The organism is Kistimonas ophiarachnellae (genome assembly GCF_057552235.1).
The window spans coordinates 1-115,343 of sequence record NZ_BAAJPA010000005.1 but is presented as its reverse complement, the minus strand read 5'-3'; the positions used below and the strand labels follow the sequence as shown (position 1 = coordinate 115,343).

The following is a 115,343-nucleotide window of genomic DNA, read 5'->3' as shown; positions in this document are numbered from 1 at the left end:
ACAAGCCTTTGACGGCAGATTTTTTTGAGCCCCACCTGACACTGAACCTGACCATTCCACGGGAGCTGGTCGCCGAACTCTCAGATTCACTCCCCAAAGACAGCCCTATTCTTCTGGATACCAATCAGGGCATGGGACTTCTTCTGAAAAATCATTGCCAAACCTTGCTGGAAACGCTGGAGACGATTGATTGTGATAACGCTTTGGACAACCTCCCGGCGCACCTCTCCCATCTTATCGGATTAACGCTCGGGGTATCCGCCCAAAAGACAGAAAAGGTTCGCCCAACTGCTGAACAGTTAAGATTGAAATCCATCTATGAAGAAATTGACAACCAACTGCATGACCCGGAGATAACACCGGATCGAATCGCAAACGCTGTCGGCATTTCAAAAGCCTACCTGTTCAAATTATTGTCCCGGGCAAACACCAGCTTCCGACAAGAAGTGCTGACCAGGCGGTTGAAAAAAGCCCGGAAACTCTTGCTGCAAAGCAATCTCAGCCATTTATCCGTTTCCGAAATTGCTTACCGACTCGGCTTCAACAGTCACAGTCACTTCAGCCGCAGCTTTCAAAAAGCATTTGATCAATCCCCCACAGATTTTCGTAAAACCCGCCTGCAGACCAAGATCGATAATGAACGACAGTTTGACCTTCCCAATCTGAACGCCTGAGTTTTTGGCAGGCTGTCGTATACAGCCTGCCAAAATCCCCCCCACAAACATCTCAAACCTGCTTGCAGATAATCACTATCACGCCTACGTACTCATGAAGGCATATCGCACGAAATTTTCTTGCCCAACGTTGTATACCAAGCGCTTGCTTGGTATGGTTCACTGATCCACCTGAGAGGTTTGAACTGTGACACGTGCAAATAACAACAAAACAGTTCGTATCGGTTGCGCCAGTGCCTTCTGGGGCGATACCGAAACAGCGGCTGCACAGCTGGTGCAAAACACGCGCCTGGATTACCTGGTTTTCGACTACCTCGCGGAAGTCACCCTGTCGATCATGGCCGGGGCACGCATGAAAAAGCCGGATGCCGGCTATGCGTTGGATTTTGTCAGCCATGTCATGAAACCACTACTGCCCGATATTGCCGACAAAGGTATTCGTGTCATCAGTAATGCCGGCGGTGTCAATCCGGCAGCCTGTCGCGATGCCCTGCAAACGTTGATTGATGAGGCTGGACTGGATCTGAAGATTGCCCTGGTTGAGGGTGATAACCTGATGCCACAACTGGGAGAACTCAAGCAAAGCGGTATCACCGAGATGGATACTGGCGCCGAGATGCCGGAACGGCTCGTTACCATGAACGCTTATCTGGGTGCCCCCGGCATCATCGCTGCGCTTGAGGCGGGCGCAGACATTATTATTACCGGACGTATTGCTGACAGTGCGCTGGTTTCCGCACCACTGGCCTATGAATTCCAATGGTCGCTGAACGACTATGACCATCTGGCCCAGGCAAGTCTTGCAGGCCATATCATTGAATGTGGCGCGCAATGCACCGGAGGCAACTTCACTGACTGGGAAAGCGTTGAGGCTGGTTACGCCAACATGGGCTTTCCTGTCGTTGAATGCCATGCGGATGGTTCATTCATTGTCACAAAACCCGACAATACCGGCGGTACGGTGACGTGTCAGACTGTGGCAGAACAACTGGTCTATGAGATAGGCAATCCAACGGCTTATCTGTTACCCGATGTCGTTTGTGACTTCAGCCAGGTTCAGCTGGAACAGCTGGAAAAAGACAAAGTACGCGTGACCGGCTCGACAGGTTTGCCACCTACCGAGCAATACAAGGTATCCGCCACCTATATGGCGGGTTACAAATGTACCGTCGCCTTTTTGCTGGCGGGTATCGACGCTGTACAAAAGGGACAACGGGTTGCAGAAGCCATTCTGACGAAAACCTCGCACCTCTTCGAGGCCCGCGGTCTTGGCAGCTATCAGGATACGTGTATCGAACTACTGGGGGCAGAGAGCACCTACGGAAAACAGGCCAGCCAACAACAAACCCGGGAAGTCGTGGTCAAGATTTCCGTCAGCCACACAAACCAGAATGCCCTGAAACTTTTCTCCCGGGAAATAGCCCAGGCGGCCACCGCAATGGCGCCCGGCATTACCGGTGTGCTGGGAGGAAGACCCAGTGTATGGCCGGTTATACGTCTCTATTCCTTCTTGCTGGATAAAGACAACGTTGCCGTTTCGGCCACCACAGGAGGGACGACACAGCCCGTCAGTATCGATACGGAACACAGAGAGAACGCAAACCAGACTTCCGTTACAAAAACGACACGGGAACTCCCTGCCTGCAACACGACGGTGCCCCTTATCACACTTGCCCTGGCCCGCTCCGGTGACAAGGGCAATCATGCCAATATTGGTGTCATTGCTCGTCAGCCTGAATACCTGCCCTTTATTCAGCAAGCCTTAACAGAAACCGCAGTCTCTGACTGGATGCAACATGTTTTAGATCCCGAAAAAGGGAAAGTCACACGCTGGGAACTGCCAGGCATTCATGCGCTGAACTTCCTGCTGGAAAACAGCCTCGGCGGTGGCGGTGTTGCCAGTCTGCGGATTGACCCACAGGGCAAGGCGTTCGCTCAACAACTGCTTGATTTCCCGGTTCCGGTGCCTGAAGAGCTGGCTCGGGGCATCCACCATCAAGCAACCGCGTAAACAGGGAGTACCGCATGTCTTACCAGTCTGTTTTCAGGGATAACCTCTTTGCTGACCGCACCATCATTGTCACCGGTGGCGGCAGTGGCATTGGCCGCTGTACAGCACACGAGCTCGCTGCCCTTGGCGCCAGGGTGATCCTGATCGGCAGAAAGCCGGAAAAACTCGAACACGTCTGCCAGGAAATCACAGAAGACGGCGGACAGGCTTTCACGTATTCGCTGGATATCCGGAATGAAACAAACGTCAAAGACACGGTAAAGGCGATTCTATCCCGCTGCGGCACAATACACGGGCTGGTCAACAATGCCGGAGGCCAGTACCCCTCCCCCCTGGAAGCGATCAGCCAGAAAGGCTTTGACGCCGTTGTCAGTACCAACCTGACCGGCGGCTTTCTCATGGCCCGGGAAGTGTATAACCAAAGTATGAAAAAGACCGGGGGCGCCATCGTCAATATTACCGCCGACAACTGGAACGGCATGCCGGGCATGGGACACTCAGGCGCAGCCCGCGCCGGCATGGTTAACCTGACGAAAACTGCCGCCTTTGAATGGGGTCCCAATGGCGTACGTGTCAATGCGGTTGCCCCGGGCTGGGTTGCCTCAAGCGGACTCGACACCTATGAAGGCCCGGTCAAAGCCATTATTCCAAAACTAAAAGACAGCGTGCCACTCAAACGACTGGCCACAGAATCAGAAATCAGTGCAGCGATCTGCTTCCTTCTCAGTGATGCCAGCGCCTTTATCAATGGCGAAACGATTCGCGTGGATGGCGGCGCCCCACTGGGCACCAGTCTCTGGCCAATGCAGGCCAAGGCGAAAAACAACACGCCATTCAATGGTTTTCACCGAGCCGAAACACCGGATGTACTGACCACCTGCGAGGACGACTAATGCCGGCGATTGAATCCACCCTACAGCCATCCTCCCAGGCTTTTCACAGCAACCGGGAAGTGATGGAATCCCATGTCACTGCATTCCGCGCCCTGGAAGCTCTGCCCAATCAAAAAGCACTGGAGAAAAAGGAAAAATATGAGCAACGGGGTCAGCTGCTCCCGAGGGAAAGACTGAACCTGTTGCTGGATCCCGGCAGCCCTTTCCTGGAACTGTCGACACTGGCTGGCTACAAGATGTATGGCGACCGCGACGGCAGCAGTGCGGGTGGCGGCTGTATTGCTGGCATTGGGTATGTATCCGGTGTCCGGTGTATGGTGGTAGTGGATAACTTTGCGGTCAAAGGCGGCACTATCACCCCCATAGGTCTGGAGAAGCGTCTGCGCCTGCAACAGATTGCCCTGCAGCAGAAACTCCCGACCGTTACCCTGGCCCAAAGCGGCGGTGCAGACCTGAATCATGCGACAGAAACCTTTGCCCCTGGAGGCAAAGGTTTCTATAACCAGGCAAGGATGTCCGCTGCCGGTATACCTCAGGTCACAGTCGTTCATGGCAGCGCGACTGCCGGTGGTGCTTATCAGCCGGCACTATCCGACTACGTGGTCATGGTACGTAAGCAGGCCACCATGTACCTGGCCGGCCCACCACTGCTCAAAGCGGCGACCGGTGAAATCGCAACGGATGAAGAGCTGGGGGGGGCAGAAATGCATACCCAGTCAGCGGGAACCGGTGAGTATCTGGCAGAAAATGATCAGGATGCCATCCGCATTGCCCGTGAAATTATGGCTCTGCTGCCCTGGAATTCTCCTGCACAGCCTGAAGTCCGACATCCCGCCAGACAACCGAAATACCCTGTTGAAGAACTGATGGGCATCATCCCGGCCGACCCCAAAACCCCCTATGATGTGGCAGAGGTTCTTGCACGGATTAGTGACGATTCCGAGTTCCTCGCCTTCAAAAACGAATATGATCAGCAAACCGTTTGTGGCCATCTCACGATTGAAGGGCACACCTGTGGGCTGATAGGCAACAATGGTCCCATCACGCCGGCGGGTGCGACCAAAGCCGCCCAGTTCATCCAGTTATGCGACCAGGCCAACATACCGATTCTGTTTCTTCACAATACAACAGGGTTCATGGTCGGCACCGAAGTGGAACATAACGGCATCATCAAGCATGGCGCCAAGATGATCCAGGCTGTCGCCAATGCCCGTGTACCCAAAATCAGCCTGGTCATTGGCGGCTCCTATGGTGCCGGCAACTATGCCATGTGTGGCCGCGGATTTGAGCCAGACTTCATTTTCGCCTGGCCCAACAGCGCCACTGCCGTTATGGGCGCACAACAGGCTGGCAAAGTCCTTCGCATCGTGATGGAGGCGAAAATGGCACGCAGCGGACAACCAGCGGATCCCGCCATGCTGGACATGATGGAAAACAAAACAGCGGAACAGCTGGCCCAGGGCTCCACGGCACTGGCCTGCACGGCTCGCCTGTGGGACGACGGACTGATTGATCCCCGGGATACCCGCAAGGTGCTGGCCTATGTGCTGGACATCTGTCGTGAAAGCCGGCAGCGGACACTCAACAGCAACAGCTTTGGCATCAGCCGTTTTTAAGCCCGGCAGTCAGGTCAACAAGAACAACATCAAGGCAGGACAGGACGATGAAATTTACCGCGGAACATGAAGAACTTCGACGCACAGTCAAGGCGTTTGTTGATAACGAGATCAATCCCAACGCTGAAACCTGGGAAAAAGAAGGTATATTTCCGGCCCATGAGCTGTTTGGCAAACTCGGTAAACTCGGCCTGCTAGGCATTGCCAAACCGGAAGCCTGGGGCGGCATGGGTCTGGACTACAGCTACCAGATGGTCTTTGCCGAAGAGCTTGGCCTGAGCCGTGCCGGTGGTGTCGCACTTGCCATTGGCGTCCAGACAGACATGGCAACACCGGCGCTGGCCCGCTTTGCAACGGATGACCTGAAAGAAGAGTTCCTGGCACCGGCCATCCGCGGTGAACAGGTCGCCTGCATTGGTGTGAGCGAACCCGGTGCCGGGTCGGATGTGGCTGGCCTCAAAACCTGGGCACGCAAGGACGGTGACGACTATGTCATCAATGGCACCAAGATGTGGATTACCAATGCAACACAGGCTGATTACATCTGCCTGCTGGCCAACACGTCAGACGACAAAGTTCATAAAAACAAGTCCCTGATCATCGTCCCGACCAATACCCCCGGCATTACCCTCTCCGACAAGCTCAACAAGCTGGGCATGCGCAGCTCCGATACCGCCCAGATTTTTTTTGATGATGTCCGCGTTCCCCAGCGTTACCGGATTGGCGCCGAAGGCATGGGCTTTATGATGCAGATGCTGCAGTTCCAGGAAGAACGGCTGTTCGGCGCCTCCATGGCCATCAAGGGGCTGGAGATGTGCATTAACGACACCATTGAGTATTGCCGCGAGCGTCGTACGTTCGGCCAGCCTTTGATCGACAACCAATATATCCATTTCCGCCTTGCCGAGATGCAAACCGAAGTCGAATCCCTGCGCGCACTGGTCTACCAGGCGACAGAAACCTATATCAACGGCAAAGACGTCACCCAGCTGGCCAGCATGGCCAAACTCAAGGCCGGACGCCTGTGCCGGGAAATACCCGACGGCTGCCTCCAGTTCTGGGGCGGCATGGGTTACATGTTTGAAAGCCAGATCAACCGCGCCTACCGGGACATGCGTCTGACCTCTATCGGCGGCGGAGCGGATGAGATCATGCTCGGCATTATCAGCAAACTCATGGGCACCCTTCCGGGCAAAAAGAAAGGTTGATAGGAGAATGGCCATGACATTACCGGTCTGTGAACACCTGCTGCTGGAGCAGCGTGACCATGCGCTGTTCGTAACTTTCAACCGCCCTGAGGTCCGTAATGCCCTGAGTCTCGCCATGGTGCAGGAATTGATGTCCGTACTGGAGGCTACCAGTACGGATACTACCCTGCGAGCCATCGTACTCCGAGGTAGCGGCGGCCATTTCTGCGCTGGCGGTGATATCAGAGATATGGCCAATGCACGCGCGCGCCTTGGCAAAGACGACAGTGATCCTTTCTACGCACTGAACCGGTGTTTTGGTCAACTACTGGAAATGGCAGAGCAAGCCCCCCAGGTGATCGTCTGCGTATTGGAAGGTACGGTCATGGGCGGTGGCTTTGGACTGGCCTGCATCTCCGATGTCGCCCTGACGCATAGCGAGGCCCGTTTTGCCCTGCCAGAGACATCCCTGGGGATTCCACCCGCACAGATTGCCCCGTTCGTCGTCAAACGCATTGGACTGACCCAGGCACGTCGCCTGGCCCTGCTGGGCGAATCATTAAGTGGTGACGAAGCGGCAAGACTGGGTATTGCCCATAGCGTATACAGCTCAACGGAGTCGCTTGAGGAGGCACTTGCAAATACCCTGTCACGCATCAAACGATGCGCTCCCAAAGCCAATGCTGTCACCAAGCAGTTGATGCTCGCGGTTGGTAAAACCGACCTTGGCGTATTACTGGATGATGCCGCCAGAGCCTTTTCTGATGCAATCCAGGGTGACGAAGGGATCGAGGGGACGACAGCGTTTATGCAAAAACGCAAACCTGCGTGGGCGACAGAACGGGAGAGTGAAGCATGACCGTATTCACCAAAATACTGATCGCCAACCGGGGGGAAATCGCAGTACGTGTCATGCGTAGCGCCAAAGCCCTGGGTTATCGAACGGTAGCCGTTTACAGCGAGGCTGACAGCCATTCACCGCATGTCACCATGGCAGACCAGGCGGTCTGTATTGGCCCGGCGGCTGTCGGGGAATCCTATCTCCGCGTGGATAACATCCTCGAGGCCGCCAGACGCACCGGTGCAGATGCCATACACCCAGGCTACGGATTCCTGTCAGAAAATGCAGATTTTGCCCGCGCCTGTGTAGAAGCAGGTTTGGTCTTTATCGGCCCACGTCCGGACGCCATCGAATTGATGGGCTGTAAACGACAATCCAAAATTGCCATGCAGACGGCAGGGGTTCCCTGCATTCCCGGCTATGAAGGCAATGAGCAGGATAATGACACGCTTCAGAAAGCGGCCATGGCGATTGGCTTTCCCCTGATGATCAAGGCATCCGCCGGCGGTGGTGGCCGTGGTATGCGCCTGGTTCATGATGAAAGCACATTGATCGAGTCCCTGGAACGCGCCCGCAGCGAAGCCGAAAACGCCTTTGGCAATGGCCAGCTGATTCTTGAAAAGGCCATTCTCCAGCCTCGCCATGTGGAAATTCAGGTCTTTGCTGATCAGCAGGGCAATACGGTTTACCTCGGGGAACGGGATTGCTCCATTCAGCGCCGACACCAGAAAGTGGTCGAGGAAGCCCCGTCACCAGCCGTTGATTCCAGTCTGAGACAACGTATGGGCGAAGCGGCTGTTTTGGCGGCCAGAACCTGCAACTATGTCGGCGCGGGTACCGTGGAATTCCTGCTGGATCAGAATGGCGATTTTTACTTCCTCGAAATGAACACACGGCTGCAGGTCGAGCACCCTGTCACCGAGTTGATTACCGGTACCGATCTGGTCGCCTGGCAGCTGGATATTGCCGCTGGCAAGCCACTACCGCTGCAGCAAGATGACGTTGCACTGAATGGCCATGCCATTGAAGTCCGGCTTTATGCAGAAGATCCTGCCAATAATTTTATGCCCCAGGCAGGCACTATTAACCGTTGGCAACCGGCTGATTCTCAAGGCATTCGAACCGATGCAGGCATTGAGACAGGAGGGGCCGTCACACCTCACTATGATCCGATGCTCGCCAAGATCATCGCCTGGGGACAGGACCGGGAAGAAGCACGTCGTCGTCTGGTATGCGCTGTTGAAGATACCGTATTGGCTGGGCTCAAGAATAATCGCAACTGGTTAGCCGCCATTTTATCCCACCCGGCCTTTATCAGTGGCGAGGCCACCACGGCATTTCTTGAACAGTATGGCGATGCGGTTGCAGAGAATGTGCAATCACCTTCCACACAACTGTTAGCGATCGCCTCGGTTCTCATGCAGTCTCATCATAGCGATGAACACTCATTGAGCGGCTGGCGCAGCACTGAAGCATCCAGCAGAAGCTGTACACTGGTCTGTGATGAGACTGAAACCTCCGTTGCCATCACCCGGAAAGATGCGCAGTACCTGGTGGATATTCAGGACAATCACTTCACAATTGCACTTCTGGGAACTCAAGGCCACAACATCTCACTCAGCATTGATGGCGTCAGGGAAACCGTCACCTTCAGCAAACAGGCTGGCACACTCTATCTATCAACGGCGGCGGGTGACTATACCTTCCATGACCGCACCCTGGTGCCGGCAGGCAGCTCAGACCAGTCCGGCGACGGACGCATCAAAGCCAGCATGGACGGGCTGATTGTCGATGTGCTGGTCGAGGCAGGACAGAGCGTTAACCGAGGCCAAACGGTCATGGTGCTGGAAGCCATGAAAATGGAACATCCCCTCAAAGCGGATTGCGACGGCATCCTCTGTTCACTGGAAGTGGCGTCCGGCGAGCAGGTCCGCAGCCGCCAACTGCTGGCCACGATCGAACCGGATACCGCCGCCTGACCATGGACTACCGATAATGGAACAACGAACGACCACTTTGACCGATCCGGACAGCGCCCGGGGCAAGCTGCTGCAGGCTGCTGCCGAGCTGTTCCGAACCAAGGGCTATGACCGCACCACGGTTCGCGATATTGCCAATGCGGTGGGTATTCTCTCCGGCAGCATCTTTCATCATTTCAAGACCAAGGACGATATTCTTGGCGCGGTAATGGAAGAAAGCGTCAACAGCCTGCTGGTCCGTATGGAATCAGCACTGGCTGAGATCGACACGCCGCTAGCACGACTGCGCGCCATGATCCGCTGTGAACTGGAATCCATCCAGGGCGAAAACGGCCATGCGCTGGCAGTGCTGGTCTACGAATGGCGATCACTGTCACCGGAAAACCAGGAGAAACTGCTACACATCCGGGAAGCTTATGAACAGCTCTGGCTGACGGAGTTTACCGGCGCCGCTGAATACCTGAAGCCCGGGATAGAACCCTTTGTCCTGCGTCGTTTCCTGGGCGGCAGCCTGTACTGGACCACGTACTGGTACAAGGAAAGCGGTGCACTGACGCTCAGCGATCTGACCGAAATGGCACTGAAACTGATTCAGAAATAATACCCGTCTGAACAACAGACCTGTCCACATGACACTGACGGAGCAACCAGGATGTCCATGAAGAACAAGACCATCATCATCACGGGAGCAAGCCGCGGCATTGGCCGGGAACTGGCGCTGCGCTGCGCCCGGGATGGCGCCAATATCGTGATTGCCGCCAAATCAGCGGATCCGCACCCAACCCTGCCCGGCACCATTCATACGGTGGCAGAGGAAGTGGAAGCGGCCGGAGGGCAGGCGTTGCCTATCCAGGTGGATGTGCGCGATGAGGCGCAGGTGAAAGGTATGGTTCAGGAGGCTGCCAACCGCTTTGGCGGCATTGATGCGCTCGTCAATAACGCGGGAGCCATCAGCCTGACCTCTCTGGAGCATACACCACTCAAGAAGTTTGACCTGATCCACCAGATCAATACCCGGGCAGTATTTCTCTGCTCACAGGCCGCATTACCCTGGCTTAAAAAGTCTGACAATGGCCATATCCTCAACCTGTCACCGGCAATCAATCTGAAGGAAAAATGGCTGACGCCGTATATTCCCTATACCGTCACCAAATACGGCATGAGTCTGCTGACCCTGGGAATGGCAGGCGAGTTCCGCCGTTACGGCATCGCCGTCAACGCCCTGTGGCCCCGAACGTCTATCGCAACTGCGGCGGTGGAAAAAACCGGTGGCGATGCCATCATGCGCCGCAGCCGTAAACCGGCCATCATGGCGGATGCTGGCTATGAGATTCTTTCAACCCGGGCGCTCGCCATAACCGGTCAAACGCTATTGGATGAAGATCTGCTCAGGGAGCGTGGCGTCACCGATTTCAGCCAATATGCCTGCGACCCGTCCCAGGCAGACAATCTGTTTCAAGACCTCTATGTCGATTGAAACCACAGACCTGTAACCTGGCAGCGTCCCGGAATATGACACTGCTCTATTGATACCCGCCGTAGCACATCGGCGGGCGTCAATTCACCAACATTTCCCTTGTTTTCAGGGCTCAAGCCCTAATCCGGGTGTTTCAGTCCCCTATACTCTTCGTTAATACAACCCGCTTTTCAGCCTCGGCTCCCATGTATCCAACAGCAGGGCCACTCAGATCGGGTTCGTTACTGGATAACGTAGTAAGTAACTGATCCAAGGAAGGAGATGTTTGCAATGATCCAAAGTAAATTAAGAATGATTGGGTTATTCGCCCTGGCTCTTGTCATGTCAGGCTGTGCAACCCACCGTACCCAGAGTGGCAGCCAGGACGGCAGCCATCACATGGCCGGGGCAATGGTGGCAGGCCAAACCAAAATCATGTTCAACTTCGACTCTTATCGCCTGGGCAGCAATGACAAGAAATCCCTAGACAAGGTCGCAGACATGGCAGGTCCTAACACCGAAATCCGCATTGCCGGCCACACCTGTAACATCGGTGCTTCCACTTACAACCAGAGCCTGTCCGTCAAGCGTGCCAATGCCGTACGTGACTACCTGGTCAGCAAAGGTGTGATGTCGTCATCCATCAAGGTTGAAGGTAAGGGCGAAAGCGCACCAATGGCCAGCAACAGCAGCCGTGAAGGTCGTGCCCAGAACCGTCGTGCAGAGGTCGAAGTGCATCGCACCAAGCCTGCCATGCACCACACTGAAAAACGGGAGCAATACCGGGGCGCGGCACTGGATCCTTACCTGATGCACCGTCACTGAGTGCTCAAGCCTGAAAAACCATCCGTCACGAGTTGATGTCATGATCTTTTTCAGCCTTACACATACCAAACCATCCATGACAGTCATGCTGCCATGGATGGTTTTGCTTGCCGTATTCCTGAGTCCTTATGTCCATAGCGAAGTCTATCGCTGGAAAGACAGTAACGGCGTCATTCACTTTACCGACAAACCGGTCAACCGGTCAGAAGCCGTAAAAACGGCTTCACGACCCATGACAGCCAAGGAATGGCTGGAAGCTATCCAGGGTTCATGGAAGCGAACCGGCAGCACACCGACACAACAGGAAATGGCCCTGAAAGTACTCCGGTTCTTTGATGATATTCCGGCAGAATATAATTTTCCGGAAAAAGTCGAAGAAACCCTGGTCATATCAGGGACCAGCGTCACCCTCAAGGGCACAGCCTATAGCACCAACCGGGGTGTGGGCAGAGAAAGCACTTACAGTGCCGAAGGGCGCCTGTCCCTGGATGAAGGGCCCGCGGGCAAGGATGGCCAGTTTATCTTCCAACGGGGGCGCAATCCCTATATGGAGGATTACACCCTGCTGTTACTGCTCAACCTCCTGAATCGTCAGGATTTAAAGGGGACCGATGCCATCCAGCTGCGTCTCGATGGTGACAGACTGAGCGTCACTGTAATGCCGCCGCCCCCCATCGGCGTTAGCCGATTCACGATTCGCTATCAGCGTCTAAAACCCTGAACAGCGCAAGCGCTACAACTCATAAGCCCGAATGTGATTATTGAACGTCAGCTGTTTTTCTACCGGCTCACCATTGAACAATGATCGAAATAACTGCAGCAGCGCCGGATTCAGGCTTGCCGTGGCCCGGTCAAACGGCGAGTGCGACATGCCTACAGGGTCCGTATCTGTCAGGTTGATATAGCAGGCGTTTCTGGCGACAAGATTGGCAGAGAAATGGCCAAGTCGAGCCATCTGGCGCTCCCCACATTTCATCCTGGATGCGCCCAACGCGTAATCGTTCTCATTAATCGTGATATAGAGCCGCCGCCGGAACGTTATCTTGTCAACCCACAGTTCATGATCCTGATTATTCACATCCGCCTGACAAAGAATGACATTGTCAAACACACCGGTTTCGCCCTGGAAAACGCCTGACTTGAACAGGCATTTGAACAAGTAATTACCCATGCTGTGGAAGAGAATACTCAAACGCCTGTCACAAATATCATCACTGCTGTTATAACGATCGAGATACCAGCGTAACTTTTCCAGGACCCGGTCCAGGGCAACAACCGACTGGCTGGCTTCACGCTTGTCGCTCAGGTAAGAGGCAACCCCACCCACCCTGCCGCCAAACGCCTGCCGACCATTGGCCGGCCAGCTGAAAGCCACCACCTCCACATCGTACAGTGATTCCAGTTCGTGGGCGGTCATCAGCACATCGGCAAAATCATTGTTGAAACCATGCACATAGAACAGGCAGTTACGTTGCTGCTGCTTCATGCGCTGCTGTAGATGACGAAAGGCGTATTCGCTGGCAGGCACCTGCACACCGTTCAGGAGGCAGATATCGTCCAGAATATCCAGAGACCATCCCTGTTCATCCTGATAATCAGCGATGGCCACACGCAGTTCATCGGAACCGGAGGCATTGAACTCCGGGCCAAAACGACGACAGGGATCGTCTTCGTCATAAAGACAATTGCGGTTTGTAATAATGATCATGCATAGCCCGTCTTTTGTACGGTCTGACAGACCGGATTATTGTTTTACGGGCCATGGTACAGCATTCAGTACTGCCAGCGTAAAGCGCATCATCTGCTTTTTACTATCAAACAGAAGCCCTGGTAGCACAAAACAGTCTTATGAGAATGGATGCGTATTAACCGATACTGCGCTACGATAACCACCTACGTTGTAGAAGGCGGCGGTTGTATTTATGAAACAACTTTCCATCCCCAATGCCTCCGAAGATGATTTCCTGCTGGACAGGCTGGAAGAACAGATTCACCGGTTTGAACAGCTGCTGGGAACTCACTTCCATGGCAGTGAGCAAGCGTCTCCAGACCTGGAAAACGGGAATTTCTCCAAAGCATCAATGCCTGCAGCATCAGGGGAACCGTTCACTGCAGGCGACTCACCTCAACGGAGACATTAAGCGTAACAGTCACGCAGCAGCTACCCGTTGCGGATAGTCTCATTGCGCAGCTGTCAGTAGATTGCTGACGATCTTGTCGTTATACATCGACACAATGGTGGGCACACTGTTTGTGTTGAAATTAATCATGGATGGTTCAATATAGCGCCAGAATTTGCCTGCCTTGTTCAACGCCTCAACCCCAATAACATGTGAGTCCTGCGCCTGATCAATCAGGTTTCGCAAATGCTGCCCAAACGCTGCTGCCATGGCATCAGTCGACTCGACGTCAGAGTCACCGGTATAGATGCCTTCGGCACCACCGACCATGGTAGACAACAGCAAATACGCCATCGTCAGCTGTTCCATTTCCACACTGAGTTGCAATAAGTGGATACGAAGTGGTTCGTCGCCGCCAGTAGCCAACACCTTTGTTTCCAGGGAATCCAGTATTGCAATCATCTCGTCACGACTTTTGTTCACATCAACGATTGCATAGGCGTTGGTATAACCATTGTCCTGAATATCATTGGCAAGAGCATGCTCCTTGAAGCGAGGCCACATGTCTCTCAGCGCCTGGATATCCTCAGCCAATGCCGGATCATCGGTCTGTATCAGTGCATCCAGGGTGGACTCGGCAGCCGCGAGCTTTTCATCCAGACGGTCAATGGCAGGCTGGTCCCCTGCTTCCAGGGTAATAATATGGAAGGCACTAACAACATGGTACACATGACGTTTCATTGCAAAGACATCATCCTGCTTTGCCCCCCAGGTCAGTGGTACCTGCAGTAAAAGCACTAATGGCAACAACATCTTGAACAGCATGGTATAACTCCTTTTAAACACAGCCTTGTTATTATTTTTGATAATATCCGCACTCGTGCCTCCATGCAGCATAATATGCATGTACGCATAATGACTTGACCTGCTTCCTGTTATTTACAGGCTATTCCGGCAAAGCCGGTTCCACAACGTCTACCGATTCCAGGGCGGCTATGCCGGTCAAACGTCGTATTCTTTCCTCTGCAGCCAGTACTACAGCCTCGCCCTCAGCAATCGCCTCAATCGCACGACTGAAATCAAACATGCCATACTCTGCCAACTGAGGCGTCAACAGAATATCCGGAGGATCGCCCGCCATACGACTCCGGGTGATACGATCCTGCATGATGTGAATGGATGTCGCCATAACATCCATGATACCCGGCGCTTCCTGCCTCGGTTTCTGCGGGCCTATAAGACCACTGAGCTTTTCCCGCCATGGGGATGGCTCAAACGCTTCCTGCCTGGGGCGTGGCCGCACCAGGTGCGTATTCAGGTCAACAGCAATCACCACATCCGCGCCCATAGCCCGGCACAGAGAGACGGGAACGGGGTTTACCAGGCCGCCGTCCAGCATCCAGACCCCATCACGGACGACCGGCGTGAACAGTCCGGGAAAAGTACACGACGCTCGAACGGCTTCCAGGATTGATCCTTCACGCAACCAGATTTCCTGGCCGGTTTCCATGTTGGTCGCCACAGCGGCATAAGGCCGTTCAATCGCCTCAATCAGGGCGTCACGCTCATTTTCACGGAAAAACTGCAGCATTTTATCGCCACGCACCAAACCACCGGACAACGTGACATCCACCAGCCCCATGACATCACGCCAATGCAGTGAGCAGACCCAGTCTTCAAATTCATCCAGATAGCCACACGCATAGGCCGCCCCCACCAGTGAGCCGGCCGAACAACCCGCTACGATTTCAGGTTCAATACCCAGGGTACGCAATCCCTTGAGTACACCGATATGCGCCCACCCCCGGGCAGAACCTGACCCCAGAGCGATACCTATTTTCCTGTTAGCCACAACCTACTCCATCTCCGAAAAGATTTGCCTGACTACATCACGAAACACGCTATCCAGACATTCCGATAAGTCCTTATGATACTCGCAGGAAAGACTGTCCAGCACCTCTTTACTCACCGGGGCAATAATCCATTTCTCCAGTGCCGGCAAGCAGCGCTGACAAAAAACTCAAAACAGAACCCCGGACTGAACCTTTATCCTGGTTAAATGCCATTAGTCTTAAGTGCTGAAGAGGTCATGCTCTTATTTTCAGAGCCATGCAACCTTGACATTCACTGTTGCAATCAAAAGTTCTTCATAACACCGATCGCATGACCTGCCTGTCGTGTCAGATTCAGTGTCTGAACCAGCACAGTTGAGAAAACAGGTTAAATGAAACTGAATCAATTTCGATCAAACATACGCCAATAGGAGTAAACCAATCGGCTTAAGGGGTTGGCTACTGGAACAATTGCTGTAAAAAAGGACGCTGTGTAATGGATAAAACATCAGGAATATCTTCACTGTATTTACCTTATTCCAGGCCACGCATGGGCAGTACAACAACTAAATTTCTAACGCGCGCCGTCAAGATCCATGGATTTTCTGTGACCAGATTTCTTCAAAAGCGAACGCGTTTCCCCACTATAGCTGGCGCCAAAAGCATTGATGCGCTGTGCAAAACTCGTCTAAATACCTGCTACAGGGCAAATCGTGAGATTGAGCCAACCAAGCAACTGGCAGCACCAGGGATTATTCATTCATGGTGTGTCTTAGATGAATACGTGTGCATCAGCAGTGCAGGTGATCAAGGCGCTCGCCCAAGGATACATATCTGGAAATCGGATGAAAGTCGCTGGAATAACATTACAGCAGTAAGCCATGACGATAAAAAAGCTAACGTCAAAACATTGGATACCAGCCGATTTATATCTTCATCTTTAGAACACATTGAAATGTACGTTTGGAGGGAGCAGAAAAATGGATTATGGGTTCCATGTAAATTAATAGCCCATTCAGAAACGCCTACTATCATTCTTGTTTTAAACGATAGTCGTATTGCATCCTCATCACTTTTTGAAAATCAATTTTATGTCTGGTCTGAAAAAACCCAAGATAACTGGAGACCTTCAGTTGTCAAAGGGCTTCAAGCAGAAAACAACGGTTTTAAGGAAGTTATCACCATGAAGAGCGGTCAGCTGCTTTCCATAGAAAATAAAAATTCTGATCATCCTGAACGAGCAAAAATACAACTCCATACTGAACATCAATATGAAAAATGGTCAAGCTTATGGTTAAACCACGACTGCAATGATTACATTACACACCTTCTGGAAATCAATAATGATACACTAGCGAGCAATAATTTAGTCATGCAGAGTCGTGACAGCAGGCGCCGTGTACGAATCAATCATCATCTACGAATATGGTCAAAGAATGATGACGGTACATGGTCTTCACAACCTAAATCCGGACATCACTTAATTAATGAAGGTATATCCAGAATCAACAACAGAAGCTTTATAGAGCATGGATCTGATCGATTCTTGTGGATGTGGATAAACGAAACTCAAGAAGAATGGGATCTAATGCCGTTGATAGGCCATATAAAAAACGTCGAAGGTCACACTGTTCTTTCTGAGAGTTGTTTGTTGAGCTGGGACAAAGATGACAGCATAATATGGAACCTCAAACAGGAGGGTGAATGTAGGCCTATATACCTTGTCCGCAACTTTGATTCTTTCACTCCTCTTTTCACAGGAGAAAACTTTGCTTTAATCTACGCTTCCATGCCTGCTTTGGGTCTTAATTCTGGAGATCAATTGGTTTTCTGGAAAGAAAGAGAAGATGGTCGATGGGCCGCTTTTGCCAAACTGAACGGCCACGAAGGTTATGTGCTGGATGCTAAAATATATAGAAATGGACGACTCCTCGCACAGGATCATGGTATCAATTCCACATATCTTTTGTTATGGGATCTTTGGCAATTAATCATTCCCGAAGAGACAGATGAATAGTCAGTATTCCTCGTAAAACGTGTGAAATTTATGGTTATAACTTCCACATTTCACAAAACTAACCATCATCATTGATGAAATAATGCAGTACCGTGTTAAAGCATAACTATCGTTGCACCCCATAGGGCGCTGGACCAGCATGCTGTGCCCTGTCGCCATCTATTTCTAGATGGCCGAAAGACACTGAAACTCTCTTAAAACAAAGTCATCCGTCATGCCACTGAGATAATCCAGAACCAGACGGATACGATAATACCACTCGAGTTCCCGCTGCTCCTGCACCGTGGACTGACTGGCCAGCACATCGACCATCACCCGGAGATACGCTTCCACATGCCGCTTTGGCAGCCGGTGGAACAATCGCTGTGAAATAAAGTAGGGGCTGTGCTCCTTACGCACCATCGCGGCAATATCATCGGCACTGATTTCCAGCAGAGGGCGGTAGATTTCCAGCAGTCCCTTAAGCGCGGAATACCCCCTCAATTCAGGGGTTTCCACTTCTTTACTGCTGAAAACATGCTTGCGGGCCACCTGCTTAAGGGTTACCAGTGCCAGGTGCTGTTCTGAGCCTCCATCAATAAGGGGTTCATTCAGGCTACCCGCATAAATCTGCTCATGACACTCGATATAGCGCTGCGCCGCATACGCGGCCAGGTCATTCACCAGTCGGGTACGGAAACGGGTAATGAAACCATGCGCGGTGATATCCGCTGTCATGGCATCCTCAATGATATCCGGCAGATACTGACTTTGCCCATGACACCGTTCTGTCCACTCTTCCTCAAGGAAACTACGGAGTGTACTCAGTGTCAGGATGCCTTTATCCACGGCATCTTCCAGATCAGCAATGCAGTAAGAGATATCATCCGCTGCCTCCATGATATACGTCAGTGGATAACGATGCCCTTCTGCAATACCGAGGTGCTGCCAGATATGCTGGATCAGGGGTTCTTCTGCATAGTAATAACCCGGCTTACGGTTGAGATAATCAAAGCCAAAGCCTTTTTTATCCTTAGGTTGATAAGCAGGCCGGGTATATTTGATCAGGGCTGCAATCTGGGAACAGGTCAGGTTCAGTTCCTGAAGGGTTGCTATGATACGAACCCCCTGGGCATTCCCTTCAAACAGGCAAACATCCGGCAACAGCACCTCATCAAAGCGTGGACTGGTTGCTGCACCATTGCTTGCCTTCTCGTAGCAATGGGCAGCATGCTTTTTCATCCAGTCGTTAATGGCGGCTTCACCAAAATGACCAAAAGGCGGATTACCTACGTCGTGCATCAGGCAGGACATTTCAACCAGGTTTACAAACGCGGTTTCAATACCTTCAAGCCCCAGTGCACCAAGCTGTCCCTGTTCCCGGAATGCGGCCAATATCCGACGTGCAATAAAACGCCCGGTCTGCTGCACTTCCAGCGAATGGGTCAGGCGGCTGCGCACCGCGGCATTGGTTTCCAGTGGGTAAACCTGGGTTTTCTGCTGCAGGCGTCGAATCGCCGAGGACTGGATGATACGCCCGCGGTTGCTCTCCGTTTCCTCGACAACATCCCGGGCATCCGGGACCGAGCTGTGCCGAAGCCGTTCCGTTGTGATTTTGTTGCGATAGTCCATAGCAGGCGCCATACCGTGTCTGTCCGCAGACTGAAATTGATCGTTTATCCAAGCATAACCGGTTCCCGTGCAGGTGTCGTCAACGCGTCGGGTTCAACCTTGGGTTCCATGATAAACTGTTGGGCTTTCACGTATCCGCCACGTACATGGGCAATGATCTTCCATGCGAGAACTCACTGAGCTGCGCGCCGAATTCCCCATTCTTCGGCAACGCGCCAACGGTTATCCCCTGATCTACCTGGATAATGCCGCCACCACCCAGAAGCCTGAGGTTGTCATCAACGCGGTCAACGATTATTACCGCGAAGCCAACGCAAATGTTCACAGGGCTTCTCATTTCCTGAGCGCCAGGGCAACCCATGCCTTTGAGGATGCCCGGGATACGGTTCGCCGTTTCCTCAATGCCGGCCATACCGATGAAATCATCTGGACCCGTGGCGCGACAGAGGCCATCAACCTGGTGGCACACAGCTGGGGACTCAGCACGTTAAAAGCCGGTGATGAAATCCTTATCTCGGCCATGGAACATCACGCGAATATTGTGCCCTGGCAGCAGGTCTGCCGGTTCACCGGCGCCAGCCTGAAAGTCATTCCCATCCATGCCAGTGGCGAACTGGACATGGCGGCCTTCCGGCAATTGCTCGGATCTCAAACACGTCTGGTCAGTATCTGCCAGGTCTCCAATGCTATTGGCACCGTGAACCCCATTCCCGACATTATCAGGGAAACGCATACCGTCGGTGCCCGTGTACTGATTGATGGTTCGCAGACCGTGGCCCATTTCCCGGTCGATGTTCAGGCGCTGGACTGTGATTTTTATGTATTCTCCGGCCATAAAGTCTATGGCCCCACCGGTATCGGCGTTCTGTATGGCAAACGTGATCTGCTTCAAACCATGCCTCCCTGGCAGACCGGCGGGGAAATGATAGAGCGCGTCAGTTTTGAGGGTACCACGTTCAATTCACCGCCCTTCCGGTTCGAGGCCGGTACGCCCAATGTTGTTGGCGCCCTTGGGCTGGCTGCGGCCATCGATTTTCTTGGTCAATGTGACCACAACAAGATTCAGGCCCATGAAAAATCCCTGCTGAAGCAGGCGACAGAAGGCCTGAATGCAATACCCGGCCTCCAGATCATCGGTACTGCGCCACAGAAAACGTCCGTCATTTCGTTTGTGATGGAAGGGCTGCATAACCAGGATATCGGAACCTTGTTGGATCAACAGGGCATTGCGGTTCGCACAGGCCACCACTGCACCATGCCACTGATGTCTGTTCTGAACCTTTCGGGTACCGTGAGGGCATCCATTGCCCTCTATAACACCAAGGCCGAAATCCAAACTTTCATTGAAGCCGTAGCCGCCCTGCAAAAAGACAGCCTGTCATTCACAACAGAAACCGAACATGCCACCACCGCGGCAACGACCATTCCGGATGCCTTTACTTACGAATCCCCTCAAGTCAGCGATACGGGCAGCGTAATTGAAGAACTTCAGGCATTACGGGGCTGGCAGGAACGTTATCGCCACATCATGCTGCTGGGGAAAAAGCTGCCCGCGTTACCCGCCCCTATGAAGCAGGAAGAAAACCGGCTCCATGGCTGTGAAAGCACCGTCTGGCTGCATCATTACTACGATGAAACGACCATGCGCCTCTATTTCGCCATCGACAGTGATGCCCGTATTGTCCGCGGACTGATCACCCTGATCCTGTCAGCGTTGAATGGGCGAACACCCGAGGCGATAGAAAACTTCGATATGGAGGCGTGCTTTGAGCAGCTGGGACTGATGCACCACCTGAGTCCATCCAGAGGCAACGGTATTCGGGCTATCGTGAAAGAAATCCAGCTGACAGCCCATCGCTACCGGTAGCGTTTTATTTCACGACCGTTGTTAACTTCTCGATAATCCGGGCAACAGCGACAAAACCAAACGTCGCTGTTACGACAGTCGCGGCGCCAAAGCCACTGGCACAGTCCATTTTCATGGAACCTGCGGCATCCGGTTTGGTCTGGCAGACAGAACCGTCCGGCTGTGGGTAACGAGCCGCTTCAGTGGAAAAGACACATTCAATGGCAAAGCGTCGCTTGGGGTTTTTAGAAAAATTATGAAAACGGCGCAGCTGATCCTTCACCTTGCGTGACAGCGGGTCCTGGATCGTTTTGGTCAGGTCAGCCACCTGAATTTTCAGAGGATCAACCTGGCCACCCGCACCACCGGTGGTAATGATCTTGATCTTGTTCCGCTTACAGTGGGCAATCAACGCGGCCTTGGCCCGGAAGTTATCGATAGCATCCAGCACGTAGTCAAAACGCTTGTCGATCAATTCACCGACATTCTCCGGTGTCACAAAATCATCCACGGTATGAACAATACATTCCGGATTGATCTGCCGGAGTCGTTCAGCCATCACCTCGGTCTTGTCCTGACCAATGGTATTGGCCAGCGCATGAATCTGACGGTTGGTGTTGGTAACACAGATATCATCCAGATCAATCAGGGTAATCTCCCCAACCGCCGACCGGGCGAGGGCTTCCGCCGCCCAGGAACCGACACCGCCAATGCCGATTACACACACATGGGCACGACGCAGCCGCTCGGTCGCTTCAGCGCCATACAGACGACGGGTTCCGCCGAAGCGCTGATCAAAGCTGTCTGAAGACATGAACACAGAACTCACAAGGTATCAAAAGACCGGCATTATATAATGGCACGGGACATCACTTGTATAAGTGCTCCGCAACATCAGCGCTCACCCGGTAACAACAGGGTAAAACGAACAGCACAACCGGCAGCGTAAACAACAGGCCGTACCCCAGGGTCAGCGCCATTGGCCCCATATAAACATCCGAACCACCCAACCCATAGGCCAACGGCAACAGCCCGGCAACCGTTGTAATGGTGGTTAACAGGATCGGCCTCAGACGACTTCCGGCAGCTTGAACCAGGGCCTGTTCTACGCGGTTCCCCCCCGTGCGCAAACGATTGATACGATCGACCATGACCAGTGCATTATTCACTACGACGCCGCATAACCCCAGAATACCAATGCCACCAAGAAACGACATCGGTGCATCATGAAGTATCAGTGCCAGCAATGCAGAGCCAATGGCAAAGGGGATGATAGCCATCACCAGTAGCGGCTGAACCAGGGAACCAAACAGCAAGGCGACCACCACCCAGATCGCCAGCATCGCCATGGCAAACGCGCTGATCAGTCCAACCATAGCCTCTGTCGTTTGCTCCGCTTCACCACCGGTCTCCACCCGAATACCGGGATAACGTTCTGCCAACGTCTCGTAATAGGCCAAGGTGTTGTTGGAAAGCGTATTCGCATTCTGCTGATCATCATCAATATCGCCGGTGACCAGGCTGCTTCGATCACCATTCCAGTGGGTAATTTCCCTGGGTGCCTCTACCGACTGGATGGTTGCCACCTGCTTCAGTGGCACTTGTCGTCCATCATTTAATGGAATATCCAGATCCCGCAAATAATGCTGTTGACGAAACGGGGTATCCAGCCAGACCCGCAGCTTGACCTCTTCATCCCCGATCCAGCTGGCCGAGGCTTCCTCGCCCTCAAAGGCCAGCGCCATTGTCCGTGTCAGGGTTTCGACGGATAGCTGAAGACGGGCCAGCCAATCATAATCCGGCACCACTTGCAGCTGCGGACGACGATTATCATCGCCCAGTTCCACCTCCAGCACACCCGGCTGGTCTGAAAGCCAGGCTTTCAGGTCCTGCGCCATGGCAACGCGGTGGGCATCACTGCTGCCAAATACCCGAAAATCAATCGGGTCTCCCGGCGGTGGTCCTCCGCCATCCACTTTAAACTGCACATGCGTCGCCAGTGGCAAGGCACGGGCAGCTTCCTCCAGTGATTCAGCAATGTCATCCGCAGACAAGGTCCGATCTTCGCTGGGACTGAGAATGATCAGCCCGGTGCTTTCTGGCGACTGGTGCTGTATGTGGTTGCGCTCCACTTCGGGCACAGCCGCAATCAACGCTTCCAGTTCTTTACCCACCCGCCACGCGTCATCGATGGTTGTACCATCCTCAACTTCCAGACTGAGTTCGATATAACGGGCCGCCTCAGTGGGGAAAAAATCCACCTTTAGCCATCGGTAACTCATAAAGAGCGTTGTCACCAACAGTACAACTGCCAGACCAACGACGGGGTAACGGTAGCGTAAAACCTTCATCAACAGTTGTTGATACCGATCTCTCAGCACATCAAACCAATGCGAACCATCCGACGAGGACGATTGCCGAACACTCGACAGTGCCGAGGCCAGATGCGAGGGCAGTAACAGCGACACATCCACCAGCGAGAAAAAAAGCGCCATGATGATCGTCAGGGGCATGACGACATAGGCCGATCCCATATCCCCGGGAATAAACAACATTGGCAGGAATACCAGCAGCGTGGTCAACAGACTGGCCATCAAGGGCCGAAAGACCTCCCGATATCCCTGAACAGCGGCCTGAACAGGCGACTGCCCCTGCCGGAACTGCTGGTCAATGCTCTCTGAAACCACGATGGAATCATCCACAATGATTCCTATCACCAGCATAATGGCTGACAACGTGATGCTGTCGAGGGAAAAACCAAAAACCAGCAACGCGAACAGCGTGCCGAAGACACAAAACGGCAGTGACGTGGCAATCCACGGCGCCAGACGACGCTGAACACACAATGCCAGCACCGCCAGAACCAGCACCATCCCGATAAGGCCGTTGGTTCCGACTACGGAAAACCGGTTGCCGACTTCTTCAGAAAGGTCCAGCGTGACAGGAAACGTCAGCTGCCCGTTACTCCGGTGTTCTTCTGCCTTGAGCAGTGTCCGGATTGCCTCTACCGATTCAATGATATCGCCCGCTTCGGTCTTGAAAACGGTAAACCCGATAGCGGGCAAACCGTTCATCGTGACCCGTTCCGTTTCACGCTCAAAGCCGTCATACACCCGGGCCACATCGGCAAGACGCACCAGTGCCCCGCCGGGCAGCACCTTGACGATAGCCTCCGCCAGTTCATCCGGGCTCTGCACCTGGGATAACGTGACCAGGTTTCTGTCCTGCTGCCAGGCCGTGACCTGCCCGCCACTGGTGGAAATATTCCGTCTGGCAATGGCATCGACGACATCAAAGGCCGTGATGGCGTACCGGTCCAGCCGGGTCGGATCTATCGCCACGATGAACTCACGGTTCGGTAAAGCCGCCGTCTCAATCTTGCCGACACCCGGAATATTCCGGATTTGTTTTTCCAGCTGGCGGGCATACTCACGTAATGCAGGGAAAGGCATCTCACCGGCAACACCAAACGTCAGGATTTCAAACATGGCGAGGTTTTCCGCCTCGACCAGCGGCGCCTGGTCAAGATCCGCCGGGAGATCCGTCACCCGGTCAATGGCTTCGCGGATATCCTGATTGACCGTTTGCAGGTTCTCGCCATCACGGATACGGATATCAATCACTGACAGCCCGTCACTGGAGCTGGATTCAAAATACTTGAGCCCCTGTACGGTCTTGAGTTCCTTCTCGAGCCGATTGGTAATTTCCAGCTCAATCTCGTGGGCTGACGCACCGGGATAATGGGTGGTAATACTGGTCTCGCCCTGCGCCGAGGCGGGATACTCCTGAAGCCTGAGATTAAACAGTGCCATCACACCCAATACACAGACCATTGCCAGCATCATGGAGGCAAAGAATTTCTTTTCAGCAAAAAAACGCAGGAATGGTTCCATCCGTATCACTCCTGCATGATCCGGGCATCAATGGTAAAACCCGCCACCAGACGTCTGTCAGGGTTCTCTACCAGAATCTCTACGGGATAGCTGTGCGTGGAGGCATCGGGTTTGATGCCGGCACGCAGCACCGTCCCGGCAAACAATTCGCCGGGCAATGACAACGCGGTAATCACCGAATGATCGCCTGGCCGAATCCGGTGGAGCTCCTCTTCCGTCACGTACACAACCGCCCGCAGGGTATCCATTTGCTCAAGATGGTAGAGCGCCTGTCCTTTCTGTACCCAGTCGCCCTGTTCTATCAGCCGTTCCGCCACCCAGTAACCGGCTTTGGCGCTGATACGTGTTCGCTCAAGATTCAGGCGTGCCTGCTCAACCGCAAGCGCCTGCAGCCTGAGCTGGGCTTCACTTTTCAGATAGTCGGCTTCTGCACTGTCCAGTTCGTCCCTGGCAAGGCTGTGGGTTTCAACCAGTCGTCGGTAACGCTCATAGCGGGCTTTTTTAGCGGACAGGTCAGCCCTGGCCTGAGCCAGTGCCGCTTTCGATTCGTCGTGCTGAATACGGTAGTCGTCGTCCTTGATCCGGAGCAGCGGCTGATCAGGTTGCGTCTGTTCTCCCCGATCAAATCCCCAGGATTCAACAACACCCTCGACTTCCGCGACAACCGTCAACGCCCTGTTGGTCTTGAGGCTGCCGACCAGCAACAACTCAGCGGGCTCCGATGCCGATACACCCGGCCACGTGAGAAAGAGAAGGAAAAAGCAACAAATTCTAGACTGCATGAGACGGTCCGGTGACTGATCCGAACCGCTACTCTAAAACCACTATTGTGAGGAAAATGTCATGACAGGTGCTCAGGACTAAAAACGACGCTCGCCTGACAGCCCTGGCCATCAGTCCGGTTTTCCAGGACAAAAGGCCAACGGTATTTACGACAGATATCCCTGACCATCACCAGCCCGAGACCATGCCCTTCATGCTGTTCCGGCTTCACATCAAGCCCGATGCCCGTATCCGTCACGGTCAACTGCCAACGAGACAAAGACACTGTGACCTGCCCTGAATCGGTGTAACTGAATGCATTTCGAAGCAGGTTACCGACCAGCATCCGCATCACGGTTTCAGGTGCCAGCACCGTCGGGGTATTTATTACATCAATGGTCACTTCAACGGGCTTGTTATCCAGTAACTGCCGACTGTCTTCAATCAATCGTTCCAGAAATTCATGATCCAGCACACACTCGCCCTGAACGGTGGCACTCTCGACGCGTACCAGTGCCAGCAGGGTTTCCGTAATATCCGTCATGTCCTGACAGGCTTTCTCAAGACGCGCCTGTTGTTTATCCAGGAAGGCCCTGTCCGCAGAGACGCCCAGCAATGTCGCCACGCCGCGGGCCACCGTAATCGGTGTCCGCAATTCATGACTGACATAACGGCTGAAAGCCCGTTCCCTCTCAATCCCTTTGCGAATCCGTCGTCGATAGCCGTTTAATGCTTCGGTTAATCGATAGATCTCTGAGGTTGTCGCCGGTATATCATTAAGTTGCGCGAGGTCCCCGGCATCCGACTGGTCAAGCTTCCGGGCAAGGTAGTGCACAGGCGCGCTTAAACGATCAGCCATTCGGACAACAACAAGACAAACAACGGCCAGCATTAGCACAGAAACCACCAGGAAAGCGATTTCCAGAAGTAGCTCCATCTCGTCGGATAACGTGATATTGGTTGTATCTTCAATCAGGTACAACGGTTTTTCATGCCCCCGGATAGTGACAGTTTCCGCAAGAATGGCGATCTCACGGTTACCATTCCAGATAAAATCCTCCGTGCCTCGCCATTCCGGGGTAATCAACCCCATGATCGTTTCCGGCAGCATGAAATAGTTGTCATAAGCAACAGCAAACTGGTTCAGCTTCAACATGCCAGTCTCACCATTGCCATAACGTTCCACGGCATAGTCACTCAGCAAAGCCAGACGACGACTGGCAACAGCATCCTCTGTCCAGTGCAGCGTGGCCTGGAAGATGACGTAATAGGTCGCAATAACAGCAGCAGCCAATATCGAAAAACGGGTTGCAATCTGCCGTTTGAACGACATCATCAGACCATCTCCTCTTCCGGCTCTTCACAGGCAGGTTGTAACCGGTAACCGGTTTTCGGCACCGTCACCAGCATGGAGGAAGTAAACGGGCGATCAATGAGATTGCGCAGTTGATAGATATGGTTTCGTAGAGAATCGCCATCCGGCGGCTCATCCTTCCAGACGGAATAGACCAGTTCCTCCCGCGTGACCAGCTCCGGCGCCTTTTGCATCAGGGCTTTGAGCAGTTTGAAACAGGTTGGATTCAGGGAAATCCTGTGCCCCTGCCGCTCAACCGCATGACTGCCAAGATCCAGCGTCAGCGCATCAAACGACAATTGCTTTGCGAATGCGCCCCCGGATCGCCGACGAACTATCGCTTCAATACGGGCCTGCAGCACTTTCAGGTCAAACGGCTTAACCAGGTAATCATCTGCCCCTTCACCAAAGCCCTGCAGCGTATCATCGGTGGTATCCCGCGCCGTCAACATAAGGATGGGCGTATCCACCTGCCGTTCCCGCAATGCCCGGCAGACACTGTAGCCATCCCGCCCGGGCAGCATGATATCGAGAATCACCAGGTCATAGGCGTTGTCTGTGGCCAGGGCCAGCCCCTGATTGCCGTCCGCCGTATAATCCATGGCGTGCCCAAGCGCTTCAAAATAGTCAAATATGACACCGGCAATATCGCGGTTGTCTTCGATCAACAGCAGGCGCATTCCTGAATACCTGTTCCGTTCTGAACCCTTTCCGGTCTCTGACACCAGTGGTCAACACTGGTCAGCCACATTTTTTGGACACTCCGCCCGTTAGCCTGAAACCGCCATTCTCAACAGTTCATTCACGGAGGGTTATACCTATGTCTGAAAAAATTGGCCAGTCCCGTCGGCGTCTGCGGCTTGCCCGGGCCGGTTTCGGGTTGGTGGTAGTGCTGGTTCTGTTCAGCCGTCCGGCGTTGTTTGATGACCCGGTCCTGATGCGCACACTGTTCTGGAGCGGTTTTGGCCTGATCATCATCGGCGCCATGGGCCGATTCTACACCATGACGTTTATTGCCGGCCTCAAGAACAAAACCGTCGTCGATTACGGGCCGTTTTCCCTGTGCCGTAATCCGCTGTATTTCTTTTCGCTGTGCGGTGTCTGCGGCATTGGCCTGATGACCGGCAGTCTGCTGCTGACAGCCTTTATGCTGCTGATGTTCTGTATCAGCCACATTCCACAGATCCGGCATGAAGAGCGTTCCCTGTACCAGAAGTTTGGCCAACGCTACGCGGATTACCGTAGCCGTACCCCGAGTTTTATCCCCAACCTGTCCCTCTACCAGGCGCCCCAGGAAATCAGTATCAAACCGAAAGTTCTGAACAAAGCGCTCAGGGATGCCAGCGCCTGGTTTGTTTACATCCCGGTGATTTCTGCCGTGCACCTGTCACAGGCCGCCGGTCTGATTGAACCCATGATCGAATTAATCTGACCAGAAACACTGGCATCTGAAACACCGCTTCCTGAGTCATAAAAAACACCAGACACACATGCTAGAGAAGACGTATATAAAGCCCTCAGGAATTGCCGCGGCCATCACGCTGGCGGTTCTGGGCATTCACCTGCTGATTGCCCCCGGACTGTCGCTGGGCGTCGATGAAGCGCATTATGCCCTGTACGGACTGCTTCCGGACTGGAGCTATTTTGATCATCCGCCTCTGACAGGCTGGCTACAGTGGCTGGCACTGCAACTGGGCGACACCGAACTGATACTGCGGCTATGGCCAATGCTTCTGCAGGCTATGGCCGGGTTGCTGGTCTATCGCCTCGGCAGACAGCTGTTTCCAACCGTTCACTGGCTGCCGCTGGTTGCCCTGATCCTGTTTCACAGCATGCCGATCGTTCAACTATTGAGCTTTGGCCTGGTACCGGAATGGCCGCTGCTCATACTGACCCTTTTGTATGCTGACAGACTGTGGGCGATTCATCAGACAAACCGAACACGGGATTGGCTACTGCTCGGCGTCTTCCTCGGCCTGGCAGGGCTGACCAAGTACACCGCCATCCTCCTGCCGGTTGGCCTGCTCATTTTCATGGCCTTGAACAAGCACTGGTACTGGCTCCGGCAATCCGGACCCTGGCTTGCGGCACTCACTGCCCTGCTACTGATCACACCGGTGATCTACTGGAATTTCCAGCATGAATGGATTTCCTTCGACTACCAGTTCAACCATGCGACCGGCGACAGTTGGCGTCTGAGCGCCTTCCTGCGAGGCGTGCTCATTCAGATCGCCTGCTATGGTCCGCTCATGCTGATTGGAGGCATAGTCAGTTGTCGTCTTGTTATAGACAAGGCGGTCAAAACACTGCTACTGACCACCGCGCTCCCCGTTCTGGTGACCGTGATCATCGCAACCGGCAACAGCCAGTCACTGCCCCACTGGTCACTGATCGGCTGGGCGCTGTTGACGCCTCTCGTGGCATACTGGCTGTGCACCAGCTGGCCCAATAAGCGCATCTATCTGATGACGGAACTGTGTGGTTTGTATTCGCTGGTCGTCACGGGCTTTATCATTGTCCTGATGGTGGCCACCATGAACCAGATGGCGATCAGCACGGTCGCCGTCAAAGACCTGATCGGCTGGAAAGAGGCGGCCAGCCGTGCCGAAGCCCTGCTTGAGCAGTTGCCTGCCAACGACCATGAGCCGGTATTGCTGGTCACGAACTGGTCCCATGGCAGCCGTATCGCCTGGTATGCCCGTCCTACCCCTGTGCAGGTCATCAGCCGTCGAACCTCACAGTTTGACCTCTGGTTCGGCAAACCTCACAACGAACAGCCAGGCATTCTTATCCGGGTCAACGAAAAGCAACCGGCACAACAGATTGAAAAAATACCCGGGCTGGTTTGCACATGGACATCCAGTTACCTGGCCAGGATGAACACAACCCTGATCAACCACTTCCGGTTCTACCGGTGCCTGCCTTCCCGTCCCTGAACCCATAACAACCCTGACGTCAGCCGCCGCCCTGCCTCACCCTGCAGCCGGGCGGCGGATGTCACGCCCCGTTCACATTTTTCTCACACCCCTCTCAATAGCATGGCGTCAGACCATCCAATAACACGCCAGGGACGCCTTGATCAGAGACCACCTGAGAATGACGACATCGACACTTGTTCATCCCCCGTCCGCTATCCGACTCACCGGTCCACTGACCGGTTCGCTTGCACTGGTACTGATCCTTCTTTGCATGGCCTCGGTCTGGTTGCAGGTTAATCCCGCAGAAAACACGACACTGTTTCTTCTGATAAACCACCAGGCAGCCTTGCTACCAACGGCATTCTGGGCAGCGATCACCAACCTGGGTGACGGTTTTTTCGCCTTTGCCATAGCAGCACTGCTGCTCCGCCACCAGCCTGACAAAATGCGAGCCGTGCTGCTGGCCAGCGTAATGATCGCCATCCTGGTGCGACTGTTGAAAAGCTACTTCGGTGTGGAGCGCCCCCCTGCCGTACTGGAAGCCGGAAGTTTTCACCTGATTGGTGAGGCGTTTCGTAATGGCAGCTTTCCTTCCGGTCATACAACCACGGTCTTTTTGCTGGCCACCATTCTTTGCCGGCATTTTCGCGACAACCTGTTCCTGGCAGGCGGTGTAATTGCACTGGCCGTACTGGCAGGTTTCTCACGCATTGCCGCCGGTGTTCACTGGCCCGCTGACATGCTCGCCGGCATGGTGCTGGGCACGGTTTGCGGCACTCTTGCGCTTGCTCTTTGCCAGAACAGACCTTCTCAGCCAGCCCCTGTCATTGCCCTGCTGACACGGTTACTGATGGTGGTTTGCGCCATCAGCCTGCTGACACTGCGCAATGGCACGGAGCACTACACAGGCATCCTCCAGATCCAATACGGCCTTGCGGCGTTACTGCTGGCTGCCCTTGTCTCAGATGGTCTCAGCACCTGGCGTCAACACCAGCCCGCTATCCAGAGTCGTCTGAAAACCCTGCGCCAGCGCTATGAAACGCCACTGGCCCTGGTTTACCGCCTGTTCCGGTTTGGCCTGGTGGGTTGCACCGGGTTCGTGGTGGACATGACCGTTTACAGCCTGCTGCTCTTTGTAGCCGGAATACCGCCACTGGTCGCGCGGGGCTGTGCCTACTGGGTGTCTGCCAGCTGGAACTGGCTGATGAACCGCACCTTTACCTTCAACGACCGTCGTCGTTCAGACCGGGCGCCCCAGTGGCTGAAATACCTGGCCATGTGCCTGATCAGTTTTGTCCCGAACTGGGGCACCTTCTGGCTGCTGACGACTAACGTCCCCTTCTTCGCCCAGTACACCCGGCTGGCGCTGGTCGCCGGCGTGCTGGCCGGCATGCTGTTCAACTTCACCATCGCCTGCCGCTTCATTTTCAACGACAAGCCTGAAACGAGTCCTGTATGAAAGTTGATACCATGCGGTTTATTGACCGCTACGCCGGCATTCCGCTCTGCTTCCTGAGCCGGATGTTCTTTGCCATCGTGTCAGTGTTTCACCGAAAGAAAGAGCAGGCACTGAAGAATGTGCTGTTTATTGAACTCTCGGAAATGGGCAGTGCAATACTCGCGGATCCGGCATTACGCCGTATGCGTGATAACGGTAGAACCAACCTGCACTTTGCTATCTTCGACAGCAATAAAATGAGCCTGGATCTGCTCCGCACCATTCCTGAAGACAACATTGTCACACTGCGCAGCGACAACCTTGTCCACCTCGCCGTGGATGTGGTGAAGTTCATGCTCTGGTGCCGACGCAGGCAAATAGACACTGTCGTCGATTTGGAGCTTTTTTCCCGTTTTACCGCCCTGCTGTCCCGCTTCAGCGGCGCCAGCCGCCGCTGCGGATTCGACGCCTGCCATGATGAAGGGCTCTACCGGGGCAAAATGCTGACCCATCCCGTGCGTTACAACCCGCACCATCATATTTCCCGTAATTTTATGGCACTGGTCGACACCCTGCTGGCGGATCGCGCCGGCCAGCCTTACTGCCCTAGTCACTATCAGGACAGGGATATTGCACTCGCCCAGGCAAAATGCCCCCAATCGCAGAAGGACAAGGTTCACGACAAACTGAAAACACTGTATGAAGGTTATCAACCGGACTATCACCGCCTGGTGCTGATCAACCCCAACGCCAGTGAACTGCTCCCCCAGCGTCGCTGGTCTGCCACATCTTATGCAGACGTCATACGCCAGTTACTGGCGCGGCATGACGATATTCTTGTCATTATTACTGGTGCACCGGCAGAACGTGCCGGCGCTGAATTACTGAAACAAAGCGTGGGTGATGATCGTTGTCTCAACTCCGCCGGCGTATTCGCTTTTAATGAACTGGTGCCGTTGTATTACCTGTCATCCGTGATGTTGACCAATGACTCCGGCCCTGCCCACTTTGCCTCCGTGACGCCTCTGAAGACATTTGTCATCTTCGGACCGGAAACGCCTGAGCTTTACCGGGCTCTTGGAGACTCCACGCCTATTTATGCGGGACTGGCCTGTTCTCCCTGCGTCAGCGCTGCCAACCACCGGAAAACCGGCTGTCGCGACAATGCCTGCCTGCGCGCCATCAAGCCGGAGCAGGTCACGAAGCAACTGAACCAATACCTGGAAAAAGACAGAATTCCACTATTAGCCTCAGCCTGATTGACTGGATACGGAACAGGGACGTTCCTCTTCACCACGGCTTCCCCGATTACATCAAGAATCCCGATATAAGCTTCCAATAACGGCTATGTAACCGCACTGACGCGCTCCCTAGAATCCCCATCAACAGACTACAGACCCAAGAACAGTCTGCTTAATCACGAGGGAATTCATATGTCAGAGAATGCTTACGATAGCGGTCGCCTGAACCTGCCTTTTGTCGGACACTGCACCTTCGCCAAGGCACCCATCTGCCTGGACTGGGATAACATCGATGCTGACGTCGCCATCCTCGGCGTTCCCAATGATATGGGTACCCAGTGGCGGAGTGGCGCTCGCTTCGGGCCTCGTTCTATCCGTGAAGCCTCCACCCTGTTCTCCTTTGGCCATGGCGGCGCTTACGACCATGAAGACGACACCCTATACCTGACCCAGAAAGAAGTGCGCATGGTTGACGTTGGTGATGCCGACATCGTGCATACCGACATGAACAAGAGCCACGCCAACACCAAGGCAGCGGTGAAAAAGATCCTGGAACAGGGTGCTATGCCGATCGTCCTCGGTGGTGACCATTCCATAAACTACCCCTGCCTGGCGGCGTTCGAAGGTCGCGGCCCGATCCACGTCATTCACTTTGACGCGCACCTGGATTTCGTTAACGAACGCCACGGCGTCCGATACGGCCACGGCAACCCGCTGCGTCGCGCCTCTGAATCCAGCCATATCTCCGGCATGACCCAGATGGGTATCCGCAACGTCTCGTCCTCCAGCCGCTCTGACTATGACGATGCCCGCGCCGCCGGCTCTGACATCATGTCTGTTCGCCAGGTACGTGAAATGGGTACCGCGGAAGTACTGTCCCGCATTCCGGATCGCGACCAGTACTACATCACCCTGGATATTGACTGCTTTGATCCCTCCATCGCACCGGGCACCGGCACCCCGAGCCATGGTGGTTTCCAGTACTACGAAGTCCTCGAAATCATCAAGGGCCTGACCCGCAAGGGCAACATTGTGGGTATGGACCTGGTTGAAGTCGCTCCGGCCTATGACCCGGCAGGCGTCACCTCGATCCTGGCCGCCCAGGTGTTGATGAACAGCATTGGTTTCATCTTCCACGAGCGCGCCCTGAAGAAACAACAACAGTAAGACCACGACACAGTCAGCGACGCACCCACTGCGTCGCTGACCTGCCATTGACCGCAATCACAGAATGTCGGCTGGATGGACAGATGCAGGCTGATATCAAAATAAGCGGTTGTCGTTCCAAGCATAATCAGCATCCATAACCAGGGTTATGGGCAGGGGGGAATATGGAATCGATTAATCTGTTTTTTGTCTGCGGCATCCTGGGCGCCATTGCCATTGTCGGCGCCTACTTTCTGATCCAGCTGGAAATCTATGCTGCCGAGCACATTGTGACGCTGTCGTTGAATCTCGGTGGCGCCTTTCTGGTTCTTATCTCGCTGTACGACGGCTTTAACCTGGGATCACTGGTGATTCAATTGGTCTGGATTGTCATTGGTCTGGCGGGACTGTACAAAAAACTGCAACCGAGGAGCGCGTAAGCCATGGAAACCATCAATCTCTTCGCGCTGGCGGGTGTCGTTGCAGCGATATTTCATACCTGCGCTTATTTCCTGATACAACTGGATATCATCAAGCCCACCCATTACTCCACACTGTTTCTTAACCTGGGCGGTTCGGTGCTGTTTCTGATCTCACTGTCGGAATCATTCAATATCGGCTCATTCCTGATTCAATGCTGCTGGTTCTGTATCGGTATCACCGCACTGTATCGGAAATTAAAAGCCACATACTACACCGCCAGAAGCAACGCGATGGCCTGATCGTTATGTCGTTACTTTGGCTTTGAGGTCTGCCGGGAGAGAACCTGACCAGAGACAGTCTCCATAGATAAAGATGATCCCCATTATTAGCCCGACTATGGCGTTAGCCATGAGTCGGGCTTTGGATCGATAAACCGGCCTTCATGCGACGCTGAAAGAAAGCCCGGATCTGATCGTAGCCCCAGTTAAATATAATGGCATAGATCAGGAAAAAGAGTATAAAGCCCAGATCAAGCAGCAATACTTCCCAAAAACCTGCCTGTAAATGCCACATCAAAAACGGGACAGTAAACACCACCAGTCCCATCTCAAAGCTGAAGCCATGGAAAATTCGCAGCCCCAGGCCTCTGTGAATACGTTCCTGCCCAAACACTTTGTCGAAACCGAGGTTAAATAGATAATTCCATACCATGGCGATTACGGCGAGACTGACTACCGTTGTTGCCATAGCGGCTGCTCCCTGCCCCGTTACTGCGCTACCCAGGGGAATAAGTATCACAAGGGCAAGCATTTCAAATAAGACTGAATGGAAAATACGTTCTTTTGTCGTCATAAATTCGCTCAAAGATATCGATTCACTCAAAAGATGAGAGTGTTTTATGGGTGATAATATCTTTCAGTCAGATACATAAAAGTTAGTAACCATCAGAAAAACCGATATGTATAGCCTTGAGCAGTTAAAGATGTTTGTACTAAGTGCTGAGCTGGGATCTTTCTCAGCAACGGCACGACAACTGGGAAAAGCGCAATCTGCGGTTAGCCAGGGCATTGCCAATCTGGAGATTGACCTTGGCAACGAGCTCTTTTCCAGAACGGGCCGCTCACCGGTTATCACAGCAGAAGGCCGTCGCCTATTACCGCTGGCACAAGCCATGCTGAGGCTTGACCATGATATGGACAAAACCGCCAAATCACTGGCAGAAGGGCACGAAGACGAATTAATGCTGGCAGTGGATGAGGCGTTAATGATTCCGGCTATGTCCCGGGTACTAACAGAGTTTGCCGATCATTTTCCAGCAACCGCCTTAAATATTCATACTGTCGCCAGTCCTGATGTCCATGCCATGGTTGCAGATGGCAAGGCGCAGTTAGGTTTAACGTTTGCTGATACCGGCATCCCTCCGAATGTTTCTACCTGCTATCTGGGTTCACTCCCCTTTGTAGTGGTGGCAAACCCGGAACACCCTTTGGCAAAACAGAAGTTGGTTGATGTTGATTGCCTGCAACATTACCGGCAACTCTTGGTTAAAGGCTTCGATGGCTCAGGACTGGCTTATTTTCCATCACTGTCAACAGACATCTGGTGGACAAATACGTTTTACCTGTTACGAGAGTTGGCACGACAAGGACTTGGCTGGAGTTATGTTCCCCTGCACCTGGTAGAGCATGAGCTTGAACAGGGATTACTGGTTCGCTTACCCATCAGCTTTGACCACAATCCCTGGCAAGCTCCTGTAGAACGGGTCATGGCTAAATACTCTTGTCCCGGGATAGCGCTTGGCTGGTTAGCTGAAAAGGTGACAAACCTTTTTTCTGAACATTAGTAATGGGTGATGGTGAATACTATGACGAACCACTTTCCAGTAACGATTCCGCTAAATAGCTAACCAGAAACAGGCAACCTCCCCCGTAAAAGCCTGTCGCCCAGGCTATGGACGACAGGAAGCGATGATATTGTTCTTATCTGATGTTTTTTATTAGCGAGGCGCCGCTATCAGCGGTTGTTTCCGACGCTTGCTCTCAGGCTGGGCTACATCAGCATCCTGCTGAAGTCGTTTAATCAGGTTTACCCCCATCAACACCACCACAAAGGAAAACGGCAAGGCACCGACAATAGCTGCTGTCTGGGTTGAAGACAGTGCTGTCACTCCACCAATGGACAACAGGGTCAAGGCAATCAGACTGACCAGCAAACAAAGCATCAACCTGTAAATACGCGGCTCACGCTCATCACTGGCCACGAGGGATGACAGGGCATGGATACCAGAATCCAGCGACGTGATGTAATAGGTACCCACCAGCACAGTGGCCACAATCAGCAGCAGAGTGCCAATCAGCCCGATATTCATATTTTCAATGGTTGAGAACAGCCCACTGGAGGTGTTTTCCGCCACAGCCGCCGAGATAGCCCCACCACTCTCCATATCCAGCGCAATCGCCGTACCGCCGAAGATGGCAATCCAGATACACACCAGCAGTGAAGGAATCACCACAACGCTGAACACAAACTCACGCAGTGTCCGCCCCCGGGAGATCCGGGCAATAAAGCCCCCGACAAAGGGAGAGAATGAGAAGACCCAGCACCAGATAAAGGTGGTCCACCAGCCATCCCAGCTGTTGGTCCAGCTGGTCAGACCATTCACGATGGCAAAGGCATCGTTATGGAATCCCATGGTGAACATGTCACCGAGATATTGCCCAAAGCTGTTGGTAAAAAAGGCCATCAGGAAGACTGTCGGTCCCAGCAGCAGGATAGCAACCAGCAGGAGAATACTGAGCCACATGTTAATCTGGCTGACCAACTGCATGCCTTTCTTCACACCGAAATAGAGAGAAATAGCCGCCAGGACACCAAGGCAGACCACGATCACACTCTGGAAAAGGGCGTTATAGGGAGTGCCCATGCTGTACTGAAGGCCGGCGTTCAATTGCTGGGCGGCGAAACCAAACGACGTTGACAGACCAAACACTGTCGCCAGTATGGCCAGCACTTCAATCAGAATGGACAGGCCGGTTCGACCACGCTTCGGCAGGCTCTCTTCAACGGTACTGATGAAGCTCAACCGTGTGCGGCGATTATGGATGGAGTAGGCAAGACAGATGGCGACCACACAGTAAACCGCCCAGGCGTGAATCGCCCAGTGAAAATAGCCCCACACCGTGCCACTGTACGCGCTGTCGATACTACCCGGCGTACCGATAACGGGATCGTTGTAGAGCATGATCGGTTCCGCCACGCTCCAGAAAATCAGGCCTATACCCTGCCCGCAGGAAAACAACATGGCGTACCAGCTGAAGGTGCTGAATTCCGGTTTGGCGTCAGAACCGCCCAGCCGGACATTGCCATAGGGGCCAAGTGCCAGCCAGATACAGAAAAACAGGCTGACAGAAGCCATCAAAACAAAGTACCAGGTGAAGTTGCCGGTCACCCAGGTACGGATGCCATCCATCACCCTGGCGGCATCCGCCCCCATGGTCAGTACAAGGGCCAGCAGCAAAATACCGATACCACCACTGACCCACTTGATCCGACTGTTAATGATTTGCAGATGATCACTTGCCTTCATACGTCATATCCCCATGAAGAGACCGGACAGATGTCCCGGCCACAACATGATCATCGGAATACGTTCCCCTGCCGTTCCTGGCCTGTGCACTGCCCGCCCATGCGGGCAGTTTGCGCAATATTGGATTGTCAGCGCCTTATGCTTATTCCGATAATCATCACTCAGAACAACAACGATCTGATATCGCCGTACCATTCAATCAGATGTCAGGAAATTCCCTGCGCAATGCATCGGCAATACCTTCAACGCAGGCATTCAACAGCAGCTGACCTTTTTCAGCGGTGGCCTTGGCAGCGGAAGACAGGCAGCCGGAAGCCGGTGTCCGCTCGGGGCAAATGGGGAAAACGTCATAGTTAGGAAGATCAGCTGGCGGCAGATCCATCACCCGATCCATGTGGATATGTTCAGGAAACAGGTGCAGCATCAGGGACGATTCCAGCACGCCCCCATGCTCAATATCCCATCCCGGGAAGCCTTCCGGATAGATACGTGCAATGGTGGCTTCATCGACAAAATCCCAGTAGGACAGGAAGACCAGTTTCACATCATCAATACCGTCCCAGCGCAGCTCCCGCAGGGCGAGATCCGTACCTTCCACCAGGAACATGTTGTTTTCAAAATGGCCGTTGCACAGGCAGAAACGGCGAATGCCATGACGGGCAAATTCCTTGATAATATCCTTCACCATATGGGTCAGGGTTTCCCCGTCCAGACTGGTGGTGCCGGTCAGGTGATAGCCGCCGCCGGAACGCTGCTGGGACTTGTAACCATAGGTGATGGCAGGTGCGACAATCGCGCCGTTCAGCTCAGCCACATGCTGACACACGGCGGTCGGCAACAGCACATCGACGTTCATCGACATATGCGGACCATGCTGCTCAATGGCGCCGACAGGCATCATCATGATGGGATTGCCTGAAGCAATACGCTCCCGGTATTCAAAGCTACTCATCTCGGACATGTTGACGGTATTGTTCACAGATCTCTCTACCCTGTTAAATAAAAGACAAAGAACACCCGCGGAATAAACGTTTAGCGTTCCGTTAAATAAAAATCCGATAAAAAGCCGCCGTTGCCTGAATAAAGGCCGGTATTTAAAAACCAGACAAATACCTGTCCATTAACCTGATAAAGGCAAACAGACACCGATTTGAAAAGGCTTATGTCGCGGGCAACGATTTGTCGGAAGTCATCGAAATAAACGATGTTTGCCCTATCAGGCAATCAGTCGTTCAGAACATCGTACTTGTAATAGTGGAATGGTTTTGACAAAAGAAAGGCACCAACAAGACGGAGGACAAAGCAGTCCCAGCGCTCGTTGAGATAATGGCTGGTGTGGCAGATGAAAGCATACATCACAACTAAGTCCTCTCGTATAACAACACAAAGATCTTAATTGCGGGTCTGGGTGCGTGTTCCCTACACTGGAGAGCGATATTTCTGATGGTTAGATACCTGAGCAGGCAAAAACAACACCATCAGAAACGATGAAACAAGATTGACCCGTAATAACGGTGAACCCTGTATCAATCCAAAATCCACAGAACCAAACTATTCCCGGATCCGAATCGCGTATTACTCAATAAAGCCAGCGCTTAACATGGCAATCCCTTCTGCCTGGTTTCACGGCCTTCCATGAAGACTTGTGGCAACTTTATCCAGCATCCCGGCAGATTTACACAACATTTTTGGCAGGATATTCCATCCCTCGAATATGCCCAGCATAAAACAGCCAGCCTCTGGCAGAATTCAGGTTGAAACAACTGTAAATCATTGATCCACTTATACCAACACTATGACGTTTACGGATTCGTTATTGCGTCTGCCCTTCTGCTGATCTATTGATCTCTCACTCTTGGAGACAAACGACTGCCCTAATCACGCCAGAATGGCTGCAGGATAAAACCGGACATGCCCGGCCCCCCACTGAACCCAGCTGTTGATGATTTGCAGATGATCGATTGCCTTTAAAGGGTGACAGAGTTCATCCCCATTCATGCCAGACATCATAAGATCCGTCAACGCGAATGCAGGCTTCGCTTTGGCGACAGTTCTCAGGCTACTCTCGCTGAGAAGCTTGTCACCGCGGCCACAAAGAGCAGGCTTTCGGGTAAGTGGACTTTCTGCCGTTCAGATTAGTATGCAGGAAAAGAATATGGCTGACAGAGGACAAACATCTTCTTTAGAAACGCACGTATTGAAATGAATGTTTAGCGCCTTATAGCTCTGCCAATCAAGTCACCACAATCTTTAGCGTTTACATGACTTGAAACCATTACCACTTCATCGAATTCCTCTGCAGCAGAGTCAGATAATAGGCTTTTGGCAGCCGTTATCGTCAATGTTCGGACACAATTGCCTATGAATGATCCTTTGCGCCCCCCGCCATAATCATACATACGTTGCCGGTTATATTCGCTCTTGATGCAAGCACAAAATCCATTGGAACCGGCAGAATCAGTAGTAGCTGTAGTTGTAGCTGTAGTTTCTGCGGCTTCAAAACGCTCATAACGTTCAGATTCGCCCGGTTCAAGCAACGTTCCTTTGGTCGATTCATCTGCACATGCAGACACCATCTCGTCCTGAGAAAAAATCACAAAGTCAGAGGTATCTTGATCAGCAGTGTTATTTGAGCGCCCAATGATCTTTTGGCCCTGGGCTGTCTTCACTGTATGCCCCGCCATGTTCGCCTGCGAAGCATCCTGTCCTGATGATTTCATGCCATATGACGCTGACTGTTGGGCCACCGTAGTCCTCGTCACATCAGGTGCACATGCCATAACGCTACCCTCTTATTTCTAAACAAAATTTGCATTTATTAGTCCCTTCATTCCAGATGGATACATCAACACCTGTCCGACAAGGACATCCAATTGTTTTAATCTCTAATAGAGAGACAGTCGTTTTCATGTAAAAGTTCCCACGCTGCTTAAAAGCGACTTATTTCAGGTCAGACGCCCCCATACCCATGAAGCCGGACTGGCGGCTCAATTTGCAGGTGTCTCCCGCGGATACAGATCCCGTTGCCTGCCTGGATGCCTATACGGGTGATTGAGTGCTGGCAGAAGGATGGCTCCGGTTTGAACAGGCTGTGGACTTGCTTTTATTGCGATGAAGGCAGCCGGGCAGGCTTTCGTTCGTTTGCATCCGACAATACCCCGGCAGTCGGCTTTACAGCGGGAAAGGGGAAGCTTCTTCTGGCTGGCGGCAACGCGACATTATTATCTGCAGCGTCCTCAGGGTTTTATGCATTAAACCGCTAATAAGCAGAGTCAGTTGAAATAACAAAATCAAAACCTGTAAGAACTAAATGATAATGCCCAAGCCTAAATTGCATGAGCCGAGTTTGTTAGAGCAGAGGTTTAGTCACCACTATTTTCTTCCTCTGAAAGAATATCAAGCAAGTCGCCCTATCAATCCGGAGGTTGTTTATGTTTAGAGATTCAGGATCAAAGCCTCTCCCAGCACCACAATCGCAAGCAGTGCAGCCTCTACAGTTCGGTCAACAAACCTCCCAAAGTCGGTACCCATTCAGTGCGGAACCAGACAGTCCTTCGTTAAGCATATGGGCACCGATGCAGCAGCAGGAAGAGATCGGTAGCAGACGTGTCAGCCAACCTAACCACAAACAGTCCCTAATGGAGAACATCGGGGTTCATTTTGATCCATCTGCACCTTATCGCACAGACTTCAGCAGCGTGGAACAAGATATCAAGCGCCATATCGAAATATTTTCTGATCGAAAAGCATCTATGGATGCTCCCGTTGGCATAAGCAGCGTGGGCGGGACTTATTTCCGGCAAGGAAATCACAGTTTCAGTGACGAATACTACATGAACCTGACCAGGCAGCTTGACGCGATGGACAAAAGGTCTCAAGAGATCGAGAGTATTAACACTAAAACCGTGCAGAAAACATCCGCCCAACAATTTCTTGAAAAGTTTTCAGAAATAAGAAGTCGTGTTACCTATCGTCTTTTTGAGGCAGAAAAGGATTTCATACAAAACATCGACACAGTGAATGCCCATAATATTAATACACGCCTTGCTCAAGTGGTAAGCGGTCTTGATGCACTGAACATGACGGATAGCAGCAAAATAGATTATTGCGCTTCATTCCTTGATCATTGTTATGATGTGCTTTCTGATAATAAACAGACAAACCTGATTCCCAGAATTCATCGTGCACTGGTCAATCTGGCTCGTATACCCACCGCGGCGACAATAGAACCCGTTTCTCCCACCCTGACGGTTTCGCATGCCATCAGGAGACAGCAGCAACAGCAACCGACTCTAGAGTTTTACGGTGTCACGCTTGAAATGGGGAAGACGCCACCACCTTCCACTCTTCAACCTGCTTCACCGGGAATTCCCGTCCATGCCAGGCACAGTGAACCAGCAAATTACGCTGCAATGCCACTACCACAGCAGCCAATCGATACAGCGGATGCAGCAATGTCCTCGGCGCAACGTATTGCGACTACAGAGTTTCCTGGCGGGGGAGCCAGAGGAAAAGAACAGCAACTAACCCTGCCACCACGGTTTCAGCCATCCTCTCCGCCACAGTCGCAGGAAAAATATACACCGACAGTAAAAGTAATAGCCGTAGAGACAGATCCCAAGTTCTATAGCGGTCGTCTGATCTACGATCCATTTCAAATGCTCATATTGAAGCAATCTGAAATAGAAAAAACAAAAGGGACTGAAGCAGTCTCTACGTACGACCAGTATTATTGTTGTCTAAGTAAGGATGACGATCAATTATCTTTAATCCCCGAAAATCGTTTAAGGCAAGAGACAGCATCAATTGCTGATGCTGATAACTTCTGCGATACCCTAATTGCCTGCATATCCAGCTTTAAAACGATGCAACAATGGTTTACCACCGAAACATACAAGCCAAACCCACCAAAAACAAAATTGACATATCTCCACATGCCATCAACAGGCACCAAAAGCGATAAACAGAAATCTCGAGGCATCACCTTTGGCGAATCTAAACAATACATTAAAATAATAACAAGCGATCCAATCCATCCAATTTATCAACAGAGACAACAGTTGTTTTCCAAAATAGCAAAATGCTCACACGAGCGAAGCTGGAGTAATCAGGGGATACCTAAGGAAACAAAGACGCTGTTTGACAGCGTCGCAACAATATCCAAGGAGATAGGAATTACAGCAGCCCACCATGAAAATATCCGTAATTTTTTCCAGCACACCTATCAATGGTGCATTCAGCGTAGCCCCTTAAAGAAAGAGCTCAAGACAGAATTATTCACAACAATGAACAGTTTACTAAAAGAAAAACTCAACCTTGCACACCGCTTTAAATTAGTAAAACTCAAACCTCAAACAGGATCAAAATAATCAATACAACAGATTCCCAGTATAGATTTCCAGTCATATTAGACCTGCTTGGCATCGACTACTTCAATGCCTTAAAAGCGCGGTTAGCGATGCATAATTTTTCGCTGTAAGTATCCGCACAAACATAATCTCAAATGTGTCCCTGCAGTTGCTCAGGCTCGGCTAGCACGTTGGGTAAGCTAAGCTGGTAGCTCAGTGCTGAAGTTCTGACAAAAGCAGTTTTTTTCAAGTTATCATGAATTTTTCAGAACCGGTGAAGTCAAAAGTCCGGGTTATTGTGATTCAAGTAATAAGCAGGGAATACGGATGGAACCCAAAAGCACTCAAACCGCAAGCGCCGGAGCATTACCGGGTGACCGATTGTCGACTTCTGGCCAGACTCGTACAGCCCCCCAAAAACGCTCAGGCACTGAAAATCAGCCAGTAGCGGCCAAACTTACTGATTCAACCACTCCGGACACCGTTCTCACCAAGAGGAAAGTCCAACAAAAAAAATATCAGGAACAATCCAGTAAGGTTGCTTCAGCAAGGCGCAACCTGTTTGATCGTGATGACATCAAGGAATACCTATCAGAGATAGCAAAATTTGACGAGGTGATATCAAAAGAAGCTCGCTCAGAGAGAAAAATACCGCCAGAGCTACGAGCTACAGGCGTCATCACTTTCAGGCGGTATAGAAAAATTCACAAAGATCTCAAAAAAGAAATCAAACCCCTTGAAGAAATCAATATCAAAAACTCAAGATTCCCCGCTGATGCTTTTCATTATTTCAACAAAGAAATACGTCCACATCTGGAAAAATTATTAAAAGGCATTCAACTTTACCTGGAAAACCCTTTCACTGTGCACGAAGACATAAATAGCGAAGGCTATTATTTAAGGCAATTTATCGATACCACCAGCTACCAGCTCCTTTTACAGGAAACAATAATCAGCGATATTGAAATCGTACTGAGATTATACGAATACGCCAAGGCCATCAATTCGCGATACAAGACTGTTCTCTATGGAAAGATATGCAAAGAGAGCATATCCCCTGATGACATCATCAAAATCCTTGGCCTTAAAATCAAATACGATTCTTACGAGGAGAAGGAACAGTTTGTTCATTTTAAGGAAAAAACGTTACGAAGTTTCAAGCACATCCGCAAGGCATCATTAATATCCGCAGATAATGAAATAATCGAACCCTATCTCCTTTTAATCCACAGGAACCTGACCCAGTTTACGGTTGCACACTTGTGGATCCACTGCACCTTAGCGAAAGCAGCCCGCCCCAGACTAAAAACCTTCATCCAGAACCTTGGTGTCCTGTCTGTGTTTGAAATCATGGGGGGATGTGGTTACCTGGCCCGCTCAATGATGGACATCGGCATGCCGGTCAAGGCCTGTGACCTATCCCCCCTCTCACGCTCCTTTACAACAGTCTCAGAAATGGACGCGAAGGCGTTCATTGACAACCTTGCCGATAGTGACAGCGCCTTGTCTCAGTGCGCGCTACTCATTGCTGCCCCGCCAACAACAGCCGAAACCTACGAAATAGATAAAAAGGGCGTTAAACATCCTATACAGAATCCTATCAATGAATATCTGGCAGAAACATTCCTGAAATGGCACAGGTATAATGGCGGTCCAGTCATTATTTTCAGTGATTGTACGGATGAAAGCGAACTGTATGATGCTGAAATACTCCTTCAGGCCGGTATCCGTATTAAACCGCTCGCCCCTGTACCGGATGAGTTGATAACTGATTTGGGCGCTTATGCCGGTACGGCCAAAGCCTTCAATCTGGTTTCCGTCTCCAGCTAACGCACCCCATCATTTTAGACCGGCATGGTTATACAACAGGCTCCTCTACTTATATCTGAAACACTATAACCTGTGCATATAAAAAATAATTAACGGCATTATTGCCTTTAGGGAAAAACAGCACGATAAAATATGACAACACGGTCAATATTGGATAACAAATAGCATCTGTAGAACAACAAACCATCAAAAAAGAATCAAATAAAAAACACACCTTTTCATGGAAACAACCTATGTTGACTACTCAAACAAGCGCGCATCATCGGTTCCCGAAAAGAATGCGTGAAACACAGTGCTTTCAGCATCATTCAAAAAGCTTACCTGACAACCTGATAACACTAACTGAACAAAAACCAGAAAAACGCATAAAAAAGACCCAAAGCGAGATCCTATGCACATTTAAACAAAAAGAAGAAATAACGCATTTTACACCCAGAGCAGGTTACCTCAAAGACAATAGAAACATTAGAACACTCTCTGAAACTATCAACGCTCTCCCTGTAGACAGCAAAGCGTACTATCAACAATTACATGAATTGCATAAAGTGATATCACGACTCATCGGCAGATTAGACATAAGACTGGAAGCTATTAAATTTCCGGAAGAAGTCTTGGCCTGCTTCACAGAAAGCATTCAAAACGAGGTACTATCCGTATGCATACCTGTAGAAGACTTTCTCAACGGGCCTTCACATTTCGACTGGGAAGCCCGGGAAAACCAGAAGTGCCGTGAGATTATTAAAGCCACACAACATATTTGTCAGTGTTTCAATCAAACAACGTACAGTTTTATCGACGCCCTTATTTTGACATACGACTTTTATCAAACCGCATACCGTAATATTCAGCAATTATTATGCGGGCAGGTTTGTGATCTGAATATCAGGCCAACACAGCAAAGCAAAGCGCTGGATCTTTTCATCACCTATGAAAAACAAACCCTCACCTTTGCAGGTATGGACTATCTGCACAGAATGATCCCATCCATTCCCCGGGAAGTCGATGATCTCCACCCCGACCTGGTAACAATGGCTTCCAATATGGAAGCCATCATTTCGGGTAGAATGCATATCTATTTTTCCCTGTCGAGAACAGGCTATGAGCTGTTAGGTGACTATATCCAAAGCAATGGCGCCACAAAGGTGGTAGAACCGATGGCAGGAACAGGTTATACCGCAGCACATCTTAGCCAATGTGGACTCTGCGTTCGCGCCTGCGACAATCACCCCAGAAGATCTGGCGTTTATTTTCCTGTAGAAAAAATGGATGCTATCGATTTTATTAAAGACATCGCACGCCGTGAAACAATAGAAAATGCCGTACTACTGATTTGTGCACCACCACCCTATGTCAGAGTCACAGGTTCCTCTGGCAACATTGGAAACTATCTGGCTCATTTATATAAAACCTGGCATGAAAATCATGGGAAATTCGTGATTTTATTTAGCGAGTGCTGTGATGAACAGACATTTCATTGTCGGCGTCTGCTTAAAAAGGAAGGAATTGCAATCAGGGAGTTACCTTCATTACTACCTGATGAAGTGGTTGAAGACGCCGGTGAGTTCTCTGGTACAGCCAAGGCTTTCCAGGTTATCTCTTACGAACAGGCAATGGCAGAGGCACAGGACAAGGATGGTGCTGGATATGCGCGCAAGGTGCGCTTTTATATCGGCGATGATCCCGGCAATGTTTTATAGATCATCCTTTATTTTGTGATGATTGAATCGTAAGCCAGGGTTACATAGAGAAGAATGACGGATTTCCCTTAACATTAAAAACCCCACAGCTGTGGGGTTTTTAACCATCATCAGTTCAGGTTGCTTTCACTTATGCAACCTGCTGCTTTTTTGCATAAATCGCCAGACCGCCCAGGGAGGTTTCGCGGTACTTGGCCTGGATATCCAGACCGGTGCGGTACATGGTCTCGATAACGCTATCCAGAGACACCTCGTGGCTACCGTCACCACGCAGCGCCATACGGGTTGCAGTGATCGCCTTGATCGCAGCCATACCGTTACGCTCGATGCAGGGAACCTGTACCAGGCCGGCAATCGGGTCGCAGGTCATGCCCAGGTTATGCTCCATACCGATCTCGGCAGCATTTTCTACCTGGTGGATGTTACCGCCCAGTACAGCGGCCAGTGCACCCGCCGCCATGGAACAGGCACTGCCCACTTCCGCCTGGCAACCGGCTTCCGCGCCAGAGATAGACGCATTCATCTTGTACAGCATGCCGATCGCGCCGGCAGTGGCCAGGAAGTCACGAACGCCCTTCTGATCTGCACCCTTGGTAAAGCGGGTGTAGTAAGCGATAACGGCAGGAATAACACCGGCAGCACCATTGGTCGGCGCAGTGACTACGCGACCGCCACAGGCGTTTTCTTCATTGACCGCCATGGCGAACAGGGTCACCCAGTCCATGATGACAAAGTGGTCAGTCAGCATGGCTTCCGGGTTAGCCATCAGGGTCTTGTGCGTGGTAGACGCACGACGCTTGATACCGCTGACCGGCAGGATGCCTTCCATCTTCATGCCGCGGTCGATGCAGTTGCGCATGACATCCCAGATGGCGTCGATACGCTGGTTGACCAGCTCCATGTCGCCACCGGCAAGGGCTTTTTCGTTTTCCAGTGCCAGTTCCGCGATGGTCAGGTTGTGCTTCTGGCACAGGTCCAGCAGCTCTTCGGCATTCTTGAACGGATACGGAACCACCGGCGCGCCACTCACAGGCGCTTCAGTGCCGTTTTGCTTGTTCTTGTCGTTGAACTCGTCGGCGCAGACCACGAAGCCGCCGCCAACGGACAGGTAAGTCTTGTAATAAACAACAATCCCATTGGCGTCAGACGCATAGATGCGCATGGCATTGGGATGCTCCGGCAGGGTTTCGCCGAAGTGGAAAATCATCTGGGTGTCGTAGTTGTAAGCAATCTCACGCTCACCGGCCAGGTTCAGCTTGCCGCTGTCCTTGATAGCTTCATAGACCTTGTCGGCTTCATCAGGATTAATGGTATCCGGACGAAAACCTGCCAGACCCAGCAACGCCGCCTTGTCTGTCCCGTGACCGACACCGGTCAGCGCCAGGGAGCCGTACAGACCGACACGCACGGATGCGATCGTATCCAACAGGCCTTTCTCACGCAGATCGGACAGAAAACGATGACCAGCCCACATCGGACCGACAGTGTGGGAACTGGAAGGACCGATACCGATTTTGAAAATATCAAAGATACTGAGTGTCATAGTTATTAGGGGATGCTTTAGGGTCAATAATGAGGGGGAGTCTGACGGTTTTAACCAGCAGGGAACACTGTGGCTGACCACAATATTCCTGCCGGTTTCGCTACCCCGGAGAGCCGGGGTAGCGGTGAGTGATTACAGCAGCTGGGACGCGATGAAACCAGTGATCGCGATGGTACCCATAACCGCGGTGAAGATGTTCCAGGCAGAGTCATACTTGCGCATGGCCGGGATCTTCTTGGCCGCGTAAACCGGCATGATGAACAGGATAGCAGCAATAATCGGCGCTACCATGGCTTCGATCATACCCATGACGCTGACGTTGAAGTAAGCGATGGCCCACACGGACAGCGTGATGAACGCCATGGTGTAACGGTCCAGCTTCTTGACATCAACAGTGGCATTCGGGTTGTTGCCCTTGATGCGCTTGATCAGCAGACCGTTCAGACCTTCACGGGTACCCATGTAGTGACCGAAGAAGGAAGAAGTGATCGCAACAATCGCAACAATCTGAGCCAGCCAGCCGAACAGGCCTGCGTTACCCTGCTGTGCGAAAACGGACAGGATCGGCAGGTTGGACGCCTTGGCCGCCTGCAGCTCTGCGGGAGACAGGGTCAGTACGCAGCTGTAGACGAACAGCATGGTGAAGCCAACCAGGATCATCGCGGTGCGCTTCAGGGTCTTGCTGGCCTGAGCTTCAGCGGCATCACCCAGTTCCTTGCGGTAAGTCTGTGCAAAGGAAGAGATGGCCGGAGAGTGGTTAAACGCAAAGACCAGTACCGGAATAGTCAGGAAGATGGTCTTGAAGAAGCTGTCAACAGTGACAGGCGCGTCAAACTGGGCAGTGTTCCACTCGGGAATCAGGTACAGGGACACACCGAACAGGATCGCAATCAGCGGATACACGATCGCATTGGTCACTTTCAGGATCAGGTTCTGACCACAGTTCATGACCGCTACCAGACCACCGACCAGCACCAGGCTCAACAACCAGCGTGGCGGAACCGGCATATGCAGCTGGTGTTCAATCAGGCTGCTGACAGTGTTGGTGATACCGATACCGTAGATCATGAGGATCGGGAAGATCGCCATGAAGTAACCGAAGGTGATGATAGAACCGGCTTTGGAACCGAAGTGCTCTTCAACCACGTCAGTGATGTCGCCGTCACGCTTGCTGCCGGACAGTACGAAACGGGTCAGGCCACGGTGAGCCAGGAAAGTCATGGGGCCAATCAGCAGGGTCATGGCGATCAGGGGCCAGATGCCACCGAGACCGGCGTTGATAGGCAGAAACAGTACACCGGCGCCGATAGCGGTGCCGAATAGGGCCAGCGTCCATTCTGTATCACGTTTGGTCCAGCTTTTCGCGCTTTCGGCGCCGGAAGCGGCGTAACCTTGAACGACATCCTGTTGGGCCATGCAATCTCTCTCCGCAGGCAATTAATGCCTGTAACTTTTCGAGGGGAAACCGGAACGCGCATAGAGGGGCTGGCGGCATTTCCGGAGGCAAAATTCAGGCCGCAGACTGTACGGATTTCGTTCACCCAAAGTATTGATTTGGACCTCTTTTTTTTGCCGGAATTTAGGGTTAGCGTCGCGCGCGTTGCATTTTCAGTACAGACATGAACAGTCGTACATACCGAAGCAAAGGTTATAAAGAAACGAAGAAAAGTTCTGAAGAGAGAAAATTTGATCGCAGTGCAGCCCCTTGCACTGCGATCAGGAGAGAGAAACCGTAAAGGTTTGTGAACGCGGGCTAGTTTATCCTGCAAGCTACAAATGTCAACGCAAAAATTAAACTCAAGTTGAACTTGTCAACTCAACCCGCACACACTCAACTTCTGTTGATTAAAAACCACCCAATCCGCTTAAACCATAGCGCAGCACCGCAAAAATGCGTATGGGGTTTTGCCTGGCATCTCCCTACAATCGCCAACGACTCAGGTACGTCAGGCATTTCAGCCACCCCGAGTACTAACTGGACACCACCGAAACAATGCTGCCACAACATATGTGAACAGAAGCTGAACGAAACCAGCCCGGGCATTGTCATTAGAAGCGCCGGTATCCGACATCTGATTCATTCCAACTTTATTGAAACGACAATGGCAGGAGACCGCACGTGCTGTTGCTGACGCTTTATATTATTGGCATTACCGCCGAAGCCATGACGGGTGCGCTGTCTGCCGGGCGTAAGCAGATGGATACCTTTGGCGTCGTCATCATTGCCTGCGTCACGGCACTGGGCGGTGGTTCAGTGCGCGATGTCCTGCTGGGCAGTTATCCGTTGACCTGGGTGGCCCATCCTGAATACATGGTCATCACCAGCGTCGCTGCGGTGGTAACCATTGCCATTGCGCCAGTGTTTCGCTACCTGCGTAAACTGTTCCTGATGCTGGATGCTGTCGGCCTAGTCACTTTTGCCATTATCGCCACCCAGAAAACCCTGGACCTGGGTCACGGTATTATCATTGCCTCCATCATGGCAGTTGTGACCGGCGTATTTGGTGGCGTACTGCGGGACATTCTCTGTAATGATGTGCCGCTGGTATTCCGAAAAGAGATCTACGGCAGCATTGCCCTGATGGTAGCCCTGCTGTACCACGCACTGACATCAGCCCTGCATGTACCGATGGACTATGCCGTGATTATCACCCTGGTGGTGGGTGTCCTGGTTCGCATTGCAGCCATTGGCTTCAAATTGGACATGCCCCAGTTCAAATACAACTCACCGGAACACTGAAACCCTCGCAGATAACGCCATGCCTTTGCATGGCGTAGCAAATCCTTTCTTCACTGCCGTTTTCATTGGCAAGAACTCCTGTCACCATACGCAAAAATGACCTGGCAGGAGTGCACCATGCTGTTTGATCTCGTTTCCTCGACCCTGGCGTCCAGCGTCCGTTTCTGGCAGGGCACCGCTGCCAGCCGAACCACCCACCAACCGGAACAGACCATTGCCCTGTACGACCGGGAAGGTTCCCCCGACTGTCGACTGGTCCGTGAAGCGCTGACGGCTTTAAACCTCGATGTGCTGATTATGCCCTGCCCCAAAGGCGGCAATCGCTTTACGCAGGCGCTGAAGGACAACCAGTTACCACTGTTGATTGACTTAAATACAGAAACAACACTCACGGGGCCCGAGCAGATCATTGAGTATCTTTACGCCGAATACCTGGATGAAAAGCCGCCCCTGCCGGTAAGAGCAACGCCACTGAACCATATCAGTTCCACCCTCGCCTCCACGTTGCGATTACGCGCAGGCACACGCTGCCGCCCTTCCCGGGCACCGGAACAGCCATTAACACTATACAGCTTTGAATCGAGCCCCTATTCCCGCCCTGTGCGAGAACGTCTGTGTGAACTGGAGATTCCCTACCACCTGATCAACCTGGGTAAACAGCAGATCGCAGACCTTGGCCCCGCCAAATGTCACTTCACCCTGGGCGCCTACAAGCCTTTACCTGACACCAAACGCAGCCAGTTTTTTGATGAACACGGCAATGTTCAGGTGCCTTATCTTGTCGACCCAAACACCGATACAGAGCTGTTCGAGTCGCAGAAAATTATCCGCTACCTGGATAAAACCTATAGCCTGTAAAGCAAAAAACCACCGATACCCCTGAAGGTATCGGTGGTTTTTATCCAGCAACCTTAATCAGGCAACCTGAAGTTTCGCCAGCTCTTCGGCCCGTAAATCTTTCCGCAGGATTTTACCCACGGGGGTCATTGGTAGCTCATCGCGGAACTCAATCAGTCGCGGCACTTTATAGGCGGTGAGCTGTTCACGGCAGTACGTGTTCAGCATCTCCGCAGTCAGGGACTTGTCACGAGCCACAACGAACAGCTTGACCGCTTCGCCGGTTTTGCTGTGAGGTACGCCAATCACCGCACAACACTCCACCATCTCATGACGAGCGACCACATCCTCAATCTCGTTGGGATACACATTGAAGCCGGATACCAGCACCATATCCTTCAGGCGATCAACAATCCGTACAAAACCGTCATTCTGGATCACGGCAACGTCACCGGTTCGCAACCAACCGTCATCATCCAGAATTTCTGCGGTTGCCTCAGCCCGACGCCAGTAGCCTTTCATAACCTGCGGACCTTTGACACACAATTCCCCTCGCTCACCGATCGGCATTTCATTGCCTTCTTCATCGATGGCCTTAAGCTGCGTATTGGGCATGGGCAGGCCGACGGTGCCCTGCTGCACCAGGTCGCCGGCCGGATTCATGCACACTGCCGGGGAACACTCGGTCAGCCCGTAGGCTTCCGACACCGCGCTGCCGGTCATCGCTTTCCAGCGGTCAGCGGTATCCGCCGGCAGCGCCGTACCGCCAGACAGCGTCACCTTCAGGCCGCTGAAATCACAGGCCTTGAATTTTTCATGGTTCATCAGGCTGACAAACAGCGTATTCAGCCCGATAAAGGCGGTAAAACGCCAGGGCTGGATCATCTTGATAAACGTGGCGGTATCGCGGGGGTTGGCAATGAGGATACTGTGGTTGCCCATTTCCACCATGGCCATCAGGTGCACAGTGAATGAGTAAATATGGTACAGCGGCAGAGGCGCGACAATGATCTCCTCACCCGGCTTGTGGAACGGCTGACCATCGGACCCCACCTGCTGCAGCATCGCCTTGGACTGCTGCATGTTGGCCACCATGTTCCGGTGGGTCAGCATGGCGCCCTTGGCGACACCTGTCGTTCCACCGGTATATTGCAAAATGGCCACATCCGTGGATTTCGGCGCCGGCGGCGCCACATACCGCGCTTTCCCCCCCTGCTGCAGCACATCACGGAAACGCAGGGCATCCGGCAGGTTATAGGGCGCCACCATCTTTTTCACATACTTCACAACGGCATTGATCAGCAGGCGCTTCGGTGTGGGCAGCATATCCGCCAGACTGGTCACGATCACCGTCTTGATCGGTGTTTCGGCCAGAATCTGCTCCACCAGGTGACCAAACACATCCAGGCAAATCAACGCTTTGGCGCCGGAATCATTAAACTGGTGATGCATTTCCCTGGCAGTGTAAAGCGGGTTGGTATTCACGATGACCAGGCCCGCTTTCAACGCGCCATAAACGGCGATGGGAAACTGCAGCAGATTCGGCATCTGGATCGCGATACGATCCCCCGGCTGCAGATCCGTATTCTGCTGAAGCCAGGCCGCAAAGCAGGTGCTGTAATGGTCAATATCCTTGAACGTCAAGGTATGACCAATACCGGTAAACGCCGGCCGACTGGCATTATTCCGGACGGACTCATTAAACACATCCAGAATTGAGTTGTACTCATCGGGGTTAATGGTGTCAGGTACGCCCGGGGCACGCTTGCCATCCCAGAAACTGGTATCCATTGCTGTATCACTCTTCTTGCTTTCTGATGAGCACACCGTCATACCGGCATCAACAACAGGTATTCCTGCCTGACGCCCTTATTCCAGTCTGCTGAAACCTTCGGTTTTCTTATCCAGAACAGCTTCCCCCTCACGTTGAGAAAGCAGCCCCCCTTCAATGACTCTCTCTCAGGAGAGTCGTTTTTTCAACTCGTCAAACGCCTGCCGCAGACAGGCTGCATACAGTTCCGGATCCGGCATCATGGTCCGGCAACTGGTAAAACTGATGCCCAGCGAACCGCTGTAGCTGAATACAATGTGAAACAGACCCACCGTGTCATAACAGGCGCCAGCACCATAAAACGCCCGCATTTTTGCGCCAGCCAGGTAGAGCGGAAACTGGGGGCCGGGCACATTGGTGATGACCGTATTGAATACTGGCTTCATATGGTCAGCCAGGTTGAAATGCACCGCTGCCCGCATCAGGGAATGGGTCAGGGTTGTCGGCAACAGCTGGCTTGATTCCATTACCATCAGTCCCTGCTGGTGCTCCAGGCGTTCTTTGGCAACATGTGTCGTTCGAACCAGCTCCCGCAGTCGTTTAACGGGATCTTCAATATCACTGTGGAGCTGCGGACACATCACACCGACATGGTTACCATAACTGTCGGCACTGTCCCGACGAGCCCCCAGCACCGGCTCCGGACGCATATTGACCGGCACCATGGCATTCAGGCTGGTCTGCGGCAGTTCATTTTTACGGATGAGGTAACGTCGCAGAGCGCCGGATACCACGGTCAACACTACGTCATTCACGGTGCTGCCGGGCACCAGTGACCGTATGGCCCGAATGTCATCCAGGCTAAACGTCACCGCATCAAACACACGGTGAGACGACACCTTGCCATTAAAACGGGTTCGGGGCGCACGACGCTGACGTCCCTCTTCTGTTAACAGCGCTGCCGTCAATTCCTTGAGTAACGGTAAAGCCTGACGACTCAGCATGCGTGTTTTGCCCAGTAAATTGCCGGGTAAACGCACGGCGGCACGGGCAATCATTTCCAGTCGATTTGGCAGACGATCTACAATGACTGGCGCCAGGCGGTCTTCGACAGACGAGCCTTTGGGCGACAGATCATGCAGTGCGGCCATGATCTGTGTACCGCGCACACCGTCAGCCATCGCATGATGAATCTTGGTAATAACGGCATAACAGCCAGCGGGAAACCCCTCAACCGCATTGACACCTTCCACCACATACACTTCCCAGGGTGGACGACTCAGGTCCAGCGGTGTGGCATGCAGACGGGCCGCCAGTTCCCGCAACTGCTTCCAGTTACCGGGTTTAGGCAGGGCGATATGTTGAAGGTGAAAACTCAGGTCGAAATTGGGATCACTGATCCAGCGGGGGAAATCCAGGCCAAACGGTGCGCTGACATGGCGCTGCCGTAACACGGGCACCTGCGTCATTCGTCGTTCGAAATTATGCGCGAATGCCTTGAAATCAAATCGCCCCTCGGCGGAGGTCGATGGGTCGTATATCGCCAGACACCCCACGTGCATCGGGGTGGTATCGGTTTCCAGGTTCAGAAACAGCGTGTCCAGTGCGGATAAGTGTCCGGTCGCGACCATAGGAGTATCTTGCTTCACGTTCATCCGGTTCGGTTAAAACCGGGTTTCATTAAACCAGCGAGGCGCCAGGGCGCCCCGCCGAACACCTTAACCGGCCTTGGCAGCGGTCTTCGGTGCAGTCTTGGCCGCTTCCTTGGCAGACGCTTCCTTGGCAGACGCTTCCACTTCGGTCAGCGCCTTGACCGCCAGGGTCAGCTCTTCGATCTGCTTGGACAGCTCTTCTTTCTCTTCTTCAGTCTGCTCTGACTCAGGCAGCAGGGAAGAACGAACCTTACCCAGGGTATCGGTCATTCTGCCCATCAGCTTGCCGCGGGTTTCGTCAATCTTGTCAGAGTAACGATCACGCAGGTCATCACCTTCTACAACCAGGTCTTCGAACAGCTTCTTGCCTTCCTGACCCATTTTTTCGTAACGGCCGTAGGCACCCAGACCAGCCAGCCACAGTTTTTCGTACATTTTCATGACAACGTCACCTTGTTGATTCGTCGCAAACGACGACCTTATTTTCCAACTGCCCGGTAACGGGCAGCCGGGGAATTACCAGTTAACGCCCTTGAGCAGGTTGACCATGAGTTTCTGCTCCGGCGACGGCTTCTGTTCAACCCCGTCAGCCTTGCCCTGCGAGGCGGCACTTTCCGGGAACATATGGTAGCCAGTATTCATTAATAGACGACTGACGCCGGGCAACAGATCATTCAGCAATGCAGAGAATGTGCCCAGCCGGGTCGCAATGCGCGCAGGCTTCTGGATAACTGCCTTGATAATCAGTTCAGCCGCCTGCTCAGGTGAAAGCGTCGGTACATGGTCGTACAGCTTGGTCGGCGCGATCATGGGCGTTTTCACCAGCGGCATATTAATCGTGGTGAACTTCACGCCTTTATCCGCATATTCACTGGCCGCGGAACGGGTGAAGGCATCCAGCGCTGATTTAGAAGCGGTATAGGCGGAAAAGCGGGCATTACCGGCCAGCACCGCAATGGATGAAATATTGATGACCTGGCCGCCGCCACGCTCCACCATGCCCGGCAGGAAGGCAAGCATCAGGCGCAATGCACCAAAGTAGTTAATATCCATGGTGCGCTGGAAATCGTGCAGACGATCATAACTGTGCTCAACACCACGACGAATGGAGCGTCCGGCATTGTTTACCAGGATATCCACACCACCATGTTCACGGATAACCAGTTCCGCCAACCGCTCAACATCATCATCAGACGTCAGGTCGGCACTGCAGGCATAGGCGATACCACCCAGTTCATGGATTTCTGCCGCAACCTTTTCGAGTTCCTGCTGATCGCGAGCCACCAGCACCAGGCGGGCCCGGGTTTCAGCCAGACGCAGCGCTGTCGTACGACCAATGCCGGATGAAGCGCCCGTGATCATGATGACCTTGCCTTCTACCTGGTGATTCAGGTTTTCCGGCTCAATCCGCTCTTCATCCAGATGCTGCTCCCAGTAAGCCCATAACACACGGGCATATTCTTCCGGGGATTTCAGGCGAATACCGCTGCCTTCCAGCGCCAGGTCGGTATTGGAGCGGTCAAAGCGGGTGGGGTACTCCAGGAATGCGAGGGTTTCACGGGGAATACCCAGGTCCTTAAGCAGCATGTCCGTGAAGCGCTGCACGCTGGGCATACCGGTGATGCTCTTGGCAAACATGGTCACCAGCGGATTGAAGTTCGCCGCATCAATACGCATGCTCATTTTGGGCGCACGGGCAGTTTCGGCAAACAGGTTCAGCAATTCACCCAGACGACGCGGGTTCGGGTCGGTCAGATGGAAACAGCGGTTGTCGAAATCAGGCTGGTGTGCGATATGGTCCATGGCGTCAGCGATATAATCGACAGGCACCAGATTGAGCTGTCCGCCTTCCAGTCCCACCAACGGCATCCACTCCGGTACAGAATCGCGGAGTTTACGGATGGCATTAAACAGATAGTAAGGACCGTCAACTTTGGGAATCTCGCCGGTCACGGAATGACCTACCACCATACCCGGACGGTAAATACGCCATGGCAGACGGGTTTCACGACGCACCAGCTGCTCGGAATCGTGCTTGGTCTGCAGGTACGCATTATTCAGCGGTCCCGCTTCATCCAGCATCGTTTCATCAAACACGCCTTTGTACAGACCCGCGACCGCAATAGAGCTGGTCAGGTGGAAACAGCGGGCGCCGATCGCAGCGGCACAGTCCAATGCATGACGGGTGCCATCAACGTTGACTGCACGCTGTAATTCCAGTGAGGCTGCAATGTCGTATATTGCCGCCAGGTGGAAGAACTCGATATTCAGGGAGCGCAATGCCGCCTGGGTCTCTTCATCAAGCCCCAGCATGGGACGGGTAAGATCCCCTTCATAGCAATGAATACGCGACTGCTCACTGCGATAACGTTCGAGCAGCTTCAGCGTGGCAGGTTCATTACGGTCACGCACCAGGATATGTACCTGGCCCCGGCGCGCCAGCAGGCGTTCCAGCAGATGGGTGCCAAGAAATCCGCTGGCGCCCGTAACAAAATAATGGGTTTCGAGGGGAGTCACTTTTTCAGAAGTCATTAATGGTCTGCTGATTCTGGTTGTTTAATGGTTGTTATGCGCTACCGTGCCATGACAGCAATAAACAGGAATTCCCGAAAACAAACAGTCATTCATCCTGAGTTATCCAGAGGGGTATACCGGGTGCGCTATTTGCGAATATTGTACAGACCACAGCCTTTTACGTATGACGACGAACCGTAAAGACACGTAAAGAACAGGTAACTTTCTGATAATTCAACATTCCGGCAGGAATTAGAAATCTCAAAAATCAAACAATATAGTGATTTGCAGCAGTGAAATTCGTTTTCATCAATCATTTCCACCACATCAAATAATTACAATCAATAACCAGCACTCAGTGAAGAGCATGCAGCCGATGCAATAAACTCAAACAACAATGCAAAGCGCCCACAGACATTGAATCCGTCACTCAACACTGCCGACATGAGCAGCCATTAGAAATCAGAACAAACAGGCATACCTGACTTTCCTCAATCGGCTTTGTCTGCCAAAAGACCTCCGATATGATCAATGATCGTTTCCACACGGCGAGGCAACGGATGAAACCTGCGTTTGAGCAAATAAAGGGTTTCACTCACCGGCGTTGATAAGTGATGTACTGCAATGCTCGCCTGCCGAGGGAACGCCGCCACCGCATGAGCCGGTAATACGGTAAATCCAAGCCCCCGGCTTACCGGTTCAAGAATCAAACCGATCTGGTTTGAGAATCCACGCTGCGGAAACTGGCTGATCTGTTCAAAACAGGTAAAGTTGGCTCCCAGCAACAGGGATGCATGATGAGCACCATCCGGGTGATTAACAAACCCCAGCATTTCCAGCGTTTCCCAGGTGACAGATTCCACCCCTGCAGGCGTCGCCAGCAACAACGGCTCGCTGCTTATCGGCACACAGCTGAGCTCTGATCGCGTGCTGGTACGCGTCACAAAACCCAGGTCCCGCCGGTTTTCAACCAATGACTGCTCCACGCTGTCATTGGGCGCAAAGACATAATCCATCGATAACCCCGGATGCGCCCGCTGATAGTCCAACAAAGCAGGGTATAACTTCAGACCAAGGCTCCCCGGCGAAGCGATCCGGATGACACCCTCCCAGGGGGAGTCTGTGCGAACACCTCGATCCAGCTCTCCCAGCATCGCCAGCGCCTGCCGCCCCTGCCGATAAACCTGCAACCCTGCATCGGTAAGATCAAACTGTCTGCCGCGTCGGTTCAACAACGGGCGTCCGTAATGCTGTTCCAGCTTGCGAATATGCTGACTGACCCCCGGTTGCGTCATGGCAAGTTTTTCAGCCGTCCGGGTGAAGTGCCCGGTATCCACCAGGGTGCAGAAAGTTTTCAACCAGAGAAGATTAACCATAACAACTTATTATCAAAAATAGTCGGAATGATAATTTAACTATGGAGAAAGCCATTTTTACAATCAGCCTGTCTCGTTAACAATCCACTGAGAAACTGCAGATGAGCACACCCTACCCACGCACGTTTTCCCATATCGGTATTTCAGTCACAGACCTGGACAAGGCCGTAGAATTCTATACCCAGGTGCTGGGTTGGTACCTGATCATGAAGCCGACAGAAATCACTGAGGATGATTCTGCCATTGGCCTGATGTGCACCGACGTCTTTGGTGCGGGCTGGGAGCGCTTTCGTATCGCCCACCTGTCAACCGGTGACCGGATTGGCGTGGAACTGTTTGAATTCAAGAATGCAGAACAGCGCGAAAACAACTTTGAATACTGGAAGAGCGGCGTGTTCCACTTCTGTGTTCAGGATCCTGATGTAGAAGGGCTGGCTGCACGTATTGTTGAGGCTGGCGGCAAGCAGCGGATGCCGGTACGGGAATACTACCCGGGCGAGAAGCCTTACCGCATGGTTTACATGGAAGACCCGTTTGGCAACATTCTGGAAATCTACAGCCACAGCTATGAACTGACTTATAGCGCCGGCGCTTACTAAGCACCGACTGGCTGCCAGCGTTAATTATTACGGGCTGGCAGCCAGCGCTATTCTTTCGCGTTATGCAGTAGGCCTGCCCTCTTGCCCTATTTATTTCATAGTGAAATATGACACCTTCTCTAAAGCTATTCTTTTAATAATGCTCTTTTCGAAACACCCTCCTAAAATACCGTAATGCTTTGTTTGCATCGTGCTATCGGGAAGTGGAATCCTGAAATAATACTGGTCTTCTAGCACGAAGCGAGCGGCTACAGCTTTCCTCGTATGCGAATGGTACCAAACACAATGTACGACAAAGAATCAAAGCGAAGAGGCGTGGCTGATTTTGCAAAATTTCTGCTAACGCGAAAAGACAGAGGCGCCGGAATTTATGATCTTGAGTCGCTGACAGAGAGCCTGCAAGCGGAATTGTTTTCCCAATACAAACGTGAAGGCGAGATGTCCGACGGCTACATCCCATGGGTTCATTTAACGAACAAATACACCGCTGCGAGCATGAACCTCAATAACCTGGTGCCGTCATCCAGCGTGATCAGGGGGTGTCTAATGGATCATCTGGTCGAATATAACGGTAAGGATGCTTATCTTACTGCAAGCCCGAAGCCGGATGTCAAAATAAGCTCATGGGATACCCCCCGGCAGGGATTGACAGGTTATGTGCCATCCATAACGAGAACAAGCGCCATGGACGAGAAGGAATTTATTAATGCGTTTATTGTTCCCGTTGACACTAACGAATCACCCTACATAGACGGTGCGATTGCTTATGGCCAATGCAAGAACAGCAGTTTTGCCGTGGTCAAATGCAGGCTGATTGAATGCCTGATCCGGGGCGCAGCCATCTATCAAGACCTGCAGGCATCAGCACCGGATGCGTGGATAATTGCTGTTCCAACCGGCACACTCATACCCGTCGACATTGTTTATTCATCCAACTGAAAACGCTGCGACATGAAATAGCCACAAAATGACGAATAGCACGAACAGTGACAACCGGCTGACTCACAGCCACATCTCGCTACCTGGCGACCAACCTGAGACCAACCCTTCTTTCAAAACCTGGGGATTCGCTCAGTGTTGCCGGGAAGCCGGGCTCTTTGACGGAATTAGAAGGTACGATTGGTATAACAATCAACCGCCAATCTGCGCTAACTGGCGCGTGGTACCCGTGTACCCATGCTCCAGAAAGTGCCCATCCTGCTTGAAGTTCAACTGTCGGCGAATATCCGCAATCAGCGCTTCCATGTCATCATCAGACTGAAGCAACGGGCGCAAATCATAACCGCCATCCGCAAAAAGACACAGCTGCAACTGTCCCGTGGCACTGACACGCAACCGGTTACATTGACGACAAAAGTCCGGTGAATAGGGCATGATCAGACCGATTCGCCCCTGGTAATCCGGATGACAGAATTCCCGGGCGGGACCAGCATCGGCAAGACGGGTGACTTCCGTCCAGCCCCGCGCCACCAGCTGTTCACGAATCACCGATCCTGACACATGGTGCTGCTGGAAGAATTCACGGTGGTCGCCGGTTTCCATTAACTCGATAAAACGTACACTTACCGGCTGCACCTTGATCCAGTCCAGGTAGCGATCCAGATCACCGTCATTCAGTCCACGCATCAATACCGCATTGACTTTCACACCCGGCAAACCACGATCAAAAGCCTTTTGCATGCCGGCAAGAATTTCCTGCAACCGGTCATGGCCGGTAATGGCCTTGAAGGTTCGGGGATCCAGACTGTCGACACTGAGGTTCAGAGCATCCAGCCCCGCATCCAGCCAACCCTCAATGCGCTGAGGCAATTTGTAGCCATTCGTGGTCACCGCCACTTTCCGGATACCGGGTACCGACTTGATCGTACGAATAATGTCAGTGAAATCACGCCGCAACGACGGTTCCCCACCGGTCAGGCGGATTTTCTCGGTTCCCAGGCGGGCAAACGCCGTCACCAGACGACGGATTTCCGGTAACGTCAATGCGTCACCGTGGTGATGATCCTGGCAGCCATCGGGCAGACAGTAATTACAGCGGAAATTGCACAGGTCGGTGACAGACAGGCGCAAATAGGGAAACGTCCGTCCCTGGCGGTCTTGCAATACGGTCATGGAACACCTTTCCAAGATCGGGAGGCCAGAGAATTTCTTCTGTGGCCCTGGCGGCAGGTCAACAACAGCTGACAGCCACGGCTGCAAAACCCTGTACCTGTTTCAGGCATTTAGGCAGAACAGCTCGGCGCTCATTGTTATGTCTCGGACGGATGATAACGCGACTTGGACAAAAGAAGCTATCGTGAAATGACGTCAGACCAGACCGGCCTGACGCAATTTAGTATGTGCCGCATTGGCACCCTGCTGTAACCAGCCGCTGTCGCTGCCAACGGTGACCAACCGGAATCCCTTCCGAGTCATAGTCACAGCATAATCAGCGGAAAGGCAGTGCATACCAGCGGGTATGCCATAGTGCTGAGCACGAGTCAGAATATGATCGATGGCATCCAACACCGGCTGCTCATAGCAGTCCGGTGCAGGCTGACAGCCCAGCGCGTAAGAAAGATCATAGGGACCGATATAAATGCCCCCCAAACCCGGCACCTGAAGAATACGATCAAGATTTGCCAGTGCTTCGCGGGTCTCAATCATCGCAATCGGAAGAATGGTGTCATTAGCTTGCCCTGGATAATCGGGTCCATAGCAGGTTTCCGCCCGCAGCGGCCCAAAGCTCCGCTCACCGACGGGAGGATAGAAGCAGTAACGCACCAGCGCCTCGACCTCTTCCGGCGTATTGATCATCGGGCAGATAATCCCCCAGGCGCCGGCATCCAGCATTTGCATGATCTTGTCGGGCGCCAGCCAGGGAATACGCACCAGGGGAGTCGCCTCGGTCGTCGCAATCGCCTGCAGCATCGACAGCGCGGTTTCGTAGCCGATAGCACCGTGCTGCATATCAATGGTCAGTGAATCAAAGCCCTGCTGCGCGACCATCTCTGCAGTCAAGGCTGATGGTAACGTCAGCCAGCTGTTCATCACCGACTGTCCATTAGCCCAATGTTCCCGGATTCTGATGGATTTCATAATACCCTGCTCCCTTGTCCCGCCGCAGACACGCAACTTTTAGCCAGCTCATTGATCGTGTTATCGGCAAAACATAGAATTCAGCAGTGATTGCCGACATTCAAATAACGTGAACCCTAGCGACTGGCGGATAATTTTTCCGGTCTTGCCCTTCAGACCTGACCCATTACCGCTATGCTCTGCTGAATTCGCCCACGGAACCGTGCCAATGAATACACCGGTCACCGCTACCCTTATCGCATTATTGCTCAGTATTCCGGCGGCCAGCCTGGCCGAAGAAGACTCCCCCTACCCGCTTGCCGATGCCGAAATGCACTACGTCAATTTCATGCAGGAAAGTGACGGCATGGACAAGCTGTTGCATGCCATGGATCAGGCCGATGTCACCGATACCATGCTGACCGGCATGGCGGTCACCAAGAAATGGAAAGAGACGGCGCCGGAGCGACCACGCTATTACCAGGGGGATGATGGTCCGGTGTACTGGTATGCCGCCACCGATGAACTGGTGGCACGCGCCATTGAAGGATTACCCAAAGAGCAGCAGACGCGATTTCACCCTTTCCTGAGCGGCTTCAATCCGACCGATTTGAATGCGGTGGATCATATTGAACGTATGTTGCAATGGCGCCCCGGCTTCTGGCAGGGAATCGGTGAAGTCCTTACTCGTCACGATGACCTGACAGCCCTGACCGAAGGCGAGAAACCCCGAGCCAACCATCAGGCCATGCACCGTGTATACCGGCTGGCCGCCAGGCATCATCTGCCAGTCTTATTGCACGCCAACATCACGTCGGCCCGGGAGGATCGTCCGCTTTACCTGAAAGAACTCAAGGAAGCACTGACCCAGAACCCCAACACAACCTTTATCTGGGCCCATGCCGGCACCAGTGCAACCACCATGCGTCGAAATGACATGGACTTCCTTGCGCCACTGGTCAAGCAGCTGCTAAAAGATCATGACAATCTCTACATCCTGCTTTCCTGGACGGCTGAAGAAGTGATCTATAAGAAAGAGGGGGTACCAGACCCGACCTGGGTCAAGATAGTAAAACGTTATCCTGACCGTTTCATGCTGGGCTCCGACCTGGTCGGCCGCTTTGACAGCCTGCCCAAGACCATGGACGATTTCCAGCCATTCCTGGATGCCCTGCCGGAACCCGTCGCACGCAACGTCGCCAGGGAGAACTTCCTTGACCTGCTGCCTCGCAACCGATAAACAAAACCCCTGCAGAGCATCGGTTTAATTCTCCCGGTGCAGACCATACAATGCGTGGTTATTTACCCCGCCGGAACAACGATGAAGATTACGGTCAATAACCAGCCCTATCACAGCGAAGACACGCTCAGCCTGAGCCAGCTGCTTACCGATCTCGCGATAGCAGACAATGGTATTGCAGTGGCAGTTAACGAAGACATTGTCAGCCGCAGCCTGTGGGACGGTCAGACCCTGTGCGACGGAGACCGGGTCATCGTCATCAAGGCAACGGCCGGCGGCTGACGACGCTTCGCCAATACACCCAACGCTTCCACCTTTCCTATAACATCAAGTAGACCATCCATGCTGACCATTGCGGATCAAACCTTTACCTCCCGCCTGTTACTGGGCACAGGCAAATTCAACGATCGAACGACCATGGTCGATGCTGTCAAAGCCTCCGGCACCGAGCTGGTCACCATGGCCATGAAACGGGTTGATCTGGACCAGCAGGATGATGACATCCTGGAACCTTTGAAGCAGGCCTGCAATGTCCGGCTGCTGCCTAACACCTCCGGCGCCCGTACCGCAGAAGAAGCGGTCTTTGCGGCAAAACTGGCCCGCGAAGCCCTGCAGACGCCACTGCTCAAACTGGAAATCCATCCAGACCCCCGCTACCTGATGCCGGACCCGGTGGAAACCCTGAAAGCCGCGGAAGCACTGGTTAAACTGGGCTTTATTGTCTTTCCTTACGTCCATGCCGATCCGGTCATCTGCAAGCGGCTGGAAGATGTCGGCTGCGCCACTGTCATGCCATTGGCTGCTCCCATTGGCAGCAACCTGGGCATTCGCACCCGGGATTTCCTCGAGATCATCATTGAACAAAGCAGTGTGCCGGTGATTGTGGATGCCGGTATCGGCAGCCCTTCCGATGCAGCGCTGGCCATGGAAATGGGCGCCGATGCCGTACTGGTCAACAGCGCCATCGCCGTCGCCGGCGACCCGACCAGCATGGCTGATGCCTTCCGCAAGGCCGTTGAAGCCGGACGTCAGGCCTACGAAAGCGGGCTGGGCGGTCGTCGCCTGGAAGCCGCGGCCACCAGCCCCCTGACAGGATTCCTGGACCTATGAGCTTTAGCGACGTTTTCCGGCAGCTGGACTGGGAAGACCTGAAGCTGCAGATATACCAAAAAACATCGATGGATGTTCAGCGGGCGCTGCAGGCCAGAAAACGCAACCTGCAGGACTTCATGGCGCTGATTTCACCGGCCGCGGAACCGTTTCTGGAAGAAATGGCCCAGGAAAGCTACCGGTTGACCCGCCAGCGCTTTGGCAAGACAGTACAGCTGTATATTCCGCTCTACCTGTCCAACAAATGCCACAATATCTGCACCTATTGCGGCTTCAGCCTGGATAATCATATCCGGCGGGTCACGCTGTCGCAGGATCAACTGCACCGTGAAGCCCGGGCGATCCGTAAGATGGGCTTCGAACATGTCCTGCTGCTGACCGGCGAGGCACCGGGCTCAGTTGGCATGCCCTACTTCCGCGAAGCCCTCCCCCTGCTGAAGGATTATTTCGCCCATCTCAGCATGGAGGTGCAGCCGCTGGACCAGCATGAGTATGAAGAGCTGATTGGCCTGGGCATGGATGCCGTCATGATCTATCAGGAGACTTACCATCAAAGCGCTTACGCCCAATACCATCTCCGCGGCAACAAGCAGGACTTCTTCTACCGACTGGAGACAGCAGACCGACTGGGGCGCGCAGGCGTTAAAAAGATTGGCATTGGCTCATTGATCGGGCTGGAAAACTGGCGTACGGATGTCTTTTTTACAGCTGCGCACCTGGACTACCTGCAGCGGCGCTACTGGCAGACCCGGTACTCCATCTCCTTCCCCCGCCTGCGCCCCTGTGAAGGTGAGCAACAACCCCGCTCCCTGATGAATGACCGGCAACTGGTGCAATTGATCTGCGCCTGGCGTCTGTTCGCACCCGAGGTAGAACTCTCACTCTCAACCCGTGAATCGCCGGTATTCAGAAACCATGTAGTGAATCTCGGTATCACGACCATGAGTGCAGCATCTTCCACGCAACCTGGTGGCTATGCGGATCCGGAGCAGGACGCCCTGGAGCAGTTTGCGATTGATGACAATCGCTCGGCTGACGAAGTCGCTGCCATGATCAAGGAAAATAACCTGGAGGTTGTCTGGAAGGATCATGAATTAAGAGCAACTCAACTGTAATTATTAGCGTTTGAAAGGCAGGCATATCATCGAGTATCAGCCTGCCCTTACCAAAACGCAATTATAAAAATTGCCAATTAGGAGCAACCAACACGCTTCTAACAATAAGCAGCATTAAAACTAACAAAACACATGTACACACAACAAAGCTTTTTCAAGAATGAACTCTTAAAGAAGCAACAAGTCTCAGCTTCATACAATCCATGAAAACCTGATACCTTTATGCATATTCCATCAGTTACCACTGGCAATCAAAATCAAGGATCGAATAACAGCCAGAGCGAAAACCATCAGCTTCCCGCAACGATACCTGGCACAGGCCCCCATACTCCAGCCAATAGCAATAGCAATAGCAGTAGCAATGAAAGTAAGGCTGCAAGGGTTGGAAACCGGGTTTTTTCATGCGTACAAATTTGCTATCAAAAAATCATTGCTTTCGTTATAGCAATCGGTTTATTTTGTAAAAAATGCTGTTGTAACTGTTCAAGCCAACCCACCCCAATAGAGAATCGATCAGTTACAAGGCAACGAATCAGATATGCTGATTGTTATGCTTCACCTGGCGACATCCCAACTGATTCAGACGATATCATCTACTCTAATTCACACACAGATTCAGAAGCAGGATCTGACTATGAGATCGCGCCAAGCTCAAAAATATTTAAGCCATTTAAACCTACTAAAGGAGCTATTAGGCCACTGCAAGCCAATGCTGAGCCTAGGCTTGTAAGAGGCCCAACATACCAGGATGATGGGATAAAGCTATATCGAACCGAAATAGAATTCAATTATGAAGCCGCCTACTTATTCGAATCATCAGACCCAATACGTTTTTTTGATATAGTTGCAAAACTACGAACAACCTTTGCTTCAATATTAGAAAAAGATGGATCATTCATTGCCTTAAATTATATCCTTCCTCCTGCAGAAGGAAGCGATACCAAGCGCTCATTTATTACATTCCATAGAAACCCTGATAGCTTTGAAGACTACCGAAACAAATATGCCTCACTAGACATCAGCCAAAACGAGGCAGCTGCTGATGAAGAGCTTGACAAAAAACTCAGTAAAAAACAGCTCGGCCAAATATTATGGGATTTCATCCATCGTTATGATAAAGAAGCCAGAGACAAGACATTCAAAACATTTGCCTATGTCCCATACTTAGAGGGAAATTATTCATGGAGCACACACGTAAAAGCCGCATTTCTTAATCGCTGGCCACTTTATCGCCCCCTGTTTAGCTGGAAAGGTGCCGCAAAGCAAGAATACTATATTGGAGATAACAACAAATATATTGAAATAGATATAGACGTATCCTCCGGTGCCGAAGGCTATACCGGCCCTAACGATCCAAGCACCTATGTGGCACCGTTCCTTGAAGATGCACCTCACTTACGTGTAGATATCAGCCTCATTGCAGAAACACCAACATCAGAAGCCGTAGCCTTTGGCATCACCCTGGATCAACCGACTTTAGGAGTAGGATCCGGAATTGTAAATCTTGATGAAGAGGATGCTATCCCTGAAGATCAAATAGAGACACCTCAAGCTGATGATCCAGGTACAGTAACACAAGAGCCTCCCACCACTGTCACCATTGAAGATTCAGATGGGGGCAGTGAAAGCGACATCCAGCAACAGCAGCCTACTCGTTGCCTGATACAATAAGCGTGTGCAGCCTTGTCAAGCGGGTATCAATCAAGCAGGCATCCAATTCGCTGTTTCATCGATATAACCAGACACGCCCACCAGGATCACAATCGCGAAACCCAATGGGCGACACCATGAAAACAATGACCTTGCTTTTCAGACAGATGCCTGCAGCTGTTCTGCCACCGTCGGCGGAATCATCTGGTAAAGATAAGAGGCTGCCAGTGGCTTGCCATCAGCCTGCTTACGCGCCTGCCGTTCTTCCCATGCCTTCAGCCTTTTCAGGGGAATCCCGTTTTTACCGAGCTCCAGCTCCCTGACGAGATCCTTCTTGTTTTTGGTGACGATAGTGACTGTGTAACCGTCATCGGTGGGTGTGACCTTACCCACTTCAACATTGTCGTTGCCCCGCTGCAGAAGCCGCGCTTCCACCAGGGTACGGATTTCATCAGCGGTATACTCACGGTCCATCATGGCTTTGCCGTGATGTCCGGACATGCCCTTGTGATAGCCGCGACCATTACAATGGCCACCATCATTCCCACCCTGCCACGCCATGGCGGAACCCGAAGCCATGATTGCCGCCAGGGCCAGTGCTATGGTTTGTTTTTTCATACGTATCACCTTCTCATGCTGTTTGCGTTATGGGCTGGTAATGGTTCCGGTTTCTGCGTTACCGTGATTTTCCAACCCTTGACAGCAACCATTAAATCGCCACGGTGTAACCGGTTTATCCCGGGGACTGACTTTATTGTCATAAAGTGTGACAAACCGGCTTTTCTGCGACATTTTGATACAGCTTACGCCTGTCCCAACGGAATATAATGGGCACAGTTACGTAAGACAGAAGACCAATGCCATGGATCATCCGGGACGCACAGACACCTCAGGCCATATCCTGGTGGTTGACGATCACCACGAGATTCGAGACCTGCTGGGCCGTTACCTGCAGCAGCACGGTTATCGCACCAGCCTTGCCGACGGAGGACGGGCTATGCGAAACGTTCTCAAGGAAGGCGGTATTGATCTTATTGTGCTGGACCTGATGATGCCCGAGGAAGATGGCCTCAGCCTGTGTCGGCACGTCAGGGAACAGGATGGTCCTCCGATCATCATGTTGACAGCCATGGGCGAAGAGACCGACAGAATTGTCGGGCTGGAAATGGGCGCCGATGACTATGTCACCAAACCTTTCAGCCCCCGGGAACTGTTAGCCCGCATTAAGGCGGTATTACGGCGAGCACAGCGCATACCCTCTGAACCACAGCCGGAAACTGATAGTAACCGAATCTTGTTTGATCGCTGGGTGCTCGATGTTCATCAGCGCCAACTGGAAAACCGGGAAGGCGTCGTATTGCCACTGAGCACCGCAGAGCATCGCCTGTTGACCACCTTTATTCACCATCCACGCCGTGTACTGAGTCGGGATCAACTGCTGGATCTCACCAAGGGACGCGAGGCCATGCCCTTTGACCGCAGCATCGATAACCAGGTCAGCCGACTGCGCAAAAAAATCGAGGAAGACCCCCGCAACCCGACATTGATTAAAACGGTTTGGGGCGGTGGTTACCTGTTTACGCCCGAGGTCACGGAACAGTAATGGCATTTCTTAAACGACTGTGGCCATCCAGTCTGGCCGGACAAATGGTCATCGTCGTTCTTATTACGCTGGTGTCAGCCCAGGCGATCAGTCTCTGGATACTCTCCAGCGCACATCGCAACGTGATCTACGATGCCAGCGAACTGCAACTGATCCAGCGTACTATCACTCTGACGCGCTTGCTGGACGAAACGCCAGAAACCTTTCACAGCCGTATGGTCAAGGCTGCCAGCACAGCACCGGCCACGTTCTGGCTGGACAGCAACAGCCATATTCCCGAAGACGCCGAGTCCCGGCAGGACCTGCGCTTCATTGCCAAGCTCAGCCGTGAGCTGGGCGCGCCATACCGTGGCCGGGTGCGCGCCTGGTTAAGCCGCTATGGAAAACCCCATTGCATGCACCCCAGCCACCGACGGAACTCGCAAGAGTGGGCAAAAAACAGTCGTCGTACTTGCAGAAATCCTTCACACCGGCGGTTTGACTTTCACTCAGGCAAACCTGCAGCGCCTTTTGTGAATTTCTCCATCCAGCTGAATAATGGACAATGGTTAAACCTCTCTGCCAGAACGCCGTCCATTCCTCCGCTGGTCGCCCGGCAAACCGGTCTGTTTCTGCTACTCAGTGGTTTCATGCTGATGCTGGTGATTATCCTGATGGTCAGGCGCATCACCCGTCCCCTGGGAGAACTGACCCAGTCGGCCAACCGCCTGGGTCTTGGCGAAACCGTCACGACCATTGAAGAGCGGGGGCCAAAGGATATTCGTCAGACGATTCACGCATTTAATCGTATGCATGAACGTCTGCAGCGTTTTGTTGCTGATCGCACCCGTATGCTTGCAGCACTCTCACATGATTTGCGAACCCCGATTACCACGTTGAGATTGCGGATAGAGCTGCTGGAAGACTCCCCTGAAAAAGAGCGACTACTTGCGACACTGGAAGAAATGCAGGCCATGACAGAAGCGACGCTCTCTTTTGCCAGGGAAGCCGCCAAGCAGGAAGACACACGTCGTGTGGATATCAATGCCCTGACGGCCAGCATCTGTGATGACCTCGAAGAGCTTGGGATGCCAGTCACGTTCCACGAAGGTCCGGATGCAGTGCTGTCCTGCCGTCCGGTCAGCCTGACACGAGCCATTCGCAACCTGGTCGAAAATGCCGTCAAATATGGGGAATCTGCCGAGGTATCCCTCAGCCATGAAAACCGGGGCATCCGTCTGACCATCATCGACAAAGGCCCTGGCATTCCAGAAGCAATGATGGAGAAAGTGTTCGAACCCTTTTATCGCCTGGAAAATTCTCGCAATCGCGACACCGGCGGTATAGGCCTTGGGCTCGCAATTACCCGTACCATTATCCACAACCATGGGGGCAATATTGCGCTGAAGAACCTGAATCCGGGTCTTCAGGTCACTGTCACACTGCCCGGAGAATAGAAAAAACAAACATCTTCAGACACACAGAAAAACAGGGACATTATGGGGTGGATATAGCCGGCAATAGGTATTTCACCCTGCCTGGCGTGCGATATCGCCTACACCATAATCCACAGCTTTTGTGGATAAACCTGTTGTTTACTTTGGAAATTCAACGTTATCCCCCGAAACCACAAGCCTGCTGACAAACTGCTCACCATTTAAACAGATTCGTTTTATCTTCCTGCCATAGCGTTATAAACGACACTGACCCCCTGTTCATTTCTGTTCAAACACACCTATAACACGGTACAGTTTGTTACACTGACTTCGGTAAAAAACAATCATGCATAATAGCCAACTTTTACCCATAGGATTGTTATATACTTGAACATACTGCACCTAAATTCGTACCATCATCCAAAATAAGATGGGGATGCGGGTAGGCGATCAACGTTTCAGGGAAAGGCAGTCAGGACCTGCAGGTTAAGGACAGCAATCGCAGGCAACAGAAACACAATCGGGCAGTAGAATGAGCAAACAAGAAGCCATCAAAGCGCCAAGCAAGCTGGACACCGCTCTGGATGCCATACGAGCAGTCAAGGATGTCGCCAGCCTTGTTAAAGAGCGCTCTCTGCTAAACCGGGCCCCCAGGGGCGATGGCCATTCGGTCATGGTACTGCCTGGCTTTATGACCAGCGATCCCGCCACCGCATTTCTGCGCAAGCAACTCCGGAAATTCGGCTATAACGCCCAACCCTGGAAACTGGGGGTTAACCTCGGTCCTACCGGCAGTCGGGATATTGAGACACTGTTGTCTGAGCGCGTCAAAGAACTTTATCTCACATCCGGCCACCGAATCAGCCTGGTCGGCTGGAGTCTGGGCGGTGTTCTGGCCCGGGAAGTTGCCCGCAAGCATCCGGAAATGATCCGCCAGGTCATCACGCTTGCCAGCCCGATTGGTGGCTCCATGGAAAACACCAGCCTGTGGGATATCTATCTCAAGATCTTTGGTCGCAACATGAGCCGGGAAGAGATCGAAGAACGGGTAGAGAAAATCCGACACCCGGTACCCGGTGTCGCCTTTACCTCGATCTATACCAAACAGGATGGCGTGGTCGCCTGGCAGATCGCCAAGGTTGATGAGACGGAACTGTCCCAGAACATTGCCGTCGGTGCCAGCCACCTCGGCATCATCTTCAACCCCCGGGCCCTCTACGTAATGGCAGACCGGCTCGCCATGCCGGACAACCAATGGAAGCGCATGGATGAAGGCACCCTGCGCCTGCTGACCTGAAACGTCTGCATTATGTATAAATACTGGTAATAGCGACACCAGTTACTTATCATCCCTTCACGTTCAGCGACAGCCAGCACCCCCGACAGCAGGACGTTGCTTTCCAGATCCCGCTGATGCGTACGAACATTAATCCAGGTCAGCGCAAACTGCGATTGATCCGGTACGCTTCAGAGATAACAAGGTGCTTCTTACCGGGAACGACTGACCGCCATGTACCAGGTCTCACCACAAGATAATCTTTTTCTCCATATGGAGAGCAGCAGTACCCCGATGCATGTGGGCCTGCTCTGCATCTATGACCAGAAGACCAGCAAAACCGGTCAGGTCCGTTTCAAGGAAATCATACGCACCTTCAAGGCGCGCCTGCATAAACTGACGCCCTTGCGGCTGCGTACGGTCAAGGTCCCCTTTAACCTGGACTACCCCTACTGGATCGAAGATCCGGACTTCGACATTGAGTATCACCTGCGCCATATCTCACTGCCGAAACCAGGCGACTGGCGTCAACTGTGCATCCAGGTTGCACGCCTGCATGCCCGGCCACTGGATCTGAACCGCCCGCTCTGGGAAGCCACCATCATTGAAGGGCTGGACAACATTGAAGGACTGCCCAACGGGTGCTTTGCCATCCTTACCAAGGTTCACCGCGCCATACTGGACCGCGAAATAGGCGGTCAACTACTGGCAGCACTGCATGACCTTGATAGTGGCACCATGACGCAATTGCCAGATCGTCCGCTCACTGTTGAACGGGTGCCTACCAGCGTTGAACTGCTAAGCCGTGCGGCTGTCAATCGCGTCAAGATACTGGGCAGTTACGCCCATGTCGCACAAAGGTATGCACTGCCGGTCACCAAGGGGCTGTTAAAAAACTGCGCCACCCGCAAGTCCTGCATCCGCTACGCACCGCGCACCCGCTTCAATGAACGTATTTCGTACCACCGCTCGTTCGATGGCATCAGCTTCCCGCTGGATGCGATCAAGGCGATTCGTGATGCCCGTCCACAAACCCGCTTTAATGATGTCATCATCGCCATTATTGCCGGCGGTTTGCGTAGCTATCTGCGCTCCAAGGGCGAATTGCCGGATGAGTCATTGCGTGCCATATTCCCGGTGCCAGACCGTTCACCCAAGACCAACGAAAAGCGGGTACACCATTTTTCCTACGTGTTCCCGCGGCTGTTCACGGAAATCACCGATCCCCTTGAGCGCCTGGAACGCATTGCCGCCCATATGGATCGTGCCCGGAACCAGTCTACCTGGCTGGACTGGCAGATCGCTGATGATGCCGCCAAACTCTTCCCCAACACTTTGGCGGATATGTCACTGAAGGCAGCGGTCACCTATCAGACCACCCGGCATGCGCACCCACTGTTTAATACCTTTATCAGTAGCGTGGCGGGTCCCCATATACCGCTGTATCACGTTGGCGCCCGCATGGTAGCCAGTTACGGGCTGGATATGATTTACGACACTGTCGGTCTTGCCCACACGGCTTTCAGCTACAACGGTAATATTGCCATTTCAGTCACCGCCTGCCGGAATATGATGCCGGATCCAGCGTTTTACATGGAATGCCTGCAACAGTCGTTTGAAAAATTGCAACATGCGATTATGGCGGCAGAACCTGTCGAGGAAGGTGCGTAGAGCGGGAGAAAAAAAGCCGGCTGAGTAGCCGGCTAAAAAAATCAGGACGCTTTCTTGGCAGCCGCAGTGGTGCGAGCAGGAGCCTTGGTCTTCTTTTCAGCAGCGGCCAACGCCTTAACCGCCTTGCTCAGTTCTTCAATCTGGTGAGAAAGATCCTGAACGTCATCACCTTTATCCAGGCGAACGATCTCTTTCAGCTTGGCAATGGTCTCGTTGATTTTGTCCTGAGCCTTGCCTTTCAGCTCTTCAACCTTGTCACTGGCGCGATCACGGACGTCTTCACCGTCTTCAACCAGCTCTTCAAACAACTTCTTGCCTTCCTGGCCCAGCTTTTCATAACGGGCATACGCTCCAAGGCCCGCAAGCCAGATCTTCTCGTACATATTCATTACTCCCCTGTATCATTTTAAATTACTGCCTGTACTGCGCCTCGAATTATATAGACTGCTATCACACACGTAAACATATGTAATCTTTGTATTCAGCGAGAAAAAAACGGCTATTGAAATGACATTCAACGAATCTCGTCGATATAATAAGCCTGAAAAAACAACCTGTTAATCCTGACCAAAAGAACAGACGTCACAATGAAAGTAACTGCAAGACATCAATATACAGCTTCCGTCGAAGATATTTACGCATTCTTTGCTTCCGAAACCACTGTCAGTGACAAATACGAAGCATTAGGATCGAGAAAATTCCGTATCAAGGATCTCACCACAGGTCCCGATACCCTGAGCATCGACAGTCGCCGTGAAGTCCCTGTAGGCGATGAAATCCCTGCCATGCTGAAGAAATTTGCCGGTGAGTGGAACCGTGTCCGCCAGCGTGAAAACTGGAACAAGAACAGCGATGGCAGCTATTCCTGCGAGCTGCGCATCGATATTGATGGCGTTCCTGTCAAAATCAACGGCAACATGACGCTGCAACCAGAAGAAAACGGCTGCGTTAATATTGTTGATATTGAAATCAACAGCAGCGTGCCACTGGTTGGAAAAGCATTAGCGGAATTTGTTGGTCAAAATACTGAACAGCAAATGGAAAGTGAATATCACTATATTCGCAGCACATCCGAAAAATAAAATCAAAACGAAACCATTGAATGCCGTAAAACGGTATTCAATGGAACAAAAACAGCCTAATCAAACTTAACAACAGGCTGTTTCCAGCGCAAAAAGAAAGAGGGCTATAACAGCCCTCTTTAATTATTTACGATTCTTTGACATTCACCGTTTCTTTTTTCTCCGCACCGGGTTCAGTTTGTTTTGCTGCTGCTACGTTTGTTGTTGCAGATTTTTTACGTACCGTTTTACGGGCAGTGGTTTTCTTTTCTGCAGCCGGTTTGGTCGTAGCGGTTTTTTCTGAACGTGCCGTTGTCGTTTTTGCTTCCTCAGTCGCCGGCCTGGCTGTTTCTACAGCTTTCTTGTCGGAGGCTTTCTTGATCGGTGTGACAACGTTGCTTTTCTTGGTTTCACCCAACAGCGCCTTCTGCATTTCCTTGAAGGAATAACGCAGACAATCCGCATAGAAGGCCGGATCCGGCATCATGTTACGACAGCAAGTCACGCTTATAGTGATATTACCGTTGTAGCTGAAGAGGATATGGAACAGCCCCATGGTGTCGTAGCAGATACCGCTACCGTAGAAGCTGACCAGTTTCGCACCGGCATGGTACAGCGGCAGCTGGGGACCGGGTACGTTGGTGATCACGGTATTGAACAACGGCTTCACATAATTGGTGACGTTGTACTTCACCAGTGAACGCATGATCAGGTTAGTCACCGTCGTTGGTAACAGGGCCGCAGATTCCAGCGCCTGGCCACCACCAAACTGTTCGTTGGTATCTTTACCGGCAGCTGTCGCCTTGTTGATCGCCTTCAAACGTTCCACGGTATCTTCAATGTCGGTATAGATCTTCGGGAACATGAACGAGATCTGGTTGCCCTGCTGGTTCTGCTTGGCATCAGGACGTACAGAGATCGGCAGCATGCCGGTCATGGATTCTTCCGGCAACTCGCCCTTGCTCTTGAGGTAACGACGCAGCGCACCGGCCACGATATTCACCATCACATCATTCAGGGTGATATCCGGCAGCGCATTTTTAACCTGTTTGATCTCGGACAGATCAAACGACACCGCCTCGAAAACACGGTGTGAACTGACCCGGTCATTGAAGCGGGTTTTCGGCGCACTGAACAGGTTGCAGCTCTGGCCGCTCAGCTTTTTCTTAACGATATTGGTCGCCGCAGGCAGCGCATAGCGCCCCAGTACCTTGCCCTTGTTCATCACGTTGCGAACACTGTTGAACGCCGCACGGCTCAGCAGTTCAACACCTGTCGGAACGCGATCGACAATCCAGGGCTTGTCGGGCAGGTTGATCTTGGTGTTAGGGCCAAGATCGTGCATGGCTGCCATCAACTGTGCACCAAAAACGCCATCGACCAGGGCATGGTGCACCTTGCTGACAATGGCAAAGCTGCCTTCCGGCAGGCCAGGAATCTTGTCCAGCCCTTCAATAACGTAGATTTCCCACGGCGGACGCCCCATATCCAGCGGGCGGGCGTGCAGGCGCGCTACCTGGATGCACAGCTGACGCCAGTCACCCGGATGTGGCAGGGCAATATGACGCAGGTGAAATTCAATGTCGAAATCGGGATCAGAGATCCAGTAGGGATAATCCAGCCCCATGGGCACATCAACCATGCGCGAACGCAGTGCAGGCACTTTTGGCAGACGGCTTTCGAAATAGCGGATAATGTCTTTGAAACCGAGTTTTTCGCCCGGAACGGTGGACTGATCATAAATACCGAGGGAACCGACATGCATCGGTGTGCTCCCTGTTTCCAGGTTAAGGAATGCGGTATCAAGTGCGGATAGCTGCTCCATAAGCTCCTGCCTTGTGCGACGCTGGTGACTTCCCGCTACCTGTCGCGTGTTTATTGACGTGTGAAAAATTGGTTAGCAATTTTCATGTCAAAAAATACAGGCGTCAACCGAAAGCGGGACTCTTGTCACAGATTAAACACTGGGATGCATGGATTAACGGAAAACAGACCGGATCGACAGATTGCATACACACCACTGACAAACATCGGTACACTAGGCGACGAGAGCACCGATTCAAAGCGAGCACGGTGCTCGGCTTTCATGAAGGGTTAATACAACAGTAACCACAGACTAATAAGAATAATAAAACACAATAAAAAGTCAGACAGGAAATCCCATGAACCGCCTATTTACCTCCGCCACAGTCGCCGGACTGCTGGTCTGCGCCACGGCTGATGTCCATGCTTTCACGCAACCGACTCACAAACGGATCGTCATTGACGCCGTCAACTACATGGCCGCCAATCCAGATACTACGGCCTATAACCGGCTTCAGTCGGTGGCACAGGCCGCTGGAATATCCATTGACCAACTCGCAGATCGTCTTGGTCAGGGCGCCTTTGACGTGGATGACTTTGAAGACACCTATATGTGTGGCGCCATCACCGGCGATTGTGTCAGGGCGCCGGTGTGGGGACTGGGAGCTTCAATCGTCTCCTATACCTCCTACTGGCACTTCCAGAACCATACCCGTGGGCCGGACAGCCACGGCAATGATATTGGTGGTTACAACTACGATCAGCTGACAGTGTGGGGCGCCATCGACAATATGGCCGCCACCTGGCTGGTTGGCGATCACCTGGATGATGGCCGTGGCGGCATGGCAGGCTGGTTTGGCCGTGAGGACTCGGAATACAACAGCTATGGCATTACCGAAGCCAACTACCGCCAGGGCAGCTACTCCAGCAAATCCATGTACAAGGATTTTGAGAAAATCCCGTTCCAGCCCATCGATAACCTCGGGCAATACTGGTACAACGAGTTCTGGCGCCAGCCGACCATTCAAACCCTCGGTTTCACCCTGCACACCACCGACCTGCTGCAACCCCACCACACCTGGACGACATCCGACCATAATCACTCAGGCTGGGAAGGCTGGGTAGAAGATTATTACGACCAGGAAAACCTCAATGAAACGACACTGGTAGAACAGGCCTTGCTGAACCTGACGCCGCCCGTTCCCGGCAACCCGGAAATACGCCCGTTATTGACCCAGGGCGGTGCCTATTCCTATGCCAATGGTGGTATCGTACTGAGCAGTCAGGATCACAATGACCGGGTACGTGTTGCCAGGCAGGTGATCCCCCATGCCATCGCCATGGTTGTGCATATTCTCAACCATGCCGCTGAGCGGTTCTGAGGCTGTTGGACAAACCGACGATAATAACCATCAAACCCGGGCAATACGTCCGGGCTCTCTCGAACAGACAAGATAGCAATGAACGACGCAGTAATGGATCTGATTGATGACCGCGGCAGGGTCAGGACGGGGATTTTCAAGCAACCGGTAGACACGATTAATTACCGGGATTTCAATCTGAAAACCCCGATGGGGAACAAAGCCGGTAAGCTGCGCCGATGGTTTGGCTTTAACCAGTTCCAGTTCATGTCGATTATCAGCCCGGAGATCATTGCCGGCTGCGCCATTGTCGACACCCGTTTGGCGGTTGTCGCCTTTCTCTACCTGTATAATCCCAAAACACGCGCCTTCAAAAACTACCAGTTCAAGGCGCCGGGATTTGGCGGTTTCCACAAAACCAGCCTGAGCCCCGATGCTGGCAACTGGCTGTTCCGCTCCGGCGCCAACGAGATCCACATGGCGATCAATCCACAGACCGGACTGCGGGAACTGACGGTTCGACTGAAGGATGGCACCGCCATTGATATGGCTTATTCCGAGCAGGATTTCTCGCCCATGCGTATCTGTACGCCGGCAGACCTGACCGGCTTCGCCTTCACACAAAAAGTAGCAGGTGTACGCTGTCGAGGAGAAATCCGCAGCTCGCTGGGTAATTTTGACCTGGAGACTGTCAACGCCTGTGCCACCCTGGACTGGACCGCCGGATACCTCCGTCGCCGCTGTTTCTGGAACTGGTCCTGTTTCTCCGGCGTACTGGACGACGGACGTGTGATTGGCCTTAATGGCGCCTGCGGTGTCAACGAGACGAGCTATACCGAGAACTGTTTCTGGGTCGATGGCACCCTGCACAAGATCGACACCCTGATCTTTGATTATGATCCGGCTAATCTGTACGACACTTGGCGGGTTACATCCGGCGATGGCAACGTCGACCTGCAGTTCACACCTGAGGGCTGTCAGGCGGAAAAAAACAATTTCCTGATCATGGCCAGTAATTTCAGCCAGATGTTTGGTCGTTACAACGGAACGCTGACAACAACGGATGGCGAAGTGATCACGATCCGTGACCAGTATGGCTTTACCGAAGAACATTACGCCAAGTGGTAAAGCCGAAACACATAAAAAAAGGCTGCTTATTCAGGCAGCCTTTTTTATTTCAGCTATGAAATCAGGCAGACTTCTTAGCCGGTGCAGTTTTCTTTTCAACAGCAGCCAGTTCGCTGACAGCCTTGCTCAGCGATTCGATCTGACGGGACAGCTCTTCAGTGTCCTTGTCCTTTTCCAGCTTCAGGATATCGCGCACCTTGTCGACAACTTCGCCAATACTGTCTTTGGCCTTGCCTTTCAGTTCTTCGATCTTGCCGCTGGCGCGATCACGTACCTTCTCGCCATCTACCACCAGCTCGTCAAAGAACGCCTTGCCTTCCTGACCTTTTTTCTCGGAACGGGCGTAGGCACCCAGGCCCGCCAACCAGATTTTTTCGTACATAACCTGCTCCCCTCATGCTTTGATTTCAGGTAACACCACCTGTCCAGATGATTATATCCCCCGAAAAAAACACCCTGAGTTGACATGGGACAAGGATTACAGAGACAACTGTTCCAGAATCTCCCGATCTGCCAGCCGGAAACCGGCCCTGAAATCGAGTACCTGCCGTCGCCGCTCATTGAAGAAGTAACTGAGTTGAACCAGGGTTCCGGCGACATCCGAGAGTTCCATCCCGGTCATAACAAAGCCTGCCTTCAGTTTGGGGATGATAATGGCATTGTCTGTCGCCAGATGACGACTGCGAACAATTTGCACGCCCTGTGCGCTCAACTGCGTCAGCAGCCAGCGCAACAGGGCGGAATAGATGCCTCGCCGGCGCCAGGGCTCCAGCAATGCACTGCTGGCCATATAAAACGTTTCCTGGTCAAGTTGCCGCCCCCAACTCCAGCCGATAAACGCATCGCCCTGATAAAGCGTAAGATTTAACCGTACAAGGCTATCCGCATGCTGCTGCCATGACTCCAGCGCTTTTTGCTCTGTCGCGTTCAGGGCTTCCCAGGCAGAAAAGGTCAGTGTGTTGGCAAAGACCTGGGCTCGATGCTGCTCCAACAACGGCAGAAATGCATGGTCATCAAGAATTTCAACAGAATAATCATCAAACAGCGGAAAGCGGGTTCCGGCGCTATGGGCGATCATGGTGGCATCATTGTTATTGCTGTTATTGGTGTCTTTGATAATGCCATAGTCGTGGCAGGTGTCGTTACCGCAAATCACAAAATCACACACCGGCCTTGAGTCAACCTGCCCACAAAACCGATAATCCCAGCCACAGAATAACCGGAAACCCGTGCCATGCCTTTTACACCCGCCGCCGTTCTTTTGGATCTGGATGGCACCCTGATTGATACCGAGCGTTTCTACCAGCGAATCTGGCAGGCAACGGCTGCAGATTTCCACATTGATCTTAACGATACCGTCTACCAGCAATTCATCGGTATCCGCCTGGCAGATTGCTTTCAGCTGATTAAAGAACTCGGCGGAAACCGATTTGAGTTAGCTGCATTCAAGGCACAGCTGGCCGCACGGGAAACAGAAGGATGGGAAGCCGGCATTGACTGCAAGCCGGGCAGCCAGGAACTCCTGCTTTTCCTGCAGGAACATCAGATTCCCATGGCGCTGGTTACCTCGGCCCATCAGGGCAAAATTGATCGGGTGATGGCGAGTTATCCGTGGTCTGATTATTTTCAGGTTATTGTTTCCGGGGAAATGATCAACCACCCCAAGCCGGCACCCGACGCTTACCTGCTGGCCGCCAAAGCGCTGGCCATCGATCCCGCTGACTGCCTGGCATTGGAAGACTCTAATACCGGCATGCGCTCTGCACTGGCGGCGGGCTGTCATAGCCTTATGATTCCCGATCTCAACATCCCGGATACTGAGGTGCAGGAAAAAGCCCAGGCGATTCTTCCTGACCTCTTCCGTGTGATTGGCTACCTCTCACACGAAACGCTTTAACCGGTTCAGGATAAACGTTTTTTCCGGGTAAGCTGGAAGACATGCTCCACCAGTGAAGACACATCCTTCTCTACCATTCGGGAAGGTATCCTTTCCGGTGGCGCAGAACCGAGCAATTTCACGTCAAACCACTGACCATAAAGTGCGTCTACCGCGTCCGGCCCGACAGCATAAGGAGGACCACCAGCCAGTATGGGGGCATAATCCAACGTGATGAGTAACCCATGCTCCAGCGCAGGCGCTGTCGCCATCATCGCTGCCACATAAGCGACTTGTTGCTCATGGGGTATCGCAATCAGGGCAGCCCTGTCATAAAACGCTGAGGCCTCAACAGTACCCGCGGGTATCGTAAAAAAATCGCCCTGGATGATCGTGATGTTACTGGCTTGCCACCAGGTGTGGCTACCTTGCGACGTTATCTCGGGCTTAAGCGCATTTTCGGCAAAAAAAGAGGCTACCGCCTGCTCCACGATTTCAGAACCCACAATATGATGATGCTGTTGAGACAGCCAGACCATATCCACCGTTTTGCCGGAGAGTGGAACCAAAACCGATTCATCCTCACCCACTGCCAATGTGGGCCAGTAATTAATCAGCAGGGGATTAGCGTCCTGCCGATGGAACCCGGTTTGCCCCTCCGTCCAGGCCTGCTCCCAATCTTGGGTTTCCATCGCACGTCCCTCCTTAATGGCAATCACAACAGCAAACAAAAACCAGGCATAGCGACAACGCAGCAGCATGTTGTACATAAAAGGCTCTGACTTTGATAGTTTGAGGTTATTGATGTGCTCTCAGACTATACCGAATCCGTGTAAACGCCAGTCCGGCATGGCAATGTCCGCCGACCCGACATTCCTTGATACAAATCAACACCATGCTAGCCCAGACCGCGTAGATTGCCCCCATCCGGAACGGGGCCGGCTGTCAGCGCCCTGCTTTCAGGGTCTACCCTGACAACAGCCGATGAAAACAGACCCATCACCGGTCGCCTGTCGACCATACTGGTGATAACCCTACCCCTGTCCGCAAGGCTCCTCATTCATCACAACGCCATCTGGAGGCTGCAATCTCCATGACTACGTTCAGCAAAAAAATCCTCGCCGTTGCCATTACCAGCGCCATCATGGTACCGACCGCCCAGGCCTGTACCGCCGTTGCCGTCGGCAAGAAGGCCTCGGCCAGCGGCGCCCTGATCATTGCCCGCAACGAAGATTTCTCCATCAACAACTGGGCCAAGCACATGGTCGTGCATCCCCGCGAGACCATCGAAGAAGGCACGGTATGGACCCTGTCCAACGGCCTGAAGGTGCCAGCGCCCAGCGTCGCCTATCGCTATACCAGCATCGCAGACTGGGATGCCTACCAGCACGCCAATGACGGCAAGGTGTTCGAAGAGCGTGGCGTCAATGAATACAACGTCGCCATGTCCTCCACCACCAGCGCCGAAGTCAATGACAAGGCCAGGGCGGCGGATCCCCTGGTGGATACCGGCATCATCGAAGAAGTCATGCCCACCCTGATCCTGCCCCAGGCCAAGAGCGCCCGTGAAGCGGTACAGCTGCTGGGACACTACGTTGAACAATACGGCGCAGGCGAAGGCAACGGCGTCCAGTTCTCGGACAAGAATGAAATCTGGTACATGGAAATTGGTTCCGGCCACCACTGGATGGCGGTACGGGTGCCGGATGACCAGTACCTGATCATGGCAAACGGCCTGCGTATCCACGGCGTCGACCTGAATGACAAACAGAATGTCATGGCCTCCCGTGGCGTCTATGACTTTGTTAAAAAACACAACCTGCTGAAGAATCCTGATCGCCAATCCTTTAACTTCGCCAGGGCATTCGGCGTCATTGACGATCCCTACAACACTGACCGCGAATGGCTCGGCCAGAAACTGCTGACCCCTTCAATCAAGCAGAAGCCTCGTCAGGCACAATATCCGCTGTTCATGAAACCCGATGAAAAGATCAGTGTTCTGGATGTAGCCAACGTCCTGCGGGCGGATTACGAGGGTACCGCACTGGAAGGCAAGTCTGACCGTCCCATCGGGATCGACCGCCAGGCGGAAAGCCATATCATCGAAATGTATCCTGATATGCCGAAAGAGCTGTCAGCGGTGATCTGGCAAACCATGGGCACCGTTGAGGACACGGCTTTTGTCCCCATCTTCAACGCCATGGATGAAATCCCGTATGCCTATACCATCGGCACCGACCAGTATGACGACCAGTCCGCCTGGTGGACCTACCGCAGCCTCGGCACGCTGACCAACAAGCACGTGATGGACGGGAAGTATGCACCGGTTGTGCGCTCGGTGTGGGACAAGGTGGAAATCCAGTATGTCAGCGCCCAGCCTTACATCAACAGCATGCTCAAGACCCTTTACACGGAGGATCCCGCCACGGCCATCCAGTTCGCCAACGACTATTCCAATGGCCTGCTCAGCCGTACGCTGGACAAAGCCCGGGAACTGAAATCCCAGCTGATGACCGATCTCACCCGCAGTACCGAGAAGAAGTACAGCCCGGAGGAGTTTGAGAAGATCAAGAATCTCTGACCCCCTGGACGATGCCATAACTCTCACAGTCATGACCGGCGTTACCGGGAATGACTGTGGGCAGCCATTCTTTCCATATCATGTCATGTGATGTGATGGTTACGAATTTGAAACCGGCGGATTCAGGCAGTACGTCATTCCCGGCACTGTTCCAAAGCGGTGTTGACTGCACAAACGTATACGCTGAAATCCTTACCTGACGAGCCCCATGGCTTGTATTACTGTTATCAGCACCAGCTCAGAAGATGCAAGGTAATATTCAATCAGTATTGTTATTTGCAGCCACATACTGCACATAGAATTGATTTCTTAACGAATCAATTCTATCCGTATAATTCACCCTGCAACCTGGATTGTTTCCATCATTATAAGATACAGGCGCTGGAGGTTTGACGCGAATAAAGATACTCCCTTCTTTTCGAATAAAATATTTCTTTTCCGTATCAGCCCCCCTCCTGAAAGGTATAAATTCTTTGGGCAATTCCACACATAGGCGAAAAACATTTATCTTCTGTCCATTTTTATCGTCGCTTGCTTCATAGACATCACGTTCACCAATATTCTCAAGCTTTGTTTCGTCTTCAATGCGAACTTCCTTCATTTTCATTGTCTTGGCTGTTTCTTTGTCTATTGGTATCGACAGCTTTGTATCAAGAAAATCAGGATCCAGGCACTTTATATTTTCAACCGACGAGGGTTCAAGCAATTTTAAAACACTCAATCCATTCACCTTGCTATCCGGAAACTGTTGACGCTCCAATGAACAGTCACCCCTTGTTTTATCTTTACAGATAATAAAACCAGACTCTTTCATTGCCTTAACAACATTTTCGAAATCTTCTTGTAATTTTCGCTTCAAATCTCCACTATTTAATTTTTCATCATCAACCTCAAGCACCTTAATATCATTTTTTAAGTAATACTCTGAAATTACCCTGCTGTGATCTTTCATCACCCTCGCACCGTAAGTCCACGCTTTCGCTGTCTGCTGGGATAAATACAACCCTTTACCATACGAGTATTCTTCAAAACCCCGATCACGCAATCCTTCTAAAGCAGCCTCTTTACCTTCGACCTTCCATCTTGCTTTTATTTCAAGCCCATATTCGTCTTCGCCACGATGAAAAACAGTGTGCTCAGGCTTTAGAATCCCTATCAAAACAGAACCACCACAGTAATCAAATGCTTTTTTGTCACCGTATGTGGAGTTGGTTAAAAACTCTATTAATTGCTCTCTGAATTCTTTTCTCTTGTTATCATTGATATCTGGCTCATTGTTCAAATCTTCTGGTAATACTTGCATCTCTTCCGTTCGAGATGACTCGACATCAGCAATAGACATCCTTGCATGAACTCCAATGTCCTCATCAGTATTAGTGTTTACAGGGGAATTTTCAGTCTCAACGATATTGCCACAATGACTTTCATTCAAACCCGTTTCATTGTGACTGTCATTCTGTACAACGACTTCACCAGTTGTCAGTAAGTTATTCACTAATCCTGGTGATAAGACCTCTGATTTTCTCTCCGTGAGACTGATATTTATTTCTTTCACAAACCTTGCATCTTTATACCTTGGATCATTTAATAATTTATCAACCTCACAAGAATCAACCTTATAACCTCCAAACAATTTAATTTTAACCGACACGCAAAATGCATTCAGAAAACTGCAGAACCGTCCTTTGCATTCATTTTGTGCCTTGTAGTAACCATATGAAAAAGCCCCACAAAAGCTTAAACGAGAAAGTCTTTCATCCATCGAATCACCTTAGCAATAATTTAAATAGCACCAAAGTCATCATAACTAACAACTCAGACAACTATGCCTCAGCATCGTTCAAACCAAATCGAATAATTACAACTAATCACTTATTAAAAAAATTCTTTTATACTCTTGTTCATTAAGAAATGATTTGATCAAGATATCCGGAAATCTATTGAAAACTATGGTATTGGACAGTTTCCATGCCACCACTCACGACTATAACAGTCCATCAGTAGCAGGAGCTGAAAACCAGCGATGTTGCCGGTCAGAGTTCTCGTTTGAGTTTATTGGTTATGTCCCAGTTCAGAGAGTAACTGATCCAAAAACCGGCGTAATTGTGTCAGCGCTTCCGGGGCAGGCACCTGGTCAACGTCTTTTACCGTATAATAACGAACAGCTTGGGAAAGGGATGAAAAATGCGCTTCAAGCATTGGTTGATGCTCTACCTTATCCATGGCAATAATGATATCCGCATCGAGCATGTCCTGCTCTTTCAGGCTAAGAGGCTGTCGATTCAGACCTCGCACCTGTACGCCAATCGCCTCAAGGGCCCTGACTGTTTCCTCTGCCATATTTCCGACATTGCCAGTTGCACTGAGATCCTGAAGCAATGCACGGGAAAATGCTTCATAAGGAAGATGATGTATACGTACAAAATGATTGAAATATTCTTCTGCAAAACGGCTTCTATAATAATTCCCTGTACATAAAAAAAGAACTTTTTCCATTACCACTCCCTGACAGTACAGTAATATCACCCCACAAAAGAACAACACCGAGAAAACACATCATTATTAATAAAGCACTTCCTATTAAAAAATCCACATATTATAAGAATCAAAAAACGCCATGATGTTATTAAAATATTCGAACAATCTTTTTTTCAGTTATGGGCTTAACGTCCATTTAAAGCCCAAAACAATCTGACTACTAACTCAGATGAATACCATCCTCTTCAATAGTAATCAGCCGCTGTTTGTACAGTGCCCCGATCGCCATTTTGAAGGTGCGTTTACTGACAGAAAACTGTTTCTGAATTAGCGCCGGATCACTTTTATCGTTCAGGGGAAGAAAACCCTGATGACGCTGCACAGCATCCAGAATCTGTTGACTCAGGTCCGCCATGCCCTCCTTGTCAAAACCGGGTTTGGACAGGCAAAGGTCAATCTTGCCATCCGGGCGAACCTGCTTGATATACCCCTGAAGGCGCTCACCGTAGCGGATCGACTGATGAATATCATTGTGGAAAATAACGCCCCAGTGACAATCCTCAATAATCGCCGTGTAACCGATATCGGTGCGGTCTGCAATCAACAGTGAAACCGTCTGGCCCTTTTGATAGCGGACAGGCATGTCGTTCATGAATTTATCAACCTTGGAGGAGGCAACAATCCGACGGGTTCTGTCATCCAGGTACAAAGCGACAATATAGGAGCGCCCCTTGACCATACGCTGCTTCTGCTCACTGAAAGGCACCAGCAGGTCTTTGGGCAACCCCCAGTCCAGAAATGCGCCCGTGGCATTCACCTCAACCACTTTCAGACAGGCCAACTCACCCACCTGGGCCAACGGTGTTTCCGTTGTCGCTATCTGGATATCATCTGAATCCAGATAAACAAATACCTCCAGTTCATCCCCAACCTCAGCACCTTCAGGGACATAACGCTTGGGCAGCAAAATTTCAGAGAACTGGCCTTCCAGGTAAACACCAAAAGGAACCTGCCTGACGACTGTCAGCCGATTGCGGCGGCCAACTTTGACAACTTTTCCGGGCATGACGGGGGATGACTCACTTCCACAACAATCAGTCATTATACACAGGACGCATCGGCAAAGATCGTCACATGAATACCTACATGATCAACGCCGGTGTAAGCCCTGCGTTTGCCCTTACTGATTTCCATCGCCAGTGAACATGCCCCCTGCTTAGTCACAAATAAACACCGGACTCCACTTGACCCTGATGGGTACTCGTCTTTTACTAGTACGACAATCACAACTGCCACGGAACTAAATGACCGATTCATTGTCTATCGTCATTATTAAACCCTCCGTCTCATACCAGTAAGGTAACCAGCAGCAGCACACCATGATGCAAAAACCAAAACTCAAACAGACCCTGCTTGTACTGGCGCTTGGCTCAACACTGCTGGCAGGCTGTAACTCCCTGTCATCCAGCCTGTTGTCAACCGACACTTCAACCGCTGCCATCCAGCAACTGCCCAAAACCGCGATAGAGTATGAAAAATTCACCCTGGATAACGGGCTGACAGTTATCGTCCACGAGGATCGCAAGGCACCGGTGGTTGCGGTCAATCTTTGGTACAAGGTCGGTTCCAAGGATGAAAGCCTGGGCAAACGCGGATTCGCGCACCTGTTTGAACACCTGATGTTCCAGGGCTCGGAAAACTACGACGATGAATTTTTCCGTCCCTTTGAGGAAGCCGGCGCCACCGGACAGAATGGCACCACCAATACCGATCGCACCAACTATTTCGAAACGGTGCCCACTCCCGCGCTGGATATGGCGCTGTGGATGGAATCGGATCGCATGGGACATTTCCTCGGCGCAATCACCCAGGAGAAACTGGATCAACAACGTGGCGTCGTGAAAAATGAAAAACGCCAGGGTGAAAACCAGCCTTACGGCAAGGTATGGAATCGTCTGGCGGAACAGACATTTCCGGAAGGCCATCCTTACTCCTGGCCCACCATTGGTTACATGGAAGACCTCGATGCCGCGGATCTTGATCTGGTAAAAGAATGGTTCAAAACCTATTACGGCCCTTCTAACGCCGTACTGGTACTGGCTGGCGATATTGACGTGGAAACAGCCCGTGAAAAGGCCAACCTCTACTTTGGCGATATTCCTGCGGGCCCGCCGCTGGCCAAAATGGACAGCTGGATCGCCAAGCGTACAGAAGAAAAACGGGATTCCATGCAGGATCGTGTGCCCCAGGCTCGCATCATGAAAGTCTGGAACACCGCACCTGCGGGCAGCACCGATTCAGAATATCTGTCACTCGCCTCAGATGTGCTGGCTGGCGGAAAGAACTCCCGCCTCTACAAGCGTCTTGTCCATGATGAGCAGCTTGCCACATCCGTCAGCGCCTTTGTCTATGACCGTATGCTGGCAGGCCAGTTCATGATCGTTGCCGATGCAAAGGACGGTGTCAGCCTGTCCCATATCGAAGCGATCATTGATGAAGAACTGGAGAAATTCCTGAAGAAAGGTCCCACAGACAAAGAGCTCCAGCGAATCAAGTTCAGCCAGGCTGCAGGCTTTGTACGAGGCACTGAACGCGTCGGCGGTTTTGGCGGCAAGTCCGACATTCTGGCACATGGTGAGGTCTATTTTGGTGATCCCGGCCACTACCTGAAAAGCTTTGACACCATGCAAAGCGCTACACCAGCCATGATTCGCAAAGCCGCAGAAAAATGGTTGAGCAGTGGCGCCTATGTGCTGGATATCACGCCCTTCCCGGATTACGAGCACGCCGCAGAGGGCGCTGACCGCAGCAAGCTGCCATCAACGGATGGCAAGGTATCACTCTCCCTGCCCGCCCTTGAGCGCGCTACGCTCAGCAATGGTCTCAAGGTTGTACTCGCCCCACGCCACCAGACACCGGTAGTTAGCATGGAACTGCAGTTTGACGGCGGGCTCTCAGGACGTCTTGGCAAACCGGGTCTGCCCAGTCTGACCATGGCAATGCTGGATGAAGGCACAGCGAATAAAACCTCCCTGGAGCTGGCCGAAGAACTCGAAACCATCGGCACCTCCCTCAGTACCGGTAACGACTTCGATACGTCCAGCGTCTACCTGGATAGCCTCAAGGTCACCCTGGACCAGTCTCTTGCCATTATGGCGGATGTGCTGACCCAACCGGCTTTCAGCGAGACTGACCTGGAACGCCTGCGCAGCAACATGCTGGATGGTATTCGCCAGGAAAAGGCCAGCCCCCGCAGCATTGCCGGTCGCATTCTGCCGGAACTGCTTTACGGTCCGGGTCATGCCTATAACACCCCATGGAGTGGCAGCGGTACGCTCAATACCGTTTCCTCACTTTCCCGGGACGATCTGGTGGGCTACTGGAAGACCTGGATACGTCCCGATAACGGCACGTTGATTGTCACTGGTGACACCTCCATGGAAGAATTGCTGCCCAAACTGGAAAAAGCACTGTCCCACTGGCAGGCGCCCGCAGAGCCCATGCCCGGGAAAACCATCAATAAGGTCGCGGAGCCCGGCAAATCAACGGTCTACCTGATTGACTACCCCGGCGCCAGCCAGTCCACCATCATCGCATCACAGCTGGTCATGCCACTGAACGATGACAAGGCACTGGCTTTCGGCCTGATGAATGACGTAATTGGCGGTCAGTTCACCTCGCGACTGAACATGAACCTCCGTGAAGACAAACACTGGGCCTATGGTTCCTACAGCTATGCCCGCAATGCTCGCGGACAGCGTCCTTACATGGCCACCGCCTCGGTCCAGATCGACAAGACCGATGAAGCCATGGCGGAAATGCTGAAGGAATACCAGGCCTACATCAGTAACCAACCGGCGACTAACGAAGAACTGGCCCTGGTGAAAACCAACCGGATCAACAAGCTGCCGGGCAGTTATGAAACCAATGGCGCGTTGCTGGGTTCCGTCAGCACCCTGGTTGAATACGGCCTGCCGGACAGCCATATGTATGACTATGCCAGTCGTGTCGAAAACACGGGTAAGGACACCATCCGGAAAACAGCGAAAACCTCGCTGCATCCGGATCGTTTCACCTGGCTGGTTATCGGTGATCTCAGCAAGATAAAAGCGGATATTGAAAAGCTGAACATTGGTCAGGTGGTTGTGTTAAACAGGGAAGGGAACCCCGTCGCACAGTAGTCGCAGGCTATTTTTGATCGTCATTGCCGGTCGCTGCTTTCAGGCGGCCGGCGCGCCTTTCGGGGCTTGTGCTTCAGCCCTGGCCACTAACTGTTCAAGTTTGCGGAGCATTTCATTCGCACGCTTCTCCCGTGCCTCAATCCGCTTGAGTGCATCAGCCGTCTTCTTCTGGTTTTTCTCTGCTTCAGAAGCCGCAGACTTCGCCTTTCCTTCCTGAGTCTTCGCGTTGGACGATGCCGTTTTCGCCTTTTTCTCAAGCGCTACAGCACGATCATGAGCCTGGTTGATTTTCTTTTCCTGACTTGCAATACGGTCACCGGTTAACCGGCTTTGACGCTCATACCCAGATACCTTTTCAGCACCTTCCTGGGTGTCTGTCGCCATGCGCTTAACCCGTTCGGCATCACCTTCAATGCTGTTTTTGAGTTGCCCGGCGGTTTCACTGACAGACCGTGTTTGTTGTTCAAGCTGGCTCACCCTGTCAGCATCGCCTGTTGCCCGTTGTGCCAACTGGCTGATTTCCTCCGATACTTGTTCAACGTTTTGCCGCTTGTGCTCTACGGTCTCTTCAGTGGTTTTGATCCGTTCCAGACTCTCACCACTTTCGGTGACATTCTGCTTTGTCTGCTGCATCATGCGATCAGACGCATTGGCATATTCTTCTGAGCGGAATTTATTGGCAGCCGAACGCTCTTCGTTAGAACGCGTCTCTTGTAAGATGCTTTCTGATACGCTCCGATCTTCTTCGATCTGATCCCTGCCCGCACGCGCCTCGTTTTCATACACCTTCGCCTGGTCCCTGCTGAATTCAATCTCTTCTGCACTGGTCTGCGCCTGTCCCTTAATGGTGGCGATACTTTCTGCATTCGCAAGACTTTCAAGACGACTTTGGTGACTGGCTTCCTCATGCTTTTTCGCTTCGGTACTACTCGTCCTGGAACTCTCCGTGAACATCTCGGCCTGCTGCTTATACCGCTCTGAAGAATCTGCGTTCTTCCGGGTTTCGCCGAGGTTAGTCTGAGAACGCTCTGCGTTGCTCTGGGTTTCAGCCCGGAAATGATCAGAGGCATCCGCGTTTTTCCGGGTTTCTCCAAGATTGTCTCGCGAACGCTCCGCATTGTTCCGGGTTTCCTCTACGAGACGACCGGAGGTATCGGTGTTTTTCTCGATTTCTCCAAGACTGACGTGCGAACGCTCCGCGTTGTTCCAGGTTTCGGCCAGGAGGCTACCGGAAGCATCAGCGTTTTTCTGGGTTTCTCCGAGATTGACTTGTGAACGCTCGGCACTGCTCTTGGTTTCCGCAAGGAGGCTACCGGAAGCATCGGCATTTTTCTGGGTTTCATCGAGATTGAGTTGCGAACGCTCCGCATTGCTCCGGGTTTCGGCAAGGAGGCTACTGGAAGCATCGGCATTTTTCTGGGTTTCATCGAGATTGAGTTGCGAACGCTCTGCATTACTCCGGGTTTCCTCTACGAGGCGCCCGGAAGTATCGGTGTTTATCTGGATCTCTCCAAGATGGGCTTGCGAACGCTCTGCGTTATTCCGGGTTTCCTCTACGAGACGTCCAGAAGTATCAGCGTTTGTCTGGATCTCGCCGAGATGAGTTCGCGATCGTTCGGCATTGCTCCGGGTTTCCTCTGCGAGGCGACCTGAGCTGTCAGCGTTCTTCAGGATTTCCTCACTGCCCCGACGTGCCTTTTCTTCATAGGTTTCAATTGACTTGAGCCCCGTGTCGAACCGGGAGTCTTTTTCCGGAAATTCAGGTTCCGATAATAACTCCACACTGTCAGGGTCAGAATCAAACAGTATGGTTTCACCAGTCTCCCGATTAAATTTTATGTAAACTTCATCATCACCCGTGTCATCATCCGCTGGTGTAGTCGGGATGCGGGACTCCCCTTCAACATGGCTGATAGTTCTTTCCGCAACAGTCGTTTTATTATCATCTGTCAGACTTAATGAATGGTCTTGTATAATCTGTGGTTCTATATCATTGATGGGCTTTACACTTCTTGAATCAGAGGTTTTTCCTTCTACATCAACGGGTTCTGCCGATACCAGATTCTTGCCAGTTCCAAACGAAATACCACCTGTTTCCGAGATCCCTGACATACTGCTTCCTGCCTGAAAATGCCTATCTGGATACCATAAATACAACTATAGCTTTGAATCAACAGTAAATTACGACGCAGAGATAAAAGTCTGAGTTTAGTTTATGCCCCCTCCTTTCCAACAACTAAACTAAATTAAAACCGTCTACTAAAGAGAGAGAATGATGGACAAGCAACCGCCCGTTATCAAATTGCCTGTCAGGTCATACAGCGAATCATCAGCGATGATGCTGACCATGTCTTTTGATCCAGAGGGTGAACCCCGTTACGTATTGAAAACACAGCATTCAAATGGCGACGAAGGCATTTTTGACCTTGAAGACTTACTGCTTTATATCAAAAATGAAATGCCTGAAATATGGAGAAAATAAAACTTAAAAATACAAAAAACTAAAAAACCAAAAACCTGCTTTTATAAAAATGGCTAAATCAGCTTTAAATCATTACACAAAAGCTTACTCATCTTTGGAAAGTCTGTTTAATACATTTAGCATTCTCTCATGTTCATTTTTATCTCGTCTCATCTGCTTACGCTTCTCTGACTGTTCTTCTTTAACAGCGTTCACCTGATCTTTTTTCTTTCCAATATTATCATTAATATTCAGAAGGGAATTTTCTTCAGATTGCAACCGCTCTTTGAGTTCCTCAACATTTGCCTTAAGTTCATCATAATCATAAGTCCCCTTCTTCCCCATATGAATGATTTTTTTATCAGGCGACTCGACGTCTCTTTCTATCTGGCGAATTCTCTTTTCCTGTTTTTTTATCTCAGATTTTAACTGCTTTATTTTGCGCTGCTTTTCCTGTACTTGCTCTTTGAGTGAAGACTTCAGTTCCGTATACTCTTTACCTCGAGCTTCCAGCTGTTGGGAGAGTTCCGCACTGCTCTCCCTGTACGTCTTCGCCTTATCTTCATAGGCATTATTTTCCGCTGCCAGACTATTCTTCTGTACCCGTTTAACAATAGGCTTCCTCATGGCCTGCAACATCTTTTCAGCCGCCTTGTAGCTTTTCATATCCAAAGTTCGCTCAGAGACCTCGCGATCGATGGCATCCAGCCGTTCCAAAGCGTCCTCTGCATCAAACACCTTCAACAGGGCTGCACGATCATTGTCGAGTTGATACAGACGTTGTTCAGTTTCTATGATTCTTTGCTTAACTTCTTCCAGCTGATCAACTTCCGCATACTCTGAATCGCCCTGCGACTTACTCAACTGATGAATTTCCTTCTTAGCCTGAGTGCTCAAATTCGACATCTTGAGTGAAGCGTCAGCCACCTTACCGGTTATTCTTTCTTTCAGTGCTTTGGGAGAAGGGGCATGCAACACCATGCTATCTTTTGCTTTACGCGGTAATTTGCTGTTGACCTTCTGAGGCACACTAATTATCCAGTCCGTCATTCTCTTCCGGAGGGTTTTGACTTTCTCAAGGGCATTGGAAAACCGTTCCTTTACTGGCGACTGACGACTGACGCTACCAGGTGCCTCATCTGTCGGCTGATCATCATCGTCCCAGTCTTCATCATCAACGTCCAACCCACAGTCGTCGTCAAAACCGTTGTCTTCTGATCGAGTTTCATATTTGTCGAGATCAGGCTCATCATCTGTCGAAAAACCAGATATCGTATCCCATTCACCGGATACTGACTCGGTATCAATGTCCTCTTCGATCCCCTCATCCGTGTCTATATCTTTCTGCAGGTCAAATGCATCAGCACGCGGGGGGGCGGATCTATATTTCAGCGAATGGGTGGTTTCCGTTGACGTAATCGACCTGTCATTATGCGATTTTACCGTGACGGTAGTATCTGCGAGATCAGGAGCCGAGCCAGCTTTCTCACTTGTCACCTTCTCCAACATGGCCATTATTGCTGGCATATCGGTTTTTTTCACCTTGAACGTTTGGAATTTAGGTTGAGATACCGGAGTATCCCCCTCATGCTTTCCAACAGCTGATGGTAGATGGCTTTTTCCTGTGGGAGCCGATGGTATACCTGCCATACAAAGCAAATCCTTTTGCTCATGTCATCTGATAAGTATTGATGATGGACAGAACCACAAAACAGACTGAGGTATTTTTTTGTGATATCAACGCCAGAAAGTGGAGATGGATAGTTCAAACCACAATTAAAAGCACTCCAATTATTCTATTTTAAATCGATATCTGACCTCACCCTGCTCACCAGGGCTCAATTCACCCTCAAACTGCCAGGCAATCTGTCCGATGTAACCGGCATCATACTGTCGGGCCTGGCTACAGCGGAGTCCTCCCGGGACACCGCCGGACATCCGACATGCTCAGCCAATGTTGTGAAAGCCGGCATATCGTCCCTGATTTCCATCTGTTTGATGGGTGTGGCGCCGGTGCGAGTGATCCATAAAAGGCAACTAACCCAGAGTATGGAAATACCAGTTCACCAGGTACACGCTCAGAATGGTTGTGATCAGCCCTCCGAATGTGATCCAGAATTGCCGGGAGATCGCCGCCACCTCGAGCTTCAAGCCGGCTTCTACTACCTTGATTTCACCCCGAATATCCTTGATTTCCCCTCGGATATCCTTGATTTCTCCCCGCATATCTCGTAGTTCATCACGCAAATCACCAATAGCGTTCTCCGTTCTGAACTGAACCTGCAAAATGGTCTCCTGCATCACCACCAGATCCTGTTTTGTCGCGACATGCTCCGGATCCAGTGACTTATCCAACTGATGCGCCAGCGCATCATCAATACCGATGCGTTTAAGCTCGTCGTATAGCGTTTTTGTCATGAATACCCCTTATCCTCAAGCGTCATTGAGCGTGAAAAAAGAGCATAGTCAGGATAGTGTGAATTGCACCGGGCAACCGACAAACGGTCACAGGGACTGTGTCCTGACAGCCCTCGCTCAACCCCTGTGGGGCAGGCGCTGATACCCGGAATCATGCATTACTATTGCCCCCGCAGCGGAAAGCAAGCACCAACACACCGGCAAGGCGGTTCTTCGGTCAAAGCGCCGACTCATACCCTGAACCAGGTTCGCGGTGCATCCGGGCTACAAGGCGCGAACCGTCAACGTCATGGTATCCTGGTAAATACCGCTGGATGCAGCATCGGCTTCCGTTCGGGGGACACGAACACGAAGGGTACTGTTCGTGCCCTGGTTGCAGTTTTCGTCCTGATGACCGGTATATGGACCGGCCAGCTCACCATCACTGAAAATATTTCGCCAACCTTCGTCGCCGGTTCTGAAACGCAGGTTATAGGTGATCCCGTTACCGGCGCCAGACTCCAGCTGAAAAGCGGAACCGCTGGTGTTCTTACTGTCAAAGGCAATCGCAAACTGACGTTGATCAGCGGTGGCGCCTGTAGCATGTACGCAGAACTGCATATCTTTTCGATACCACCGCCGTGTCCTGTTATCCGTGGTAACCACAACATCTTCCAGCCCGCTGACCTTGACCTGGGTCGGCACCAAGACTTCGACAACGACTGCCTGAACATCATAGTGGCGGGTTCCATAGGAGTCCTCACCAGCCACCCAGAAACGTAACGTATGGATACCGGTACCTAACGCCATCAACGCGGTTCGTGACAACTGCAACGTCACCGTCCCTGTGACAAAGCCGTTCGTGTTTGTCGCCAGACCACCTTCCTGCGTCCAGCTTCCCAGTGAGATTGAGGCGCTGTCGCCCCCTTGCCGGAAGTTGGCGGCGTTTGCGTATTTCAGCAGGTTAGTCACGACAAAACGTTCCGGCACATTGATGCTGGGGCGTTGAGCAGGACCCGGGTTGGTATCGGACAGCGCTATACGGTAAGCCTGACCGGTACAGCCACTGTAACAGAATGCACTGAAGGTGACGGTGAACTGATAGGTGATCTTCTCATCGGGCTCATCGGCGAGCATTAATTGATCCGTGTTAACGTCGGCGAACTGGAAAAACGCATGCACAGGCATCGGCAGGACCACCAGCGACAACAATAACCGCAGGTTTACCCTGGCGGCATGGGAACTTCTAATGGACGACAATTTCCCCCTATGAAGACTGCGGTATAACAATTGCTTTTCTCACTACGGTTTAAACACTGACTACAACATGCCATTCGGCGACCTTTCTCAGGGTGGGATAGTGCGACAGGTATTACTGCGTACGTGCCGGTTCGGCCTCATTCCTGCTGATCGCCATCTGGCCTTCCAGCACCGGCGAACAGTCCGCATCCGCCAGGTCAATCGTGCCCATCTGCTGTACATAACCACTGTCCGGCGTCGGGACGGGCACATTGCACAACCAGCCGTTATCCAGTTCTATATTGATAACGCCGGTGTCCGCGCGGCTTTCCAGCTGGAACAGTCCCATGTCATCGGACTGCGCCGGATACAGTCCACCATTGATACGGACATCGGTCAACGGCTCACCGCCAAACAGCAGGCGACCAAACAGCAGCTTCAGGGCAATGGCCTCGTAATCCATTGAGACGACATTGCCCGGGTACAGGGTAACCGTCCGTTCACGTTCATCAAAATCGTACAGTATGGAAGCGCCGGGACTCAGGCTGACCCGGTACTGGCGGTAAGGCGACAGGGGTATCACCGAGGATCGGCCTACCACGGCATAACCACGACGCTGACCGTCTATTTTCACGTCGAAGACATCGCCCTCATTGCCCTCGACATTGAGCACCAGCGCGCTCTCCGCCTGGCGCTCACCACCGACCGCCAGGTTGTTGCCATCGGTCAGGAAGCTGGTGCTGAAGCTGGCGGCATAACTGGTCACCGGGTCGTCGCCATTCCTGACATGGTCGAGGCTCAGGTCACCCCGTCCCCAGCTGTTGCCCAGTTGCACCCGGGCATCGTAACGCTCGCCGTTGCCGGAGCCGGTTTCCGCGCCCAGGTCGGCCCGGACAGTGCTGTCGAACAGCGCCTGGTCATCCCAGGACGCCGAGAGGCGCATGTTGTCAGAACGGTCCCGCACACCTGCGTCATCCCGGTACTCGGAACGGGAGGCGGCCTGCCAGGTCCAGCGGTCATCCCGCAGCCGGAAATCTATGTTGAGCAGGGCCACGTCAGTGTCGCCGGAGCGACTGAAGCCCAGGCTCATGTCGATGTCGTAATCCACTGTCCGGTAAAGATTGACCCGGTAATCCAGCGAATGGGTGCGGCTGACATCGCCATCACTTTGCCGGTTGTCGCTGTAGCGGTAATTCATGGAACCGGACAGGAACGGAAAATTCACGGAAACACTGCTCTGCTCAAACCCACTGCCCAGCAGGGATGGGCGGTCGGCCTCCTCCTCGTCCGTGGTTGGTGTGTCATCCTCGTCCCACAGGCGACGATAACTGGCGCTGGTCGAGACCGCGCCCAGGCGGAGCTGGCTGGTCAGGCTGAAACCGGCATCGCCGTTGTCCGCCAGCATCAGGGAGGGGGACAACTCATGCCAGTGCCCCAGGTTGAACAGGCCCAGTTCCACCAGGCTGTCATCGTTGTTGACGGCAACGGCGGCAGTGCCGGCCAGGGTATCCGACAAACGACGGCTGACTCCGGCCCGGCTCAGCCACAGGTCGGTGCCGGTGGGGAGGGTGTCGCCGCTGCTGCGGTCCAGCACCCGGCCGGTTTCGGCAAAATACTGCCACTCCCCTTCCGGCGGCAGCTGGTACTGCTTGGCGAAGAAGCGGGTTTCCCGGCTGAGTTCATTGCCGCTGTCGTCCAGTATCCGGATCTCGATGTTGTAGGCGCCGGAGGGAAAGGATGAGGTGTCCAGCTGCTGGCTGCCCGCCTCGAAAAAGTAGGAGCTGATAAGGCGATCATCCCGACGGATTTCCACCCGGCCGCGGGTGGGCAGGAAGACATCCAGCGGCGTGCCGCCGGTGTAGTCGGTATCTTCCCGGGTGTTATCAGACGACGCCACCCGTGCGCCCAGCAGGGTGCGGTCAGAGGTAAAACTGAGGCCAAAGCCACTGCTGCCGACGACACCGGCATTGTATTCAACGCCTTCAAAACTGCGGCGGGCATAGAGGTCATTGACCAGGAAATGCTGGTTCTTGGTGTAATCCCAGTTGAAATAGAGGCTGTTTTCCCGGTAGGCGAACTGGCTCAGGCCGCTGAGGGTATAGTCATCGTCGCTGTCGGCGACATCGGAACCGGACCAGGCGCCGCTGACGTTCTGCAGCAGCGAGAAGCCGCCGTCCGAGGGCGGCAGGTATTTACGGACGTCCGCCTCGCGGGTCAGCAGGAAACGACGGTTGACGAATATATCCAGCCGGAAGCGGTTTTCATCGAAGATCACGCCAGCCACGGCGGGCTTCAAAAGGCCGCAGTTTTTCGCGTTGCGGCTCAGGCAGACTTCCGAGCTGTGGGTTTCCAGTTCACCGCTGAGGGTTGCTTCAATCAGCAACGGGTCATTGATATCGCCGATCAGCCGAACCACCCTTGCCGGGTCGGACAGGCGGATCATCTGCGGGCTGAATGTCGCGATCTGTGAAGTCAGGTAGCGGTTGCCGTAGTAGATGTCGATCAGGGAACGCTGCGGTTTGGCCAGGTTCTCGAATCCGGGTGGCGTGTCGTTCATGGCCAGAAAGACCGGTTGTGTCGCTATTGACGGTTCAACGTTAAACACGGCAAGCAGCCAGAGAGGTGATCCTTTCCAGTGTTTTGGCAGATTGTCAAAATACGACTTTTTCATACAACACTGGGCCGCATCCCGTTTGACTGTTAGAACACGCTCGGTAAGCCCTGTCTATGGTAATTCAAGTAAACTTTTTGATAGCTACCTTAAGCAATGAGTTGTTGAGGGGAGATAAAACTCCCACTCAACACACGTCTGGATATTAATTCGGTGAGACTGTCAATGTAATCCTGTCAGAATAAGCGCCCGATGACTTATTTGGATCCCCATCGGGAAACCATACAGCAATCTTAGCGTTCTTTTTCAGATCGCAATCCACAAGATTGGGATTAGGTTGTCCGGGTAATGCACCTGCAGCTAAATTTTTAGTGTCCGATTTATTAGCCGTGTTGGTGCCGTCCCCTGTTTGCTCAAACGGTGTTGAACCCGAATTATCTGTTATTTTCAGTGTGTATTTTATTACCTCGTTAACTCCACCGGCGCCTGTACCCGTTGAGACTAAGTTGAAACCAAAGTTGCTCTCAACTTTCAGATCATAAGTGTTAGTGTTCGGGTCTTTGTTGGAAAAAACACAGAAATCATAGGTGTAGGAATTAGCTTCATCGACTTCATTTCCCGTCAGCTTGATATCTTCCAGCCCCCAAATTCTGGCCAATGTATTTTTAACATAAAAAATATCAAAGATGCCTGTGGAGGTAGAACCAAGCTTCCCATCCTGTGCCGCCATCGCCCCTAACGAAACACTTCCAATAGCAGTCGCCAACGCCAGTTTTTTCAACCCTTGCCTCATTGTTTTACCCTCTTGCGTCAAGGTTCTCGTAAGGCAAAATCCCTATGCCATATGTACTTTCACTTACATGGTAATTGTTTCATTTTGTGAACCGCGTCACAATCTGGAGACTATCGATTTTCGGTACAAAAATTCACAAAAAGCGACATCGTAAAACTATCACCCCTGCTTTCATGATATTCATTGCCGTAGATCAATAATGGCGATGATGCCCCGCCTGATGATTTGCCTTTTTTCAGCAGAAAACCTGTAACATTATTTTTCAAATATCTTATTGATAGACCTATTACGTATGCGACGGTCTTATATTTCATTGCCCTGGTTTCTCACCATGCTTGTGGCGTTCTGCCTGCTGTCTGTCGAGGCGGTGGCCAATTCCTGCCCACCTGGAGGACCTCCAGGTGGCATTGGTATGGCGCTGACCGTCTGCGAACTAAATGAACCAACCGAGATTAAGTGGCCCAGTGACGGCCAGCTAACCAGCATAGTCCCTTTCCAGATACGATCCTGCGGTAAACAGTCCTGCAATTACGCCACCCGCTTTACGATTCGAAGCCCTGACAACAGGGCCTTTGAACTAAAGCCAGAGAATGGGAATTCTTCTATTCCGCTAACAGTGACCTTCACACAGACTAACGCCCCCCCCCGGCCCGTCATCACGTTTCCCTCTACACGAGAATGCGACGAGGGAAACCGCGAATGTCCTTTCAAGGGCGCCGGCCTTCTAGACGGTCAGCGCTGTGAGAATTGCCTGGATTTCGGACTGGAGTTCAGAGCGGATCTTTTCGCGTTGATGGATGCCGGCATCCTGAACCAGCCCGGTCTCCATCAAGGCACCCTGACCTTCATCATTGACCAGGCAGAAAAGTCTGCCAGCGGCAATGAGGATTCCGGTTTTAACCGGACTGTCAACATCACCATCACCCTCAATGTGCCGGAGCGACTGCAAATCAGCGGTCTCGCGGACATCGTGCTTACCACTGACAGTCCCGTCAGCGGGGGAAACTATCAGAAAGAACATGAATTTTGCGTTTTCCGGCTGGGTGGCGGCACGTTTCATCTGACCGCTGACGGGGATAACAATGCCGACGGCAGCTTTCAGCTGTCAAACAATAAAACATCTATCAATTACGGGTTTGAAGTGACCCGGATAACCCGGTTCGGCGACTTTTATGTACCTTATAGCCCGGGAAATAAAGACACCCGGTGGTATTGGTATGGCGACTGCCCCCGCGCTGATAACAACCCTGGCAATAAGACCAATATGAAGCTTCGTATCACTCTCAACAAGGAAGCCGCCGACAAGTTACCCGCCGGACTGTATTCCGACACCATGACCCTGACCGTCAGCCCGGATTAACCCAACGCCAGCCGGTTCCGCCGGCATGGCGCTGGCCGCGACAGCCCGTTCCTGCACCTGGATAATCCGTGATATCCCGAAATTACACAGGGCCACCATCAGCACGACCATGGTGAACGTCAGCGTTACCATCCATTTCACCAGATCCATTTTCTGGTCGCTCATCTGCTTTTGCAGATCCATTTTCTGGTCGCTGATCTGCTTTTGCAGCTCCACGTACTGTCCCTTCATTTCCTCACGCAAACCGTCAAGCGACTGCTGCTGTTTTTCACTGAAATCGGAAAAAGCCTGCCGGAGTTCAGTCTTGAATTCCGACATCTCCTGACGGATCGAACCCAGCTCCTTGCACATTTCCACCTTGTGGCTATTCAGGTCGTCACGGGTGGCCAGCATACCAATGGCATCCTGAGCCGTGAGCACCGTTTTCGCCGCTGCCATGGCTTTATCCTCCTTCGCTCCCGCATCCTTCAGCGCTTCAAAAAGTTCTGATGCAATCATAGGCATTGTTGTTTTACCTTGTGAAAATCAACATCGGCGCCGAAGTATAGACAGGAAATCCGGATGCCATGGCCGTTGCCAGCCCTTTTCGGCCACCGGACATCGGCCATACAATACCGGCCATCAAGCCAGATACGGCGGCCCATGCTTCACATTGTTCTCTACCAGCCTGAAATCGGCCTGATACCGCTTCAGCCTGCACCTGATACGTCCTACGAGATTTGCGCTGGATGACAGGAAAAAAGGACACCCGGGGGGCATTGGTACGGCGACTCCCCCCGCGCTGATAACAACCCTGGCAATAAAACCAGCATGAAGCTTCGCATTACCTCAACAAATAAATCGCCGACAATTTACCCACCGGACTGTATTCCGACACCATGACCCTGACCATCAGCCCGAATTAACGCAACGCCAGCCGGTTCCATCGGCATGGCACGCGCCGCGACAGCCCGTTCCTGCACCTGGATAATCCGTGATATCCCGAAATTACACAGGGCCACCATCAGCACGACCATGGTGAACGTCAGCGTTATCATCCATTTCACCAGATCCATTTTCTGGTCGCTCATCTGCTTTTGCAGATCCATGTTCTGTTCCTTCATTTCATGGCGAAACTGATCAAGCATCACTTGCTGGTTCAGCCTGTATTCCTGCATCTCATCACGGAAACCATCAAGCGACTGCTGCTGTTTCTCGCTGAAATCGGAAAAGGTCTGCCGCTGCTCCTCACGGAATTCGGAAATCGTCTGCCGCATTCCGGACAATTCCTCTCGAACTTCCGTCTTGAACTCCGACATCTCCTCCCGGAGTTCAGTCTTGAACCCCGACATCTCCTGACGGAGTTCTGTCTTGAATTCCGACATCTCCTGACGGAGTTCCGTCTTGAATTCCGACATCTCCTGCTTCATTTCCACCTTGTGGCTATTCAGGTCGTCACGGGTGGCCAACATACCAATGGCATCCTGGGCCGTGAGCACCGTTTTCGCCGCTGCCATGGCCTTATCCTCCTGCGCTCCCGCATCCTTCAGCGCTTCATAAAGTTCTGATGCAATCATAGGCATTGTTGTTTTACCTTGTGAAAATCAACATCGGCGCCGAAGTATAGACAGGAAATCCGGAGGCCATGCCTGTTGTCAGCCCTTTTCCGCCACCGGTCATCGGCCATACAATACCCCCCATCAAGCCAGATACGGTACGCCCATGCTTCACGTTGTTCTCTACCAGCCGGAAATCCCTCCCAACACCGGCAATATCATCCGTTTATGCGCCAATACCGGCTTCAGCCTGCACCTTATCCGCCCCCTGGGCTTTACGCTGGATGACAAGCGGATGCGTCGCGCGGGGCTGGATTACCACGAGTTTGCCGCCCTGCAGCTGCACGACAGCTATGAGGATTTTCTTGCAGCGGTAAAACCCGGAAAGGTCTACGCCCTCAGCACCAAGGGCACCACCTGCTATACAACACCGGCATTCCAGCCGGGCGACGTACTCATGTTTGGTCCGGAAACCCGCGGCTTACCCGCTGATCTCAGGGAATCACTCCCAAAAGATCAGGTGCTACGTTTACCGATGCAGGCCGACAGCCGCAGTATGAACCTGTCCAATACTGTTGCGGTCGTGCTGTACGAATCCTGGCGTCAACTGGGATTTAAAGGCGGGATCCAGGTAAGCCCCTGATCATTCATAACCCTGCCGGTGAACTATGAGGAAAACAACACGTCAGAGGTAAAGGAGCATTCAATCAAGCGACATGGCGGGAACATGAGGAATCACTACAACTTCGAAGACGGCAGGGATACCCCATACATCATCCAGTTTGTAGAAACTGCAAAAGGATATGAAGTTACAACACTGACAGGCAAGCCAGTTGGCTTACTCATGACGGATCAGGGCGGCAAGTGGCTCTTCAGCCCCGATGGTTCGGAAAACCTGAGCCATCCCATGCTGACAAGCATTGCAGGTAAATTGCAGGAACTGAACAGCGGGACGGGAAGCCAGTAATAATAAGTTCTTTAAAAGCAGGCGATGTTCATTATCGCCTGCTCTTATGGCAATTACTGAACCGACTCAGCCGTCGCTTCCTGCTGGGCCTGTTGCATCGCCTGCGCATAAAGCGCGTCAAAGTTGACCGGCGCCAGCATCAGGGCTGGGAAGCTGCCACGGTTGACCATGTTGTCCACGGTTTCACGGGCATAGGGGAACAGGACGTTCGGGCAGAAAGCACCCAGGGTGTGGTGCAACTGGGCGGCATCCAGGTTACGGATCAGGAAGATACCGGCCTGCTCCACTTCCACCATGAAGGCGGTCTCTTCGCCATTGGTCACAGTCACGGTCAGTGACAGTACCACTTCGTACAGGCCTTCTTCTTCCAGCGCTGTATTGGTGGTGTTGAGATCCAGCTTCACTTCCGGCTGCCACTGGGACTTGAACACCCGGGGAGACTTGGGCGACTCAAAGGAAAGGTCCTTGATATAAATGCGCTGCAGGGCAAATTGCGGCTGCTGTTCCTGGCTTTGCTGATTCTCGGCCATGATGGTTTCCTTCTTGTAAAACCGGTTCTCTGTTTAAACGATGCTTGCCTGCCAGTGCAGGCCATCTCGTCACGTTGATTACGGCTGGGCGGCCAGCAGGGCATCCAGTTTGTCGGCGGCTTCGAGGGCATAGAGGTCATCACACCCCCCGACATGGGTGTCGCCGATCCAGATCTGCGGCACCGAGGTGCGCCCGGCCCGTTCGGCCATTTCCTGCCTGACTGCCGGCTGACCATCCACGCTGATCTTCCGGTAGTTCACCCCTTTGCTGTCCAGAAGCGCCAGCGCACGCTGACAGAATGGACAGTAATCAGAACTGTAAATAATGACGTCTTGCATGGTTTTCTTATATGACCAACGTGTTATCAGGCCTTGACCAGCGGCAGGTTTTCACCCTGCCAGGTGCCGAGGCCGCCCTTGAGACGTTTAACATTGGTGAAGCCTGCATCCATCAGCTGCTTGCCTGCAGCACCGGCATGCTGGCCCATGGTGTCGACGACCACGACCGGCCGTTCCTTGTACTTGTCCAGCTCAGACAAACGCTCTTTCAGCTTGGCGGCAGGAATGTTGATGGAATCAACAATGTGCCCTTTGCTGAAATCTTTCTTTTCACGGACATCCAGCACCAGACCGTCGTCCCGGTTGATCAGCTGGGTCAGTTCCTGGGTGGTGATGGTCTGACCGCCCTTGCGCATCTCGGTGATCGTCAGCAGCACCAGCAGGACGACAAACAGGCCCACCAGCACCGGGTGGTTAACGGCAAATTCAATGAACTGTTCCATGGAAACTTTTATTCACGTACTCATCAAGAAAGCCGCAAGTATACAGGCTGGAGAAAGTTTTTCATCTGCTCTGATGGCCTGTTATGTCCGGTGAGTTACCTACCCTGCCAGTGCTTCTCCCAAAGGCTCCAGCAACAACGCCGCCCAATTCCCGCAATCGTGCACAACCGTCGTTTTCCAACCGGCAGCCTTCCCCCAAATCCGGTACTGTTGAATGGTGACAGGAAAGTCTGATGTAGAGACATGTTCGTACACCAGGTCGGCCATTTCCCGGGTAAAACCCTCAAAACCTGAATAGTGCGCAATCACATCGTGGATGAACCCCTGCAGATCCTGACCCGGCGTCAAAAAGTGATCCACCAGCACCAGGCACCCGTTATCAGCCAGACGATGACGACTCAGTATAAGGAAGCGCTGCTTGTCCTGATCAGACAGATGATGCACCGAAAAACTGGCCAAAATGATATCTGTCAGGCCAGCATGTCGCTGCAACCCCTGAAGCAAATCCATGCATTGCAAGGAAACGTCACATTCCTCGGCCTTCAGATTCTCCTGCGCACTGCTTAGCATGCCTTCACACAAATCAATGCCAGTATAAGTCCCAAGCCCATAATCCCTGACAAGCTGCAGTGCCATGGAGGCATCACCACACCCTAAATCCAGAAGCCGACAAGGATGATGCGCAAGCCTGCCAGCCAGAAGCGGCCTGAGTCGAGCAATGAAATCCTGATGAAACATCATATTCTGGCGGACCAGCAGTGCATAAAGCGCCTGGCTTGTCCTGAAAAAACGAATAGCCTGATCATCTTCCGGACTGATTACGCTGTTCAATCACCACTCCTGCAGAACATACAACGGATTCAACCGTACAAAGATAGTCAACGTCGGCTCTTTCACACTGGAAAACAGCCTGTTCAACCCTATGCCCTGCCACACTGACAGAATGCGCCATGACAAATTGCACGATTAACCGGTAAAATCGCCCGCAATTTTGCTCTACCGGATACCTATTGACATGACCGCCAAGCGAAAGACCACAGCCCTGATCATCCTCGACGGCTGGGGCCATCGGGAAGAAACCGATTCCAACGCCATCCTGGCCGCCCACACCCCAGTGCTGGACCGCCTGCGCCAGACCTACCCGCATACCCTGGTGTCCGGTTCCGGCGGTGATGTCGGCCTGCCGGACGGGCAGATGGGCAACAGCGAGGTCGGTCACATGAACCTGGGGGCCGGTCGCGTCGTCTACCAGGACCTGACCCGCATCGACAAAGCCATCAAAGATGGTGAGTTCGAAAAGAAGCCGGTTCTGGCAGATGTCGTTGGTCGCGCCGTTGCCAATGACAAGGCCGTGCACATCATGGGCCTCCTGTCACCCGGCGGGGTTCATTCCCATGAAGACCAGATTTTCGCCATGGTCGACATGGCGGCCAAACGCGGCGCCAAAGCCGTCTATCTGCATGCCTTCCTGGATGGTCGTGATACACCGCCCCGCAGCGCCGAAGCATCACTGGCCAAAGCTGACGAACAACTAAAGCGCCTGGGCGTTGGCCGTGTCGCCAGCCTGATCGGTCGCTACTATGCCATGGATCGGGACAACCGCTGGGATCGCGTGCTCTGCGCCTATGACCTGCTGACTGCGGGTAAAGCAGTATACACTGCAGAAACTGCTGTTGCGGGCCTTCAGGCTGCCTACGACCGTGATGAAAACGACGAGTTCGTCAAAGCCACCACCATTGTTCCCACAGGTTCAGAACCGGCCGTTATCACCGATGGCGACGCCGTTATTTTCATGAATTTCCGTGCTGACCGTGCACGGGAAATCACCCGTGCTTTTGTGGATGCGTCGTTTGACGGTTTTGTCCGCGAACAGCATCCGGCACTGGCCGGCTTCGTCATGCTGACCCAGTATGCGGCCTCTATTAATACGCCCTGTGCCTTCCCGCCGGAAACCCTGACAAACACCCTGGGTGAGTACATGGCCAGCCTGGGCAAAACCCAGCTACGCATCGCCGAGACTGAAAAGTACGCCCACGTAACATTCTTCTTCAGTGGCGGACGTGAAGAACCCTACGAGGGCGAAACGCGTACCCTGGTGCAGTCACCTAATGTCGCCACCTACGACCTGCAACCGGAAATGAGCGCGCCGGAAGTCACCGACAAACTGGTCGACGCGATCAACAGTGGCGAATACGACCTGATCATCTGCAATTACGCCAACGGTGACATGGTGGGCCACACCGGTGTGTTTGATGCTGCCGTCAAAGCAGTGGAATGTGTGGACAGCTGCATCGGCCGCGTGGTTGAAGCCCTGGAGCACTGTGGCGGCCAGTGCCTGATAACTGCGGACCATGGCAATGCCGAACAAATGGCCGACCCGTCCACCGGTCAGGCCCATACCGCTCACACCTGCGAGCTGGTACCGCTGATTTATGTCGGCCCCCGCAACCTAACACTGGTCGAAGGCGGTGTCCTTTCCGATCTCGCGCCCACCCTGCTGGCCCTGATGGGTGACGAACAACCGAAAGAAATGACCGGCCACAACCTGGCCCAATTCGCCTGACAGCCCCGGGGGCGCTACGCCGCCCCCACCGGCTTCCACTCCGGGACTTGCCAAACACTTCCCTTGAGCCAACCGATTGATCAGGCATAATTGACCTCTGTTACAGCCGCTGTTGAATCCATGAAAAAACTGACAATCCCGGTCATGCTGGCCCTGGCGCTATGCAGCCTCTCCCTTACCCTGCCAGCACGTGCAGATGCTCCGGCCGAGGACAAGTCCCGGCAACTGGAAGCGGTCAAGGCCGACATCAAGAAACTGGAAAAAACCCTCAAGGGTATCCGGAAGGAACGTTCGTCGCTGGAGCGTTCCCTGCAGACCAATGAAAAAGCCATTGGCGACCTGCACCGGGAAATCCGCACCCTTGAACAGCGTCTCCGGGAGGGGCGCGCCGAACTAAAAAAGTTCAGTAGCCAGCGCCAGGATTTAATGAAGGAAAAGGATGCAGGCCTCCAGGCGCTGACTGTCTCATTGCGTTCCGCTTATGTGGCGGGTCAGGATTCACCGCTCAAGCTGCTCTTGAACCAGGAAGACCCCAGTGCCGTTACCCGGCTGCTGACCTACCAGCGCTACTTTTCTGACGCCCAACAGGCGGTGGTTGATGACCTGCGCAACACCATTGACCGGTTAGCAGCCACCGAAGCCTCGCTGACAGCAACGAACCAGAAACTGGAAGACAACCACAATCAACTGGCTAACCGCCGTGATCACCTGACCACCAGCAACCGGGAACGTCAGCAGTTACTGGCCAAATTGAAGCGGGAAGAAACCAGTAAAGGTCAGCGACTGAACAAGCTGGAACAGCAACAAAAAGAACTGGAGCAGTTGGTTGCCGCCATTCTCGACATGGAAGCTTCGGCCAGCTTTGACCGCCCCTTCACCGAGGCTCGCGGCAAACTATCCTGGCCGGTAAAAGGTCGCGTCAAACACCGCTTTGGTCAAAACCGGGCAGACAGCACCATTCCCTGGAACGGGTTGTTTATCGAAGTCGCACAGGGCACCACCGTCAAAGCGCCATGGCACGGGCAAGTCATCTTTGCCGACTGGCTCAAAGGATTCGGCCTGCTGGTCATTCTGAACCACGGCAACAATTACATGACGCTGTACGCCCATAACCAGGCCTTGTTGCGTAATGTCGGCGAGTGGGTATCTGCCGGTGATGACATTGCCGAAACCGGCGCCACTGGTGGCAATAACGATACGGGACTGTATTTCGAACTGCGTAAAAACGGCAAACCTATCAACCCGTCACCATGGCTGGTTCGCTAAGCCAGACGACAGATTATTTCGACGGACTAGTCCCGTTTCCTGATAACGCTATACTTTTTTTATTGCCGATTGCTCATAGCGTGAAAACAGCGGCTACAAACGACAGAAAACCGCTGTTACACCCCATGGAATCGGCCAGACAGATGCCACCCAGCCCGGGCGACCACGTTTCCAGGGTAACAATAAAGTAAGCAGGAGCTTTTGATGACAGCCAGACGCCTAATGCCCGCCCTGAGAACAGGCAGTCTTGTGCTGGCCCTGATGGTCAGCGCCCACTCTGCCAACCTTCTGGCTGAAGAACCGGCACAACCTGCGCAGGATACAGCACCTGCCACCACGGTCGAGGCGGAGCAGCCCCAGGCAGCGAAAGGCAAGTTGCCACTCGATGAGCTGCGTATTTTCACCGAGGTCATGCACCGCATCAAAACCTCTTACGTGGAAGACATTGACGACAAAACCCTGCTGGACCATGCCATCAAGGGCATGCTGGAAGGTCTGGACCCGCACTCCACCTACCTGGAACCGAGTGATTTCAAGAATCTTGAAGAAAGTACGTCCGGCGAGTTTGGCGGCCTCGGGATTGAAGTCAGCCTGGACGATGGCCTGATCAAGGTCGTCGCCCCGATTGATGACACCCCTGCCCAGCGCGCGGGCGTTGAAGCCGGTGACCTGATCATCAAGCTGGATGACAAGGCAGTCAAAGGCATGTCCCTGAAAGACGCCATCGACATGATGCGCGGCAAACCCGGCGAAGCGATCAAATTGACCATCATCCGGGAAGGCGGCAACAAACCGCTCGAACTGACCGTGGTACGCGACATCATCAAGGTACTCAGCGTCCGCCAGCGCGTGCTGGAGCCCGGCTATGGCTACATTCGCCTCAGCCAGTTCCAGATGGACAGCGGCAAGGAAGTGCTCAAGGCCATCGACAAGCTGAAAGCCGAACAGGACGATAAGCCGCTGAAAGGCCTGGTACTCGACCTCCGCAATAACCCCGGCGGCGTACTGCAGGCTGCCGTGGAAGTGGCCGATGCGTTTCTGTCTGATGGCCTGATCGTCTACACCAAGGGACGGATGGGCAATACCGACATGAGCTACAGCGCCAACCCGGATGATCCCTCCAACGGCATTCCCCTGGTGGTTCTGATTAACAGCGGTTCAGCCTCAGCGTCGGAAATTGTGGCCGGCGCCCTTCAGGATCATCACCGTGCCGTGTTGCTGGGCACCCGCTCCTTCGGTAAAGGTTCTGTTCAAACCGTGCTGCCACTGAGCACGGACGAAGAGCGCGGCCTCAAACTGACGACGGCGCTCTATTACACGCCGAATGGCCGCTCGATCCAGGCTGAAGGCATCAAGCCGGATATTCAGGTTGACCTGGCACAGGTGACGCACAACCGCAATGAGAACGCTGGCTACCGTGAGGCCGACCTCCAGGGCCATCTGGAAAATGGCAACGACAAAAAAGGTAAACAGAAAGGTAAAAAAGCGGACGCCAAACAAGAAAAGCCGCTGGACGAAAGAGACTACCAGCTCAGCCAGGCTCTCAATATTCTGAAGGGGATGCATATCAGCGGTCTGAAATCCGGGCAAAGCGGCACGACGCTGATCACACCGACCTCACAGGCTTCTGCAGATACGGCCGAACAAACCCAAGCCCAGTAACCCTGAGCGATCGCAGCTCCAAGGCTAAGACAACGGCGGATAATGACAGCAATTATCCGCCGTTTTTGTTTACCGTAGTTCAAAGGCTCAAAGGTTGAGCCGCCATAACAGTAAACAGAACATTCCGCTCAAACACAGAACGATGTCAGGCTGATCAACAGGGGTGAACAGATGGACAAACCGTACAACCTGAAAAAGTACAACAACAAGCCTTTGTCGGGTGGTTGATCATCGCTGCCGGTTTCGCCGTCCAACTGTTACTGGAAGCCTTCTGTGGGGTGAGAGCCGACCGGATATGGCCGGTTACCTCATCGGCATTTCCTTTGTGATCGGGGGAATTCCCCTGGATTGACCTGGCATTTCTGATCATTCCCGGCCTGCTCTTCTTCGTTGCCTGGCATTTACGGCAGTAGACGAACACATAAACGGATATCCTGTTTACGCATCCGCGCTTTAACACTGCAGTCGTCCAATCGCTTCTGATACCCTTGCCTCAAAATTTGATAGCGCAGGCACCTTTATTTCCATGGCTACACCCTCCCCCTTAAAGACTTTATGTGTTTATTGCGGCGCCAACCCCGGTCGAAACCCCTTATTCGCTGAGCAGGCACTGGAACTGGCAGACCGAATGGTCGAACGCGGGATCACCCTGGTTTACGGCGGCAGCAAAGTAGGATTGATGGGCAAAATCGCAGACAGGGTATTGGCCAACGGCGGCGAAGTGATTGGCGTAACGACCCAACACCTGATGAGCCATGAAGTCGCCCATACCGGCCTGACCACCCTGCATGTCGTCGACACCATGCATGAGCGGAAAGCCAAAATGCTGGAACTGTCGTCTGCCGTGGTGGCGCTGCCCGGTGGTTTCGGTACGCTGGATGAACTGTTTGAAGCGCTGACACTGGCACAGCTTCGCCGCTATCAGGCGCCTTGTGGCTTGTTAAACACAGACCATTTCTACGACCAGCTGATCATCTTTCTGCAACACGCTGAACAACAGGGACTGTTGGCGACTCAAAATCTTGCCCTGTTACAGGTAGCACAAACCCCGGAAACATTGCTCGACAGGCTTGAGCTGTGCGCCCGGGCGCCTGTCGATGACAACATCTATTTTGTGACGAACTGAGATTCATTCAGGTAGCGATCAAGATCCACCCGGGTTGAACCATCCCCAAGGGCATCACGGATAGCGGACAGCATGTCGAATACCATCGGACAGGCATGGCCACTGTTTTCCATGGGGCTGGTGTACTGAGGATCATCCAGGTCCTCTTCCTTGAGAATGGTATGAATATGCTTCGGGAGGTTGTAGTAAACATCCTTGCGCATGGAGAACTGCTTGTGATGGGTTTCCCCGTTCATGTGGTTGTTTTTATGATCCACCTCGACATCAACAAACACGTAGTCGCCACCTCTTCCCTTGACGACACGGCAGTCGATATCCATTTCTGCAACAATCCTGGCATCGGAGATTCTGGAAATCACCGCATGCCGGTGTATGACACTCTTTGCCATAACTGCCTCCCGGCTTAGCGATTATTGGTATGAGAAGCTAAGTGATTAAGACATCTCATGCTTCGACATAAAAAAGTCTAGCTGTTCCAAAATCGGCCTTTTCGAACCATTTGATATATACAGTCCCTGCGACATAACGGCTTTTTGACATGCCGGGTTGTTATTGTTGCCGGTATCGCATAGCCTCAGGGTTTTGACCACGGCAGGACAGGCATGGCACCGGCAAAGCCACTGATTATCTACATCCACGGGTTTAACAGCTCCCCCGCATCGCACAAGGCCCAGACCCTCCTGAACTATATCCAGACCCACGACCTGCCCTGCGACATCTGGATTCCCGAGCTGCCGGTCTGGCCCGGAGAAGCTGCCCGGATGTTGCTGCAACGGGCTCTGGAAGCCGGGATCTGTCGGCCGGTTCACATCATCGGCAGCTCGCTGGGTGGGTATTTTGGCACCTGGCTGATGGAAAGCATCCTTGATCACTGCCCTGACTGCCCGGTCAAACTGGTATTGATCAACCCCGCCATACGCCCCTACGACCTGTTTGAAGATTACCTCGGCCCCCAGACAAACTATTATTCCGGCGTCGAGTATGAGCTGACACAGGCACATGTGGACCAGCTCCGCCACCTGGAAATCGAAACCCTGAGCCGTCCGGATAATATCCTGCTGCTGGTACAGACGGGTGATGAGACCCTGGATTACCAAAAGGCCGTTACCCGCTATGCGGAATGCCCGGCGCGGATTGATGAGGGCGGCAGCCATGCCTTTGACGGGTTTGAAGCCACAATCCCGGTGATTCTGCAATTCCTCAGTGCAAGCTACATGGCGGCGGTCAGTCTGTCGGGTTGACGATCACCGCCTGATGATCACAAAGCAAAGGTAATACCCTGCCAAAAAGAGAGTGTTTTGCTTTGCTGTGAGTCATTCTGCATACGGGGATCACGATGACTGGACATTGCCGGAAGCCCCTCCACAAGCTGTGACTCAGCCTTCGGTCACAAGCCTCCCAAGACAATTAAAAAACACTGCAATAACAATCAGTACACGACAAATTCCACTTAATTGTTAGGGGACCATAGAACCATATAAGTAAATATGCTTACATAGGCCCGCAAAAGCTGAACATAAGTACAATAAAGAGCTATTGAGGCCCCTGCTCCCCTGGCGTGTAGTCCGCCAGATTAACCTTCGGGCGGTAGCGTGGGTGTGGTTTGAAATGCATCTACGGGACTATGGACACCCCGTCCTCCCTTGTTAAGGACATGTGTGTAAATCATCGTTGTATTCACATTGGCGTGGCCGAGTAGTTCCTGCACCGTCCGGATATCGTAACCGCCCTCGAGCAGATGGGTGGCGAAGCTGTGTCGGAATGTATGGCAACTGCCGTGTTTATGGATGCCAGCCTTGTGAATCGCCTGCCTGACGGCTTTCTGAATATTCCTTGTCTGAATAGGATGACGGCCACGGTGACCTGATACCGGATCCACACTTAATCGTTGACTGGCAAACACATACTGCCAGGACAGCGATTTTCCGGCATTCGGGTATTTTCTCGCCAGCGCACCGGGCAAATGCACAAACTCGATACCTGACGCTAATGCATCTTCATGTAGCTTACGTGAGCGCTCAATATGCGCCTGTAACAGAGGAATCGCTTTTTGAGGCAGGAGTGTAATACGGTCTTTTCCACCCTTGCCTTCCCGAACAGTGATTTCGTTTCGGCCAAAATCAATATCCTTGACTCGCAATCGAAGCGTTTCGATTAGTCGGAGCCCGGCACCGTACATCAGGAGAACAGCGAGCAAAGGCGTTCCCTGCAAATGGGCAATGATACTGGCAGCTTCCTGCCGGAAAAAACAACGGGGAGACGTTTATGGCGTTTGGCCGGTAACCAGTCATCAATGACCAGGTCTTCCCGATTCAGCACCTTTTTATATAAAAAGACCAGTGCGCTTAACGCCTGCTGTTGCGTATTGACCACAACATGCCGTTTCATAACCAGATAGGTTAAGAAACGCGAGATTTCAGCACTCCCCATCGTTGCGGGATGACGCATTCGGTTAAAACGAATGAAATGCCGAATCCAACTCCAGTAAGCACGTTCGGTTTGCAGGGAATAATGTCCGGTCCGCATTGCGAGCCTGAACTGTTCTTGTAGCCGCATGACATCCACTTATACGTTGAGGCGGCAGAAAATTTAGTTCGCCTATGCATGATTTTCAATAATTTAATAATCTATTGATTTTATTGTTTAAAAATACAAATAAAAAAGCACGATACTTATTCGAACTTGATAAAAAATGAGCAAAGGCGAACCTGATGATAAATAGAGCATTACCCTTTCATCAAAGCAACACATTGATAAATATATCTTTTTATAAAAGACATAAGATAAATAGATAGTATGTTATGCGAACTTGGTTCGTATAAACCTCTGTTACACGTACAATTCCTATCAGCAAAATCTATGAATAAAGCAGCCGCTATCCTACAACTATCCATAACTTTGCCATTTCTTCTAATGTCTATATTTGGTCCCATATTGTGTGACTTAAGAATGGTAATTGCTGGTCCACTTGGGTTATGGACGTTGTTTTTGAATAGTTATTTTGCTAAAAGAGCTAACGACGCAAGGTATTATGGTTTCTTCTCTTTATTCGGAACGTTAGGCGCAAGTAATTATTACTTTAACTTTTAACATCTTATACAATCGGCATAATTTAATTTCGCATAAACCTATTTTATATAGTGGCACTTTAAATTATTAAACTAGCCCAGTGAATTCGCCCACGTGTAACAACACGTTGTTATTCGCCCCTTCGGGGCTGGGACCTTCGCAACTTCGCTGCTCGGCCCCAAAACTTATCGTTATGTTTTTTTAGAGAAATTTATGAGTGAACTACTAGCAATTATTGAAGTTGACAAAGAGAAAAAAATACTTTGCTGTTCACCGGACTGCAAAAGGAGTGTGTACAAAAAGATTCATGTAGTTCGTAATGAAGGCAAAATACAGGTGTTAGGTGAAAAATGTTACAACGGTATTTTTGGCTCAAAATTAAAAAACAACTCGAAATATACAGGACATAACGCAAGAAAACTTACAGATGAAGAACGTCAGCTTTTAATTGAAAACACAGAATTATTAATTAAGATTCTAGAAGAAGAGCATCGTAAAACCAAAGGTATCCCTGTAACCTTACCATATAAAACCAACGAAAAAGAAAAAGAAAAAGAAAAAGAAAAAGAAAAAGAAAAAGAAAAAGAAAAAGAAAAAGAAATTTATAAGCCAAAATATAAAAGCAGATTAGATTATTCTGAAAACCCTATAGCAAGAGAAGTCAAATGTCTTTATTGTGGTAAAAGCATGATAAGTAAATATAGTTTCACACCTGCAGCCGGCTTCAAATGCGAAACATGCAAGGCAACTAATGCAAGCCTCCCAACTAAGGCTAAATTCCGCACATAAACCCGCTGTGG

At 52.2% G+C, this 115,343-nt stretch carries 100 protein-coding genes, 1 pseudogene and 1 riboswitch (1 of these 102 running past the window's edge); of the genes and pseudogenes, 54 read left to right on the top strand and 47 right to left on the bottom strand.

From position 1 onward, the window contains the following. The 11 genes from AC27K1_RS07700 to AC27K1_RS07650 form a co-directional block, all read left to right on the top strand. Positions 1–674, top strand: partial view of a helix-turn-helix domain-containing protein gene (locus tag AC27K1_RS07700; RefSeq protein WP_487149584.1) — the 3' portion only. The gene continues 328 nt to the left of window position 1, outside the view; 674 of the gene's 1,002 nt are visible here — the last part of the coding sequence; its start codon lies off the left edge, out of view; it ends in the stop codon at positions 672–674. A 187-nt stretch (positions 675–861) separates the two neighbouring features. Continuing rightward, entirely contained in the window at positions 862–2,685 is a 1,824-nt protein-coding gene (locus AC27K1_RS07695; protein WP_487149582.1) for an acyclic terpene utilization AtuA family protein, read from the top strand. A 14-nt stretch (positions 2,686–2,699) separates the two neighbouring features. Continuing rightward, complete coding sequence (locus AC27K1_RS07690) at positions 2,700–3,578, top strand: SDR family oxidoreductase (protein WP_487149580.1); 879 nt, start codon at positions 2,700–2,702, stop codon at positions 3,576–3,578. Then, the gene (locus AC27K1_RS07685; RefSeq protein WP_487149578.1) at positions 3,578–5,194 is read left to right on the top strand and encodes an acyl-CoA carboxylase subunit beta; all 1,617 of its coding nucleotides are present in this window, start codon (positions 3,578–3,580) and stop codon (positions 5,192–5,194) included. Before AC27K1_RS07690 ends, AC27K1_RS07685 begins: the two co-directional genes overlap by 1 nt. A gap of 47 nt (positions 5,195–5,241) precedes the next feature. Further along, positions 5,242–6,402, top strand: coding sequence for an acyl-CoA dehydrogenase family protein (locus AC27K1_RS07680; protein WP_487149577.1), 1,161 nt, complete (start codon positions 5,242–5,244; stop codon positions 6,400–6,402). A gap of 13 nt (positions 6,403–6,415) precedes the next feature. Then, a complete protein-coding gene (locus AC27K1_RS07675) occupies positions 6,416–7,240 on the top strand; it encodes an enoyl-CoA hydratase/isomerase family protein (protein WP_487149576.1) in 825 nt (274 codons plus the stop codon). Beyond that, positions 7,237–9,201, top strand: coding sequence for an acetyl/propionyl/methylcrotonyl-CoA carboxylase subunit alpha (locus AC27K1_RS07670; protein WP_487149574.1), 1,965 nt, complete (start codon positions 7,237–7,239; stop codon positions 9,199–9,201). Before AC27K1_RS07675 ends, AC27K1_RS07670 begins: the two co-directional genes overlap by 4 nt. A 16-nt stretch (positions 9,202–9,217) precedes the next feature. Continuing rightward, positions 9,218–9,802 (top strand): TetR/AcrR family transcriptional regulator, encoded by a 585-nt coding sequence (locus tag AC27K1_RS07665; protein WP_487149572.1) that lies wholly within the window; start codon positions 9,218–9,220, stop codon positions 9,800–9,802. A gap of 57 nt (positions 9,803–9,859) precedes the next feature. Beyond that, complete coding sequence (locus AC27K1_RS07660; RefSeq protein ID WP_487149571.1) at positions 9,860–10,678, top strand: SDR family oxidoreductase; 819 nt, start codon at positions 9,860–9,862, stop codon at positions 10,676–10,678. Positions 10,679–10,948: 270 nt separating this feature from the next. Further along, positions 10,949–11,482 (top strand): OmpA family protein, encoded by a 534-nt coding sequence (locus AC27K1_RS07655; protein ID WP_487149570.1) that lies wholly within the window; start codon positions 10,949–10,951, stop codon positions 11,480–11,482. Between the two features lie 40 nt (positions 11,483–11,522). Beyond that, positions 11,523–12,203: a DUF4124 domain-containing protein gene (locus AC27K1_RS07650; RefSeq protein WP_487149568.1), complete on the top strand. Its 681-nt coding sequence runs from the start codon at positions 11,523–11,525 to the stop codon at positions 12,201–12,203. Positions 12,204–12,215: 12 nt separating this feature from the next. Here AC27K1_RS07650 and AC27K1_RS07645 read toward each other — a convergent pair whose 3' ends face one another. After that, on the bottom strand, positions 12,216–13,190 hold the full coding sequence (locus AC27K1_RS07645) for an alpha/beta hydrolase (RefSeq protein ID WP_487149566.1): 975 nt from the start codon (positions 13,188–13,190) through the stop codon (positions 12,216–12,218). 214 nt (positions 13,191–13,404) lie between these two features. Between AC27K1_RS07645 and AC27K1_RS07640 the strand changes: the two genes are divergently transcribed. Continuing rightward, positions 13,405–13,623 (top strand): hypothetical protein, encoded by a 219-nt coding sequence (locus AC27K1_RS07640; protein ID WP_487149564.1) that lies wholly within the window; start codon positions 13,405–13,407, stop codon positions 13,621–13,623. Positions 13,624–13,662: 39 nt separating this feature from the next. Here AC27K1_RS07640 and AC27K1_RS07635 read toward each other — a convergent pair whose 3' ends face one another. Continuing rightward, complete coding sequence (locus AC27K1_RS07635; protein WP_487149562.1) at positions 13,663–14,427, bottom strand: hypothetical protein; 765 nt, start codon at positions 14,425–14,427, stop codon at positions 13,663–13,665. 121 nt (positions 14,428–14,548) lie between these two features. Then, on the bottom strand, positions 14,549–15,454 hold the full coding sequence (gene rssA, locus AC27K1_RS07630; protein ID WP_487149561.1) for a patatin-like phospholipase RssA: 906 nt from the start codon (positions 15,452–15,454) through the stop codon (positions 14,549–14,551). Positions 15,455–15,930: 476 nt separating this feature from the next. Here rssA and AC27K1_RS07625 point away from each other — a divergent pair, with 476 nt between their 5' ends. After that, complete coding sequence (locus AC27K1_RS07625) at positions 15,931–17,451, top strand: hypothetical protein (RefSeq protein WP_487149559.1); 1,521 nt, start codon at positions 15,931–15,933, stop codon at positions 17,449–17,451. A gap of 165 nt (positions 17,452–17,616) precedes the next feature. Here AC27K1_RS07625 and dgt read toward each other — a convergent pair whose 3' ends face one another. Next, a complete protein-coding gene (gene dgt, locus AC27K1_RS07620) occupies positions 17,617–19,074 on the bottom strand; it encodes a dGTPase (protein ID WP_487149558.1) in 1,458 nt (485 codons plus the stop codon). Between the two features lie 151 nt (positions 19,075–19,225). Between dgt and AC27K1_RS07615 the strand changes: the two genes are divergently transcribed. Beyond that, positions 19,226–20,929, top strand: coding sequence for a SufS family cysteine desulfurase (locus tag AC27K1_RS07615; RefSeq protein ID WP_487149556.1), 1,704 nt, complete (start codon positions 19,226–19,228; stop codon positions 20,927–20,929). 4 nt (positions 20,930–20,933) lie between these two features. On the opposite strand, the gene tcdA is transcribed toward AC27K1_RS07615, so the two are convergent. The 5 genes from tcdA to AC27K1_RS07590 are packed head-to-tail and all read right to left on the bottom strand — an operon-like array spanning position 20,934 to position 27,597. Then, positions 20,934–21,722, bottom strand: coding sequence for a tRNA cyclic N6-threonylcarbamoyladenosine(37) synthase TcdA (gene tcdA, locus AC27K1_RS07610; protein WP_487149554.1), 789 nt, complete (start codon positions 21,720–21,722; stop codon positions 20,934–20,936). Positions 21,723–21,777: 55 nt separating this feature from the next. Further along, the gene (locus AC27K1_RS07605; RefSeq protein WP_487149552.1) at positions 21,778–24,801 is read right to left on the bottom strand and encodes an efflux RND transporter permease subunit; all 3,024 of its coding nucleotides are present in this window, start codon (positions 24,799–24,801) and stop codon (positions 21,778–21,780) included. Between the two features lie 5 nt (positions 24,802–24,806). Further along, entirely contained in the window at positions 24,807–25,583 is a 777-nt protein-coding gene (locus tag AC27K1_RS07600; RefSeq protein WP_487149550.1) for an efflux RND transporter periplasmic adaptor subunit, read from the bottom strand. A 59-nt stretch (positions 25,584–25,642) separates the two neighbouring features. Continuing rightward, positions 25,643–26,899, bottom strand: coding sequence for a sensor histidine kinase (locus AC27K1_RS07595; protein WP_487149548.1), 1,257 nt, complete (start codon positions 26,897–26,899; stop codon positions 25,643–25,645). Beyond that, on the bottom strand, positions 26,899–27,597 hold the full coding sequence (locus AC27K1_RS07590; RefSeq protein ID WP_487149546.1) for a response regulator transcription factor: 699 nt from the start codon (positions 27,595–27,597) through the stop codon (positions 26,899–26,901). The genes AC27K1_RS07595 and AC27K1_RS07590 overlap by 1 nt, the downstream gene beginning before the upstream one ends. Positions 27,598–27,737: 140 nt before the next feature. Here AC27K1_RS07590 and AC27K1_RS07585 point away from each other — a divergent pair, with 140 nt between their 5' ends. The 7 genes from AC27K1_RS07585 (at position 27,738) to AC27K1_RS07555 (ending at position 34,382) form a co-directional block, all read left to right on the top strand. Beyond that, on the top strand, positions 27,738–28,349 hold the full coding sequence (locus AC27K1_RS07585) for a methyltransferase family protein (protein ID WP_487149544.1): 612 nt from the start codon (positions 27,738–27,740) through the stop codon (positions 28,347–28,349). A gap of 58 nt (positions 28,350–28,407) precedes the next feature. Continuing rightward, the gene (locus AC27K1_RS07580; protein ID WP_487149542.1) at positions 28,408–29,853 is read left to right on the top strand and encodes a glycosyltransferase family 39 protein; all 1,446 of its coding nucleotides are present in this window, start codon (positions 28,408–28,410) and stop codon (positions 29,851–29,853) included. A 160-nt stretch (positions 29,854–30,013) separates the two neighbouring features. Then, a complete protein-coding gene (locus AC27K1_RS07575; RefSeq protein ID WP_487149540.1) occupies positions 30,014–31,294 on the top strand; it encodes a GtrA family protein in 1,281 nt (426 codons plus the stop codon). Beyond that, positions 31,291–32,532 (top strand): glycosyltransferase family 9 protein, encoded by a 1,242-nt coding sequence (locus AC27K1_RS07570; protein ID WP_487149538.1) that lies wholly within the window; start codon positions 31,291–31,293, stop codon positions 32,530–32,532. Before AC27K1_RS07575 ends, AC27K1_RS07570 begins: the two co-directional genes overlap by 4 nt. A gap of 174 nt (positions 32,533–32,706) precedes the next feature. Beyond that, positions 32,707–33,681, top strand: coding sequence for an agmatinase (gene speB, locus AC27K1_RS07565; protein WP_487149536.1), 975 nt, complete (start codon positions 32,707–32,709; stop codon positions 33,679–33,681). Between the two features lie 164 nt (positions 33,682–33,845). Then, positions 33,846–34,100: a CBU_0592 family membrane protein gene (locus AC27K1_RS07560; protein ID WP_487149534.1), complete on the top strand. Its 255-nt coding sequence runs from the start codon at positions 33,846–33,848 to the stop codon at positions 34,098–34,100. A gap of 3 nt (positions 34,101–34,103) precedes the next feature. Then, entirely contained in the window at positions 34,104–34,382 is a 279-nt protein-coding gene (locus tag AC27K1_RS07555; protein ID WP_487149532.1) for a CBU_0592 family membrane protein, read from the top strand. A 103-nt stretch (positions 34,383–34,485) separates the two neighbouring features. Here AC27K1_RS07555 and AC27K1_RS07550 read toward each other — a convergent pair whose 3' ends face one another. Continuing rightward, positions 34,486–34,935, bottom strand: a complete 450-nt coding sequence (locus AC27K1_RS07550; protein ID WP_487149531.1) for a PACE efflux transporter — start codon at positions 34,933–34,935, stop codon at positions 34,486–34,488. A 106-nt stretch (positions 34,936–35,041) separates the two neighbouring features. Here AC27K1_RS07550 and AC27K1_RS07545 point away from each other — a divergent pair, with 106 nt between their 5' ends. Continuing rightward, positions 35,042–35,926, top strand: coding sequence for a LysR family transcriptional regulator (locus AC27K1_RS07545; RefSeq protein ID WP_487149529.1), 885 nt, complete (start codon positions 35,042–35,044; stop codon positions 35,924–35,926). Positions 35,927–36,079: 153 nt separating this feature from the next. Here the strand turns inward: AC27K1_RS07545 and AC27K1_RS07540 are convergent, their stop codons facing one another. From AC27K1_RS07540 to AC27K1_RS07530, 3 genes are all read right to left on the bottom strand, one after another. Then, the gene (locus AC27K1_RS07540; protein WP_487149527.1) at positions 36,080–37,669 is read right to left on the bottom strand and encodes a BCCT family transporter; all 1,590 of its coding nucleotides are present in this window, start codon (positions 37,667–37,669) and stop codon (positions 36,080–36,082) included. A 199-nt stretch (positions 37,670–37,868) separates the two neighbouring features. Beyond that, positions 37,869–38,648 carry a creatininase gene (locus AC27K1_RS07535; protein ID WP_487149525.1) on the bottom strand — a complete coding sequence of 260 codons (780 nt, stop codon included), beginning with the start codon at positions 38,646–38,648 and terminating at the stop codon, positions 37,869–37,871. Positions 38,649–39,879: 1,231 nt separating this feature from the next. Next, positions 39,880–40,389, bottom strand: coding sequence for a hypothetical protein (locus AC27K1_RS07530; RefSeq protein WP_487149523.1), 510 nt, complete (start codon positions 40,387–40,389; stop codon positions 39,880–39,882). 855 nt (positions 40,390–41,244) lie between these two features. Here AC27K1_RS07530 and AC27K1_RS07525 point away from each other — a divergent pair. The 3 genes from AC27K1_RS07525 (at position 41,245) to AC27K1_RS07515 (ending at position 46,544) form a co-directional block, all read left to right on the top strand. Further along, complete coding sequence (locus tag AC27K1_RS07525; RefSeq protein ID WP_487149521.1) at positions 41,245–43,038, top strand: hypothetical protein; 1,794 nt, start codon at positions 41,245–41,247, stop codon at positions 43,036–43,038. A 306-nt stretch (positions 43,039–43,344) separates the two neighbouring features. Further along, positions 43,345–44,847, top strand: coding sequence for a hypothetical protein (locus AC27K1_RS07520; RefSeq protein ID WP_487149519.1), 1,503 nt, complete (start codon positions 43,345–43,347; stop codon positions 44,845–44,847). A gap of 233 nt (positions 44,848–45,080) precedes the next feature. Further along, positions 45,081–46,544, top strand: coding sequence for a hypothetical protein (locus tag AC27K1_RS07515; protein WP_487149518.1), 1,464 nt, complete (start codon positions 45,081–45,083; stop codon positions 46,542–46,544). Between the two features lie 130 nt (positions 46,545–46,674). Here AC27K1_RS07515 and AC27K1_RS07510 read toward each other — a convergent pair whose 3' ends face one another. Both AC27K1_RS07510 and AC27K1_RS07505 read right to left on the bottom strand, forming a co-directional pair. Next, a complete protein-coding gene (locus tag AC27K1_RS07510; protein ID WP_487149517.1) occupies positions 46,675–48,087 on the bottom strand; it encodes an L-serine ammonia-lyase in 1,413 nt (470 codons plus the stop codon). Positions 48,088–48,219: 132 nt separating this feature from the next. Next, positions 48,220–49,503, bottom strand: coding sequence for an amino acid permease (locus tag AC27K1_RS07505; protein WP_487149516.1), 1,284 nt, complete (start codon positions 49,501–49,503; stop codon positions 48,220–48,222). 703 nt (positions 49,504–50,206) lie between these two features. Here AC27K1_RS07505 and AC27K1_RS07500 point away from each other — a divergent pair. Both AC27K1_RS07500 and AC27K1_RS07495 read left to right on the top strand, forming a co-directional pair. Further along, positions 50,207–50,827, top strand: a complete 621-nt coding sequence (locus tag AC27K1_RS07500) for a trimeric intracellular cation channel family protein (protein ID WP_487149514.1) — start codon at positions 50,207–50,209, stop codon at positions 50,825–50,827. A 117-nt stretch (positions 50,828–50,944) separates the two neighbouring features. After that, on the top strand, positions 50,945–51,685 hold the full coding sequence (locus tag AC27K1_RS07495) for a glutathione S-transferase N-terminal domain-containing protein (protein ID WP_487149513.1): 741 nt from the start codon (positions 50,945–50,947) through the stop codon (positions 51,683–51,685). A gap of 57 nt (positions 51,686–51,742) precedes the next feature. Here AC27K1_RS07495 and AC27K1_RS07490 read toward each other — a convergent pair whose 3' ends face one another. From AC27K1_RS07490 to AC27K1_RS07470, 5 genes are all read right to left on the bottom strand, one after another. Then, complete coding sequence (locus AC27K1_RS07490) at positions 51,743–53,455, bottom strand: AMP-binding protein (RefSeq protein WP_487149511.1); 1,713 nt, start codon at positions 53,453–53,455, stop codon at positions 51,743–51,745. Positions 53,456–53,623: 168 nt separating this feature from the next. Continuing rightward, on the bottom strand, positions 53,624–55,084 hold the full coding sequence (locus AC27K1_RS07485) for a WS/DGAT/MGAT family O-acyltransferase (RefSeq protein WP_487149510.1): 1,461 nt from the start codon (positions 55,082–55,084) through the stop codon (positions 53,624–53,626). Positions 55,085–55,153: 69 nt separating this feature from the next. After that, entirely contained in the window at positions 55,154–55,528 is a 375-nt protein-coding gene (locus AC27K1_RS07480; protein ID WP_487149508.1) for a phasin family protein, read from the bottom strand. A gap of 75 nt (positions 55,529–55,603) precedes the next feature. Next, entirely contained in the window at positions 55,604–57,619 is a 2,016-nt protein-coding gene (locus tag AC27K1_RS07475; protein ID WP_487149506.1) for an SDR family oxidoreductase, read from the bottom strand. A 473-nt stretch (positions 57,620–58,092) separates the two neighbouring features. After that, positions 58,093–58,977 carry a LysR family transcriptional regulator gene (locus tag AC27K1_RS07470; RefSeq protein ID WP_487149505.1) on the bottom strand — a complete coding sequence of 295 codons (885 nt, stop codon included), beginning with the start codon at positions 58,975–58,977 and terminating at the stop codon, positions 58,093–58,095. Between the two features lie 101 nt (positions 58,978–59,078). On the opposite strand from AC27K1_RS07470, the gene AC27K1_RS07465 reads away from it, so the two are divergent. After that, positions 59,079–59,576: a lactoylglutathione lyase family protein gene (locus tag AC27K1_RS07465; RefSeq protein ID WP_487149503.1), complete on the top strand. Its 498-nt coding sequence runs from the start codon at positions 59,079–59,081 to the stop codon at positions 59,574–59,576. Between the two features lie 315 nt (positions 59,577–59,891). Further along, the gene (locus tag AC27K1_RS07460; RefSeq protein WP_487149502.1) at positions 59,892–60,515 is read left to right on the top strand and encodes a hypothetical protein; all 624 of its coding nucleotides are present in this window, start codon (positions 59,892–59,894) and stop codon (positions 60,513–60,515) included. A gap of 192 nt (positions 60,516–60,707) precedes the next feature. On the opposite strand, the gene moaA is transcribed toward AC27K1_RS07460, so the two are convergent. Together moaA and AC27K1_RS07450 are read right to left on the bottom strand one after the other, a co-directional pair. Further along, on the bottom strand, positions 60,708–61,688 hold the full coding sequence (moaA, locus tag AC27K1_RS07455; RefSeq protein WP_487149500.1) for a GTP 3',8-cyclase MoaA: 981 nt from the start codon (positions 61,686–61,688) through the stop codon (positions 60,708–60,710). Then, positions 61,677–61,830: riboswitch (molybdenum cofactor riboswitch) on the bottom strand. It overlaps the preceding gene by 12 nt. A gap of 53 nt (positions 61,831–61,883) precedes the next feature. Then, complete coding sequence (locus AC27K1_RS07450; RefSeq protein ID WP_487149499.1) at positions 61,884–62,654, bottom strand: HpcH/HpaI aldolase family protein; 771 nt, start codon at positions 62,652–62,654, stop codon at positions 61,884–61,886. Positions 62,655–62,862: 208 nt separating this feature from the next. Here AC27K1_RS07450 and AC27K1_RS07445 point away from each other — a divergent pair, with 208 nt between their 5' ends. The 5 genes from AC27K1_RS07445 (at position 62,863) to AC27K1_RS07425 (ending at position 67,769) form a co-directional block, all read left to right on the top strand. After that, on the top strand, positions 62,863–63,873 hold the full coding sequence (locus AC27K1_RS07445) for an amidohydrolase family protein (RefSeq protein WP_487149498.1): 1,011 nt from the start codon (positions 62,863–62,865) through the stop codon (positions 63,871–63,873). Positions 63,874–63,954: 81 nt separating this feature from the next. Beyond that, positions 63,955–64,155: a sulfur carrier protein ThiS gene (gene thiS, locus AC27K1_RS07440; RefSeq protein ID WP_487149496.1), complete on the top strand. Its 201-nt coding sequence runs from the start codon at positions 63,955–63,957 to the stop codon at positions 64,153–64,155. A gap of 60 nt (positions 64,156–64,215) precedes the next feature. Beyond that, on the top strand, positions 64,216–64,983 hold the full coding sequence (locus AC27K1_RS07435) for a thiazole synthase (protein ID WP_487149494.1): 768 nt from the start codon (positions 64,216–64,218) through the stop codon (positions 64,981–64,983). Further along, positions 64,980–66,098 (top strand): 2-iminoacetate synthase ThiH, encoded by a 1,119-nt coding sequence (gene thiH / locus AC27K1_RS07430; RefSeq protein ID WP_487149493.1) that lies wholly within the window; start codon positions 64,980–64,982, stop codon positions 66,096–66,098. The genes AC27K1_RS07435 and thiH overlap by 4 nt, the downstream gene beginning before the upstream one ends. Before the next feature lie 222 nt (positions 66,099–66,320). Then, positions 66,321–67,769, top strand: a complete 1,449-nt coding sequence (locus AC27K1_RS07425; RefSeq protein ID WP_487149492.1) for an EDR2 domain-containing protein — start codon at positions 66,321–66,323, stop codon at positions 67,767–67,769. A 138-nt stretch (positions 67,770–67,907) separates the two neighbouring features. Here AC27K1_RS07425 and AC27K1_RS07420 read toward each other — a convergent pair whose 3' ends face one another. Next, entirely contained in the window at positions 67,908–68,366 is a 459-nt protein-coding gene (locus tag AC27K1_RS07420) for a hypothetical protein (RefSeq protein ID WP_487149491.1), read from the bottom strand. Between the two features lie 244 nt (positions 68,367–68,610). On the opposite strand from AC27K1_RS07420, the gene AC27K1_RS07415 reads away from it, so the two are divergent. From AC27K1_RS07415 to AC27K1_RS07400, 4 genes are all read left to right on the top strand, one after another. Next, positions 68,611–69,351: a response regulator gene (locus tag AC27K1_RS07415; RefSeq protein WP_487149489.1), complete on the top strand. Its 741-nt coding sequence runs from the start codon at positions 68,611–68,613 to the stop codon at positions 69,349–69,351. Then, positions 69,351–70,787: a sensor histidine kinase gene (locus AC27K1_RS07410; RefSeq protein WP_487149487.1), complete on the top strand. Its 1,437-nt coding sequence runs from the start codon at positions 69,351–69,353 to the stop codon at positions 70,785–70,787. The genes AC27K1_RS07415 and AC27K1_RS07410 overlap by 1 nt, the downstream gene beginning before the upstream one ends. Positions 70,788–71,298: 511 nt before the next feature. Beyond that, positions 71,299–72,063 carry a hypothetical protein gene (locus AC27K1_RS07405; RefSeq protein WP_487149485.1) on the top strand — a complete coding sequence of 255 codons (765 nt, stop codon included), beginning with the start codon at positions 71,299–71,301 and terminating at the stop codon, positions 72,061–72,063. Positions 72,064–72,276: 213 nt separating this feature from the next. Continuing rightward, positions 72,277–73,713, top strand: coding sequence for a wax ester/triacylglycerol synthase family O-acyltransferase (locus AC27K1_RS07400; RefSeq protein WP_487149483.1), 1,437 nt, complete (start codon positions 72,277–72,279; stop codon positions 73,711–73,713). A gap of 41 nt (positions 73,714–73,754) precedes the next feature. Here AC27K1_RS07400 and AC27K1_RS07395 read toward each other — a convergent pair whose 3' ends face one another. Then, entirely contained in the window at positions 73,755–74,096 is a 342-nt protein-coding gene (locus tag AC27K1_RS07395; protein ID WP_395182544.1) for a phasin family protein, read from the bottom strand. A gap of 204 nt (positions 74,097–74,300) precedes the next feature. Between AC27K1_RS07395 and AC27K1_RS07390 the strand changes: the two genes are divergently transcribed. Next, complete coding sequence (locus tag AC27K1_RS07390) at positions 74,301–74,795, top strand: DUF2505 domain-containing protein (protein ID WP_487149481.1); 495 nt, start codon at positions 74,301–74,303, stop codon at positions 74,793–74,795. A gap of 127 nt (positions 74,796–74,922) precedes the next feature. On the opposite strand, the gene AC27K1_RS07385 is transcribed toward AC27K1_RS07390, so the two are convergent. Beyond that, positions 74,923–76,599 (bottom strand): wax ester/triacylglycerol synthase family O-acyltransferase, encoded by a 1,677-nt coding sequence (locus tag AC27K1_RS07385; RefSeq protein ID WP_487149479.1) that lies wholly within the window; start codon positions 76,597–76,599, stop codon positions 74,923–74,925. A gap of 337 nt (positions 76,600–76,936) precedes the next feature. On the opposite strand from AC27K1_RS07385, the gene AC27K1_RS07380 reads away from it, so the two are divergent. Next, on the top strand, positions 76,937–77,959 hold the full coding sequence (locus AC27K1_RS07380; protein WP_487149477.1) for a phospholipase C/P1 nuclease family protein: 1,023 nt from the start codon (positions 76,937–76,939) through the stop codon (positions 77,957–77,959). Between the two features lie 78 nt (positions 77,960–78,037). Beyond that, positions 78,038–79,066 carry a DUF2804 domain-containing protein gene (locus AC27K1_RS07375; RefSeq protein WP_487149475.1) on the top strand — a complete coding sequence of 343 codons (1,029 nt, stop codon included), beginning with the start codon at positions 78,038–78,040 and terminating at the stop codon, positions 79,064–79,066. A 61-nt stretch (positions 79,067–79,127) separates the two neighbouring features. On the opposite strand, the pseudogene AC27K1_RS07370 reads toward AC27K1_RS07375, so the two are convergent. Both AC27K1_RS07370 and AC27K1_RS07365 read right to left on the bottom strand, forming a co-directional pair. Then, positions 79,128–79,382: pseudogene (locus tag AC27K1_RS07370) on the bottom strand (hypothetical protein); the annotation flags it as partial. A gap of 162 nt (positions 79,383–79,544) precedes the next feature. Beyond that, positions 79,545–80,222, bottom strand: coding sequence for a GNAT family N-acetyltransferase (locus AC27K1_RS07365; RefSeq protein ID WP_487149474.1), 678 nt, complete (start codon positions 80,220–80,222; stop codon positions 79,545–79,547). A gap of 78 nt (positions 80,223–80,300) precedes the next feature. On the opposite strand from AC27K1_RS07365, the gene AC27K1_RS07360 reads away from it, so the two are divergent. Then, a complete protein-coding gene (locus AC27K1_RS07360; protein ID WP_487149472.1) occupies positions 80,301–80,963 on the top strand; it encodes an HAD family hydrolase in 663 nt (220 codons plus the stop codon). A gap of 5 nt (positions 80,964–80,968) precedes the next feature. On the opposite strand, the gene AC27K1_RS07355 is transcribed toward AC27K1_RS07360, so the two are convergent. Next, the gene (locus AC27K1_RS07355; RefSeq protein WP_487149470.1) at positions 80,969–81,712 is read right to left on the bottom strand and encodes a thiopurine S-methyltransferase; all 744 of its coding nucleotides are present in this window, start codon (positions 81,710–81,712) and stop codon (positions 80,969–80,971) included. A gap of 323 nt (positions 81,713–82,035) precedes the next feature. On the opposite strand from AC27K1_RS07355, the gene AC27K1_RS07350 reads away from it, so the two are divergent. Then, a complete protein-coding gene (locus AC27K1_RS07350) occupies positions 82,036–83,523 on the top strand; it encodes a C69 family dipeptidase (RefSeq protein ID WP_487149469.1) in 1,488 nt (495 codons plus the stop codon). A gap of 259 nt (positions 83,524–83,782) precedes the next feature. Here the strand turns inward: AC27K1_RS07350 and AC27K1_RS07345 are convergent, their stop codons facing one another. The 4 genes from AC27K1_RS07345 to AC27K1_RS07330 form a co-directional block, all read right to left on the bottom strand. After that, positions 83,783–85,285, bottom strand: a complete 1,503-nt coding sequence (locus AC27K1_RS07345) for a hypothetical protein (RefSeq protein ID WP_487149467.1) — start codon at positions 85,283–85,285, stop codon at positions 83,783–83,785. A 290-nt stretch (positions 85,286–85,575) separates the two neighbouring features. Further along, complete coding sequence (locus AC27K1_RS07340) at positions 85,576–86,019, bottom strand: arsenate-mycothiol transferase ArsC (protein ID WP_487149466.1); 444 nt, start codon at positions 86,017–86,019, stop codon at positions 85,576–85,578. A gap of 202 nt (positions 86,020–86,221) precedes the next feature. After that, the gene (locus AC27K1_RS07335; protein ID WP_487149464.1) at positions 86,222–87,067 is read right to left on the bottom strand and encodes a CvfB family protein; all 846 of its coding nucleotides are present in this window, start codon (positions 87,065–87,067) and stop codon (positions 86,222–86,224) included. 35 nt (positions 87,068–87,102) lie between these two features. After that, positions 87,103–87,225, bottom strand: a complete 123-nt coding sequence (locus AC27K1_RS07330; RefSeq protein WP_487149462.1) for a hypothetical protein — start codon at positions 87,223–87,225, stop codon at positions 87,103–87,105. A gap of 155 nt (positions 87,226–87,380) precedes the next feature. On the opposite strand from AC27K1_RS07330, the gene AC27K1_RS07325 reads away from it, so the two are divergent. After that, the gene (locus tag AC27K1_RS07325; RefSeq protein ID WP_487149461.1) at positions 87,381–90,182 is read left to right on the top strand and encodes a M16 family metallopeptidase; all 2,802 of its coding nucleotides are present in this window, start codon (positions 87,381–87,383) and stop codon (positions 90,180–90,182) included. Between the two features lie 39 nt (positions 90,183–90,221). Here the strand turns inward: AC27K1_RS07325 and AC27K1_RS07320 are convergent, their stop codons facing one another. After that, positions 90,222–92,294 (bottom strand): hypothetical protein, encoded by a 2,073-nt coding sequence (locus tag AC27K1_RS07320; RefSeq protein WP_487149459.1) that lies wholly within the window; start codon positions 92,292–92,294, stop codon positions 90,222–90,224. A gap of 160 nt (positions 92,295–92,454) precedes the next feature. Here AC27K1_RS07320 and AC27K1_RS07315 point away from each other — a divergent pair, with 160 nt between their 5' ends. Continuing rightward, positions 92,455–92,664: a hypothetical protein gene (locus AC27K1_RS07315; RefSeq protein ID WP_487149457.1), complete on the top strand. Its 210-nt coding sequence runs from the start codon at positions 92,455–92,457 to the stop codon at positions 92,662–92,664. Between the two features lie 84 nt (positions 92,665–92,748). On the opposite strand, the gene AC27K1_RS07310 is transcribed toward AC27K1_RS07315, so the two are convergent. The 5 genes from AC27K1_RS07310 to AC27K1_RS07290 form a co-directional block, all read right to left on the bottom strand. After that, positions 92,749–94,293, bottom strand: coding sequence for a hypothetical protein (locus tag AC27K1_RS07310; RefSeq protein ID WP_487149455.1), 1,545 nt, complete (start codon positions 94,291–94,293; stop codon positions 92,749–92,751). Positions 94,294–94,680: 387 nt separating this feature from the next. Then, positions 94,681–95,061, bottom strand: coding sequence for a hypothetical protein (locus AC27K1_RS07305; RefSeq protein ID WP_487149454.1), 381 nt, complete (start codon positions 95,059–95,061; stop codon positions 94,681–94,683). Between the two features lie 264 nt (positions 95,062–95,325). Next, complete coding sequence (locus AC27K1_RS07300; RefSeq protein WP_487149452.1) at positions 95,326–96,300, bottom strand: hypothetical protein; 975 nt, start codon at positions 96,298–96,300, stop codon at positions 95,326–95,328. A gap of 112 nt (positions 96,301–96,412) precedes the next feature. Further along, positions 96,413–98,950 (bottom strand): TcfC E-set like domain-containing protein, encoded by a 2,538-nt coding sequence (locus tag AC27K1_RS07295; RefSeq protein WP_487149451.1) that lies wholly within the window; start codon positions 98,948–98,950, stop codon positions 96,413–96,415. Positions 98,951–99,095: 145 nt separating this feature from the next. After that, on the bottom strand, positions 99,096–99,671 hold the full coding sequence (locus AC27K1_RS07290) for a hypothetical protein (RefSeq protein ID WP_487149450.1): 576 nt from the start codon (positions 99,669–99,671) through the stop codon (positions 99,096–99,098). Between the two features lie 343 nt (positions 99,672–100,014). Between AC27K1_RS07290 and AC27K1_RS07285 the strand changes: the two genes are divergently transcribed. After that, entirely contained in the window at positions 100,015–101,043 is a 1,029-nt protein-coding gene (locus tag AC27K1_RS07285) for a hypothetical protein (RefSeq protein WP_487149448.1), read from the top strand. Here AC27K1_RS07285 and AC27K1_RS07280 read toward each other — a convergent pair. Both AC27K1_RS07280 and AC27K1_RS07275 read right to left on the bottom strand, forming a co-directional pair. Next, entirely contained in the window at positions 100,990–101,547 is a 558-nt protein-coding gene (locus AC27K1_RS07280; RefSeq protein ID WP_487149447.1) for a hypothetical protein, read from the bottom strand. The genes AC27K1_RS07285 and AC27K1_RS07280 overlap by 54 nt on opposite strands. 347 nt (positions 101,548–101,894) lie before the next feature. Further along, complete coding sequence (locus AC27K1_RS07275) at positions 101,895–102,605, bottom strand: hypothetical protein (RefSeq protein ID WP_487149445.1); 711 nt, start codon at positions 102,603–102,605, stop codon at positions 101,895–101,897. Positions 102,606–102,744: 139 nt separating this feature from the next. On the opposite strand from AC27K1_RS07275, the gene trmL reads away from it, so the two are divergent. Both trmL and AC27K1_RS07265 read left to right on the top strand, forming a co-directional pair. Next, positions 102,745–103,221 carry a tRNA (uridine(34)/cytosine(34)/5-carboxymethylaminomethyluridine(34)-2'-O)-methyltransferase TrmL gene (trmL, locus tag AC27K1_RS07270; protein ID WP_487149443.1) on the top strand — a complete coding sequence of 159 codons (477 nt, stop codon included), beginning with the start codon at positions 102,745–102,747 and terminating at the stop codon, positions 103,219–103,221. An 84-nt stretch (positions 103,222–103,305) separates the two neighbouring features. Further along, on the top strand, positions 103,306–103,545 hold the full coding sequence (locus tag AC27K1_RS07265) for a hypothetical protein (RefSeq protein ID WP_487149442.1): 240 nt from the start codon (positions 103,306–103,308) through the stop codon (positions 103,543–103,545). 53 nt (positions 103,546–103,598) lie between these two features. Here AC27K1_RS07265 and secB read toward each other — a convergent pair whose 3' ends face one another. The 4 genes from secB to AC27K1_RS07245 all read right to left on the bottom strand — a co-directional run bounded on the left by secB (position 103,599) and on the right by AC27K1_RS07245 (position 105,688). Then, the gene (gene secB / locus AC27K1_RS07260; RefSeq protein WP_487149441.1) at positions 103,599–104,075 is read right to left on the bottom strand and encodes a protein-export chaperone SecB; all 477 of its coding nucleotides are present in this window, start codon (positions 104,073–104,075) and stop codon (positions 103,599–103,601) included. Between the two features lie 78 nt (positions 104,076–104,153). Beyond that, positions 104,154–104,414: a glutaredoxin 3 gene (grxC, locus tag AC27K1_RS07255; RefSeq protein WP_487149439.1), complete on the bottom strand. Its 261-nt coding sequence runs from the start codon at positions 104,412–104,414 to the stop codon at positions 104,154–104,156. Positions 104,415–104,440: 26 nt separating this feature from the next. Then, positions 104,441–104,857: a rhodanese-like domain-containing protein gene (locus AC27K1_RS07250; RefSeq protein ID WP_487149438.1), complete on the bottom strand. Its 417-nt coding sequence runs from the start codon at positions 104,855–104,857 to the stop codon at positions 104,441–104,443. A 99-nt stretch (positions 104,858–104,956) separates the two neighbouring features. Next, positions 104,957–105,688, bottom strand: a complete 732-nt coding sequence (locus AC27K1_RS07245) for a class I SAM-dependent methyltransferase (protein WP_487149436.1) — start codon at positions 105,686–105,688, stop codon at positions 104,957–104,959. A 184-nt stretch (positions 105,689–105,872) separates the two neighbouring features. On the opposite strand from AC27K1_RS07245, the gene gpmM reads away from it, so the two are divergent. The 4 genes from gpmM to AC27K1_RS07225 all read left to right on the top strand — a co-directional run bounded on the left by gpmM (position 105,873) and on the right by AC27K1_RS07225 (position 111,474). Continuing rightward, on the top strand, positions 105,873–107,420 hold the full coding sequence (gene gpmM / locus AC27K1_RS07240; RefSeq protein WP_487149435.1) for a 2,3-bisphosphoglycerate-independent phosphoglycerate mutase: 1,548 nt from the start codon (positions 105,873–105,875) through the stop codon (positions 107,418–107,420). Between the two features lie 120 nt (positions 107,421–107,540). Beyond that, positions 107,541–108,686 (top strand): murein hydrolase activator EnvC family protein, encoded by a 1,146-nt coding sequence (locus tag AC27K1_RS07235; protein ID WP_487149434.1) that lies wholly within the window; start codon positions 107,541–107,543, stop codon positions 108,684–108,686. Positions 108,687–108,890: 204 nt separating this feature from the next. Continuing rightward, positions 108,891–110,348 (top strand): S41 family peptidase, encoded by a 1,458-nt coding sequence (locus AC27K1_RS07230; RefSeq protein ID WP_487149433.1) that lies wholly within the window; start codon positions 108,891–108,893, stop codon positions 110,346–110,348. Positions 110,349–110,874: 526 nt separating this feature from the next. Further along, complete coding sequence (locus AC27K1_RS07225; protein WP_487149432.1) at positions 110,875–111,474, top strand: LOG family protein; 600 nt, start codon at positions 110,875–110,877, stop codon at positions 111,472–111,474. Here AC27K1_RS07225 and AC27K1_RS07220 read toward each other — a convergent pair. After that, on the bottom strand, positions 111,456–111,863 hold the full coding sequence (locus AC27K1_RS07220; RefSeq protein ID WP_487149431.1) for a hypothetical protein: 408 nt from the start codon (positions 111,861–111,863) through the stop codon (positions 111,456–111,458). The genes AC27K1_RS07225 and AC27K1_RS07220 overlap by 19 nt on opposite strands. Positions 111,864–112,076: 213 nt before the next feature. On the opposite strand from AC27K1_RS07220, the gene AC27K1_RS07215 reads away from it, so the two are divergent. Next, positions 112,077–112,715, top strand: coding sequence for a YqiA/YcfP family alpha/beta fold hydrolase (locus tag AC27K1_RS07215; protein WP_487149430.1), 639 nt, complete (start codon positions 112,077–112,079; stop codon positions 112,713–112,715). Between the two features lie 332 nt (positions 112,716–113,047). Here AC27K1_RS07215 and AC27K1_RS07210 read toward each other — a convergent pair whose 3' ends face one another. Both AC27K1_RS07210 and AC27K1_RS07205 read right to left on the bottom strand, forming a co-directional pair. Then, the gene (locus AC27K1_RS07210; protein WP_487149428.1) at positions 113,048–113,671 is read right to left on the bottom strand and encodes an integron integrase; all 624 of its coding nucleotides are present in this window, start codon (positions 113,669–113,671) and stop codon (positions 113,048–113,050) included. Further along, on the bottom strand, positions 113,653–114,030 hold the full coding sequence (locus AC27K1_RS07205) for a phage integrase N-terminal SAM-like domain-containing protein (protein WP_487149427.1): 378 nt from the start codon (positions 114,028–114,030) through the stop codon (positions 113,653–113,655). The genes AC27K1_RS07210 and AC27K1_RS07205 overlap by 19 nt, the downstream gene beginning before the upstream one ends. Positions 114,031–114,756: 726 nt before the next feature. On the opposite strand from AC27K1_RS07205, the gene AC27K1_RS07200 reads away from it, so the two are divergent. After that, positions 114,757–115,332 carry a hypothetical protein gene (locus AC27K1_RS07200; RefSeq protein WP_487149426.1) on the top strand — a complete coding sequence of 192 codons (576 nt, stop codon included), beginning with the start codon at positions 114,757–114,759 and terminating at the stop codon, positions 115,330–115,332. Positions 115,333–115,343: the final 11 nt, after the last annotated feature.

Coding starts and splice junctions, on each gene's coding strand:
- AC27K1_RS07580 (WP_487149542.1), top strand. CDS start 28,408: ATGCTAGAGAAGACGTATATAAAGCCCTCAGGAATTGCCGCGGCCATC.
- AC27K1_RS07660 (WP_487149571.1), top strand. CDS start 9,860: ATGAAGAACAAGACCATCATCATCACGGGAGCAAGCCGCGGCATTGGC.
- AC27K1_RS07295 (WP_487149451.1), bottom strand. CDS start 98,950: ATGAAAAAGTCGTATTTTGACAATCTGCCAAAACACTGGAAAGGATCA.
- AC27K1_RS07305 (WP_487149454.1), bottom strand. CDS start 95,061: ATGACAAAAACGCTATACGACGAGCTTAAACGCATCGGTATTGATGAT.
- AC27K1_RS07605 (WP_487149552.1), bottom strand. CDS start 24,801: ATGGAACCATTCCTGCGTTTTTTTGCTGAAAAGAAATTCTTTGCCTCC.
- AC27K1_RS07445 (WP_487149498.1), top strand. CDS start 62,863: ATGAATACACCGGTCACCGCTACCCTTATCGCATTATTGCTCAGTATT.
- speB (WP_487149536.1), top strand. CDS start 32,707: ATGTCAGAGAATGCTTACGATAGCGGTCGCCTGAACCTGCCTTTTGTC.
- AC27K1_RS07200 (WP_487149426.1), top strand. CDS start 114,757: ATGAGTGAACTACTAGCAATTATTGAAGTTGACAAAGAGAAAAAAATA.
- thiS (WP_487149496.1), top strand. CDS start 63,955: ATGAAGATTACGGTCAATAACCAGCCCTATCACAGCGAAGACACGCTC.
- AC27K1_RS07380 (WP_487149477.1), top strand. CDS start 76,937: ATGAACCGCCTATTTACCTCCGCCACAGTCGCCGGACTGCTGGTCTGC.
- AC27K1_RS07215 (WP_487149430.1), top strand. CDS start 112,077: ATGGCACCGGCAAAGCCACTGATTATCTACATCCACGGGTTTAACAGC.
- AC27K1_RS07275 (WP_487149445.1), bottom strand. CDS start 102,605: ATGCCTATGATTGCATCAGAACTTTATGAAGCGCTGAAGGATGCGGGA.
- AC27K1_RS07355 (WP_487149470.1), bottom strand. CDS start 81,712: ATGTACAACATGCTGCTGCGTTGTCGCTATGCCTGGTTTTTGTTTGCT.
- AC27K1_RS07265 (WP_487149442.1), top strand. CDS start 103,306: ATGAGGAATCACTACAACTTCGAAGACGGCAGGGATACCCCATACATC.
- AC27K1_RS07225 (WP_487149432.1), top strand. CDS start 110,875: ATGGCTACACCCTCCCCCTTAAAGACTTTATGTGTTTATTGCGGCGCC.
- grxC (WP_487149439.1), bottom strand. CDS start 104,414: ATGCAAGACGTCATTATTTACAGTTCTGATTACTGTCCATTCTGTCAG.
- AC27K1_RS07690 (WP_487149580.1), top strand. CDS start 2,700: ATGTCTTACCAGTCTGTTTTCAGGGATAACCTCTTTGCTGACCGCACC.
- AC27K1_RS07420 (WP_487149491.1), bottom strand. CDS start 68,366: ATGAAAAAACAAACCATAGCACTGGCCCTGGCGGCAATCATGGCTTCG.
- AC27K1_RS07340 (WP_487149466.1), bottom strand. CDS start 86,019: ATGGAAAAAGTTCTTTTTTTATGTACAGGGAATTATTATAGAAGCCGT.
- AC27K1_RS07570 (WP_487149538.1), top strand. CDS start 31,291: ATGAAAGTTGATACCATGCGGTTTATTGACCGCTACGCCGGCATTCCG.
- AC27K1_RS07600 (WP_487149550.1), bottom strand. CDS start 25,583: ATGCAGTCTAGAATTTGTTGCTTTTTCCTTCTCTTTCTCACGTGGCCG.
- AC27K1_RS07475 (WP_487149506.1), bottom strand. CDS start 57,619: ATGACTTCTGAAAAAGTGACTCCCCTCGAAACCCATTATTTTGTTACG.
- AC27K1_RS07345 (WP_487149467.1), bottom strand. CDS start 85,285: ATGGATGAAAGACTTTCTCGTTTAAGCTTTTGTGGGGCTTTTTCATAT.
- AC27K1_RS07435 (WP_487149494.1), top strand. CDS start 64,216: ATGCTGACCATTGCGGATCAAACCTTTACCTCCCGCCTGTTACTGGGC.
- dgt (WP_487149558.1), bottom strand. CDS start 19,074: ATGGCGCCTGCTATGGACTATCGCAACAAAATCACAACGGAACGGCTT.
- AC27K1_RS07320 (WP_487149459.1), bottom strand. CDS start 92,294: ATGTCAGGGATCTCGGAAACAGGTGGTATTTCGTTTGGAACTGGCAAG.
- AC27K1_RS07385 (WP_487149479.1), bottom strand. CDS start 76,599: ATGGAGCAGCTATCCGCACTTGATACCGCATTCCTTAACCTGGAAACA.
- AC27K1_RS07395 (WP_395182544.1), bottom strand. CDS start 74,096: ATGTACGAGAAGATCTGGCTTGCGGGCCTTGGAGCGTATGCCCGTTAT.
- AC27K1_RS07390 (WP_487149481.1), top strand. CDS start 74,301: ATGAAAGTAACTGCAAGACATCAATATACAGCTTCCGTCGAAGATATT.
- AC27K1_RS07280 (WP_487149447.1), bottom strand. CDS start 101,547: ATGCCTATGATTGCATCAGAACTTTTTGAAGCGCTGAAGGATGCGGGA.
- AC27K1_RS07685 (WP_487149578.1), top strand. CDS start 3,578: ATGCCGGCGATTGAATCCACCCTACAGCCATCCTCCCAGGCTTTTCAC.
- AC27K1_RS07515 (WP_487149518.1), top strand. CDS start 45,081: ATGTTGACTACTCAAACAAGCGCGCATCATCGGTTCCCGAAAAGAATG.
- AC27K1_RS07220 (WP_487149431.1), bottom strand. CDS start 111,863: ATGGCAAAGAGTGTCATACACCGGCATGCGGTGATTTCCAGAATCTCC.
- AC27K1_RS07375 (WP_487149475.1), top strand. CDS start 78,038: ATGAACGACGCAGTAATGGATCTGATTGATGACCGCGGCAGGGTCAGG.
- secB (WP_487149441.1), bottom strand. CDS start 104,075: ATGGCCGAGAATCAGCAAAGCCAGGAACAGCAGCCGCAATTTGCCCTG.
- AC27K1_RS07590 (WP_487149546.1), bottom strand. CDS start 27,597: ATGCGCCTGCTGTTGATCGAAGACAACCGCGATATTGCCGGTGTCATA.
- AC27K1_RS07350 (WP_487149469.1), top strand. CDS start 82,036: ATGACTACGTTCAGCAAAAAAATCCTCGCCGTTGCCATTACCAGCGCC.
- AC27K1_RS07450 (WP_487149499.1), bottom strand. CDS start 62,654: ATGAAATCCATCAGAATCCGGGAACATTGGGCTAATGGACAGTCGGTG.
- tcdA (WP_487149554.1), bottom strand. CDS start 21,722: ATGTCTTCAGACAGCTTTGATCAGCGCTTCGGCGGAACCCGTCGTCTG.
- AC27K1_RS07680 (WP_487149577.1), top strand. CDS start 5,242: ATGAAATTTACCGCGGAACATGAAGAACTTCGACGCACAGTCAAGGCG.
- gpmM (WP_487149435.1), top strand. CDS start 105,873: ATGACCGCCAAGCGAAAGACCACAGCCCTGATCATCCTCGACGGCTGG.
- AC27K1_RS07335 (WP_487149464.1), bottom strand. CDS start 87,067: ATGCCCGGAAAAGTTGTCAAAGTTGGCCGCCGCAATCGGCTGACAGTC.
- AC27K1_RS07655 (WP_487149570.1), top strand. CDS start 10,949: ATGATCCAAAGTAAATTAAGAATGATTGGGTTATTCGCCCTGGCTCTT.
- AC27K1_RS07585 (WP_487149544.1), top strand. CDS start 27,738: ATGTCTGAAAAAATTGGCCAGTCCCGTCGGCGTCTGCGGCTTGCCCGG.
- AC27K1_RS07250 (WP_487149438.1), bottom strand. CDS start 104,857: ATGGAACAGTTCATTGAATTTGCCGTTAACCACCCGGTGCTGGTGGGC.
- AC27K1_RS07650 (WP_487149568.1), top strand. CDS start 11,523: ATGATCTTTTTCAGCCTTACACATACCAAACCATCCATGACAGTCATG.
- AC27K1_RS07495 (WP_487149513.1), top strand. CDS start 50,945: ATGCTGTTTGATCTCGTTTCCTCGACCCTGGCGTCCAGCGTCCGTTTC.
- AC27K1_RS07575 (WP_487149540.1), top strand. CDS start 30,014: ATGACGACATCGACACTTGTTCATCCCCCGTCCGCTATCCGACTCACC.
- moaA (WP_487149500.1), bottom strand. CDS start 61,688: ATGACCGTATTGCAAGACCGCCAGGGACGGACGTTTCCCTATTTGCGC.
- AC27K1_RS07480 (WP_487149508.1), bottom strand. CDS start 55,528: ATGAAAATGTACGAAAAACTGTGGCTGGCTGGTCTGGGTGCCTACGGC.
- AC27K1_RS07405 (WP_487149485.1), top strand. CDS start 71,299: ATGAGCAAACAAGAAGCCATCAAAGCGCCAAGCAAGCTGGACACCGCT.
- AC27K1_RS07465 (WP_487149503.1), top strand. CDS start 59,079: ATGAGCACACCCTACCCACGCACGTTTTCCCATATCGGTATTTCAGTC.
- AC27K1_RS07315 (WP_487149457.1), top strand. CDS start 92,455: ATGATGGACAAGCAACCGCCCGTTATCAAATTGCCTGTCAGGTCATAC.
- AC27K1_RS07400 (WP_487149483.1), top strand. CDS start 72,277: ATGTACCAGGTCTCACCACAAGATAATCTTTTTCTCCATATGGAGAGC.
- AC27K1_RS07505 (WP_487149516.1), bottom strand. CDS start 49,503: ATGGCCCAACAGGATGTCGTTCAAGGTTACGCCGCTTCCGGCGCCGAA.
- AC27K1_RS07425 (WP_487149492.1), top strand. CDS start 66,321: ATGCATATTCCATCAGTTACCACTGGCAATCAAAATCAAGGATCGAAT.
- AC27K1_RS07360 (WP_487149472.1), top strand. CDS start 80,301: ATGCCTTTTACACCCGCCGCCGTTCTTTTGGATCTGGATGGCACCCTG.
- AC27K1_RS07325 (WP_487149461.1), top strand. CDS start 87,381: ATGATGCAAAAACCAAAACTCAAACAGACCCTGCTTGTACTGGCGCTT.
- AC27K1_RS07490 (WP_487149511.1), bottom strand. CDS start 53,455: ATGGATACCAGTTTCTGGGATGGCAAGCGTGCCCCGGGCGTACCTGAC.
- AC27K1_RS07205 (WP_487149427.1), bottom strand. CDS start 114,030: ATGCGGCTACAAGAACAGTTCAGGCTCGCAATGCGGACCGGACATTAT.
- AC27K1_RS07540 (WP_487149527.1), bottom strand. CDS start 37,669: ATGAAGGCAAGTGATCATCTGCAAATCATTAACAGTCGGATCAAGTGG.
- AC27K1_RS07310 (WP_487149455.1), bottom strand. CDS start 94,293: ATGGCAGGTATACCATCGGCTCCCACAGGAAAAAGCCATCTACCATCA.
- AC27K1_RS07520 (WP_487149519.1), top strand. CDS start 43,345: ATGGAACCCAAAAGCACTCAAACCGCAAGCGCCGGAGCATTACCGGGT.
- AC27K1_RS07560 (WP_487149534.1), top strand. CDS start 33,846: ATGGAATCGATTAATCTGTTTTTTGTCTGCGGCATCCTGGGCGCCATT.
- AC27K1_RS07550 (WP_487149531.1), bottom strand. CDS start 34,935: ATGACGACAAAAGAACGTATTTTCCATTCAGTCTTATTTGAAATGCTT.
- AC27K1_RS07235 (WP_487149434.1), top strand. CDS start 107,541: ATGAAAAAACTGACAATCCCGGTCATGCTGGCCCTGGCGCTATGCAGC.
- AC27K1_RS07555 (WP_487149532.1), top strand. CDS start 34,104: ATGGAAACCATCAATCTCTTCGCGCTGGCGGGTGTCGTTGCAGCGATA.
- AC27K1_RS07625 (WP_487149559.1), top strand. CDS start 15,931: ATGGATAAAACATCAGGAATATCTTCACTGTATTTACCTTATTCCAGG.
- thiH (WP_487149493.1), top strand. CDS start 64,980: ATGAGCTTTAGCGACGTTTTCCGGCAGCTGGACTGGGAAGACCTGAAG.
- AC27K1_RS07510 (WP_487149517.1), bottom strand. CDS start 48,087: ATGACACTCAGTATCTTTGATATTTTCAAAATCGGTATCGGTCCTTCC.
- AC27K1_RS07415 (WP_487149489.1), top strand. CDS start 68,611: ATGGATCATCCGGGACGCACAGACACCTCAGGCCATATCCTGGTGGTT.
- AC27K1_RS07665 (WP_487149572.1), top strand. CDS start 9,218: ATGGAACAACGAACGACCACTTTGACCGATCCGGACAGCGCCCGGGGC.
- AC27K1_RS07285 (WP_487149448.1), top strand. CDS start 100,015: ATGCTTGTGGCGTTCTGCCTGCTGTCTGTCGAGGCGGTGGCCAATTCC.
- AC27K1_RS07640 (WP_487149564.1), top strand. CDS start 13,405: ATGAAACAACTTTCCATCCCCAATGCCTCCGAAGATGATTTCCTGCTG.
- AC27K1_RS07410 (WP_487149487.1), top strand. CDS start 69,351: ATGGCATTTCTTAAACGACTGTGGCCATCCAGTCTGGCCGGACAAATG.
- AC27K1_RS07670 (WP_487149574.1), top strand. CDS start 7,237: ATGACCGTATTCACCAAAATACTGATCGCCAACCGGGGGGAAATCGCA.
- AC27K1_RS07230 (WP_487149433.1), top strand. CDS start 108,891: ATGACAGCCAGACGCCTAATGCCCGCCCTGAGAACAGGCAGTCTTGTG.
- AC27K1_RS07615 (WP_487149556.1), top strand. CDS start 19,226: ATGCGAGAACTCACTGAGCTGCGCGCCGAATTCCCCATTCTTCGGCAA.
- AC27K1_RS07545 (WP_487149529.1), top strand. CDS start 35,042: ATGTATAGCCTTGAGCAGTTAAAGATGTTTGTACTAAGTGCTGAGCTG.
- AC27K1_RS07635 (WP_487149562.1), bottom strand. CDS start 14,427: ATGCTGTTCAAGATGTTGTTGCCATTAGTGCTTTTACTGCAGGTACCA.
- AC27K1_RS07645 (WP_487149566.1), bottom strand. CDS start 13,190: ATGATCATTATTACAAACCGCAATTGTCTTTATGACGAAGACGATCCC.
- AC27K1_RS07525 (WP_487149521.1), top strand. CDS start 41,245: ATGCAGCAGCAGGAAGAGATCGGTAGCAGACGTGTCAGCCAACCTAAC.
- AC27K1_RS07595 (WP_487149548.1), bottom strand. CDS start 26,899: ATGATGTCGTTCAAACGGCAGATTGCAACCCGTTTTTCGATATTGGCT.
- AC27K1_RS07470 (WP_487149505.1), bottom strand. CDS start 58,977: ATGGTTAATCTTCTCTGGTTGAAAACTTTCTGCACCCTGGTGGATACC.
- trmL (WP_487149443.1), top strand. CDS start 102,745: ATGCTTCACGTTGTTCTCTACCAGCCGGAAATCCCTCCCAACACCGGC.
- AC27K1_RS07530 (WP_487149523.1), bottom strand. CDS start 40,389: ATGAAATCATCAGGACAGGATGCTTCGCAGGCGAACATGGCGGGGCAT.
- AC27K1_RS07675 (WP_487149576.1), top strand. CDS start 6,416: ATGACATTACCGGTCTGTGAACACCTGCTGCTGGAGCAGCGTGACCAT.